Annotated in this window: 99 protein-coding genes, 2 tRNA genes and 1 riboswitch (2 of these 102 cut by a window edge); of the genes, 69 read left to right on the top strand and 32 right to left on the bottom strand. The window is 33.2% G+C overall.

All coding sequences use genetic code 11. The annotated features are described in order from the left end of the window. Positions 1–29 carry the 5' portion of an AraC family transcriptional regulator gene (locus tag BFJ87_RS06560; protein ID WP_077401672.1) on the bottom strand. Its footprint begins 859 nt before the window's first position, so 29 of the gene's 888 nt are visible here — the first part of the coding sequence; its start codon is at positions 27–29; its stop codon lies beyond the left edge, outside the window. A 293-nt stretch (positions 30–322) separates the two neighbouring features. Between BFJ87_RS06560 and BFJ87_RS06565 the strand changes: the two genes are divergently transcribed. From BFJ87_RS06565 to BFJ87_RS06600, 8 genes are read left to right on the top strand one after another with little or no spacing between them, the layout of a single operon-like run. Continuing rightward, positions 323–775 carry a hypothetical protein gene (locus BFJ87_RS06565; RefSeq protein WP_245799597.1) on the top strand — a complete coding sequence of 151 codons (453 nt, stop codon included), beginning with the start codon at positions 323–325 and terminating at the stop codon, positions 773–775. 5 nt (positions 776–780) lie between these two features. Continuing rightward, a complete protein-coding gene (gene ruvC, locus BFJ87_RS06570; protein WP_077401678.1) occupies positions 781–1,335 on the top strand; it encodes a crossover junction endodeoxyribonuclease RuvC in 555 nt (184 codons plus the stop codon). A 4-nt stretch (positions 1,336–1,339) separates the two neighbouring features. After that, positions 1,340–2,470 (top strand): radical SAM family heme chaperone HemW, encoded by a 1,131-nt coding sequence (gene hemW / locus BFJ87_RS06575; protein ID WP_077401681.1) that lies wholly within the window; start codon positions 1,340–1,342, stop codon positions 2,468–2,470. A gap of 20 nt (positions 2,471–2,490) precedes the next feature. Beyond that, a complete protein-coding gene (locus BFJ87_RS06580) occupies positions 2,491–3,240 on the top strand; it encodes a cyclase family protein (RefSeq protein ID WP_077401684.1) in 750 nt (249 codons plus the stop codon). Positions 3,241–3,283: 43 nt separating this feature from the next. Beyond that, positions 3,284–3,922, top strand: coding sequence for a DUF4230 domain-containing protein (locus tag BFJ87_RS06585; RefSeq protein WP_013621383.1), 639 nt, complete (start codon positions 3,284–3,286; stop codon positions 3,920–3,922). A 6-nt stretch (positions 3,923–3,928) separates the two neighbouring features. Further along, entirely contained in the window at positions 3,929–4,258 is a 330-nt protein-coding gene (locus BFJ87_RS06590) for a Dabb family protein (protein WP_077401687.1), read from the top strand. Between the two features lie 11 nt (positions 4,259–4,269). Continuing rightward, complete coding sequence (locus BFJ87_RS06595) at positions 4,270–4,632, top strand: MmcQ/YjbR family DNA-binding protein (protein WP_077401690.1); 363 nt, start codon at positions 4,270–4,272, stop codon at positions 4,630–4,632. A gap of 46 nt (positions 4,633–4,678) precedes the next feature. Further along, complete coding sequence (locus BFJ87_RS06600; protein ID WP_077401693.1) at positions 4,679–6,451, top strand: MutS-related protein; 1,773 nt, start codon at positions 4,679–4,681, stop codon at positions 6,449–6,451. On the opposite strand, the gene BFJ87_RS06605 is transcribed toward BFJ87_RS06600, so the two are convergent. Beyond that, on the bottom strand, positions 6,448–6,984 hold the full coding sequence (locus tag BFJ87_RS06605) for an alpha-ketoglutarate decarboxylase (RefSeq protein WP_077401696.1): 537 nt from the start codon (positions 6,982–6,984) through the stop codon (positions 6,448–6,450). The two genes, BFJ87_RS06600 and BFJ87_RS06605, sit on opposite strands and share 4 nt — an antisense overlap. A gap of 101 nt (positions 6,985–7,085) precedes the next feature. Between BFJ87_RS06605 and BFJ87_RS06610 the strand changes: the two genes are divergently transcribed. Both BFJ87_RS06610 and odhB read left to right on the top strand, forming a co-directional pair. Then, positions 7,086–9,854 (top strand): 2-oxoglutarate dehydrogenase E1 component, encoded by a 2,769-nt coding sequence (locus tag BFJ87_RS06610; RefSeq protein WP_077401699.1) that lies wholly within the window; start codon positions 7,086–7,088, stop codon positions 9,852–9,854. Positions 9,855–9,881: 27 nt separating this feature from the next. Continuing rightward, complete coding sequence (odhB, locus tag BFJ87_RS06615; RefSeq protein ID WP_077401702.1) at positions 9,882–11,102, top strand: 2-oxoglutarate dehydrogenase complex dihydrolipoyllysine-residue succinyltransferase; 1,221 nt, start codon at positions 9,882–9,884, stop codon at positions 11,100–11,102. 65 nt (positions 11,103–11,167) lie between these two features. Here the strand turns inward: odhB and BFJ87_RS06620 are convergent, their stop codons facing one another. Further along, complete coding sequence (locus BFJ87_RS06620; protein ID WP_077401705.1) at positions 11,168–12,511, bottom strand: cytochrome-c peroxidase; 1,344 nt, start codon at positions 12,509–12,511, stop codon at positions 11,168–11,170. A 90-nt stretch (positions 12,512–12,601) separates the two neighbouring features. Beyond that, entirely contained in the window at positions 12,602–13,042 is a 441-nt protein-coding gene (locus BFJ87_RS06625) for a retropepsin-like aspartic protease (RefSeq protein WP_077401708.1), read from the bottom strand. A gap of 108 nt (positions 13,043–13,150) precedes the next feature. On the opposite strand from BFJ87_RS06625, the gene BFJ87_RS06630 reads away from it, so the two are divergent. From BFJ87_RS06630 to BFJ87_RS06665, 8 genes are all read left to right on the top strand, one after another. After that, a complete protein-coding gene (locus BFJ87_RS06630; RefSeq protein ID WP_077401711.1) occupies positions 13,151–13,918 on the top strand; it encodes a TatD family hydrolase in 768 nt (255 codons plus the stop codon). 14 nt (positions 13,919–13,932) lie between these two features. Beyond that, entirely contained in the window at positions 13,933–14,961 is a 1,029-nt protein-coding gene (locus BFJ87_RS06635; protein WP_077401714.1) for an asparaginase, read from the top strand. A gap of 67 nt (positions 14,962–15,028) precedes the next feature. Further along, positions 15,029–15,116 (top strand) — tRNA-Ser (locus BFJ87_RS06640). 81 nt (positions 15,117–15,197) lie between these two features. Next, a complete protein-coding gene (locus BFJ87_RS06645; RefSeq protein WP_013621394.1) occupies positions 15,198–15,935 on the top strand; it encodes a MotA/TolQ/ExbB proton channel family protein in 738 nt (245 codons plus the stop codon). Positions 15,936–15,959: 24 nt separating this feature from the next. Then, on the top strand, positions 15,960–16,409 hold the full coding sequence (locus BFJ87_RS06650; protein ID WP_077401717.1) for a hypothetical protein: 450 nt from the start codon (positions 15,960–15,962) through the stop codon (positions 16,407–16,409). Positions 16,410–16,421: 12 nt separating this feature from the next. Continuing rightward, the gene (locus BFJ87_RS06655; protein WP_077401720.1) at positions 16,422–17,048 is read left to right on the top strand and encodes an ExbD/TolR family protein; all 627 of its coding nucleotides are present in this window, start codon (positions 16,422–16,424) and stop codon (positions 17,046–17,048) included. A gap of 21 nt (positions 17,049–17,069) precedes the next feature. Continuing rightward, positions 17,070–17,552 (top strand): ExbD/TolR family protein, encoded by a 483-nt coding sequence (locus tag BFJ87_RS06660; protein WP_077401723.1) that lies wholly within the window; start codon positions 17,070–17,072, stop codon positions 17,550–17,552. 86 nt (positions 17,553–17,638) lie between these two features. Continuing rightward, the gene (locus BFJ87_RS06665; protein ID WP_077401726.1) at positions 17,639–18,307 is read left to right on the top strand and encodes a porin family protein; all 669 of its coding nucleotides are present in this window, start codon (positions 17,639–17,641) and stop codon (positions 18,305–18,307) included. On the opposite strand, the gene BFJ87_RS06670 is transcribed toward BFJ87_RS06665, so the two are convergent. The 11 genes from BFJ87_RS06670 to rplM form a co-directional block, all read right to left on the bottom strand. Beyond that, the gene (locus BFJ87_RS06670; protein WP_077401729.1) at positions 18,302–18,907 is read right to left on the bottom strand and encodes a hypothetical protein; all 606 of its coding nucleotides are present in this window, start codon (positions 18,905–18,907) and stop codon (positions 18,302–18,304) included. The two genes, BFJ87_RS06665 and BFJ87_RS06670, sit on opposite strands and share 6 nt — an antisense overlap. Positions 18,908–18,909: 2 nt before the next feature. Continuing rightward, positions 18,910–20,361, bottom strand: a complete 1,452-nt coding sequence (gene rpoN / locus BFJ87_RS06675) for an RNA polymerase factor sigma-54 (protein WP_077401732.1) — start codon at positions 20,359–20,361, stop codon at positions 18,910–18,912. 38 nt (positions 20,362–20,399) lie between these two features. Further along, on the bottom strand, positions 20,400–21,833 hold the full coding sequence (gene asnS / locus BFJ87_RS06680) for an asparagine--tRNA ligase (protein ID WP_077401735.1): 1,434 nt from the start codon (positions 21,831–21,833) through the stop codon (positions 20,400–20,402). 68 nt (positions 21,834–21,901) lie between these two features. Continuing rightward, positions 21,902–24,319: an efflux RND transporter permease subunit gene (locus BFJ87_RS06685; protein WP_077401738.1), complete on the bottom strand. Its 2,418-nt coding sequence runs from the start codon at positions 24,317–24,319 to the stop codon at positions 21,902–21,904. 89 nt (positions 24,320–24,408) lie between these two features. After that, complete coding sequence (locus tag BFJ87_RS06690; protein WP_077401741.1) at positions 24,409–24,807, bottom strand: hypothetical protein; 399 nt, start codon at positions 24,805–24,807, stop codon at positions 24,409–24,411. 16 nt (positions 24,808–24,823) lie between these two features. Further along, positions 24,824–25,381, bottom strand: a complete 558-nt coding sequence (frr, locus tag BFJ87_RS06695; RefSeq protein WP_077401743.1) for a ribosome recycling factor — start codon at positions 25,379–25,381, stop codon at positions 24,824–24,826. A gap of 41 nt (positions 25,382–25,422) precedes the next feature. Continuing rightward, positions 25,423–26,130, bottom strand: a complete 708-nt coding sequence (gene pyrH / locus BFJ87_RS06700) for a UMP kinase (protein ID WP_077401746.1) — start codon at positions 26,128–26,130, stop codon at positions 25,423–25,425. Positions 26,131–26,302: 172 nt separating this feature from the next. Then, a complete protein-coding gene (tsf, locus tag BFJ87_RS06705; protein WP_077401749.1) occupies positions 26,303–27,268 on the bottom strand; it encodes a translation elongation factor Ts in 966 nt (321 codons plus the stop codon). Positions 27,269–27,367: 99 nt separating this feature from the next. Then, the gene (rpsB, locus tag BFJ87_RS06710) at positions 27,368–28,390 is read right to left on the bottom strand and encodes a 30S ribosomal protein S2 (protein ID WP_077401752.1); all 1,023 of its coding nucleotides are present in this window, start codon (positions 28,388–28,390) and stop codon (positions 27,368–27,370) included. 256 nt (positions 28,391–28,646) lie between these two features. Continuing rightward, complete coding sequence (rpsI, locus tag BFJ87_RS06715; RefSeq protein ID WP_077401755.1) at positions 28,647–29,033, bottom strand: 30S ribosomal protein S9; 387 nt, start codon at positions 29,031–29,033, stop codon at positions 28,647–28,649. Further along, the gene (gene rplM, locus BFJ87_RS06720) at positions 29,033–29,485 is read right to left on the bottom strand and encodes a 50S ribosomal protein L13 (protein WP_013621409.1); all 453 of its coding nucleotides are present in this window, start codon (positions 29,483–29,485) and stop codon (positions 29,033–29,035) included. Before rplM ends, rpsI begins: the two co-directional genes overlap by 1 nt. 241 nt (positions 29,486–29,726) lie before the next feature. Between rplM and BFJ87_RS06725 the strand changes: the two genes are divergently transcribed. Further along, a complete protein-coding gene (locus BFJ87_RS06725; protein WP_077401758.1) occupies positions 29,727–32,351 on the top strand; it encodes a DUF5916 domain-containing protein in 2,625 nt (874 codons plus the stop codon). A 69-nt stretch (positions 32,352–32,420) separates the two neighbouring features. Next, the gene (locus BFJ87_RS06730) at positions 32,421–32,906 is read left to right on the top strand and encodes a lipocalin family protein (protein WP_077401760.1); all 486 of its coding nucleotides are present in this window, start codon (positions 32,421–32,423) and stop codon (positions 32,904–32,906) included. 76 nt (positions 32,907–32,982) lie between these two features. On the opposite strand, the gene polA is transcribed toward BFJ87_RS06730, so the two are convergent. Both polA and BFJ87_RS06740 read right to left on the bottom strand, forming a co-directional pair. Next, positions 32,983–35,823 carry a DNA polymerase I gene (gene polA, locus BFJ87_RS06735; protein ID WP_077401762.1) on the bottom strand — a complete coding sequence of 947 codons (2,841 nt, stop codon included), beginning with the start codon at positions 35,821–35,823 and terminating at the stop codon, positions 32,983–32,985. A gap of 29 nt (positions 35,824–35,852) precedes the next feature. After that, positions 35,853–36,863 (bottom strand): isoaspartyl peptidase/L-asparaginase family protein, encoded by a 1,011-nt coding sequence (locus tag BFJ87_RS06740; RefSeq protein WP_077401766.1) that lies wholly within the window; start codon positions 36,861–36,863, stop codon positions 35,853–35,855. A gap of 41 nt (positions 36,864–36,904) precedes the next feature. On the opposite strand from BFJ87_RS06740, the gene BFJ87_RS06745 reads away from it, so the two are divergent. From BFJ87_RS06745 to BFJ87_RS06755, 3 genes are all read left to right on the top strand, one after another. Further along, positions 36,905–37,633 carry a copper homeostasis protein CutC gene (locus tag BFJ87_RS06745; protein WP_077401769.1) on the top strand — a complete coding sequence of 243 codons (729 nt, stop codon included), beginning with the start codon at positions 36,905–36,907 and terminating at the stop codon, positions 37,631–37,633. Positions 37,634–37,681: 48 nt separating this feature from the next. Next, a complete protein-coding gene (locus BFJ87_RS06750; protein WP_077401771.1) occupies positions 37,682–38,908 on the top strand; it encodes a metallophosphoesterase in 1,227 nt (408 codons plus the stop codon). Between the two features lie 91 nt (positions 38,909–38,999). Next, positions 39,000–39,296, top strand: coding sequence for a thioredoxin family protein (locus tag BFJ87_RS06755; RefSeq protein WP_013621416.1), 297 nt, complete (start codon positions 39,000–39,002; stop codon positions 39,294–39,296). Positions 39,297–39,349: 53 nt separating this feature from the next. On the opposite strand, the gene BFJ87_RS06760 is transcribed toward BFJ87_RS06755, so the two are convergent. Further along, complete coding sequence (locus tag BFJ87_RS06760) at positions 39,350–42,703, bottom strand: glycosyltransferase family 117 protein (protein ID WP_077401774.1); 3,354 nt, start codon at positions 42,701–42,703, stop codon at positions 39,350–39,352. 156 nt (positions 42,704–42,859) lie between these two features. On the opposite strand from BFJ87_RS06760, the gene BFJ87_RS06765 reads away from it, so the two are divergent. Further along, positions 42,860–42,934, top strand: a tRNA-Gln gene (locus BFJ87_RS06765). Positions 42,935–42,980: 46 nt separating this feature from the next. On the opposite strand, the gene BFJ87_RS06770 is transcribed toward BFJ87_RS06765, so the two are convergent. Next, complete coding sequence (locus BFJ87_RS06770) at positions 42,981–44,339, bottom strand: cation:proton antiporter domain-containing protein (protein WP_077401777.1); 1,359 nt, start codon at positions 44,337–44,339, stop codon at positions 42,981–42,983. A gap of 200 nt (positions 44,340–44,539) precedes the next feature. Here BFJ87_RS06770 and rimP point away from each other — a divergent pair, with 200 nt between their 5' ends. The 3 genes from rimP to infB are packed head-to-tail and all read left to right on the top strand — an operon-like array spanning position 44,540 to position 49,141. Next, positions 44,540–45,004 carry a ribosome assembly cofactor RimP gene (gene rimP / locus BFJ87_RS06775; RefSeq protein WP_077401780.1) on the top strand — a complete coding sequence of 155 codons (465 nt, stop codon included), beginning with the start codon at positions 44,540–44,542 and terminating at the stop codon, positions 45,002–45,004. 13 nt (positions 45,005–45,017) lie between these two features. Continuing rightward, positions 45,018–46,250 carry a transcription termination factor NusA gene (gene nusA / locus BFJ87_RS06780; RefSeq protein WP_077401783.1) on the top strand — a complete coding sequence of 411 codons (1,233 nt, stop codon included), beginning with the start codon at positions 45,018–45,020 and terminating at the stop codon, positions 46,248–46,250. 41 nt (positions 46,251–46,291) lie between these two features. Next, positions 46,292–49,141 (top strand): translation initiation factor IF-2, encoded by a 2,850-nt coding sequence (gene infB, locus BFJ87_RS06785; RefSeq protein ID WP_077401785.1) that lies wholly within the window; start codon positions 46,292–46,294, stop codon positions 49,139–49,141. 72 nt (positions 49,142–49,213) lie between these two features. Here the strand turns inward: infB and BFJ87_RS06790 are convergent, their stop codons facing one another. Together BFJ87_RS06790 and BFJ87_RS06795 are read right to left on the bottom strand one after the other, a co-directional pair. Next, positions 49,214–49,579, bottom strand: coding sequence for an SPOR domain-containing protein (locus BFJ87_RS06790; RefSeq protein WP_077401789.1), 366 nt, complete (start codon positions 49,577–49,579; stop codon positions 49,214–49,216). A gap of 131 nt (positions 49,580–49,710) precedes the next feature. Then, positions 49,711–50,082 (bottom strand): SPOR domain-containing protein, encoded by a 372-nt coding sequence (locus tag BFJ87_RS06795; RefSeq protein WP_077401792.1) that lies wholly within the window; start codon positions 50,080–50,082, stop codon positions 49,711–49,713. A 230-nt stretch (positions 50,083–50,312) separates the two neighbouring features. Here BFJ87_RS06795 and BFJ87_RS06800 point away from each other — a divergent pair, with 230 nt between their 5' ends. The 11 genes from BFJ87_RS06800 to BFJ87_RS06850 all read left to right on the top strand — a co-directional run bounded on the left by BFJ87_RS06800 (position 50,313) and on the right by BFJ87_RS06850 (position 64,766). Continuing rightward, positions 50,313–51,641 carry a c-type cytochrome gene (locus BFJ87_RS06800; protein WP_077401795.1) on the top strand — a complete coding sequence of 443 codons (1,329 nt, stop codon included), beginning with the start codon at positions 50,313–50,315 and terminating at the stop codon, positions 51,639–51,641. Between the two features lie 35 nt (positions 51,642–51,676). Next, a complete protein-coding gene (locus BFJ87_RS06805; RefSeq protein WP_077401798.1) occupies positions 51,677–54,802 on the top strand; it encodes a TAT-variant-translocated molybdopterin oxidoreductase in 3,126 nt (1,041 codons plus the stop codon). Between the two features lie 32 nt (positions 54,803–54,834). Beyond that, positions 54,835–56,574: an NrfD/PsrC family molybdoenzyme membrane anchor subunit gene (nrfD, locus tag BFJ87_RS06810; protein WP_077401801.1), complete on the top strand. Its 1,740-nt coding sequence runs from the start codon at positions 54,835–54,837 to the stop codon at positions 56,572–56,574. Positions 56,575–56,576: 2 nt separating this feature from the next. Continuing rightward, complete coding sequence (locus BFJ87_RS06815; RefSeq protein ID WP_077401805.1) at positions 56,577–57,098, top strand: DUF3341 domain-containing protein; 522 nt, start codon at positions 56,577–56,579, stop codon at positions 57,096–57,098. Positions 57,099–57,112: 14 nt separating this feature from the next. Next, on the top strand, positions 57,113–57,673 hold the full coding sequence (locus tag BFJ87_RS06820; RefSeq protein WP_077401808.1) for a c-type cytochrome: 561 nt from the start codon (positions 57,113–57,115) through the stop codon (positions 57,671–57,673). Positions 57,674–57,689: 16 nt separating this feature from the next. Beyond that, positions 57,690–59,015, top strand: a complete 1,326-nt coding sequence (locus tag BFJ87_RS06825) for a quinol:cytochrome C oxidoreductase (protein ID WP_077401811.1) — start codon at positions 57,690–57,692, stop codon at positions 59,013–59,015. Between the two features lie 36 nt (positions 59,016–59,051). After that, on the top strand, positions 59,052–60,119 hold the full coding sequence (locus tag BFJ87_RS06830) for a cytochrome c oxidase subunit II (protein ID WP_077401814.1): 1,068 nt from the start codon (positions 59,052–59,054) through the stop codon (positions 60,117–60,119). Between the two features lie 46 nt (positions 60,120–60,165). Further along, positions 60,166–61,971: a cytochrome c oxidase subunit I gene (locus BFJ87_RS06835; protein ID WP_077401817.1), complete on the top strand. Its 1,806-nt coding sequence runs from the start codon at positions 60,166–60,168 to the stop codon at positions 61,969–61,971. Between the two features lie 138 nt (positions 61,972–62,109). After that, a complete protein-coding gene (locus BFJ87_RS06840; RefSeq protein WP_077401820.1) occupies positions 62,110–62,934 on the top strand; it encodes a GIN domain-containing protein in 825 nt (274 codons plus the stop codon). A 65-nt stretch (positions 62,935–62,999) separates the two neighbouring features. After that, entirely contained in the window at positions 63,000–64,022 is a 1,023-nt protein-coding gene (gene ruvB, locus BFJ87_RS06845; protein ID WP_077401823.1) for a Holliday junction branch migration DNA helicase RuvB, read from the top strand. A 9-nt stretch (positions 64,023–64,031) separates the two neighbouring features. Beyond that, positions 64,032–64,766, top strand: a complete 735-nt coding sequence (locus BFJ87_RS06850) for a hypothetical protein (protein ID WP_077401826.1) — start codon at positions 64,032–64,034, stop codon at positions 64,764–64,766. Here BFJ87_RS06850 and thiH read toward each other — a convergent pair whose 3' ends face one another. From thiH to ppk1, 7 genes are all read right to left on the bottom strand, one after another. Beyond that, positions 64,767–65,876, bottom strand: coding sequence for a 2-iminoacetate synthase ThiH (gene thiH / locus BFJ87_RS06855; RefSeq protein ID WP_077401829.1), 1,110 nt, complete (start codon positions 65,874–65,876; stop codon positions 64,767–64,769). Then, the gene (locus BFJ87_RS06860) at positions 65,869–66,642 is read right to left on the bottom strand and encodes a thiazole synthase (protein ID WP_077401832.1); all 774 of its coding nucleotides are present in this window, start codon (positions 66,640–66,642) and stop codon (positions 65,869–65,871) included. The genes thiH and BFJ87_RS06860 overlap by 8 nt, the downstream gene beginning before the upstream one ends. Beyond that, positions 66,632–67,294 carry a thiamine phosphate synthase gene (gene thiE, locus BFJ87_RS06865; RefSeq protein WP_077401835.1) on the bottom strand — a complete coding sequence of 221 codons (663 nt, stop codon included), beginning with the start codon at positions 67,292–67,294 and terminating at the stop codon, positions 66,632–66,634. The genes BFJ87_RS06860 and thiE overlap by 11 nt, the downstream gene beginning before the upstream one ends. Further along, complete coding sequence (locus tag BFJ87_RS06870) at positions 67,287–67,901, bottom strand: thiamine phosphate synthase (RefSeq protein ID WP_077401838.1); 615 nt, start codon at positions 67,899–67,901, stop codon at positions 67,287–67,289. The genes thiE and BFJ87_RS06870 overlap by 8 nt, the downstream gene beginning before the upstream one ends. A 115-nt stretch (positions 67,902–68,016) precedes the next feature. Further along, complete coding sequence (thiC, locus tag BFJ87_RS06875) at positions 68,017–69,876, bottom strand: phosphomethylpyrimidine synthase ThiC (RefSeq protein ID WP_077401841.1); 1,860 nt, start codon at positions 69,874–69,876, stop codon at positions 68,017–68,019. A gap of 24 nt (positions 69,877–69,900) precedes the next feature. After that, positions 69,901–70,104, bottom strand: a complete 204-nt coding sequence (gene thiS, locus BFJ87_RS06880) for a sulfur carrier protein ThiS (RefSeq protein WP_077401844.1) — start codon at positions 70,102–70,104, stop codon at positions 69,901–69,903. Between the two features lie 113 nt (positions 70,105–70,217). Next, a riboswitch (TPP riboswitch) is annotated at positions 70,218–70,311 on the bottom strand. Positions 70,312–70,380: 69 nt separating this feature from the next. After that, entirely contained in the window at positions 70,381–72,399 is a 2,019-nt protein-coding gene (gene ppk1, locus BFJ87_RS06885; RefSeq protein ID WP_171974478.1) for a polyphosphate kinase 1, read from the bottom strand. 148 nt (positions 72,400–72,547) lie between these two features. Between ppk1 and queG the strand changes: the two genes are divergently transcribed. The 22 genes from queG (at position 72,548) to tsaB (ending at position 98,491) form a co-directional block, all read left to right on the top strand. After that, the gene (queG, locus tag BFJ87_RS06890) at positions 72,548–73,480 is read left to right on the top strand and encodes a tRNA epoxyqueuosine(34) reductase QueG (protein ID WP_077401850.1); all 933 of its coding nucleotides are present in this window, start codon (positions 72,548–72,550) and stop codon (positions 73,478–73,480) included. A gap of 55 nt (positions 73,481–73,535) precedes the next feature. After that, entirely contained in the window at positions 73,536–75,830 is a 2,295-nt protein-coding gene (locus tag BFJ87_RS06895; RefSeq protein ID WP_077401853.1) for an NADP-dependent malic enzyme, read from the top strand. 32 nt (positions 75,831–75,862) lie between these two features. Then, positions 75,863–76,444 carry a Holliday junction branch migration protein RuvA gene (gene ruvA / locus BFJ87_RS06900; protein ID WP_077401856.1) on the top strand — a complete coding sequence of 194 codons (582 nt, stop codon included), beginning with the start codon at positions 75,863–75,865 and terminating at the stop codon, positions 76,442–76,444. A 5-nt stretch (positions 76,445–76,449) separates the two neighbouring features. Next, the gene (sov, locus tag BFJ87_RS06905; protein WP_077401860.1) at positions 76,450–83,574 is read left to right on the top strand and encodes a T9SS outer membrane translocon Sov/SprA; all 7,125 of its coding nucleotides are present in this window, start codon (positions 76,450–76,452) and stop codon (positions 83,572–83,574) included. Positions 83,575–83,720: 146 nt separating this feature from the next. Continuing rightward, complete coding sequence (gene gcvH, locus BFJ87_RS06910) at positions 83,721–84,101, top strand: glycine cleavage system protein GcvH (RefSeq protein WP_077401864.1); 381 nt, start codon at positions 83,721–83,723, stop codon at positions 84,099–84,101. Between the two features lie 37 nt (positions 84,102–84,138). Beyond that, a complete protein-coding gene (locus tag BFJ87_RS06915; RefSeq protein WP_171974479.1) occupies positions 84,139–84,486 on the top strand; it encodes a VanZ family protein in 348 nt (115 codons plus the stop codon). 61 nt (positions 84,487–84,547) lie between these two features. Next, on the top strand, positions 84,548–85,270 hold the full coding sequence (locus tag BFJ87_RS06920) for an energy transducer TonB (protein WP_077401871.1): 723 nt from the start codon (positions 84,548–84,550) through the stop codon (positions 85,268–85,270). A gap of 160 nt (positions 85,271–85,430) precedes the next feature. After that, on the top strand, positions 85,431–86,231 hold the full coding sequence (locus tag BFJ87_RS06925; protein WP_077401874.1) for an energy transducer TonB: 801 nt from the start codon (positions 85,431–85,433) through the stop codon (positions 86,229–86,231). Between the two features lie 153 nt (positions 86,232–86,384). Continuing rightward, positions 86,385–87,284 carry a heme o synthase gene (cyoE, locus tag BFJ87_RS06930; protein WP_077401877.1) on the top strand — a complete coding sequence of 300 codons (900 nt, stop codon included), beginning with the start codon at positions 86,385–86,387 and terminating at the stop codon, positions 87,282–87,284. Positions 87,285–87,340: 56 nt separating this feature from the next. Next, entirely contained in the window at positions 87,341–87,922 is a 582-nt protein-coding gene (locus tag BFJ87_RS06935) for a cytochrome c oxidase subunit 3 (RefSeq protein WP_077401880.1), read from the top strand. A 160-nt stretch (positions 87,923–88,082) separates the two neighbouring features. After that, the gene (locus tag BFJ87_RS06940) at positions 88,083–89,063 is read left to right on the top strand and encodes a cytochrome c oxidase subunit 3 (RefSeq protein ID WP_077401883.1); all 981 of its coding nucleotides are present in this window, start codon (positions 88,083–88,085) and stop codon (positions 89,061–89,063) included. A gap of 42 nt (positions 89,064–89,105) precedes the next feature. After that, positions 89,106–89,546: a cytochrome C oxidase subunit IV family protein gene (locus BFJ87_RS06945; protein WP_077401886.1), complete on the top strand. Its 441-nt coding sequence runs from the start codon at positions 89,106–89,108 to the stop codon at positions 89,544–89,546. A gap of 67 nt (positions 89,547–89,613) precedes the next feature. After that, positions 89,614–90,243 (top strand): hypothetical protein, encoded by a 630-nt coding sequence (locus tag BFJ87_RS06950; RefSeq protein ID WP_077401888.1) that lies wholly within the window; start codon positions 89,614–89,616, stop codon positions 90,241–90,243. Between the two features lie 13 nt (positions 90,244–90,256). Next, positions 90,257–90,985 carry an SCO family protein gene (locus BFJ87_RS06955; RefSeq protein ID WP_077401891.1) on the top strand — a complete coding sequence of 243 codons (729 nt, stop codon included), beginning with the start codon at positions 90,257–90,259 and terminating at the stop codon, positions 90,983–90,985. Then, positions 90,978–91,520: a DUF420 domain-containing protein gene (locus BFJ87_RS06960; RefSeq protein ID WP_077401894.1), complete on the top strand. Its 543-nt coding sequence runs from the start codon at positions 90,978–90,980 to the stop codon at positions 91,518–91,520. Before BFJ87_RS06955 ends, BFJ87_RS06960 begins: the two co-directional genes overlap by 8 nt. Before the next feature lie 10 nt (positions 91,521–91,530). Then, the gene (locus BFJ87_RS06965; protein ID WP_077402247.1) at positions 91,531–91,743 is read left to right on the top strand and encodes a hypothetical protein; all 213 of its coding nucleotides are present in this window, start codon (positions 91,531–91,533) and stop codon (positions 91,741–91,743) included. A 256-nt stretch (positions 91,744–91,999) separates the two neighbouring features. Beyond that, positions 92,000–92,701, top strand: a complete 702-nt coding sequence (locus BFJ87_RS06970) for an ABC transporter ATP-binding protein (RefSeq protein ID WP_077401897.1) — start codon at positions 92,000–92,002, stop codon at positions 92,699–92,701. Continuing rightward, a complete protein-coding gene (locus tag BFJ87_RS06975) occupies positions 92,694–93,923 on the top strand; it encodes an ABC transporter permease (RefSeq protein WP_077401900.1) in 1,230 nt (409 codons plus the stop codon). The genes BFJ87_RS06970 and BFJ87_RS06975 overlap by 8 nt, the downstream gene beginning before the upstream one ends. A gap of 1 nt (position 93,924) precedes the next feature. Beyond that, entirely contained in the window at positions 93,925–95,187 is a 1,263-nt protein-coding gene (locus tag BFJ87_RS06980; RefSeq protein ID WP_077401903.1) for an ABC transporter permease, read from the top strand. A 33-nt stretch (positions 95,188–95,220) separates the two neighbouring features. Next, positions 95,221–96,357 carry an efflux RND transporter periplasmic adaptor subunit gene (locus tag BFJ87_RS06985; RefSeq protein WP_077401906.1) on the top strand — a complete coding sequence of 379 codons (1,137 nt, stop codon included), beginning with the start codon at positions 95,221–95,223 and terminating at the stop codon, positions 96,355–96,357. Positions 96,358–96,392: 35 nt separating this feature from the next. Further along, complete coding sequence (locus BFJ87_RS06990; RefSeq protein ID WP_077401909.1) at positions 96,393–97,724, top strand: TolC family protein; 1,332 nt, start codon at positions 96,393–96,395, stop codon at positions 97,722–97,724. A gap of 83 nt (positions 97,725–97,807) precedes the next feature. Further along, positions 97,808–98,491 (top strand): tRNA (adenosine(37)-N6)-threonylcarbamoyltransferase complex dimerization subunit type 1 TsaB, encoded by a 684-nt coding sequence (gene tsaB, locus BFJ87_RS06995; RefSeq protein ID WP_077401913.1) that lies wholly within the window; start codon positions 97,808–97,810, stop codon positions 98,489–98,491. Positions 98,492–98,540: 49 nt separating this feature from the next. Here the strand turns inward: tsaB and BFJ87_RS07000 are convergent, their stop codons facing one another. The 3 genes from BFJ87_RS07000 to BFJ87_RS07010 form a co-directional block, all read right to left on the bottom strand. Then, positions 98,541–99,362 carry a mechanosensitive ion channel family protein gene (locus BFJ87_RS07000; protein ID WP_077401916.1) on the bottom strand — a complete coding sequence of 274 codons (822 nt, stop codon included), beginning with the start codon at positions 99,360–99,362 and terminating at the stop codon, positions 98,541–98,543. Positions 99,363–99,687: 325 nt separating this feature from the next. Next, the gene (locus tag BFJ87_RS07005) at positions 99,688–99,888 is read right to left on the bottom strand and encodes a dodecin family protein (protein WP_013621465.1); all 201 of its coding nucleotides are present in this window, start codon (positions 99,886–99,888) and stop codon (positions 99,688–99,690) included. A 60-nt stretch (positions 99,889–99,948) separates the two neighbouring features. After that, positions 99,949–100,851 carry a NifU family protein gene (locus BFJ87_RS07010; RefSeq protein WP_077401920.1) on the bottom strand — a complete coding sequence of 301 codons (903 nt, stop codon included), beginning with the start codon at positions 100,849–100,851 and terminating at the stop codon, positions 99,949–99,951. 118 nt (positions 100,852–100,969) lie between these two features. Between BFJ87_RS07010 and BFJ87_RS07015 the strand changes: the two genes are divergently transcribed. Then, entirely contained in the window at positions 100,970–101,995 is a 1,026-nt protein-coding gene (locus tag BFJ87_RS07015) for a PorP/SprF family type IX secretion system membrane protein (RefSeq protein WP_077401922.1), read from the top strand. A gap of 68 nt (positions 101,996–102,063) precedes the next feature. Here BFJ87_RS07015 and BFJ87_RS07020 read toward each other — a convergent pair whose 3' ends face one another. Continuing rightward, the gene (locus tag BFJ87_RS07020; protein ID WP_077401925.1) at positions 102,064–103,239 is read right to left on the bottom strand and encodes a vWA domain-containing protein; all 1,176 of its coding nucleotides are present in this window, start codon (positions 103,237–103,239) and stop codon (positions 102,064–102,066) included. A gap of 209 nt (positions 103,240–103,448) precedes the next feature. Between BFJ87_RS07020 and BFJ87_RS07025 the strand changes: the two genes are divergently transcribed. From BFJ87_RS07025 to acs, 8 genes are all read left to right on the top strand, one after another. Further along, entirely contained in the window at positions 103,449–105,641 is a 2,193-nt protein-coding gene (locus BFJ87_RS07025) for a histidine kinase (protein WP_077401927.1), read from the top strand. A 28-nt stretch (positions 105,642–105,669) separates the two neighbouring features. Then, positions 105,670–106,401 carry a LytR/AlgR family response regulator transcription factor gene (locus BFJ87_RS07030; RefSeq protein WP_077401931.1) on the top strand — a complete coding sequence of 244 codons (732 nt, stop codon included), beginning with the start codon at positions 105,670–105,672 and terminating at the stop codon, positions 106,399–106,401. Positions 106,402–106,422: 21 nt separating this feature from the next. Then, positions 106,423–106,941 (top strand): gamma carbonic anhydrase family protein, encoded by a 519-nt coding sequence (locus BFJ87_RS07035; RefSeq protein WP_077401934.1) that lies wholly within the window; start codon positions 106,423–106,425, stop codon positions 106,939–106,941. Positions 106,942–107,012: 71 nt separating this feature from the next. Continuing rightward, a complete protein-coding gene (gene fabD, locus BFJ87_RS07040; protein ID WP_077401937.1) occupies positions 107,013–107,897 on the top strand; it encodes an ACP S-malonyltransferase in 885 nt (294 codons plus the stop codon). A gap of 268 nt (positions 107,898–108,165) precedes the next feature. Then, entirely contained in the window at positions 108,166–110,304 is a 2,139-nt protein-coding gene (locus BFJ87_RS07045; RefSeq protein ID WP_171974480.1) for a T9SS type B sorting domain-containing protein, read from the top strand. A gap of 11 nt (positions 110,305–110,315) precedes the next feature. After that, positions 110,316–111,290, top strand: a complete 975-nt coding sequence (locus tag BFJ87_RS07050; RefSeq protein ID WP_245799599.1) for a PorP/SprF family type IX secretion system membrane protein — start codon at positions 110,316–110,318, stop codon at positions 111,288–111,290. A 10-nt stretch (positions 111,291–111,300) separates the two neighbouring features. After that, entirely contained in the window at positions 111,301–113,232 is a 1,932-nt protein-coding gene (locus BFJ87_RS07055) for an OmpA family protein (protein WP_077401943.1), read from the top strand. A 322-nt stretch (positions 113,233–113,554) separates the two neighbouring features. Further along, positions 113,555–115,343 carry the 5' portion of an acetate--CoA ligase gene (acs, locus tag BFJ87_RS07060; protein ID WP_077401946.1) on the top strand. The gene runs 119 nt beyond the window's last position, so only the first 1,789 of its 1,908 coding nucleotides appear in the window; its start codon is at positions 113,555–113,557; its stop codon lies off the right edge, out of view.

Consider the following 115,343-nt stretch of genomic DNA (forward strand, 5'->3'; position numbering starts at 1 on the left):
TTCTCTGTTTGTTTGTATGTTAACTTCATAGCAGTTTAATTTAATTTCGTAATAAAAAAATAAGTTTTTATTTCTGAAGTGGTTATAAATATAAAAAATTAACCTGATATATGTTAATTATTATTTTTTTAGGTAAAATAGTGCTAATAGGTGTGTTTTTGTTAGTTATATGTAATTTATATCTTTTGTAATGCCTACTTTTTAAAGTTAACTTATAGCTTAGTTTGTGTTGCTAATTTTGGTGCTATGCTGTTCACTTGATTAAAAAATTGTAAATTTCGCCTAGAATTTAGTTTTTATGCAAAGAGCAGCTTTATTTCTTATGATATTTCTTTGCGTTTCTTGCGATTTTTTTGATTCTAGAGCAGAAAAAACTCAGAAGATTATTAAGCAAGAAATGGAGGGTATTAATTGGAATGCTATAGATCAATTTCCGTTGTTTGAAGGGTGCGATGAACTTGCTTCGAAAGAAGTACAGAAAAAATGTTTTGAAGAAATGTTATTGTTGCATTACTCAGAAATACTAGGAGATTTTGAGTTTGTTTTAGATAGAACCATTAAAGATACCATACGTATTGATGTGTTAATAGATAGTAAGGGAGAAATTTCTGTTTTAGATATAGAGCAAGATTCAATTATTACTAGTCAAATACCAGGTTTTAATGGTATAATTTCTCGTGGTATTAAAAGCCTACCAAAATTAAAGCCCGCTTTAAAAAGAGGAATACCGGTAAGGGCCAAATTTAGAATTCCTTTAGTAATAAATACCAAATAAAAATAGTGGCTAAAGAAAGAATTATATTAGGTGTAGATCCTGGTACAACTATTATGGGGTTTGGCCTTATAAAAGTGGTGGGTAAAAAAATGGAGTTTTTGCAAATGAATGAACTTTTATTACAGAAGTATAAAGACCCTTACACCAAACTTAAACTTATTTTTGAGCGCACTATAGAGCTTATAGATACGTATCACCCAGATGAAATGGCATTAGAGGCTCCTTTTTATGGCAAAAATGTACAGTCTATGTTAAAATTAGGCCGTGCACAAGGCGTGGCAATGGCAGCAGGTTTGTCTAGACAACTAGTAATAACGGAGTATATGCCTAAAAAAATTAAAATGGCAATTACGGGTAATGGTAATGCAAGTAAAGAACAGGTGGCTGGTATGTTAAAAAGTACTCTAGGGTTAAAAGAATTACCAAAAAACTTAGATGCCACAGATGGTTTGGCAGCAGCGGTTTGCCATTTTTACAATAGCGGAAAAATAGAAACAGGTAAAAGTTACTCTGGTTGGGATTCTTTTGTAAAGCAAAACCAAAATAGGGTAAAAAAATAAAAAAATGGCAGGCATTTATATACACATTCCCTTTTGTAAACAGGCTTGTCATTATTGCGATTTTCATTTTTCTACCACTATGGGGAAAAAAGATGAGATGCTAGAGGCAATTGCAAGAGAGCTTGTTTTGCGTAAAAACGAGTTTTTGCTAACCAGTGTAGAAACTATTTATTTTGGTGGTGGTACGCCTTCTGTTTTAAATGCGAATGAAATAAATAGGCTTATCAAAACAGTTTACGAAAATTACAATGTTGTTAAAAATCCAGAGATAACTTTGGAGGCTAATCCGGATGATTTATCTACTTTAAAAATAGAACAACTTGCGGCATCAAAGGTAAACAGGCTTAGTATTGGAGTGCAGTCTTTTTTTGAAGATGATTTACGACTGATGAATAGGGCGCATAATGCTTATGAAGCAGAGAGTTGTATAATTGAAGCGACAAAGTATTTTTCTAATATTTCTATAGATTTAATTTACGGTATTCCAGGAATGAGCAATGATAAATGGATGCAAAACATACACAAAGCGTTATCTTTTGGTTTGCCACATATTTCTAGTTATGCACTTACAGTAGAGCCAAAAACTGCTTTAGAAAAATTTATTAAAAAAGGAGAAATAGCTCCTGTAAAAGATAGTGTTGCTCAAGAACATCATAAAATTTTGGTAAAAGAATTGGCTAAAGAGGGTTTTGTAAATTATGAGTTTTCTAACTTTGGAAAACCAGATTTTTTTTCTAAAAATAATACTGCATATTGGTTGGGTAAAAAATATATTGGTGTTGGGCCTTCTGCACATTCTTTTAACGGGGAAAGTAGGAGTTGGAATGTGAATAATAACCCCAAATACATAAAAGCATTAGTGCAAAATAAGCTGCCACAAGAGATAGAAAAATTGTCTGTAGTGGATAGGTATAATGAGTATGTTATGACTGGTTTAAGAACTATTTGGGGTGTTTCACTACAAAAGGTACAGGAAGATTTTGGATTAAAATATGTGAGTTATTTAGAAAAAGAGGCAAATAAAAAAATTGAAAAAGGTTTGTTGCAACTTAAAAATAATACACTTTTAGTAACAGCAAAAGGTAAATTTTTAAGTGATGGTATAGCAGCAGATTTGTTTATTATTAACTTATAAATTAATATAGAAAGAGATTCATGAAGGCAGTTATTACAGTAAGAACAAAAAAATATTCAATTAATTTAAATGATGCATTAGATATTAGTATGCCTTTAAAAGGGGATAAGTCTAATGTAAATGCTTGGTATGTTGGTGCGCCAGTTATAGAGCCACATACAGATGGTGATTTTGTTGGTTTGGTAAGTGAGGGTTCATCTGTAAACTTTAAAAACATAACGTTTAATCCGCATGCACACGGTACGCATACAGAGTGTGTGGGGCATATTACAGAGGAATTTGTGTCTGTAAATCAAAAATTAAAACAATTTTTCTTTTTGGCAGAAGTAATTACTATTGCACCAGAAAAAATAGGAGACGATTTTGTTATTTCTAAAAAGCAATTGCAATATGCTTTAGGTAAAAAAAAGAGAGAGGCTGTTGTTATTCGTACAATTCCTAATTTAGAAGATAAAATAGGAGCGCAATATTCTAATACCAATCCACCTTACTTGTTAGAGGAAGGAGCTGTTTTTTTAAGAGAAAAAGGAGTAGAGCACTTGCTAATAGATTTGCCATCTGTTGATAAGGAAAAAGATGATGGTAAGTTAGTTTCTCATAAGGCATTTTGGAATTTTGAAGGTAAAATTAGAGAAAATGCCACTATAACAGAATTTATATATGTTGCTAATACTATTGAAGATGGTACATATTTTTTAAATTTGCAAGTAGCTCCTTTTGAGAATGATGCAAGTCCTAGTAGGCCTGTTTTGTATAAAATTGAAGAGTAAAACAGTATTAAATAGTGCTGTTTTGTAACGTATAAAATAAATAATGGATAGTTTAATAGAGGTTTTTTTAGGGTTAATTTTAGGGGCTATACTTATGTATTGGGTGTATTCCTTTTTTAGAACTAAAAAGACCAAAGAAGTTACACATACACAGTCTACTGTTTTATTAGAAAAAATAAAAAGGGTTTGTAAATTAATATCTGTAGAAGGAGATTTTGCAGAAGTATACCAATACCACAATACCAAAGAGCATTTTATGAGTTTGGTAAGTAGTAAAAAAAAGGCATTAGTAATTATAAATGCTAAAGTGCAAATTGGGTACGATCTAAAAAAAATTCTTTTAAATGCAGATGATAGTAAAAAGAGAATTATACTCAAGAATTTTCCAGAGCCAGAGGTGTTGTCAGTTTCTCCTGAGCTTCAGTTTTATGATATTAAAAACGGATTATTTAACTCGTTTTCTCCAGAGGATTTAACTAATGTGAATAAAGAAGCAAAGGAGCATATTTTAGAGAAAATACCAGTAAGTGGTTTAATGGATACGGCCCGTAAAGAAGCGTTAGAGGCAATACTTTTAATAGAGTCTATTGTAGAAACTATTGGGTGGACGTTAGATTATTCTGCGTTAAAAATTGAAAATAAACAAGAGGTAAAGCAAATAGAAAAGGAAATAAATAAATAGTGTTTTATGAGCGTAAATAATTTTGAATCAGCATTTGTGCATAACGTATATTTTTGGTTAAAAAATCCGGATAGCGAAGATGATAAAAAAGCTTTTGTAGCATCATTACGCAAGTTTTTAAATGCTTCTAAATATGCAAATACTAATTTTATAGGTGTACCGCCAGCAGCTACTAGAGATGTGGTAGATGGTAGCTTTACGTTTAGTTTGTTGGTGTCCTTTACATCAGCGGAAAACCAGCAGAAATACCAGGATGAAGAGGCACACTTAACTTTTATAGAAGAATCTGCTCATTTATGGAGTAAGGTTGTGGTATATGATTCTACAACAGTTTAAACTTGCTGTGTATGAATGTAGAAGAGGTTAGGGCATATTGCATTTTAAAAAAAGGAATTACAGAAGAGTTTCCTTTTGATGAGCATACTTTGGTATTTAAAGTTGTGGGTAAAATGTTTGCCTTGTTACCGTTAGAGCGCTTGCCACCTCAAATTAATTTAAAGTGTAATCCTGAACTTGCATTGGAGTTAAGAGAAAAATATGATGGTGCAATTACTCCCGGTTTTCATATGAATAAAAAACACTGGAATACAATACTAATAGAACGTATTTCTCCTAGTTTACTAAAAGAACTAATAGATCATTCATACAATTTAGTAGTATCTAAACTTACCAAAAAACAACAAACAGAGTTAGCTAAGCTAAAGGAATAATATTTTTTTAGTTACATAATACATTACGCACCACTACATTATTTTTATGAAAGAACTTATTGAATTTTACAAACAAAATATTACTAACTACAAAGAAGAATCTGCAAAGGTTAAATCTAAATTATTACTGTCTAGTTTGTTAAGGTTGGCGGTATTTTTATTAGCTGGTTTTGGTATTTATTTTTTTATAGGAAACACCAAAGCAGTAATGGCGGTTATTTTATTGGCTATAGTGTTGTTTGTGTTTTTGGTGTCTAGACATTCAGATTTGCAATATGTGTATCATAAATTTATGGCACTTATAAAAATTAATGAAATTGAGATTGATGTTTTGCATCGTAAATTTCATAACCTTCCAGATGGAGAGGAATTTGCAGATCCGCTTCATTTTTATAGTCAAGATATAGATTTGTTTGGTAAAGGTTCTTTTTACCAATACAGTAATAGAACTGCTTTGGAGCAAGGTAGTGAGGAGCTGGCTAATCAATTTACGGCAAATGATATAGATAATATAGCGCAAAAACAAGAAGCGGTAAAGGAGTTGGCTTCTAAGCCAAAATGGAGGCAGGAGTTTGCTGCAATAGCTACGCTTGTAAAAGCAGAGGTGTCCTATAAAACAATTGTTTCTTGGATGCAGAAACATACAGCTTTTATCCCTGGGTTTATGAAGTATATACCAACAATTTTTACGGTAGTTTCTGTACTGTTTTTTGTGTTGTATTTTATGGGGTTTATTTCGGGCTTTTTAGTTGCTGGTTGGTTTTTTCTTGGACTATTTATTACAGGGTTTTACTTTAAAAAAGTGAGTAGCTTAGCTGCGGATATGGGTAAAATACAGAGTACTTTTCAGCAGTATCAAAAATTAATTGTAGAAATAGAAAATGTAGAGTTTGTCTCTGGTTTACTTAACGAAAAAAGAGCGGTTGTTGTTGCTAATGGTAAAAAAACGTCTGCAGTGCTGCACGAGTTTTCTAGAATTTTAGGAGCTTTAGAGCAGCGTAATAATATGATTTTTGGTTTTCTTGGAAACGGATTTTTATTGTGGGATATTCATCAATCTTATAAAATTGAACAATGGATAAAGTTGCACGGAGGTTTAGTGCAAGATTGGTTTAGTGTTATAGCTTTTTTTGATGCATATAACAGTTTAGGTAATTTTGCGTTTAATAATCCAAGTTATGTGTATCCTACAATTGCTGATAAAGGTAAAGTGCTACAGGTTAAAAATGCGGCACATCCATTATTAGATCCTGCAAAAAGTATAAAAAATGATATCACTATTAATAATGCGGAGTTTTTTATAGTAACAGGAGCAAATATGGCAGGTAAGAGTACTTTTTTGCGTACCGTTTCATTACAAATTGTTATGGCAAATATGGGGTTGCCAGTTTGTGGTACTGCAGCGGAATATTCGCCTATTAAATTAATTACAAGTATGCGTACAACAGACTCACTTACAGATGATGAGTCGTACTTTTTTTCTGAGTTAAAACGATTAAAGTTTATTGTTGATGAAATACAAAACGATCGTTATTTTATAGTTTTAGATGAAATTTTAAAAGGAACAAATAGTACAGATAAAGCTATTGGTTCTCGTAAATTTGTAGAGAAGTTGGTGGGGTCACAATCTACCGGAATTATAGCTACTCACGATCTTAGTTTGTGTAAGGCTGCAGATGAGTTGCCAGGTGTTAAAAACCACTACTTTGATGCAGAAATTATTAATAATGAATTGCATTTTGATTACAAATTTAAAAATGGTATTTGCAAAAATATGAATGCCTCATTCCTGCTTAAAAAAATGCAAATAGTAGATTAAAAGTAAACCCTAACAAAAGGCATTAATGCATCTGCATAAATGCTTTTTTCTTCATCATACAAAACATCATAACGAACACCAAAAGTTACATTTTGGTTACTGTATCCTACGCCTAAAAATAAGGCGGAATTCCAGTAATTATCTTCTGTAATGCTGCCATTTACGCCAAAATCACGGTTTATTCGCATTTGTTCAAACTCTGCAGATAGCTGTACGGCTGGTACAATATTAAATAACGTTAATGCGCTAGCGCCGTAAGCGGTAAGTTTGTGATCTCCAAATTTAGAGTAGTTAAAATTTAAGCTTGTACCAACAGCAAACATTGGATTAACCTGGTAAATAGCACTTGGAGATACGCTAGCGTTAAAGCTGTCGTTTCCAAATCCAATGCCTAAACCACCTCCAAAACGCACGTTTTCCCAAAAGTTAGCTTTGCTTGTACTAACCTGTGCAGTTGTAGTATTGCTTGTAAAAGCTGTTATCAAGACACTTAAAATCAATAATTTTGAAAGGAAATGCTTCTTTTTTCTCATTCTTGTTATTTTTTTACATTATTACGCACTAAGATATGCTTATAAAAGCTAAAAGTTGTATTTTTGAATAAATTTTGTTCACAAGACAGAGAATAATTTCAATGGATAAATATTCGTTTTTAAACGCAGCGCATACATCATTTTTTGCGACTTTATATGATAAATACTTAATTAGCCCTGATAGTGTAGAGCCTAGTTGGCGTGCTTTTTTTCAAGGTTTTGACTTTGGTCAAGAGACAGCACTAGAAGAGTTTTCTGAAAATGGACCGGCAATAGAAGCTGCAATGCCGCAGTCTTTACAGAAAGAATTTAAAGTAATTAAGTTAATAGATGGGTATAGAAGTAGAGGGCACTTGTTCACTAAAACAAACCCAGTTCGTGAAAGAAGAAAATATACACCAACATTAGAGTTAGATAATTTTGGATTGTCTAACGAAGATTTAAGCACTGTTTTTACAGCAGGAGAAATTCTGGGTATTGGAGCTGTTTCTTTAGAGGAAATTATAAAACACTTAAAAAGCATTTATTGTGATGCTATTGGTGTGGAGTATATGTACATACGTAAACCAGAAAGAGTAGAGTGGATACAAAACTGGTTAAACGTTAATGATAATCACCCAAAATTTAATGCTGACAGAAAAAAACATATCCTTAAAAAGTTAAATCAAGCTGTTTCTTTTGAGAGCTTTTTGCATACAAAATATGTTGGGCAAAAGCGTTTTTCTATTGAAGGTAACGAGTCTTTAATTCCTGCTTTGGATGCCGTTGTAGAACGTGCAGCAGAAATGGGAGTAGAGCAGTTTGTTATGGGTATGGCTCACCGTGGAAGGTTAAACGTACTTACCAATATTTTTGGTAAAGCTGCTAAAGATATATTTAGCGAGTTTGATGGTAAAGATTACGAGCAAGAGATTTTTGATGGTGATGTAAAGTATCACTTAGGGTGGACATCTGAGCGTAAAGCTAGTAATGGCAATAGAATAAAAATGAATATTGCGCCAAACCCATCTCACTTAGAGACTGTTGGTGCGGTTGTAGAAGGTATTGCTAGAGCTAAACAAGATGCTCATTTTCCTGAAGATTTTTCAAAAGTATTGCCAATTGTTGTGCACGGAGATGCTGCCATCGCAGGTCAGGGCTTGGTGTATGAGGTAGTTCAAATGGCTAATTTAGATGGTTACAAAACTAACGGTACAATACACATTGTAGTAAATAACCAAATAGGCTTTACAACTAATTATTTAGACGCAAGGTCATCTACTTATTGTACAGATGTTGCTAAGGTGACTTTAAGTCCTGTATTGCACGTAAATGCAGACGATGCAGAGGCTGTTGTACACGCCTCGTTATTTGCGTTGGAATATAGAATGCGTTTTAATAGAGATGTATTTATAGATTTATTAGGTTATAGAAAGTATGGGCATAATGAAGGTGATGAACCTCGTTTTACTCAGCCTAAGCTGTATAAAGCTATATCTAAACATAGTAATTCTAGAGATATTTATGCAGAGCGTTTGCTTGCAGAAGGTGTTATTGAGAAAGGATTTGTAAAAGAATTAGAAGATGAGTATAAGGCTTCTTTAGAAGAAGAATTAGAAGACTCTAGAAAAGAGGATAAAACAGTTATTACGCCTTTTATGGCAGACGAGTGGAGTGGCTTTGACTCTGTTAGGGAGTGGGAGATGATGGAGGCTGTAGATACCACTTATGATAAAGACAAATTAACAGAAATTGCTAAGGTGATAACAGAATTACCTGGTGATAAAAAGTTTTTGCGTAAGGTTGAAAAGTTGGTGAAAGATCGTAAAAAAATGTTCTTTGAAACTGACAAGTTAGACTGGGCAATGGGTGAGCTTTTAGCTTACGGTACATTGTTGCAAGAAGGCTTTGGTGTTCGTATGTCTGGGCAAGATGTAGAAAGAGGTACTTTCTCTCACCGTCATGCGGTTATGAAAGTTGAAGAAAGTGAAGAAGAAATTATATTGTTAAACCACTTGTCAGAGGAACAAGCCAGATTTCAAATTTACAATTCGTTGTTGTCTGAATATGGTGTTGTTGGTTTTGATTATGGTTACGCTATGGCTAGTCCAAAAACACTTACTATTTGGGAGGCGCAATTTGGTGACTTCAGTAATGGTGCTCAAATTATGTTAGATCAGTACATTTCTGCTGCCGAAGATAAATGGAAACTTCAGAACGGATTAGTAATGTTGTTGCCACACGGTTATGAGGGGCAGGGTGCAGAGCATTCTTCTGCACGTATGGAAAGATATTTGCAATTGTGTGCTAGAGATAATATGTACATTGCAGATGTGTCTACGCCAGCACAAATGTTCCATATTTTACGTAGGCAAATGAAGGTTAATTTTAGAAAGCCTTTAATAATATTTACACCAAAAAGTTTATTAAGACATCCAAAAGCTGTTTCTACAATTGATGAGCTTGCTAACGGAACTTTTCAGGAGGTTTTAGATGATACTACAGCAGATGTAAGTAAAATTAAATCGTTAGTTTTCTGTACGGGTAAATTTTACTATGATTTGCTAGCAGAAAAAGAGGAGCAAAACAGAGAAGATGTTGCTTTGGTAAGAGTAGAACAATTGTTTCCGTTACCAACAGAAAAAATAACAGAAATTATTAGCAAGTATACTAATGCAGATGATATTGTGTGGGCACAAGAAGAACCAAGAAATATGGGAGCTTGGAGTCATATAATGATGCATTTTGCAGATGCTAATAAATTAAGAGTAGCGTCTAGACGTTTTTATGCTTCGCCAGCAGCTGGTAGTGCAGTACGTTCTAAACGTAGACACCAACAAGTAATAGATTATGTCTTTGATAAAACCAAAGACAATATGACAAAAAGATAAATACAATAACACATCAAATAAAGTAGGATGATTTTAGAAATGAAAGTCCCTTCACCGGGAGAATCGATAACCGAAGTGGAAATAGCTGAGTGGCTAGTGCAAGACGGAGATTATGTAGAGAAAGATCAAGCTATTGCAGAGGTAGATTCAGATAAAGCTACCTTAGAACTTCCAGCAGAAGTAAGCGGAGTAATTACATTAAAAGCAGAAGAAGGTGATGCTGTTGCAGTAGGTGCCGTTGTTTGTTTAATAGATACATCTGCTGCAAAACCAGAAGGTGCAGATGATGCTCCTGCTAAAGAAGAGAAAAAAGAAGAAGCAGCACCAAAAGCAGAAGCTCCTAAGGCTGCTGAAACAACTAAGACATACGCAACAGGAACAGCGTCTCCTGCAGCTAAAAAAATATTAAGTGAAAAAGGAATTGAGGCTTCTGCCGTTAAAGGTACTGGTAAAGATGGTAGAGTAACTAAAGATGATGCTGTAAAAGCAGTGCCATCTATGGGAACGCCAACTACAGGAGGTAACCGAGGAGAAACTCGTTCTAAATTATCAATGTTACGTCGTAAGGTGGCAGAGCGTTTGGTTTCAGCTAAAAATGAAACAGCTATGCTTACTACTTTTAACGAGGTAGATATGTCTCCTATTTTTGCATTGCGTAGCCAGTATAAAGATGACTTTAGAGCTAAACACGGTGTTGGTTTAGGTTTTATGTCTTTCTTTACTAAGGCGGTTGTACGTGCATTAGAGATGTACCCATCTGTAAATGCAATGATAGATGGTAAGGAAATGATTTCTTATGATTTTGCAGATATTAGTATTGCAGTATCTGGACCAAAAGGTTTAATGGTTCCTGTAATTAGAAATGCAGAAAACTTAACTTTTAGAGGTGTAGAAGCAGAGGTAAAGCGTTTGGCTATTAGAGCTCGTGAAGGTGAAATTACTGTAGATGAAATGACAGGTGGAACATTTACAATTACCAATGGTGGTGTTTTTGGTTCTATGTTGTCTACACCAATTATTAACCCGCCACAAAGTGCTATTTTAGGTATGCATAATATTGTAGAGCGTCCAATTGCTAAAAATGGTGAGGTTGTAATTGCTCCAATTATGTATGTTGCTTTGTCTTATGATCACAGAATTATAGATGGTAAAGAATCTGTTGGTTTCTTAGTTGCTGTTAAAGAAGCATTAGAGAATCCAGAGGAATTATTAATGAATAATGATGTTAAGAAGGCGTTAGAAATGTAGTCTTAAATCTAGAGATAAAAAAAAGGGCTGAAGTTAAACTTCAGCCCTTTTTTAATGCTTTTTTTTTAATTACATCCCATGTCAGATTTGGATTCGCTATCTGCATTTGGGAAACAATTTCCAGAAGGCAGATTTTCTGGAGTGTATCTTTTAAGATTGTTGTCGTAAAGTCCGTTTTCTATAAAGGCAGTTAAATCATCAACTTCTTCTGTTGTTAAATTAAGAGGTGCAAATTCTGATGCTAATTGACTTTTAGGAACATTACTGTTTTCTGGTATAGCTTTGTTTTTGTATTCTATAACTTCTTTTATAGACGTAAAGTTTCCTCCATGACCAAAATGAGATACATCTTTTAAGTTGTATAAAGATGGTATTTTAAACTTGTAATTATCTTCTTCTTTTCCTGTAAAACCACCTCTGCCTTTTTTTGTAGCTTCATCAATACTAATGTGTGAGCTGTTTGGATCCAAGTCGTTCATTCCTAAAGCATAAAACCCTGTTTTGTTTAAGCCTGGTCCGTTGTGGCATTTATAGCATTCTGCTTTGCCAAAAAATAAGTTAGCGCCACTTATTTCTTTAGGGGATAATGCAGCTTCATTTCCTTTTAAAAACTCTTGAAAAGGAGCTTGGTTTGCAAGCACTGTACGCTCATAGGTAGCAATGGCTAAGCCGGCAGTTATGGTTGTGTATCTATTTTCTTCTGGGGTGTTAGGAAAAGCAGCGTCAAACATACTTTTGTATCCGTTGTTGTTTAGGAAGTTGGTGTCTATTAAAAGCCTGTGAACACCCAGGCCAGCAATAGCTTGTATCTCTACGCCTTCAAAACCTAAATTATTGCGTTCTTTGGGAGTGCCAGCTGTCCAGCTACTTTCGGTACCTGTATTTTCTGAGGTTCCTCCAAACTGTCCGTTCCATAACATTACTTTTTGGTATGCAGTGTTTAGTATGCTTGGAGATTTTATGGGTTGTACATCTAAATCTTCTTCTAAATAATCTACAGACATATGTCTAGATTCTCCTTTTGCTCCATAGCCAAAACCACCTTCACCAATACCTTGTATGTTGCCGCTTTGGAAACCTGCCGCTGCGTGGTGGCAACTAGCACATGAGTAAGTGTTGGTGCCAATTTCTTTTATTGGGTTTAAGGCTAAGCCTGTTTCGTGAAAAAGTAATTTTCCTAAGGCAACTTTTTCTGGAGTAAGCGGGTTTTTAGGATCACTAGGAATATTGCTTAAATTTGTTTCTTCTGGTAATTGTAGTGTTTCTAGTGAGCCATAAAGAGTTGTAATTTTCTCTTTTAAAATACTTGTTTCTGCTTTTTGGTAGTTGTTGTCGTCATTAGAACAACTGGTTGTAAATAAAATGCCAATTGCTAGTATGCAATATAGATTTATTTTAGATGTAGACATGGTTAGAATGTTTTGCAAACAAAAGTGTGTTTTTGCTAAAACATAACATTAAAAAATCGGTACAATACTAATAAATAAGATATTTGTTATTTACAGCTTAAGATAAACACATTTTTTGTTGTAGTCTATAATAGCTTTTGTCTTTTTTAATATGTCTGCTCCAATAATACCATCTACTGGTAATGCATTATGGTTAATAAGAGCCTGGTTAACGTGTACCAAATCAAACAAAACAATTTTTAATTTTTTGTATTTCCAATCTCCAATTTTTATGGTGTTGTTAGAAGAGATTAATGTTTCCATTTCTGTAGCACCAGCACCAGCAGCTTTTATTTCTGAATCTTCAGAGGTAAGCTTAAAGTTTTCAATTTTATCTATACCTATGCAGGTGTTGGAGGCTCCTGTGTCTAAAATAAATTTCCCGGCTACATTGTTAATCTTAGCTTTAATTTCAAAATGATTAGTAGGAGTTAATGTAAGTTTAATTTTGGTGTAATCTTTTTGAAGCAAGAATTTTTTTAAGCTAGACATATATTCAATTTTAGTGCAAATATATATCAATCTTTATCAGAAAAGATAAAATCAAACTATATCAATTTAAAAACAATAAAATATATAAGATAATTCTATTTTTGCGGTATGATATTTACAGATACACATACACATTTATATAGTGAGGCTTTTGATGAAGACAGGGCTGTTGCAATACAAAATGCAATTGATAAAGGAGTGCAACGATTTTTTATTCCTGCTATAGACTCAACTTACACAAGTTCTATGTTGAGTTTAGAGGAGGCTTACCCAGATAATGTTTTTTTGATGATGGGTTTGCATCCAACACATGTAAAAGACAATTATCATGTAGAGTTGGTACATATTGAAGAAATGCTAGAGCAGCGTAAATTTTATGCTGTTGGAGAGATAGGAATAGATTTATTTTGGGATAAAACCTTTTTAAAAGAACAACAGCAAGCTTTTAAGCATCAAATACAACTAGCAAAAAAATACAAATTGCCAATAGTTATACATTGTAGAGATGCTTTTGATGAGGTTTTTGAAATTTTAGAAGAAGAAAAAGGTAATGATTTAAGAGGGATTTTTCATTGCTTTACGGGTACTTTGGAGCAGGCAAAATTAGCTATATCTTATAATATGAAATTAGGTATTGGAGGAGTAGTTACTTTTAAGAATGGAAAAATAGATAAGTTTTTAAATGAAATTGATCTTAAACATATTGTTTTAGAAACAGATGCTCCTTATTTGGCGCCAACACCTTTTAGAGGTAAAAGAAATGAAAGTGCATACCTTATAAATGTAGCTGAAAAATTAGCAGATATATATAATAAGGACATAGAAGAAATAGCAGAAATAACAACAAAAAATTCTGTAGACGTTTTTGGTGTATAAAATAACTTATTAAAATGGCAAATACTACAAAAATATTATTGGTATATACTGGCGGTACCATTGGTATGGTTAAAGATTATAAAACAGGAGCTTTAAAGGCTTTTAATTTTAATAATTTAATGAAGAGTATACCAGAGTTAAAGCAGTTAGATTGTTCTGTGGATAGCGTTTCTTTTGAAGAACCAATAGATTCATCTAATATGAACCCTACACATTGGGTAAAAATTGCAAGTATTATAGAACAAAACTATAATGCTTTTGATGGTTTTGTAGTGTTACATGGTAGTGATACTATGAGTTATACTGCTTCGGCATTAAGCTATATGTTAGAGCATTTAAGTAAGCCGGTAATATTAACAGGGTCTCAATTGCCAATAGGCGATTTAAGAACCGATGCAAAAGAAAATCTAATAACCTCAATACAGATTGCTGCTTTAACAGAAAATAGTAAAGCAACTATACAGGAAGTATGTTTGTATTTTGAATACAAATTGTATAGAGGGAATAGAACTACAAAAATTAATGCAGAACATTTTGAAGCTTTTGCGTCATTAAATTATCCAGAGTTAGCGGAATCTGGAGTGCATTTAAAAGTAAATAAGGAGTATTTAAGAAAAAAGAAACATAACAAAGCTTTAAAGGTGCATAAAAACTTAGATGATAATGTTGCTGTATTAAAGTTATTCCCTGGTTTAAACAAAAATGTACTAAAAAGTGTGTTAAATATTCCTAACTTAAAAGGACTTGTTTTGGAGACTTATGGTGCTGGTAATGCTCCAACAGACAAATGGTTGCTAAATGAAATAAAAAAAGCAATAAAAAACGGATTGTACATTATTAACGTTACCCAGTGCTCTGGAGGTAGTGTTTTACTAGGGCAATATGAAACTAGTGAGGAATTACAAAGCTTGCAAATAATTAATGGTAAGGATATTACAACAGAGGCAGCTGTTACTAAGCTAATGTATTTGTTAGGAACAGGAGTCTCTCCAAAGCTATTTAAAACACTTTTTGAAACTCCTTTGCGAGGAGAATTGCAATAAAAATAACATATTATATTTCTTTAACTAATATTTTTTTTGTTATTTGGACGCCGTTAAACTTATTAAGAGAGAGGTGGCCGAGTGGTCGAAGGCGCACGCCTGGAAAGTGTGTATACATCACAAGTGTATCGAGGGTTCGAATCCCTTCCTCTCTGCAGATAAGTTTGCGTTTAATTTTATTATAACATTTTTTTTTTATCTTTAACCCTATTAACTAACTAAATTAAGTTTCGAAAATGAAAAGATTATCATCTATCCTAGCTGTAGCTGGGTTGTTTGTTTTTAGTACAAATACAGTAAATGCAGCTACATTATTACAAGATGCAGCGGAGAAAGAGGCGCCAAAAGGTTTTGTTCAAGTATTAAAAGAACAATTTATTACTGGTGGACCTGCTTTTATGGGTATTGTACTTTTATGTTTAATTCTTGGTCTTGCAGTGGCAATTGAAAGAATAATTTACTTAAACATGGCAAGCACAAACACTACTAAATTAAAACAAAGAGTAGAGGATGCATTAGCATCTGGTGGTGTAGAAGCAGCTAAAGAAGTATGTAGAAACACAAAAGGACCTGTTGCGTCTATTTTCTACCAAGGATTAGATAGAGCTGGTGAGAGTATTGAATCTGCTGAAAAAGCTGTTGTTGCCTATGGTGGTGTACAAATGGGTCAGTTAGAGAAAAACGTATCTTGGTTGTCTTTATTTATTGCAATTGCGCCAATGCTTGGTTTCATGGGTACGGTAATTGGTATGATTCAGGCCTTCCAAAAGATTGCAGCAGTTGGTAACTTAAGTGCATCTTTAATTGCAGGTGATATTCAGGTTGCATTATTAACAACTGTATTTGGTCTTGTTACTGCCATTATTCTTCAGATTTTTTACAACTACATCATTGCTAAAATTGATAGTATTGTAAATGATATGGAAGATTCATCAATCTCATTGATTGATATGTTGGTAGATCACAAAAAATAAGTCGGACCTTAATACAAAAGCATTATGCAAAAAATAATTAAAATAGCCTTAATAGTAATAGGCATTCTATCGGCTGTGCTATGGTATTTTTTACCATCAGGGGATTTTACTATTCCTGAGGTAGCAGCTGAGGCAGCAAATAGTAGTGCAATGAATTTTATGTTTATTATAACTTACCTTTTATTAGGGGTTGCAGTTGTAGTAGCATTGGTTTATACACTAAAGAACTTGTTTTCTACACCAGAAAACCTTAAAAAAGCTTTATTTGCTTTAGGTGGATTTGCACTTGTAGTAATTGTTTCTTATTTTATCTCAAACGGAGAGGATTTAGACCCTCAGTTTTTAGCAGATAATAATACTACAACTAGTACAGTAAAAAACATTGGAACAGGTATTTATACTTTCTTAATTTTAGTAGCAGTAGCTGTTGTTCTTATGGTTGTACCAAGTGTAAAAAAACTAATTGGTAAATAAAAAAGAATAATTATGGCAAGAAGAGGTGGAGCACCAGAAGTAAATGCCGGTTCTATGGCAGACATTGCTTTCTTACTCCTTATCTTTTTCTTAGTAACTACTACTATAGAAACAGATGCAGGTTTAGATCGTATGTTGCCTCCTAAAGAGCCGCCTACTGATGAGCAAGTAATACTTAAGCAAAAAAATATTTTTACTGTACAAATAGGTAAAGATGGTCAGTTGCTTGTAGAAGAAGACCTTTTAGATTTAAAAGATTTAAGAGAAAAAGCTATTGCATTTTTAGATAATGGTGGAGCAGTAAAAGGAGATCCTGACTACTGTAGCTATTGTGAAGGTGCAAGAAGTCCAGAGTCTTCAGATAACCCTATAAAAGCGGTTATATCATTAAAAAATGATCGTGAAACTAAGTACTCTGTTTATATAACTGTACAGAATGAGTTAGTTGCAGCGTACAATTTTTTACGTAATAGAGCAGCTAAAAAGTTAGGTTATAATATGTCTTTTACAGAAATGGAAGAAGCATATTCTAATCAAGAAACTCCAGATGATGTTAAGGAGAAATTAAAGGTAAAGATTAAGAAAATTCAAGATCTTTATCCTCAAAAATTATCTGAAGCTGAAACTACAACAAACTAATAACATTTAATACAAAGGAATATGTCAAAATTTAAAAAGAAAAAAGACGGAGAATTACCTCCAGTTTCTACGGCTTCTCTTCCGGATATTGTATTTATGCTTTTGTTTTTCTTTATGACGGTTACAGTAATGAAAGATAGCGAGCCATTGGTAGCAAATGAGTTGCCAAACGCATCTGAAATTAAGAAACTAGAAAAGAAAGATAGAGTAGTTTATATTTTTGTTGGTCAACCTACAGAAAAATATCAGAGCGCTTTTGGTAAAGAGCCAAAAATACAGTTAAACGATAAGTTTGCTAATGTTTCTGAAGTAGGAGATTACGTTTTAGAAGAAATAGCTAAGAAACCTCAAGAGGTTCAAAGTTCTATTACAACTGCTTTAAAAATTGATAAAAATGCCAATATGGGTATTGTTATGGATATTAAAGAAGAGTTGAGAAAAGTAAATGCTTTAAAAGTGAACTACACTACGTATGAAGGTGATGCTTTTAAAAATTTACAATAATTTAGATAGTTAAACTATTATATGCGCTTCAAATAGGTAAAACTATTTGAAGCGTTTTTTTATACAGTAACTTTTATGCGTACTATATGATTCGTTTATGTATTTTATTTGGACTTATATGTTTTTCTCTTTCGGCTCAAAACACTGCCGTAGATAGTCTTTATTTAGAGGATCAGTTTTATGTAGGTTTAACATATAATACCTTTGGTAGTAAACCAGCTAGTTTAGAGCAGCGTAATTTACCTTATGGATTGCAATTGGGTTTTATAAAAGATTTGCCAATTAATAAAAATAGAAATGTTGGTTTTGGTATTGGTTTAGGCTATGCGGTTAATAATTACTATTCTAACCTAATTGCTACAAAAGTAGACGGCAAAATTAGTTACTCTTTTGCAGATGAGGATACAGACTATCAAAGAAGTAAAATTGTAACGCATTTACTTGAGATGCCTATAGAATTTAGATGGAGAAAGTCTACACCTACTAAGTATAAATTTCTTAGAATATATGGCGGCGCTAAACTTGGTTATGTTTTTTCTTCTAGGTCTAAGTTTGTGTCTGATGACTATAAGGAAGTTTTTAATAACAATGATGTTATTAATTTTAGATATGGCTTACAATTTAATATAGGTTATAATACCTGGAACATTCATGTGTATTATGGCTTAAATAGTTTGCTAGATGATGCTTTTGTAGACGATGATCAACTACTTATGAGGCCAATACGAGTAGGATTTAATTTCTATATTTTATAGCCAATATTTTATTGTTATTAGTTGTGATACTAAGCCAATTATAAATCCAACTATTATTTCTAACGAGCTGTTTGTTTTTAAATATAATTTAGAGGTAGAAACTAGTCCTGTGAAAAATATAGTAATTGCAATGGCGTAAATAATATTAATCTCAAAATGTACGCTTAGACTAATTAAGAACATAAGTAGACTTCCCATACCTGTGGCGTGCAAACTGCTTTTAAAATGAATAAAAAGAAGTATTAGGGAGCAAAATACAGCAGTAATTAATCCTATAAAATAAAAATAGAGTTCTGAGCTGTAGTTATTTGGTATAACTTTATATATAACCAAAAGTAATAGTGATAGGCTTATATACAAAGGGTATTTTCTTTCTTTTATTGTTGGTAGCGTGTATGATGTTATATATCCTGTACTTCTAAGTATAATGTAGCACACAATTGGGACAATAACTGTAAGTATTAAAATTGGCAATGTATTTCCTAAAAAGTAGTTTTGTGTATAATATTGCGGTGTAATTTTAAAATAGCAAATACAGCCAATAACAGGGATAAGTAAAGGGTGAAATATGGTAGATATAATTTTGTAAAACCCTTTCATTTTTATATTTGCTTTCTTAACCTAGCAACAGGTATATTTAGTTGTTCTCTGTATTTAGCAACGGTACGTCTCGCAATTGGATATCCTTTTTCTTTTAATATTGCAGCTAATTTATCATCAGTTAAAGGTTTTCTTTTTTCTTCCTCACTAATAACATTTTCTAAAATCTTTTTGATTTCTTTTGTGGACACATCTTCTCCTTGTTCATTTTTCATAGACTCAGAAAAGTATTCTTTTACTAATTTTGTTCCGTAAGGGGTGTCTACATACTTGCTGTTGGCTACTCTAGAAACAGTGGATACATCCATGCCAATGGTATCTGCAATATCTTTTAAAATCATTGGTCTAAGCTTCCGCTCATCTCCGGTTAAAAAATATTCTTTTTGGTAGTTCATAATAGCGCTCATTGTTACATAAAGCGTTTGTTGCCTTTGTTTAATAGCGTCTATAAACCACTTGGCAGCATCTAGTTTTTGTTTTATAAAAAAAACGGTGTCTTTCTGTGATTTAGATTTTGTTTTAGAATTTTTGTAGCCTTCTAGCATATTATTATACTGTCTAGATACGTGTAATTCAGGAGCATTTCTTCCGTTTAGAGTAAGTTCTAGCTCTCCGTCTGTAATTTTAATTGAAAAATCTGGTACAATATGTTCTATTATTCTAGTATTACCAGCATATGAGCCTCCTGGCTTTGGATTTAATTTTTCAATTTCAGAAATAGCTTCTTTTAGTTCATTTTCTGTAATGTTGTGTTTTTGCAGAAGCTTTTTGTAGTGCTTTTTAGTAAACTGATCAAAAGACTTTTCTAGTATTTGAATTGCTAATTCAATAGCAGGCGTCTGTTCTTTTCTAGAAAGCTGTATAATTAAGCATTCTTCTAAAGATCTTGCGGCCACACCAGGCGGATCTAATTCTTGTACTAAATTTAGTACTTTAATTATGTCTGCTTCTTCTGCAAATACATTTTGTGTAAATGCCAGATCGTCCATAATATCTGTAATTGGTCTGCGTATATAACCGCTTTCATCAACACTACCAATTAAAAACTCGGCAATTGCCCAGTCTTTATCATCTAAATAAACGGTATTTAATTGTGTCATTAAATGTTGATGAAAAGAGGTTCCTGCTGCATAAGGAATACTCTTTTCATCATCATCTGCACTGTAATTATTTGCCTGTGTACGGTAGTCAGGTACTTCGTCATCAGAAAGATATTCGTCTATATTAATATCTTCTGCTTCAATTTTTTCGGTATCATTGTCGTACAAATCGTCATATTCATCCTCAATAGTTTCGGTTTCTTCTTTGCCGCTCTCTAATGCTGGATTTTCTTCTAACTCTTGTTTTAATCGTTGTTCAAAAGCTTGAGTGGGAAGTTGAATTAACTTCATAAGCTGTATCTGCTGTGGAGACAACTTTTGTGATAACTTAAATTGTAGGTGTTGTTTAAGCATTAATGTTAATTCTTTTTATGACTTTTATATTTTACTTATTAAAATTCTGCATTTTGTGGTGTTCTAGGAAAAGGAATAACATCTCTAATGTTCCCCATTCCTGTAGCAAAAAGTACTAAACGTTCAAAGCCAAGACCAAAACCACTGTGTACGGCGCTTCCGTATTTACGTAAGTCTGTATACCACCAAAGTTCCTTTTCATCTATATCCAATGCTTTCATTTTTTCTAAAAGCACATCTAACCTCTCTTCTCTTTGTGAGCCGCCAACTATTTCTCCAATACCTGGGAAAAGGATATCCATAGCTCTCACCGTTTTTCCATCTTCATTTAAACGCATATAAAATGCTTTTATTTTTGCTGGATAATCAAACAATATAACTGGACATTTAAAATGTTTTTCTACAAGATAACGTTCATGTTCACTTTGTAAATCTGCTCCCCATTCATCAATAATATACTTAAATTTTTTCTTTTTGTTTGGCTTGCAGTTTCTTAATATTTCTATAGCTTCGGTATAGCTAACTCTTTTAAAATTGTTGTCTGTTATAAACTTTAATTTTTCTATTAAAGGCATTTCACTACGTTCTGCTGCGGGCTTAGTTTTTTCTTCGTCTAACAAACGTTTTTCTAAAAACTCTAAGTCGGCTTTACAGTTTTCTAGCACATAAGATATTACACTTTTTATAAAATCTTCAGCTAAGTCCATATTAGCATCTAAATCGTAAAAAGCCATTTCTGGTTCTATCATCCAGAACTCTGCTAAGTGTCTAGATGTGTTAGAGTTTTCTGCTCTAAACGTTGGCCCAAATGTATATACTTTACCAAGACCCATTGCGTAGGTTTCTGCTTCTAATTGACCAGAAACGGTAAGGTTTGTTTCTTTTCCAAAAAAGTCTTCGCTATAGTCTACAGCTCCATCTTCCTTTAAAGGTGGATTTTTGCTATCTAAGGTAGATACTTTAAAAATTTCACCAGCACCTTCTGCATCAGAGCCAGTAATTATTGGTGTATGTACGTGGTAAAATCCGTTTTGTTGAAAATATTGGTGTACTGCAAACGATAATGCAGAACGCATACGCATTACAGCAGAAAAAGTGTTGGTTCTAACACGTAAGTGTGCTTTTTCTCTTAAAAACTCTAAGGTGTGTTTTTTAGGTTGTATAGGGTATGTTTCTGGGTCTGCGCCTCCATGTATTTCTAAAGAAGCTACTTGTATTTCTACAGATTGTCCTTTTCCTTGGCTTTCTACAAGGGTTCCCTTTACCTTTATTGCAGCGCCTGTAGATACTTGTTTTAATAGGCTTTCGTCCAATTTTTCAAAATCTACAACACATTGAATGTTTTGTATAGTAGAACCATCATTTAAAGCAATAAATCTGTTGCTTCTAAATGTTTTTACCCAACCACTAACGGTTACTTCTTGTAAAAGATGTTTTCCGGACAATAAATCCTTAATGCTGTTTGTGTTCATTATAAAATATGCTTCTTATTTTAAGTGATAAAGATAACTTTTTTTAAATCGTCATTAAAGCACTTAAATTAGTTTTGATTTTTGATTTGATTTTTTTTCTTAATTTTTACCTCTTCTTTTGGTAAAATATCTATTTGCGGTTTTTTAAGTACTTCTTTATTTGCTATACTGCGCTCTAATGAAAGTAAAAGCGATGGTAATAAAATTAAATTGGCTAACATAGCAAATAATAATGTTGCAGAGACTAATGCACCTAATGCAACTGTGCCGCCAAAATTAGATATGATGAATACAGAAAAACCAAAGAATAATACTATTGAGGTATAAAACATACTAACTCCAGTTTCTCTTAATGCGGCGTATACAGATTTTTTAATTGCCCATTTATTCACTACAAGTTCCTGTCTGTATTTTGCTAAAAAGTGAATGGTGTCATCTACCGATATACCAAAAGCAATACTAAAAACTAATATAGTAGAGGGTTTTATAGGTACGCCAACAAAGCCCATAACGCCCGCTGTAATAATTAGTGGCAAAAGGTTTGGTATTAGTGATATAATAATCATTCTAAAAGACCTAAATAAATAGGCCATAAATAGTGCTATAAGTCCTATTGCTAGTGCTAATGATAAAACTAAATTGTTTACTAGGTATTTTGTGCCTTTTAAAAATAACAAAGCTTTCCCTGTTAAAAATGTGTTGTACCTCTCCTTAGGAAATATTTTATCTAAATTTTCTTGCAAACGACTTTCAATATCTTGCATACGCTCAGTATCTACATCTCTCATAAATGTTGTTATGCGCGCTGTTTGTCCTGTGGAGTCTACAAAGCTTTCTAGTAAATTACCATTACTGCTGGAGTTACGGGCCACATCCATAATAAAATTATTTTCCTGTGTTGTAGGTAATTGATAGTATTTAGGTATGCCGTTGTAAAAGGCCTGTTTAGAATATTTTACTAGATTAACAACAGATATTGGATGAGATAGTTCTGGGATTTCTTCAATAACTTCTCCAAACCTATCCATTCTTTTTAAGGTGGCTGGCTTTAAAACGCCATTTTTTCTTTTGGTATCTATTACAACTTCAACTGGCATAATGCCTTTAAATTCTTTTTCAAAAAAACGTATATCTTTAAAGAATTCTGCTTTTTTGGGCATATCTTCTATTGGGCTACCAGAAATATTTATCTGATAAATGCCAATAATACTTACTGTTAATAATAAAACAGATACAATGTAAACGCTAATTCTTTTATTTCTTACAATGTTTTCCATCCAGCTTACAAAAGTATCAATCCACTTAGTGTTTAGGTGCTTTAAGTGTTTGTCTTTAGGCATTGGTAAAAAGCTGTAAATAATAGGTATTATTAGTAGTGATAAAATAAAAATTCCAATAATATTTATTGATGCTACTATACCAAATTCTTTAAGCAACTGACTGTCTGTAATTATAAAAGTGGCAAAGCCAGATGCTGTGGTAATATTTGTCATTAAGGTTGCGTTACCAATTTTAGATATTACACGTTGTAGAGAAAGTGCTTTGTTGCCGTGTTTTTTAACTTCTTGCTGGTATTTGTTTATTAAAAAAATACAGTTTGGAATACCTATTACAATAATAAGTGGTGGTATTAAGGCGGTTAGTACGGTAATTTCGTACTGTAGTAAGCCTAGTATTCCAAAAGCCCACATTACTCCTATAATAACAACACACATAGATATAAATGTGGCTCTAAAACTTCTAAAAAAGAAAAAGAAAATTAAAGATGTAACTCCTAAGGCTGCAAGTATAAATTTATTTATTTCATCTATAATATTTTTAGAATTCATTGTACGTATATATGGCATGCCAGATATATGTAAATTCATTTCTGTTTCGTTTTCAAATCTTTCTGTAAGGTTTTTAAAATCTTTTAAAATAAAATCTTTACGTACGGATGTATTTACGATGTCCTTGTCTAGATATACTAAGGTTCTAATGGTACCAGTTTCTTTATTGTACAATAGGTTTTCATAAAACGGCATGTTTTTAAATAAATGCTGTTTTAAACTGTCTATTTCTTTAGTTGTTCTAGGCTTAGATTTTATAAAGTTTTGAAGTAAAAACTTTTGGCCGTCTTCAGTTTTAACAAGTTCTTTTAAATTGTCTGTAGATAAAACAAAATCTACCTCTGGAAATGCGTCTAGTTGTTTGCTTAGTTTGTTCCAGCGGTTAAACTTTTCTGGGGTATACAGAGTGCTGTCTTTTGCTGCAATAGCTATAACGTTGCCTTCTTCACCAAACAATTTTAAAAAAGATTGGTATTTAATGTTTACCGGATGATGATCGGGTAATAGGTTAGCTTCTGAGTTAGAGAACTTCATGTTTTTCCATTGAAAGCCCAGAAAAACCGTAAAAGCTATAATAAGAAGTATAATAAGAATTCTATTTCTTAGAATTATCCTAGCAGTTTTTGCCCAAAAACCTTGCGTAATCTTTGCAACCATTATATGTATTTAAGGTGCGCAAAGGTAAAGAATGATTGTTAGTGTTCCCAAAAAATGCGGTTTAAATACGTGCTAAACCTAAATAAAACTTAATCTTTTATTGGTATTTTATATTGTTTGCAAAATTCTATGAGATCTGCTAGTGATGTGCCTTGCTTAGAAACTTCTAAGTCTCTATGTTTTTTAGTGATTAGTTGAAACCTATAATATTGTTGGCCTAGTATTGTAATAGTTTTAAGTTGAGTGATATGAGCTAGTTTGTAACTTTTTTTATATGATTTTTTGCTAATTAAATATATAGCGTAGCCGATGGAAGCAATAGCTAAAATGACAGATGCGTAAAAAAGGAGGTTGCTTCTGTTGTTTATGATGTTTAGGGTGGAGCTTGTAATAGTAAGTACAGAGAAGATTATTGCGTTTGTTTTTTGTGTGCTAATACTATCTGTAATAGTCACTTCGTTTAAATCTTCTCTGTAATTTAATGTCATATCAATTTTAGTAGAGTTATACTTTCATAATTTCTGCCTCTTTTGTAACGAGTAGTGCGTCAATTTTTTTTGTGTATAAATTGGTTAGGTCTTGTACGTCTGCTTCTGCATTCTTTTTTAAATCTTCAGACGCATCATCTAAAGCTCTAATTTCTTTGTTTGCTTCTTGTCTGGCGTTTCTAATTCCAATTTTGGCATCGTCAGCCTCACCTTTAGCTTGCTTTGCTAAATCCTTTCTTCTTTCTTCTGTTAATGGCGGAACGTTTATGATAACAAAATCACCATTGTTCATTGGGTTAAAGCCAAGGTTAGAATTCATTATGGCTTTTTCTATTTCTTGAAGCATATTTTTTTCCCAAGGCTGTACAGAAATAGTTCTGGCGTCAGGAGTGTTTACATTAGCTACTTGAGAAAGCGGTGTCGCAGATCCGTAGTAGTCTACCATAACGCTAGATAGCATAACTGGGCTTGCTTTACCTGCTCTAATTTTAATAAATGCTTTTTCTAAATGGTCTATTGTGCCATTCATACTCTCTTTAGTGCTGTCTAATATAAAATTAATTTCTTCGTTCATTGTTTTACTATTTAATCTTGGCTCAACATATACTGTGCCACTTATAAATTTACTTCTGTTCCTATATTTTCTCCTGATAGTAATTTTAATAAATTTCCTTTAGTATTCATATCAAATACAACAATAGGTAATTCATTTTCTTGACTTAAAGTAAAAGCGGTAGTGTCCATTACTTTTAGTCCTTTATTTAGTACATCCTGAAAAGATATTTTATCAAATTTAGTTGCGTTGGCATCCTTTTCTGGGTCAGATGTGTAAATACCGTCAACTCTTGTTCCTTTTAAGATTACATCAGCTTCTATTTCTATAGCGCGCAATACCGCTGCAGAATCTGTGGTAAAATACGGGTTTCCAGTACCACCTCCAAAAATTACAACACGCCCTTTTTCAAGGTGTCTCATAGCTTTTCTTCTAATAAAAGGTTCTGCTACTTCGTTAATTTTTATGGCTGTTTGTAATCTTGTTTGTACTCCTGCATCCTCTAATGCGCTTTGCAATGCTAAGCCGTTTATTACGGTAGCTAGCATTCCCATATGGTCTCCTTGTACGCGGTCCATACCATTGCTTGCACCGGCAACACCTCTAAAGATATTACCTCCACCAATTACTATTGCTACTTGAATACCTTTGTCTGTTACTTGTTTTATTTCTGTTGCATATTCTGCAAGTCTTACAGGGTCTATGCCGTATTGTCTAGAGCCCATTAAGGCTTCTCCGCTTAATTTTAAAAGTATTCTTTTGTATTGCATTTTGGTGTTGTTTATGGTTAGCAAAAATAATGAAAAAAACGAACGGTTAAGAATGTGTTATATTTAATTCTATTATTTTGTTTTGAATTTGTTATTGATTAATGATAAAAAAAAGCCGTTTTCTAAAAATAGAAAACGGCTTAAATTATGACTTTAAAAGTTTTGTGTCTTATTATCCAAGAGCAACTCTTTTAAAAGATGATACAGCAACATCGCCATAAGAAGAAACGTAAGATGCTACGTTTATTTTTTCATCTTTAATAAAGTTTTGGTCTAATAAACATTGCTCTTGGTCTAGAGTAGTGTTATCAGATACAAATCTTTCCATTTTACCTGGTAAAATTTTATCCCAAATTTGCTCTGGTTTACCTTCTGCTTTTAATTGTTCTTTTGCACTTTCTTCAGCAGCGGCCATAACTTCTGGAGTTAATTGAGCCATAGAAATGTATTGAGGTACGTTTTTAAGAGTTTTTCCTAAACGCTCTAACTCAATATTATCTTTTTCTATAACAGCAATTCTAGCTTCAGTTTCAGAGGCTATGTAAGCTGGGTCAAAATCTTTGTAAGATAATGTAGTAGCTCCCATAGATGCAATTTGCATTGCAACGTCTTTAGCTAAAGTTTCTACATTGTCTACTTTGGCAGTAAAACCAACAACAGCAGCAATTTTATTAATGTGAACGTAAGATCCAACGTAAGGAGCCTCTACGGTCTCAAAAGCGTTTATTTCTAATTTCTCTCCAATTACACCAGTTTGCTCAACTAATTTCTCTGCAACTGTCATTCCGCCAAAATCAGCTGCTAAAAACTCATCTTTAGAGTTGTAGTTAAGTGCTAATTCTCCTAATTGGTTAGCAAGTGCTAAAAAGTTTTCGTTTTTACCAACAAAATCAGTTTCACAACCTAATACAATTGCAACACCTTTGTTAGCATCTGCGTTTACTTTAGCAACAGCAGCACCTTCGCTAGAGTCACGATCAGCTCTTTTTTCTGCTACTTTCTGACCTTTTTTACGTAATACGTCAATTGCTTTGTCAAAATCACCTTCAGCTTCAACTAGAGCTTTTTTGCAGTCCATCATTCCTGCGCCAGTAGCTTTTCTTAGTTTATTTACTTCTGCAGCTGTAATTTTTGCCATCTTATTTTAAGTTTTAATATTGCTCTAAATAAATATTATTTTTTTAGAACGATGTTAAATTAATATTTTGTTTTATTTATATAAAAGGTTGTGTTTAGATTATTCTATACCACCTTTAGTGTTGTCTTGCCAAACTTTTAACTCATCCCATTTGCCATCAGCAGCCATTTTAGCTTGTTTTGGCCAAGAACCAGGGTTTTTAGATGCAAAACTAGAACCAGCAGCAGTTAATATAGCGCTTAAATCTTCAACAGATTTAGCAGCTAAGTCTGCGTAAGTTTTAATGCCTTCGTTTTGGAAAATCTCAGCAATTTTAGGTCCAATTCCTTCAACTTTTGTTAAATCATCAGCAGCAGTTTTAGCTTCTGCTTTAGGAGCTGCTTTTGCTTTAGGAGTAGAATCTTTTCCTTCTTTTTCTGCTTGTTTATCAGACTTACGGTCTGCTAAACCTTCAATAATAGCCTCAGAAACGTGAGATAGTACGGCTTCAATAGATTTAGAAGCATCATCGTTAGATGGTATAATGTAGTCTATTGGTCTAGGATCAGAGTTTGTATCTACCATTGCAAAGATTGGAATATTTAATTTTAAAGCTTCCTTAACTGCAATGTGCTCTCTCATTGTATCTACAATAAACAAAGCTCCTGGTAAACGAGTCATATCAGAGATAGAACCTAAGTTTTTCTCTAATTTAGCTCTTAAACGATCTACCTGTAAACGTTCTTTTTTAGATAAAGTTAAAAACGTACCATCTTTTTTCATTCTATCAATAGAAGCCATTTTTTTAACAGCTTTACGAATAGTAACAAAGTTAGTTAACATACCACCTGGCCATCTTTCTGTGATGTAAGGCATATTTGCTTTTCCTGCTTTGTCTGCAACAATGTCTTTTGCTTGTTTTTTGGTAGCTACAAAAAGTATTTTTCTACCAGATGCTGCTATCTTTTTTAAAGCTTCGTTAGCTTCTTCAATTTTTGCAGCTGTTTTGTATAAGTTAATAACGTGTATTCCGTTACGCTCCATATAAATGTATGGTGCCATATTCGGGTTCCACTTTCTTGTAAGGTGACCAAAGTGTACACCTGCTTCTAATAAGTCTTTTACTTCAATTTTGTTTGCCATTTTTTTTGTAATAGTTTACGTTCCGTTTTACTTAGCAATGCTAAAGTAGTGCGTATGCAGTCTTTAACATTTAGATGCTAAACTAGTGTTTTCTGTATGGTAGCAGAAAACAACGACAACTTGTTTTAATTTATGCTTTAGAATTTTTTTCTAAAGACTTCTCAATGAACTTGTTTTTTGTTGGCAGAACCAACGGGTATAAAAATCAGAAAAATTCTGATGTAAAAAAACCGGAACAATGTTCCGGAATATATTCTTAACGCTTAGAGAATTGAAATTTCTTACGGGCTTTCTTCTGACCGAATTTCTTACGCTCTACCATTCTTGGATCTCTAGTTAAAAGACCTTCTGGCTTTAATATCAATCTGTTTTCTGCATCTACTTCGCACATTGCTCTAGAAAGAGCTAGTCTAATAGCTTCTGCCTGTCCAGTAATACCTCCTCCGTAAACATTTACTTTTACGTCAAAGTTTTCTTCATTGCTAGTTAAAGCAAATGGTTGTTTTACTTTGTACTGTAAAGTAGCAGTAGGGAAATATTCATTTAAATCTTTTTTGTTGATTGTAATGTTACCTTTTCCTTCAGAAACATATACACGTGCAACAGCAGTTTTACGTCTGCCTATTTTATGAATTACCTCCATTATAAATCCTTTAAGTTTATTGCTTTTGGTTTTTGTGCCTCTTGGTTGTGCTCAGGACCTACGTAAACTTTTAAATTACGAAAAAGTTCTGCTCCTAATCTGTTTTTAGGCAACATACCTTTTATTGATTTTTCCACTACACGTGCTGGGTTTTTCTCCAACATTTCAATAGCTGTCTGAGACCTTTGTCCACCAGGGTAACCTGTGTGTCTTATATAAGTCTTAGTTTGCCATTTGTTACCGCTAAGAGTAACTTTCTCTGCATTGATAACAATTACGTTATCCCCACAGTCCACATGTGGTGTAAAATTAGGTTTGTTCTTTCCTCTTAAGATTTTTGCAACCTTAGAAGCAAGACGACCCAACGTTTCTCCTTCAGCATCAACCAATAACCACTCCTTAGAAACGGTTGCTTTATTGGCTGAAATTGTCTTGTAGCTTAATGTATCCACACTAATATATTTTTATTATTTACTTAATCCCGATAAACGGGGTGCAAATGTACAATTATTTACTTGAAATACAAATGCTTATTTCCGTTTATTTTTATTGTTTTTTTAAAATGCTATTGTTTTCTTGATTTTTAAAGGTTTTATTTTTTCGATTTTAACAAAATTTAGCCTTTTTTACCTCCAAATATATAATAGGAGTGCTATTTTTACACCTTGTTTTAAAAAATAACCATTATAACCAATGTTAAAGTTTAGTCTAACAAGTGCTTTAGTATTTTTAACTACAGCTCTTTTTTCTCAAGAAAGTGCAAATATACAAGTTCCTAAGAGGGTGTACACTACAAATAGTGTAGAAAATAAAAAATCTCCCATTATTGATGGTTATTTAACAGATAGTGCATGGGATAATGTTGAGTGGCAAGGAGACTTTGTGGAGTGGAGACCGGATGAAAATACATCTCCTACCCAACCTACCAAATTTAAAATAGTATATGATGATAAGTTTCTTTATGTTGCTTTTAAATGTTATGATGCTGATTTAGATAAAATTGAAAAGCGTTTGTCTAGAAGAGATGGTTTTCAAGGAGATTGGGTAGAAATTAATATTGATAGTTATAATGATAAAAGAACAGCTTTTTCTTTTACTTTTACTGTTGCAGGTGTAAAGGGAGATGAATTTATATCTGAAAATGGTAGTAGCTGGGATAGTAGCTGGAATCCTATTTGGTATGGTAGCTCTAAGTTAGATGATGAAGGTTGGACAGCAGAACTGAAAATACCGTTTAGTCAACTCAAATTTGGTGATGCTAAAGAGCAGATTTGGGGTTTACAAGTTAAACGTAGAATTTTTAGAGCCGAGGAAAGATCTATTTGGCAGCGTATTCCTTTAGAGTCATCTGGTTATGTAAGTGAATTTGGTGTGTTACGCGGTTTGTTTGATATTAAGCCTCAAAAACAATTAGAAATTCAACCTTTTGTAGTTAATCAATATGATAGTTATCCAAAAGAAGTGGGCAATCCTTATAGGGATGGATCTGATTATAAGCTTAATGGAGGGTTAGATGCCAAAATTGGGATTACAAACGATTTGACCTTGGACTTAACTGTTAATCCAGATTTTGGTCAGGTTGAAGCTGATCCTGGCGCTATAGCTTTAGATGGTTTTCAGATATTTTTTAGGGAACAACGTCCATTTTTTATAGAAAATAAAAACATTTTTGATTATGAATTTGGTAGTGGTCAAGATAATTTATTTTACAGCAGACGTATTGGGAGAAACCCTCACGGAAGACCTTCCTTGGGAGATGGTGAGTATGCAGATGTGCCTAAAAATACAACAATTCTTGGGGCGGCTAAATTCTCTGGTAAAACTAAAAGTGGTTGGTCTTTAGGACTTTTAGAGAGTGTTACGGGTAAGATGTTTGCAGAAATAGATGCTAACGGAGAAAAAAGAGATGAACTTGTAGAGCCGCTTACTAATTATTTAGTTGCTAGAGCTCAAAAAGATTTTAATAATAGGAATTCTTATGTTGGTGCAATTTTTACATCAACAAATAGAAGATTAGAAGATAATTTAAACTTTTTACGTAAATCTGCTGTTTCTGCTGGTGTAGATTTTAAGCACAATTGGAAAAATAGAGAATATTATGTAGAGGGTAACTTTGTTGCAAGTTCTGTTCGTGGTTCTAAAGAGGCTATTACTAATACTCAAAAATCTATTACGCATTTGTTTAATAGGGTAGATGCTAATCATGTTGGGTTAGATACGTCTAGAACATCTTTGTCTGGTACCGGTGGTAAGTTAGAATTTGGTAAAGCTGGTGGTGGTAATTGGCGTTATGAGGGTGGTGTACTTTGGTATTCTCCAGAATTGGAATTAAATGATATTGGTTTTTTGCGTCAGGCAGATAAAATTACTCAGTTTGCAGAGGTGCAACGTTTATTTTTAAAGCCTACAGATTTTTACCGAAATATACGTTTGCAGTTAGGGCAATATTCTACTTTTGATTTTGATGGAAACTATAATATAATGTCATACCAGTTTAATGGTAATATAAGTTATAAAAATAATTGGTGGACAGAGGTAGAGGCAACATATAACCCTGTTTTTTATAGTAATGCTCATTTGCGTAGCGGACCACGTTGGCGCTATGCAAAAGAAGGTGGTTTAGCATTATTTGCAGGATCAGATAATAGAAAAAAGTTTTATGCTACTTTGGGTTTTGTGGGAAATAGAGGGGCAGAAAATACATTTGCCTATAATAGATATGTATTTAGGTTTACATATCAGCCAATAGATGCTTTTAGTTTGTCAATGGATAACGAGTTTTCTACAGAAAAAAGTAAAACACAGTACGTTACACAACGTTCAACTAACACTGTAACAAGGTATATTTTAGGTGAAATAGATCAGAATACATTTAGTAGTTCTATACGTTTAAATTATAATTTAAACCCTAACTTAAGTCTTCAATATTATGGCCAGCCTTTTATTTCTAGAGGGACTTATTCCAATTTTAACTATGTAGATAATCCTATTGCAGGTACAATTGATGATAGGATTACGCTATATAATCCTGACCAAATAACACTAGAAAATGGTGCATATATTATTGATGAGGATTTAGATGCTACTACAGATTATGAGTTTAGAGATCCAGATTTTTCATTTGTGCAGTTTAGATCTAATTTAGTATTGCGTTGGGAATACATTCCTGGTTCAGAAATTTTTCTTGTATGGTCTCAAGGTTTAACGGGTAATGCAAGCCCAGATGATTCTCTTGGTAGAAGTTTAAATAGGCAAATTTTAGATCGTAAGAAAGATAATACTATTTTGCTTAAGGCTACTTATAGGTTTATATTATAAGGTAAAATTAGTGTTATTATACTATATTAAAGTATTTTGCGTTTTTTAAATAAAAAAATCAACTAAAAAATGATGAAAAAAAGCATATTACTAATAGCGTCTATTTGTTTTTTTAATTTTTCTTGTTCTACCGATAGTGAAAAAGAACTATTTTCTGAAAATAGCTTAGTGGGTACTTGGGTAATTTCTGATGTCACTAGGGAAGAGTCTTCAAATGTGAGCTTTCCCCAAGAGATTGCAAAAAACCTGATAGATAAAGGATGTAAAATAATTACATATACTTTTAATGCAGACGATACGTTTGTGGGTAAGGATAAGTTAAATTATTTTGAAGTTGAATCTAATGGATCTGGTATAGAAGTAGATTGTCCGGATGAAACGGATACTTTAGTTGGTACTTGGGATTTAAATGGAGACCAGTTAACTATTACGGACCCTACAGGAGGGGAGACTGTTATTAAGGTTGACTTAAACGGTAATACATTAATTATTGCAGGTGAAGATATAGATGCTGATAATTATGAAGATTTAGATGTTGTTTTTACAAAAAATTAAAATCTTTAGAAGTGAAAACATTAAAAAAGGGACATTAGAAAAATCTAGTGTCCCTTTTTTTTAATCTTATTATTTTTTAATGTGCCTCTAGCCAATTATCTCCTGTTCCTATCTCTACGTCTAAAGGAACTGCAAGTGTGTATGCATCTTCCATTTCTGTTTTAATAAGTGCTCTTACTTCTTCTAGTTCTGTTTTATGTGCGTCAAAAACAAGTTCATCATGTACTTGTAAAAGCATTTTTGTTTTAAAATTGCCTTCAGTAAGTTTTTTGTGAATGTTTATCATTGCAATTTTTATAATATCTGCAGCGCTACCTTGTATTGGAGCGTTAACGGCATTACGTTCTGCTGCGCTACGTACTACGGCATTTCTAGAATTAATATCTTTTAAATACCTACGTCTTCCTAAAACTGTTTGCACGTAACCGTTGTCTCTTGCAAAATCTACCAACTCACCCATATATTTTTTAAGTTTAGGGTAGGTTTCATAATAAGCATCTATAAGCTCTTTAGATTCTCCTCTGCTTAAATCTGTTTGGTTGCTTAGTCCAAAAGCAGAAACACCGTAAATAATTCCAAAGTTTACTGTCTTTGCGTTGCTACGTTGCTCTCTTGTAACTTGGTCTAAAGGAACGTTAAATACTTTTGAAGCTGTAGAAGCATGAATGTCTTCTCCGTTTTTAAAAGCTTCTATCATTGTTGTTTCTTCACTTAAAGCTGCAATAATACGCAGTTCTATTTGTGAGTAATCTGCAGCAAGTAGTGTGTAGTTTTCATCTCTAGGAACAAACGCTTTACGTACTTGCCTCCCGCGTTCTGTACGTATAGGTATATTTTGTAAGTTGGGGTTGTTGCTGCTTAGTCTTCCTGTTGCTGCAACTGTTTGCATATAGTCTGTATGTACACGCCCAGTACTTTCTTCTACTTGGTCTGGTAATGCGTCAATGTATGTGCTTTTAAGCTTAGCAAGTCCTCTGTATTCTAAAATGTTTTTAATTACCTCGTGGTCTTGTGCAAGGTATGATAGTACATCTTCTGCGGTGGAATACTGACCTGTTTTTGTTTTTTTAGGTTTGTCTACAAGTTTTAGTTTCCCAAAAAGTATTTCTCCTAATTGTTTTGGTGATGCAATGTTGAACTCTTCCCCAGCGGCTTCATAAATACTAGTTTCTAGATTTTTAATATCTGTATTTAGTTCCTCGGATAATGAGTTTAAAAAATTAACATCTAGGTTTATTCCTTCTAGCTCCATATCGGCTAAAACGCTTAGTAGCGGAATTTCTATGTTGTTAAATAAGTCTTCCGTTTTAGCGTCTTTAAGTTCTGGTCTAAAGTGACTTGCTAATTGGTAAGTAATATCTGCATCTTCTACTGCGTATTCTGTCTGTTTTTCTACAGGTACCTGTCGCATAGATAATTGGTTTTTACCTTTTTTGCCAATTAATTCTGTAATAGAAATAGGTGTGTAGTTTAAGTATGTTTCAGCTAATACATCCATATTATGTCTCATATCAGGATTTATTAGGTAATGAGCCAGCATAGTGTCAAAATATGCTCCTTTAATAATAAGGTTGTATTTGCGTAATACTTTTATATCGTATTTTAAATTCTGACCTATTTTTTCAATGTTCTCATCTTCAAAAAACGGACGTAATTGCTCTATTAATTCTTGGGCTTGGGCTTGGTCTTCTGGGAAAGGGATGTAAAAACCTTTACTTGCTTCCCATGAAAAAGCAATTCCTACTAATTCTGCTGTTAGCGGATTTAATCCTGTTGTTTCTGTGTCAAAACAAACAGATGTTTGTTTCATTAAACCTTGTAAAAACAATTTCATAGCCATTCCTGGAGCAACACTTTGGTATATGTGCGGAATGTCTTTACTTGTTTTTCTGCTGGACAACTCTTGTTGTACTTGTGTTGCAGATGCGCTGTTCCCACCTCCAAATAAAGAAAATTGGCCTGCTCCTGCGGTACTTGTTTTTGTGTTTTTCTTAGAAGGTTTGTCGGTGTTGTCTTCAGATTTGGTTGTTGTTTCTGTAGCAAAAGTTTTTATAAGATTGTCTGCTAGTCTTCTAAATTCTAGTTCTTCAAAAATTTCAGTAACTTTTGGTAAATCTGGTTGGTCTAGTTCATATTCTTTCTCGTTAAAATCTACAGGGACATCTAACATTATACGAGCTAATTTTTTAGATAGTAAGCCAAGTTCCTTATTTGCTTCTATCTTTTCTTTCATTTTTCCTTTTAGCTCATGGGTATTGTCTAGTAAGTTTTCCATACTGCCATAGGCTGCTAAAAACTTTTTGGCTGTTTTTTCACCAACACCCGGTAATCCTGGTATGTTGTCTACAGAGTCTCCCATCATCCCCAAGTAGTCTATAACTTGTTCAGGTCTTTCAATTTCAAACTTTTTTAGTACTTCGGGTATTCCCCAAGTTTCATATCCGCCACCAAACATTGGTCTATACATAAAAATGTTTTCCGAGACTAGCTGTGCAAAGTCTTTGTCTGGCGTAACCATAAAAACTTTGTAGTTTTCTTTCTCTGCTTTTTTGGCAAGTGTTCCAATAATATCATCTGCTTCATACCCTTCTTTTACAACAACAGGTATGTGCATTGCTTTTAAAATATCTTCTATATAAGGAATGGCAAGTTTTATGGCTTCTGGTGTGGCATCTCGGTTGGCTTTGTAGGCTTCAAACATTTCTACACGGTCTACACTGCCCCCGCGGTCAAAACATACAGCTAAATGGTCTGGTCTTTCTCTTTTAATAACATCTAGTAAGGAGTTGGTAAAACCTAATATTGCTGATGTGTCTAATCCTTTAGAGTTAATTCTTGGGTTTTTTATAAACGCATAATATCCTCTAAAAATAAGTGCATATGCATCTAGTAAAAAAAGTCTTTTTTGATCTGCCATTTTATAATCTTAATTAAGTGTCAAAACTACTAATTGTTGTTTTGTATTTCGTCTTTCTTGTAAAAAGAATTTACTTGTTCATTAGTATTGCTATCTTTTGTTGCTTTGCGATATGTAAAACCTGGATGTACACAGTAACCACCTGTTTCTCCTTTTTTGTTCATAGCTAAAAAGCCAATCTGAAAATCTTCACGGTTTTTATTTTTAGCCATTATTCTTTTTACACCTTCTTCGCAAGCTTCTTGTGGTGATTTTCCTTGTCGCATTAATTCTACTATTAAAAAACTACCTACTGTTTTTATAACCTCTTCACCTACACCAGTGGCGGTTGCTCCACCAACTTCATTATCTACAAACAAACCTGCTCCAATTATTGGGGAGTCGCCAACACGTCCAGCAACTTTGTATGCCATACCGCTAGTGGTACAAGCGCCAGAGATGTCGCCATTTTTATCCATAGCTAGCATACCAATAGTATCGTGGTTTTCTATGTTAATTATGGTTTTGTATTTAGAGGTTTTTCTCCATTCTAGCCAATCTTGTTTGGATTTTTCGGTAAGTAAGTTTTCTTTTTTAAATCCTTGTTCGTAAGCAAATTGCTCAGCTCCCTTGCCTGCTAAAACTATGTGCGGTGTTTTTTCCATAACCTTGCGTGCTACAGATACTGGGTGTACAATGTTTTGTAAATAAATTACAGATCCGCAGTTGCCATCTTTGTCCATAATGCAAGCGTCTAATGTAACGTTCCCGTCACGGTCTGGTCTTCCTCCTAAGCCTACTGTATTATTGTTTGCGTCTGCTTCTTCAACCATTACTCCTTGTTCTACAGCATCTAAAGAGTTCCCACCTTTAGAAAGTATTTCCCAGGCCTTGTTGTTTGCGTTTTTAAAATTCCATGTGCAAATAACAATAGGTTTTATGGTTTTATCTTCATTAGTTGGCTTTTTTATTTTTTTGTTCTCACCAGATGCAAATAGTGGAGCGGATAAAAAAACAGCTGTACTTAAAGATGAATTTTTTAAAAACTTTCTTCGTTTCATTATAGTAGGTTAACTAATTTTAGGCTTTAAATATAATGAATATGATTTTAGAAGTGTGCGCAAATTCATTGGAATCTGCTATAAACGCAGAAAAAGCAGGTGCTACAAGAATAGAGTTGTGTGCAGAACTTGGTGTTGGTGGGGTAACACCTTCTTATGGTTTATTAAAACAGGTGTTAAAAGCAGTAAATATTCCTGTACATGTGCTAATTAGACCAAGAAGTGGGGATTTTACGTATTCTAAATCTGAGTTTGAGGTTATGAAGCAAGATATTGCTTTGTGTGTAGAACTTGGTTGTGCAGGTATAGTAACAGGAGTTTTGTGTTCTAATTTTACAGTTGATATAGAGAGAACAAAACTGTTAATTGATGCGTCAAATAATTTGCAATTTACTTTTCATAGAGCTTTTGATTGGGTTGTTAATCCTGAGTTGGATTTTTTAAACTTGCAGGAAATTGGAGTTAATTATTTGTTGTCTTCTGGGCAAAAAACTTCTGCAGTATTCGGTATTTCATTACTCTCTAAATTAAATAAAATAGCATCTAGTTGTGTGGTAATGCCCGGGGGCGGCTTAAGAGTAGATAATGTTGTGAATTTTAAAAATGAAGGGTTTAAAGCATTACATATGTCTGGTGTAGCTCTGGTAAAAACTTTAAATTCAGATGTACCTTTATCTATGATTTCTAATTCTTTTTTAGAGGAAAATAAAATTGCGGTATCTAGTGTAGAGACCATACAGCAGGTTGTAGCTTTGTTAAATAAGTCTTAAAAAGGTGTTTCTCTTTAACAAACAAATACCTTTGCAAAAAAATAAATTATGCTTCGTTGGATTATTTTTGCATTTATTTACTCTGTTTTAGGGTTTTATGCCTTTCAGGCACTAAAAACAGCAACTAAAATTAATTGGTTACATTATTTGTATGTAGCTGTTACTGTTTTAGTTGTGGTCAATTTTATTTATCAATTTAGTATTGGTAATGAAGGTAGAGTAATTAGTGTGCCTATGAGTTATGCTTTTGGTTTTTTATTAAGTGTAATGGCATTTAATTTGGTGCTTATTGTATTTCTTTTTTCCGAGGATATTATTCGTTTTATTGCGGGGCTTTACACAAAGTTTTTTGGTGATTCTAAAGAATTTGTAATGCCTAGTAGAAGACGTTTTTTGAGTTTAATAGGTTTAGGTTTGGCATCATTACCATTTGGGGCTTTGCTTTATGGTATGGCAAAGGGTAAGTATAACTTTAAAGTATTAAAATATGAATTAGCTTTTGATGATTTGCCTGATGCTTTTAACGGGTATCAAATTACTCAAATATCAGATATACACAGTGGTAGTTTTGATGATGAAGAAAAAATTAAGTATGCTATTAACTTAATTAATGAGCAAAAAAGTGATGTTTTGTTGTTTACTGGCGATATGGTAAATAATACAGCAGATGAAATGGAGCCTTGGAAAGATATTTTTTCTAAACTTACAGCTAAAGATGGTAAGTATTCTGTATTGGGTAATCATGATTATGGTGATTATGTTAGCTGGGATTCTGATGAGCTAAAAGAAGCTAATTTAAATAAGTTGAAAGAGATACAGAAAGAGATTGGCTTTGATTTACTTTTAAATGATAGCAGATTTCTGCAAAAAGGTAGTGATAAAATAGCATTAGTTGGAGTAGAAAACTGGGGTGTTGGTGGATTTAAAAAAGCGGGAGATTTAAAAAAGGCTACTGCAAACGTAAGTAAGGATGATTTTAAAATATTGATGAGTCATGATCCTTCTCATTGGGAGCATGAGGTTATTAATGATGATTACCATTATCACTTAACCTTAAGTGGACATACACACGGTATGCAATTTGGAATTGAAATTCCAGGATGGATAAAATGGAGTCCTATTAAATGGAGGTACCGCTATTGGGCTGGTATTTACAAAGAAATGGGACAGTATATAAATGTTAATCGTGGTTTTGGCTTTTTAGGTTATCCTGGTAGGGTAGGTATATGGCCAGAAATTACGGTAATTACACTTAAAAAGAAAGAGTTGGCTTAGTTTTAAAACTGTAAAAGTGGTAAAAATATCGGTTAAACTTTATAATTTAACAATTTTTCTTACTTTTGATTAACAACCCAAATATTTATTTATGTCTAAATTTGGAGAACTAATAGATTTACAAGTACCGGTATTGCTAGATTTCTATGCAGAATGGAATGAGCAATCATCACAAATGCACCCTGTTTTAAGGGATGTGGCTGCGGCTTTAGGTGATAAAGGTAAAATTATTAAAATTGATGTAGATAAAAATAAAGAGCTTGCGCAAGCTTTGCGCGTAAAAGGCTTGCCTACATTAATGATCTACAAAAATGGCGAAATGGTTTGGCGCCAAAGCGGAGAGCAAGATGCAAATACACTTATTGCATTGCTTAAAGAATACCTATAAAAAATAGTGATAGTATTATATTATACTGTAAACTAACACAAGTTGTTCTTGTGTTAGTTTATGCTATCTTGTAGTACAGTAGCGCTTGTGTCTACTGTACTAGAGTCTGGCAAATCAGGATCTGACATTGGTAGTTCTTCAGGAGTGTCATCCTCTAAAAGTCTTCTGGATCTGTTAAAATGAGAAAATTTATTTAAAAACTCTGTGGCAATTAATTCTTCTTGCTCGGCTAACTTGGTCTCATTATTAGATTTAAGTATATCTACAAGTCTAAAATAGCTTTCAAGATCTCCTAATATATCATTTTCTCTAATGTATTGTTGACTTAGATCTAGTGTGTTGTAATAACTTAAGTTTTCTTGGTATTTGGTTTTTAGTTGAGCAAACAAATCTTTTGCTTTTTGGGTTTCACCAACTTTAAAATAACCGTCTACAAAAGGCTCTACAAAGGCGTAGTATCCAAAATAGTCTACAGGCATATTAGTAACAGCAATGTCTATAATATCTTTTGCCTTTTCTATTTTCTTTTCTTCTATAAGTTGTTCTGCAAGTCTTGCAAGGTTGCCTCTAAAGCTAATAGATTGTGACCTTGTTTGCGGGTCGTGGTAAATATCTGAACTGCCAGAGTTGCCCCATTTCCACTTTTTAACTATACTGTACATTAAATCACTATCTATGCGCCCCATATCGTATGGACTAGCGTTTCTAGTTTTAATAGGTACTAATTTGTATGCTAAGCCATCTAGCTGTAAGTATTCTTTCATCCAAATATACTCGCCACTGTCAAAGCTACCTCCAGAGAAATATATTGGTCGCTTCCAGTCATTGTTAGCTAATAAATCTAGCATTAGCAAACGATTTTTGCTTAATGATCCTGGTAAGTCAATATCTATATAATCTACAATTAAATCTGCGTCTTCTGGTTTTACTAACCCGCTTTCTAAAACATTTTTCTTGTTCACAGGAACACGTATTTTGTTTGTAGGGTAGTAAATTAGGTCTAATATGTTATCTGGATATTGACTAAGGTCTGCCCCTTGTCTTTGGTAAAGGTATCTTAGTTTGTTTTGTGGTTTGTCACTAGCAACCCAGTTCATGAAATCTTTAATATCTAGCCTTTTGTCTTTAAATTGTTCTAAAGGGTTTCCGTATACAACATCTCTAGAGCCAAATCTATACTTTTCATGTGTCAATTGTGATGGTATAGGGTCGCTTGTGTAAGCTTTCTTTTTCATTTGGTCTATGTACCAATCTGTAGCAAATAAACTAGTGTTAATAATACGTACGTCTGTGCGGTAGCCTTCAATTTCTTGTAGGTACCAAAGCGGAAAAGTATCATTGTCTCCAATGGTGAATAAAATTGCTCCGGCATCTTCTTGTGTGGAGTCTAAATAAGATCTGGCAGTACTGTTAGCGGTAAATCTGTTAGATCTATCATGGTCATCCCAATTTTGAAAAGCCATAAGTGTAGGTACGGCAAGTAGACAAATAACAGTAATTACTGGAGCTATAATTTTTGCAGAGGTAATTTTTTTTAGTTCGTCATACAAACCAGCAACTCCTATGCCAATCCAAAGAGCAAAAACATAAAAAGAACCTACTAATGAGTAGTCTCTTTCTCTTGGTTGAAAAATAGTTGGATTGGTGTAAAACTGTATGGCTAAGCCAGTAAATAAAAAGAATACCAATAATGCCCAAAATTGTTTAGGGTCTTTTTTAATCTGAAAGAGAATACCTATAATACCTAGTATAAGAGGTAAAAAGTAATATACATTTCTTCCTTTGTTATTAGCAACGTCACTTGGTAGGTTATCTTGGCTTCCAACCAGTTGATTGTCTATAAAATTTATTCCGCTAATCCAGTTGCCATGGTTGTTGTATCTTCCTTGTATATCATCTTGTTTACCTACAAAATTCCACATAAAATAGCGCCAATACATATAGCCAAACTGAAAATCCATCATATATTTAATGTTGTCCCAAATGCTTGGTGGTATAACATCTATATAGCCTTCACTGTTGGCTTCTCTTAAAAAGCCAATGTACTGTTCTGTTCCTATTTCACCTCTGGCATGACCTTCTTTAAGTTGGTTAGATATGTTTCTTAAATCTTGATTGCTTAAGTATTTTGGTTTAATTTTAAAATCTAAAGCACCATAATACTTCATATAGTTTTCTGCATTTTCTCTAGACCACATTCTAGGTAAAAAACCTGTGTGGTTTTTGTCTGCACCTTGGTCAGCGTCTTTATAATTGTTTACAATTATGTACTTTCCTAGTTTTAGATCTTTTTCGTATTTTGGTTTACCATCTTTAGGTTCTCCTCCAGAAGAAAAAGCATCAGAATAATATGCGCCATATATTGGGCTATCTACACCAGGGTACTGCTCTCTGTTGTAGTATGCTAGTAATGATCTTGCGTCAGATGGATCATTTTCATTAATAACTACGTTAGCGTTTGCTCTAATTGGTAACATTAACCAAGTAGAAAAACCTAAAAACAGAAACATTAAACATAGTACAATTGTGTTGGCAGTTTTAAAATTATTTTTTCTGGTGTAGTTTAATCCAAAAGCAAAAGCGCATATAAAAAGTATACCCATAATTATGGATCCAGAATTAAAAGGTAATCCTATGCTATTAATAAAAAAGACTTCACTCCATCCAAATAGTTTTAAAACGTATGTTAATGAAAATTTATATACTAGCATTAAAACTGCAATTACAGCTACGTTTGCAATTAAAAAGTTTTTAACTGTTGTTTCTTTGTATTTTTTAAAGTAGAATAACAGCCCAACTGTAGGTATTGCTAAAAAGCCCATAAATTGTATACCAAATGTAAGTCCTACAACAAAGGATATCATAATTATCCATCTGTTACCTCTAGGTTGGTCTAATTCATCAACCCACTTTAATCCAAGCCATAAAAGTAAAGCCATAATAAAACTTGCCATAGCATATACTTCTGTTTCAACAGCATTAAACCAAAAACTGTCAGAAAAAGCAAAGGCTAAAGAACCAACAAGTCCGCTGCCTAAAATAGCTATAGCCTTACTATTGGTTAAAACACTGTTTGCTTCTTTTAAAATAAGTTTTTTGGATAAGTTGGTAATAGACCAAAACATAAACAAAATTGTAAAGGCACTAGATGCTCCTGAAACAAAATTTACCATACTTGCAATTTGTGTTTTATCTGTGGCAAACATTGCAAAAAAAGCGCCTATCATTTGTAGTAATGGTGCTCCAGGTGGGTGGCCAACTTGTAATTTGGCAGAAGTGGCTATGTATTCACCAGCATCCCAAAAACTACTTGTAGGCTCTACAGTTATTAAGTAAGTAATAAATGCAATTAAAAAAGCAACCCAGCCAAGGATAGTATCCCATTTTTTAAAATTGTTAGAGAACATATAGTTTTTTTGTTTATGAATTAAGGCGAATTTAGTAATAAATTGAGATATGAGAGATAAAATTTTATAAAGGTTTAACAAAGTTTAAAAATTTTTTTAAAAAATGTTTTGTGTAAACGAAAGTTTATTATAAATTTGCACCCTCAAAACAAACATTGGCCCATGGTGTAATTGGCAACACTCCGGTTTTTGGTACCGTCATTCAAGGTTCGAGTCCTTGTGGGCCAACCAATGTTAAGTAAAGCCCGATATCAATATGGTATCGGGCTTTTTGTTTTTAATGGTTTATGTGCTCGTTGTCTTCTGTGTTATCTGTATTATTTTCTTCAAGGTTCTCTAAAGCGGTACTACTGCTTTCGTATTCTTCATTGTTTTCATCCGCATTTTCGTCATGAAGTTTGTCTAGTTCGTCTATGTCGTCATCTATTTCATCCAAGATAGTGTTCATTTTGCGTTTGTCTTTAATCATAGCAGCTGTCATAATTAAACTTGTGCCAATAATTACAAAAAGTAAAATGCCAGAATCAAAAGTTTCTATTTGTGCTTCTTGTGGTATCGCGTAAAAAAGTAATACTGTTATTAATCCTCTTGGGGCAATAAATAACTGTGGAAAAATATCGCCACCAACAAAAACACGTAATACAACAAATCTAATGATATATATAGATGCAATTATTAAAATGCTTGTAATTGCTACGTTTATGCTAAACAAGGATGATATAACTATGGTTATACCAAAAATTACAAAGAAAAATGTACGTACTACAAAAGCGGTCTCTAATGTTATAATGTGTAGTTCATGATAAATTTGTTCTGCACGCTCTTTGTTTAGGTATTTAGATAAAAACCCACCAAAAAATAAATTCATATTAGCAATTATTAATCCAAATATTAAAATAATTATTAACGAGGATAAATGAAATTTTTTACCTAGGGCATATAATAGCAAGAGTACAGCAATTAATAAAAACTGTTTTGCTTGTGATTTTATTTGTTGGAAAACCAATATAATGGCGTAGCTAGCAACAATAGATATTGCAATTGTTAGTCCAATGTTTCCGGCAAAACTTGCAGCTCCATTTCCTGCGTCTTCTGTTGGGTTAAGGTTTCCTGTTAAAAAGTAAAACATCATAATACCCATAATGTCAGAAAATGTGCTTTCGTAAATATGGAATTCTTTTTTGTTTTCGGGAAGGCCACTTACACTAGGGATAATAATGGCGCTAGATAAAATAGATAAGGGTGTTGCATATAACCATGCAGATTGCATAGTCATGCCTTCTATAAATTGATGTAAAATTAAAGCTGCAACATAGGCGGATGCTATTAAGCCTATAAGGGCAATTGCCATAGATTTTAAAATAGGTACTAGTTTTTCTCGCTTTAATTTTAGTTCAAGTGCGGCTTCTAAAACAATCATTATTAGACCAACAATGCCAAGTAGTTCTAGGGACGGAAAAAAGTTAATGTTGTCTTCTCCTATAAATTCTAAAACATATTTTAGTATAACCCCCAGTACAATGAGCATTAAAACGGAGGGGATGTTGGTTTTTTTAGAAATACCGTTAAAGAGAAAAGAAATAATAATTATTACTGAAGCGGCTATAATTAGATTGTATGAAGATAATATTTCCATTTTTGGATGTTAGTTTGTGTTTAGTTTTTAAAAATATACATAATTACCTAAACTACAGTTAGGATCACTTTAATTTGTGAAAATTATTATGTATCTTTGCATCGCTGAAAGAATATAATGTATTCATGAGGGGACTTATTAGTCCCCTCTTTTATTAACTATACTTTTTTTGGTTTAATAAAATTTCTGTAAAAAGAGTTATGTTTAAAGAGCAAGTTACATCTTTGTTAGAAGGGGCTTTAAAAGAAAACCCATCGTTATTCTTAATAGATTTTACAATAACACCAGACTTTAAAATTAATATAGTTTTAGATGGGGATAACGGTGTTACACTTAAGGATTGTGTGGCGGTGAGTAGAGCTATAGATCACAACTTAGATAGAGAAGAACAAGATTTTTCTGTAGAGGTTGCTTCGGCAGGAGCATCTTCTCCTTTAGTTTTGCCAAGGCAATACAAAAAAAATATTGGTAGAAAATTAGAGGTAAAAACAATAGAAGGTCGTAATTTTGAAGGAGAATTAACTGCTGCTACGGAAGAAACTATTACATTGGAGTGGAAAGCGAGAGAGCAAAAGCCCATTGGTAAAGGAAAAGTGACCGTTCAGAAAAAAGAAGAAATTTTATTTTCTGATATTAAGGAGGCAAAAGTTATATTAAAATTTTAATAAATAAATCAATATGGAAAATATTGCGCTAATAGAATCTTTCTCAGAATTTAAGGATGATAAATTCATAGATAGGGTAACGTTAATGGCAATTTTGGAAGAAGTATTTCGTAATGCTTTGAAAAAGAAATTTGGTTCTGATGATAACTTTGATATCATTATAAATCCAGATAAAGGGGATTTAGAAATATGGAGAAACCGTATTGTTGTTGAAGATGGAGAAGTAGAAGAACCTAATGAGGAGATTTCATTAACAGATGCGCGCAAGATTGAACCAGATTTTGAAGTAGGAGAAGATGTATCTGAAGAGGTTAAGCTTATAGATTTAGGTAGACGTGCAATTTTAGCTTTGCGTCAAAATTTGATTGCTAAAATTCACGAGCATGATAATACTACAATTTATAAGCAATTTAAGGATTTAGAAGGAGAAATATATACAGCAGAGGTTCATCATATTAGGCACAGAGCTGTAATTTTAGTAGATGATGAAGGTAATGAAATAGTGATGCCTAAGGATAGACAGATACCTTCAGATTTCTTTAGAAAGGGTGATAATGTCCGTGGTATTATAGAGAGTGTAGAGTTAAAAGGTAATAAGCCTTCTATCATTATGTCTAGAACATCACCTAAATTTTTAGAACAATTGTTTTTTCAAGAGATACCAGAGGTTTTTGATGGTTTAATTACTATTAAAAAAGCTGTTCGTATCCCGGGAGAAAAAGCAAAAGTAGCTGTAGATTCTTATGATGATCGTATAGATCCTGTAGGTGCTTGTGTGGGTGTTAAGGGGTCTAGGATACATGGTATTGTTAGAGAATTAGGTAATGAGAATATTGATGTTGTTAACTGGACAAGCAATCCGCAGTTGCTTGTAACAAGAGCATTAAGTCCTGCAAAGATATCATCTGTTAAATTAAACGAAGAGAAGAAAACGGCTCAAGTTTACTTAAAACCAGACGAGGTTTCAAGAGCAATTGGTAGGGGTGGTCATAATATTAGATTGGCAGGACAATTAACTGGTTATGAAATTGATGTATTCCGTGAAGGAGTAGAAGAGGATGTTGAGTTAACAGAGTTCTCTGATGAAATTGATAACTGGATTATAGAAGAATTTAAGAAGATTGGTTTAGATACGGCAAGAAGCGTATTGGAGCAAGATTCTGAAGATTTAGCAAAGCGTACAGATTTAGAAGTTGAAACTATTTTAGAAGTTGTACGCATACTTAAAGAAGAATTAGAAGATTAAGCTATATATTAGCAAAAATTTAAGAATACGAATACTTGTTTATGGCAGAGAATGCAACAATAAGGCTCAATAAGGTCCTCAGGGAATTAAATATTTCTTTAGATAGGGCTATAGACCACCTTTCGTCCAAAGGACATGAGGTGGAGGCAAGGCCTACTACTAAGATTTCCAATGAGGTATACCAAGTTCTTTTGGATGAGTTCCAAACAGACATGAGTAAGAAAGTTGCTTCTAAGGAAGTTGGCGAGGAAAAACGTAAAGAAAAAGAAGCGCTTAGATTGCAATTGGAACAAGAGCAAGAAGAAAAGCGTTTGGCAAGAGAAAAAAGAGCAGCTGCGCAAGAAGTTGTTAGAGCAAAGGCAGAATTGTCTGGGCCAAAGACTGTTGGTAAAATAGATCTTGATTCCGGTAAAAATAAGCCAGCTCCTGCAGAAGAAAAACCAGCTCCAAAAGAAGAAAAACCTGTTGAGGTAGAAAAGCCTAAGGTAAAAGAAGAGTCTAAGCCGGTTGAAAAGCCAGTTGTTAAGGAGTCTTCTACGGTTAAAACAGGTAAGGTAGAGTTGCCTGGTCCTAAAACTGTTGGTAAAATAGATTTAGATGCTGGAAAAAAGAAGCCAGTGGCTAAAAAACCAGTTCCTGTTAAAAAAGAGGAACCTAAACCAAAGGTAGAGGCAGAGAAAAAGCCAGAGGAGGCAAAGGAGACGGAAGCTAAGGAAAATACTGTGATAACTACTCAGTATCAGAAGCTATCTGGTCCTAAGCTTACAGGTGCAAAAATTGACTTATCTAAGTTTAATAAGCCTAAAAAGAAAGAAGCTCCTAAAAACACAGGTGCTGCTGGGGCGGATAAGAAAAAGCGTCGTAAAAGAATTGTTAGTAATAATAAGCCTGGTGGTAATAATAGACCTGGTGGTCAAGGTGGCAATAGAGGTAAAGGTGGTCAAGGAAAAGGGAGGTTTAATGCTCCTGTTGTAAAGGTTGAGCCTACTGAAGAAGAAGTGCAAAAGCAGGTTAGAGAAACTTTGGAGAAACTTCAAGGGAAATCTAAAAAAGGTAAAGGTGCTAAGTACAGAAGAGATAAAAGAGATCAACACCGTCAGCAGACAGAGAAAGATTTAGAGAAACAGGAAGCAGAAAGTAAAATCCTTAAGGTAACAGAGTTTGTTACTGTTGGTGAGGTTGCAACTATGATGGAGGTTTCTAGTACACAAATCATTTCTGCATGTATGTCTTTAGGGATTATGGTAACAATGAATCAGCGTTTAGATGCTGAGACATTGTCTATAGTAGCTGAGGAATTTGGTTATGAGGTTGAGTTTATTGCTGCTGAGATTGAAGAGTCTATTGTAGAAGAAGAAGATGCGCCAGAAGATTTAAAAGAAAGAGCTCCTATTGTTACTGTAATGGGACACGTAGATCATGGTAAAACATCTTTACTAGATTACATACGTAAAGAAAATGTAATTGCTGGTGAAAGTGGTGGTATTACGCAACACATTGGTGCATATGGTGTGCAGTTAGATAATGGACAAAAAATTGCGTTCTTAGATACTCCGGGTCACGAGGCCTTTACGGCTATGCGTGCACGTGGTGCTCAGGTAACGGATATTGCAATTATAGTTATTGCGGCAGATGATGATATTATGCCACAAACAAAAGAAGCAATTAGTCATGCTCAAGCTGCAGGTGTTCCTATTGTTTTTGCTATAAATAAGATTGATAGGCCAACGGCTAACCCAGATAAAATTAAAGAAGGTCTAGCGCAAATGAATTTATTAGTTGAAGATTGGGGAGGTAAAATACAATCTCAAGATATCTCGGCTAAAAAAGGAACGGGTGTTAAAGAGCTTTTAGAAAAAGTATTGTTAGAGGCAGAGTTGTTAGAGTTAAAAGCTAACCCTAAAAAACTTGCATCTGGTACTGTTGTTGAGGCTTTCTTGGATAAAGGTAGGGGTTACGTTTCTACAATTTTAGTGCAGGCAGGTACGCTTAAGATAGGAGATTATGTTTTAGCGGGTACTTGTAGTGGTAAAATTAAGGCAATGCAAGATGAACGAGGTAATAATGTTCAGAAAGTAGGTCCTTCAACACCAATATCTATTTTAGGTTTAGATGGTGCACCGCAAGCAGGTGATAAGTTTAATGTTTTAGAAGATGAACGTGAGGCTAAGCAAATTGCTTCTAAGCGTTCTCAATTACAAAGAGAGCAATCTGTACGTACTCAACGTCATATTACACTAGATGAAATTGGTAGACGTATTGCTCTAGGAGACTTTAAGGAGCTTAATATTATACTTAAAGGTGATGTTGATGGTTCTGTTGAGGCGTTAACGGATTCTTTCCAGAAGCTATCTACAGAGGAGATACAAGTAAATATTATACATAAAGCGGTTGGTCCTATTACAGAGTCTGATGTGTTGTTAGCTTCGGCTTCTGATGCAATTATTATCGGATTTAATGTTAGGCCAATGGGTAATGCAAGAGCAATTGCAGAAAAAGAAGAAATAGATATTAGAATGTATTCTATTATTTATGCAGCAATTAATGATCTTAAGGATGCTATGGAGGGTATGCTTTCTCCAGAGATGAAAGAAGAGATTCTTGGTACTGCAGAGATACGTGAAACCTTTAAAATATCTAAGGTTGGTACAATTGCTGGTTGTATGGTGTTAACTGGTAAATTGGTTAGGAATGCAGGTATACGTTTAATACGTGATGGTGTGGTAATATACACAGGTGAGCTTGCTTCTTTAAAACGATTTAAGGACGATGCTAAAGAGGTTGCTAAAGGGTATGATTGTGGTCTTCAGGTTAAGAACTACAATGATATTAAGGAAGGTGATATAGTTGAAGCTTTCCAAGAGGTAGCAGTTAAAAAGAAATTGAAATAATAATTTCTAAATTATAAAACAAAAGAGCGACTCAGAAAAGAGTCGCTCTTTTGTTTTGTGTTAATCTAGTATTTAATCCTTTTGATTAGATATTAATATTGCTGCTGGATATTTTGTTTTAACTGTCTTTAGTTTCTGTTGAGCTTCACTTATGTTATTGAAGTTGCCAAGTGTAATGCTGTGTATGTTTTGGTTGCTAGTTAGCTTAGTGCTTATTCCTGGGAAATTCCTTTTTGCTTCAGATTTTATTTTATTGGCTTCGGCTATGGTTGTGCTTTGGTGTATTTGTATGGCGAAGGGAGGAGCTAGTAATGTGTTTTGGTTAATTGTTGTTGTTTTGTTATCTCCTTTGTTTAATATTTCGGTTTCTTGAGCAAAAGATAAGCTGCAACAAAATGTTATTAAAAATAGACTGATGTAGATTTTTGTTTTTTTCATTTGTATTGGGTTTTGTTCCTTATAAAATTAGCGTTTTATTTTATGATGTGAAAATTTGTCTAAATGTGTGATGTAAAAAAAAGAGCAACTTATTTACAAGTTGCTCTTTTTTAGGGTGTAATTTTATTTGTTTATTCTTCTTTTTGGTCTGCAATTAATAAGGCGTTTGGATATTCTTTTTTAACTTCTATTAATTTTTGTTGAGCCTCAAACTTGGTGTTGAATTTTCCAATAGTTACTTTGTAATATTCGTTAATAAAATCTAAAGTTGAAGGCCAATCTGGGAATTCTTTTGCTGCTTTTTCTTTGGCATTTTGTGCGCCTTGTGATGCTTTGCTAGAGTGTATTTGTATGGTGTAATATCTAGATGTTTTGTTGCTTTCCTTGTAAAGGTTTAAAAGCTTTTCTAGTCCTTCGTCTTGCTTTAGTGTTACTTGTCCTTCTTGGGCAAGACAAAAAGCGCTAAAACCTAAGCATAGTAAACTAGTATAGAATGTTTTCATTAGTAGTGTAAGTTAATATTAATAAGCGTATACAAATGTAAAATATTATAAATCAAACATAAGGCATAATTATTATTTAGAACAATTATAAATTATAAATTATCAATCCCTTAACATTTCCAAATTTAAGTCTATGTCGTATTTTTGCCTTCAATTTAAGAAGCGATATAGGGCGTGTGCCTGTTATATAGTAATTATCGTGCCAGGATTTCGATAGAAATATTTTAAATATGAAAAAGGTTTTATACCGTAATCAACTTTCTAAATTTTTGGGTGTCAATCTGATAGCTGCAATGCTATTTTCAGTATCCCTATTTTCTCAATCAGAAAATGCTGATCCTGCAAAGGGGAAACAGATCTTTAATCAGAATTGTGCATCATGTCACGCTCTTGATAGAAAAGGAACTGGTCCTGCTTTAAGGAATGTGGAGTCTCGTTTAGAGGAAGAAGGTTTGGATCGTGAGTGGATTTATGCGTGGGTTAAAAATAGTTCAGGTGTTATTAAGTCTGGGGACTCTTATGCGAATAAGATTTTTGCAGAGTATAATAATACTGCAATGACTGCTTTTCCTACATTAAGTAATGGGGATATTGATAATATCTTGGCTTATACTGCTGCAGTAGAAGAGAAGCCTGCTGCTAGTGCTGCTGTTCCTGCTTCAGGTGATGTGTCAGGTGGTTCCTCTAGTGGGGTTTCTAATGAGGTAATATTGGGGGCTTTGGCTTTAGTGTTTGCTTTGTTGGTTGCAATGTTGTTTATGGTTAATAAAACCTTACGTAATATTGCTAAAGCTAATGGTATTGATGTAGAGCGCGAAAAGGCTGAAAAAAGAATTCCAATTTGGAAGGCTTTTGTTCAGAATCAATTTTTGGTGTTGGTTTCTGTCATATTTTTATTGCTTACAAGTGCTTATTTTGTCTATGGTTACTTTATGCAAGTTGGTGTAGATCAGGGTTATGAGCCTGTTCAGCCAATACATTTTTCTCATAAAGTGCATGCGGGTGATAATAAGGTTGATTGTAAGTATTGTCATTCTTCAGCTAGGGTTTCTAAAACTTCTGGTATTCCGTCACTAAATGTTTGTATGAATTGCCATAAGTCAATTTATGAGTATAAGGGCAATCCAGAAGGTCCTTCTCAGTCTGATATTGAAAATGGTTATACAAATGAATTCTATACAAAAGAGATAAAGAAACTTTATGCTGCTGTAGGGTGGGATGAGGAAAATCAAAAATATACTGGTGAGTCTAAGCCTGTAGAGTGGGTTAGGATACATAATTTACCAGATTTTGTTTACTTTAATCACTCGCAACACGTTAGTGTTGCAGGTGTAGAGTGTCAAACTTGTCACGGTCCTATAGAGGAAATGGAAATTGTAAGTCAACATGCTCCTTTAACTATGGGTTGGTGTATTAATTGCCACAGAGAAACAAATGTGAAAATGGAAGGTAATGCTTATTATGATAAAATTCATGAAGAGCTTTCTAAGAAATATGGTGTAGAGAAGCTTACGGCTGCTATGCAAGGTGGTTTAGAATGTGGTAAGTGTCACTATTAATTGATTGTAAAAGAAGATAATTTCAGATATATCGTATGTCATCAAACAAAAAATATTGGAAAAGCGAAGCGGAGTTAAATCCTAACGATTCCATTGTTGAGGCGCTAAAACAGAACGAATTTGTTCAGGAGATTCCGGTTGAAGATTTCTTAGGTAATAAGGAAGGTTTGGCTTCTAGTTCTACAAACAGAAGGGATTTCTTAAAGTATGTAGGTTTTAGTACTGCTGCTGCAACAATGGCTGCTTGTGAGGGGCCTGTTGTAAAATCAATACCTTATGTTGTTCAGCCAGACCAAATTATTCCTGGTGTTGCTAATTATTATGCAACTACAATAGCAGATGGTTTTGACTTTGCAAGTGTTTTAGTTAAAACTCGTGAGGGTAGGCCAATAAAGATTGAAAATAATACAGATGCTAAGGTTAACGGGTCTGCAAATGCTCGTGTGCAAGCTTCTGTTTTGTCATTATATGATAGTAAAAGGCTTCAGGGTCCTTTGGCTAAGGGAGAGGCTGTAGAGTGGTCTGCTTTAGATGCTGCGGTAAAATCAAAACTTAGCGCGTTAAAGGGTGCTGATAAGCAAATAGCGTTATTAACGCAAACTTACGCTAGTCCGTCTACGTCTAGGTTGATAGCTGAGTTTAAGAGTGTTTACGGAGAAAATGTAAATCATGTTACTTATGATGCTATTTCTGCCGATGCTGCTTTAAATGCTTTTGAGGAAAAGTATGGAGAGAGAGCTCTTGCTGATTATAACTTTGAAAAAGCGGAGTTAATTGTTTCTTTTGGAGCAGATTTTCTTGGTGATTGGCAAGGTGGTGGATATGATAGTGGTTATGCTGCTGGTCGTGTTCCTAAAAATGGAAAGATGTCTAGGCATATCCAGTTTGAGGCAAATATGTCGTTAACTGGTGCTAATGCAGATAAAAGGGTTTTGTTAACTCCTACGCAACAAAAAGTTGCTTTGGCAAAATTTTATGCTAAAGTAATGAATGTGTCTGTAGGTGGTGAATTGCCTGTAAATATTGAGAAAGCTGTTTTGGCTGCGGCTGAAGAGTTTAAAAAGGCTAAAGGTAAGGCTGTTGTTGTTACGGGGCTAGACGATAAAGATGCGCAAGCAGTTGTTTTAGCAATTAATGAGAAGCAAGCAAGTGTTGCTTTTGATGCTAGAGCTCCAAAATATGTAAGACAAGGTAATGCTAAAGCTGTTGCTAAATTATTAGCAGATATGAAAGCTGGTAAAGTAGGTGCGCTTATTATGGATGGTGTTAACCCTGCTTATACAATGCCAAATGCGGGTGAATTTACAGATGCATTGGCTAAGGTAGATTTGTCGGTGGTTTTCTCACAGAGTAATAATGAAACTGTAGCTGTAGCTTCATATGCTGCTGCTGCACCTAATTATTTAGAGTCTTGGGGTGATGTTCAAATTAAAAAAGGACATTACGCTTTAATGCAACCAACAATTAAGGAGATTTTTGATACGCGTCAGTTCCAATCATCGTTATTAGTGTGGATGGGGTCTGATAAAACGTATTATGATTATATAAAGGAAACTTGGAGTTCTTCTATATTAGGAGACGGTAAGTGGAATCAAGCATTGCATGATGGTGTTTATAAAGCTCCGTCAACTATTATAGATGTCGTAGAAGAAACTGTAGCTTCAGTTGTTTCTGAAGAAGAGTCAATAGTGTCGTCTCTTGTGGACTTATCTATGGCGGCTTCAAAATTGTCTAAAGCATCTTCGTCTGGTATGGAGTTAGCTTTATACTCTAAAGTGGGTATGGGAGATGGTCAGCAGGCTAATAATCCTTGGTTACAAGAGTTTCCAGATCCAATAACAAGAGTTTCTTGGGATAACTACGTTACTATATCTAAAGCTGATGCAGAAAAGCTAGAGCTTGTTAATGATCATGTTGCTAACGGAGGTTTAGATGGTAGTAAAGTAAATCTTAAAGTAGGAGATGTAGAGTTAAAGGCTGTTCCAGTAATTATTCAGCCTGGTCAGGCTCCTGGTTCTGTAGGTCTTTCTTTTGGTTATGGAAGAAAAGCTGGCTTACAAGCAGAAATGCAGACTGGTGTTAATGCTTATGCATTATATCAAGGAGGTGTTTCTAATCAATCTGTATCTGTGTCTAAGGCAGAAGGAATGCATGAGTTTGCTTGTGTGCAGCTTCATAAGACATTAATGGGTAGAGGTGATATAATCAAAGAAACTACATTAGAAATTTTTAATACTAAAGATCACGCAGAATGGAATCCTGTTCCTAAGGTATCTTTAAATCATAACGAGGTAGACGCTGTTTCAGTAAGTCTTTGGGATGATTTTGATCGTTCTGTTGGTCATCACTTTAACTTATCAATAGATTTAAATGCATGTACTGGTTGTGGAGCTTGTGTTATAGCTTGTCACGCAGAAAATAACGTGCCTGTTGTTGGTAAGGATGAAGTGCGTAAGTCTAGAGATATGCACTGGTTGCGTATAGATAGATATTATTCTTCTGAAGATACATTTGAAGGAGATAATGTTAAGAAAGATGAATTTGATGGTTTAACTGGAGATAAGGGTTCTTTAGGTGGATTTGGTGAGTTGGAAGATCCTTCTGCTAATCCTCAAGTAGCTTTCCAGCCAGTAATGTGTCAGCACTGTAATCACGCTCCATGTGAAACAGTTTGTCCTGTTGCTGCAACGTCTCACAGTAGACAAGGTCAAAACCATATGGCGTATAACAGATGTGTTGGTACAAGATATTGTGCAAATAACTGTCCGTATAAAGTACGTCGTTTTAACTGGTTCTTGTATAATAACAATGACGAGTTTAATTACCATATGAATAATGATTTAGGTAAAATGGTAATTAACCCAGATGTAAATGTTCGTTCTCGTGGAGTAATGGAGAAATGCTCTATGTGTATTCAAATGACTCAAAAGTCTATTTTAGATGCTAAGAGAGACGGACGCACAGTAAAAGATAGTGAATTCCAAACAGCTTGTTCTGCTGCATGTAGTAGTGGTGCAATGGTATTTGGAGATGTAAATGATAAGGAGAGTGAAGTTGCTGAGTTAAAAGAAAGCAACCGTATGTATCATTTATTAGAGCACATTGGTACAAAGCCAAATGTTTTCTATCATGTTAAAGTGAGAAATACACAAGAATCATAATTAATTAACGGAACGTAACTAGAACATAAATTATGGCGTCGCATTACGAAGCACCTATACGAAAACCCCTAGTAATTGGAGATAAAGGATACCACGATGTAACTGTGGATATTGCTGCTCCTGTAGAAGGGAAAGCAAATAAGCAGTGGTGGATTGTTTTCTCTATTGCACTAATAGCATTCCTTTGGGGAGTTGGTTGTATAATTTACACAGTATCTACAGGTATTGGTACTTGGGGATTAAATAAAACAGTAGGCTGGGCCTGGGATATTACCAACTTTGTATGGTGGGTAGGTATTGGGCACGCAGGAACATTAATTTCTGCAGTACTATTGCTTTTTAGACAAAAATGGAGAATGGCAATTAACCGTTCTGCAGAAGCAATGACAATTTTTTCTGTAGTACAAGCAGGTTTATTTCCAATAATACATATGGGGCGTCCTTGGTTGGCGTACTGGGTATTACCTATTCCAAACCAATTTGGTTCATTATGGGTAAACTTTAACTCACCTTTATTATGGGATGTATTTGCAATTTCTACGTACTTATCGGTATCATTAGTTTTCTGGTGGACGGGTCTTTTACCGGATTTTGCAATGTTACGTGATAGAGCAATTAAGCCATTTCAGAAAAAAATATATAGTTTATTAAGTTTTGGTTGGACAGGTAGAGCTAAAGATTGGCAACGTTTTGAAGAGGTTTCTCTTGTTTTAGCTGGTTTGGCAACTCCACTTGTACTTTCTGTACATACAATTGTATCTTTTGACTTTGCTACATCTGTAATTCCAGGTTGGCATACAACAATATTCCCTCCTTACTTTGTGGCGGGTGCAATTTTCTCTGGGTTTGCAATGGTAAACACATTGCTTATAATTATGAGAAAAGTATGTAGTTTAGAAGCTTATATTACAATTCAGCATATAGAATTAATGAACATTGTAATTATGATTACTGGTTCTATAGTTGGTTGTGCATACATTACAGAGCTGTTTATGGCTTGGTATTCTGGAGTAGAGTATGAGCAGTATGCATTTTTAAACAGAGCAACAGGTCCTTACGCTTGGGCATATTGGGCAATGATGTCTTGTAACGTTTTCTCTCCGCAGTTTATGTGGTCTAAAAAATTACGTACTAGTATTATGTTCTCTTTTGCTATATCTATTGTAGTAAACATAGGAATGTGGTTTGAGCGTTTTGTGATTATTGTAACATCATTACATAGAGATTATTTACCATCTTCATGGACAATGTTCTCTCCTACATTTGTAGATATAGGCATTTTTATTGGTACAATAGGTTTCTTCTTTGTATTGTTCTTGTTATATTCTAGAACATTCCCTGTAATAGCTCAGGCAGAAGTTAAATCAATTCTTAAGTCTTCTGGTAGTAAATACAAGAAATTAAGAGATGCTGGGAAACCATTATATACTATGCCAGAAAAAACAATATATACAAATACGGTTGCTGCAACAGCAGTTCCTTCAGAAGAGGTAGTTGTTAATAATGATGAAGAAAAGGTTTCAGACTTATTAAGTTCTATAGGTAAGTTTGATGTGGCAACAGATACGCCAGATGACCTTAAACAGGTTAAAGGTATTGGTCCACAGATGGAACAGACACTAAATCAGATTGGGATATATAGCTTTGCTCAGGTTAGTAAAATGACTCAGAAAGAGTATGATTTGTTAGATTCTATAACAGGATCTTTCCCAGGAAGAGCACAAAGAGATGATTGGGCTGGACAAGCCAAGAACTTAAATAACAATAAATAATTATGGCATCTAAAGTTATTCACGCATTTTATAATGATGATGATATATTGATGCTCGCTGTTAAGAAAGTAAAAGCAGCTAAGCATCATATAGAAGAGGTATATTGTCCTTTTCCAGTTCACGGATTAGACAAAGCTATGGGGCTTGCTCCTACCAAAATAGCCATAACTGCCTTTATTTATGGATGTATAGGTATTACAATAGCAACTCTTATGATGAATTACATCATGATAGAAGATTGGCCTCAGGACATAGGTGGTAAACCTAGTTTTAGTTACCTAGAAAATATGCCAGCATTTGTTCCTATTATGTTTGAACTTACGGTTTTCTTTGCAGCACACTTAATGGTTATTACTTTTTATATGAGAAGTAAATTATGGCCTTTTAAACAAGCTGAGAATCCAGACGTAAGAACTACTGATGATCTATTTTTAATGGAAATAGAAATTCATGATAATGAAGAAGAGTTAAAATCTTTATTAGCAGATACAGGAGCAGTAGAAATTAATATTTCAGAAAAATAGTCTTAATAATAGTTATGAAGATATTTAAAAATATAGGTTTGGTTTTGGGAGTTGCTCTTCTTTTAGCATCTTGTGCAGATAAGAATAGCCCTAATTACCAGTATATGCCTAATATGTACGAAGCAGTAGGTTATGAAACTTACCAAGAAGTGGATTTTTTACCTACTGGTATGGAAGCTGGTTTACCTGTAGAAAATACAATTTCTAGAGGTCATATGCCTTATGAGTTTGCGAATGATCTAGAAGGTAAAGAATTAGCTCGTTTGCAGGCTAGCCCATTAGATTCTTTAAAAGTTGAAGCTAATTTAGCTAATGGAAAAGAATTGTACGCTATCAACTGTGCTATATGTCACGGTAATAAGGGAGATGGTCAGGGTAATTTAGTGAAAAGAGAAAAAATATTAGGTGTTCCTAGTTATGCAGATGCAGGTAGAAATATTACTGTAGGTAGCACTTACCATACTATTTATTACGGATTAAACTCAATGGGTTCATACGCTAATCAGCTAAATCATGAAGAGCGTTGGCAAGTTGCTGAATACGTAATGCAATTGAAACAAGACTTAACTAAATAATACATAGATTAAGAATATGTACACTTTTTCAAACAGACTAAAAATAGCTTCTTTTATATTAATGGCTGTTGGTGCTATAGGTATCGCTATAGGTTTTATTACAATGCCTAGTACAGTAGAAGACGCTAAAGAAATTGTAGCAAGTCATAGTGATGGTCACGGCGATCACCAAGCTGCTGCAGAAACGCATAACACTAATACTCATGGAGAAACTGCGCACGCAGAAGGACATGATAGCAAACATGATGAGCATTTATTACATCAATTGCAAAATAAGCCTTGGTCTGCATTGTATGTAGCGGCTTTCTTTTTCTTTATGATAGCATTGGGTGTGTTGGCATTTTATGCAATACAAAGAGCGGCTCAAGCGGGTTGGTCTCCATTGTTATTTAGAGTTATGGAAGGTATAACATCTTATATTGTTCCTGGGGGTATAATTGTATTTGTAATTCTTGCAGCTTCTGTTGCGCATATGAACCATTTATTTGTTTGGATGGATGCAGATGTTGTAGCTGAAGATAAATTATTACAAGGAAAAGCAGGATATTTAAACGGAACTTTCTTTTTAATTAGAGCTGCTATTTTCTTAGGAGGATGGATTGCTTACAGAACTATATCTCGTAAATTATCTTTAGCTCAAGATGAAGCTGATGATAATACAAATTTTGTAAAAAACTTTAGATGGTCTGCTGGCTTCTTAGTATTCTATCTAGTTTCAGAATCTATGATGTCATGGGATTGGATAATGAGTGTAGATCCACACTGGTTTAGTACTTTGTTTGGTTGGTATGTATTTGCTAGTATGTTTGTCTCTGGTATAACAGTTATAGCTATGGTAACCATTTACCTGAAGTCTAAAGGCTTGCTGGAGGATGTTAATGATAGCCATATACATGATTTAGCTAAATTTATGTTTGGTATTAGTATTTTCTGGACATACTTATGGTTTGCACAGTTTATGCTTATCTGGTATGCTAATATTCCGGAAGAGGTTACTTATTATGTAACAAGGATACAGGATTATAACTTACCGTTCTTTGGGATGATAGCTATGAACTTCTTGTTTCCATTATTATTGTTAATGAATAGTGATTATAAAAGAGTTAACTGGTTTGTTGTTATGGCAGGTGTAGTTATACTTGCAGGTCACTACTTAGATATATTTAATATGATTATGCCTGCAACGGTTGGCGATCAATGGTCAATAGGATTATCAGAAATATGTTCTGTGTTGTTCTTTGCAGGTTTGTTTATTTTTGTTGTATTTAGAGCTTTAGCTACTGCTCCTTTACAGCCAAAAAGAAACCCATTTATTGGCGAAAGCAAGCATTTTCATTATTAATAAGGAAGTTTACAACAGCATAAAATAAATCATACAATGATTACAGTTTTAACTATAACGGTTTTAGTCTTAATAGCGATTGCAATTTGGCAAATGACCAAAATTTTTGAATTGTCGCAACTTAGAGCGGCTAAAAATGAAACAGCAACAGATAACGATAACAAAGTTAATGGTTACCTGATGTTTGCTTTCTTAGTTTTTATATACGGTATTACTATATTTAGCTTTTATAAGTATACTAAAGTATTACTTCCTGAGTCTGCCTCTGCACACGGAGCAGAGTATGATAGCTTGATGTTTGTATCAATGCTTATCATTTTCTTTGTTCAGACAATTACTCAGTTTTTACTACACTATTTTGCTTATAAATACCGTGGTGAAAAAGGCAAAAAAGCTTTGTTTTACGCAGATAACCATAAATTAGAGTTTATATGGACTATTATTCCGGTTATTGTATTGGCAGGTTTAATACTTTGGGGATTATACACTTGGACAAACATTATGGATATTAATGACGAAGATGATCCTTTAGTAGTAGAATTATATGCACAACAATTTAATTGGACTGCTAGATATGCAGGTGAAGATAATGTTCTTGGTGATGCTAATGTTAGGATGATTGATATTGATAATACAAACATTTTAGGTTTAGATGAGTCTGATCCTAATGGAGCAGATGATATTATTGTTAAAGAATTACATTTGCCGGTTGGAAGAAAAGTTAATTTTCATATGCGTTCTCAAGATGTATTACACTCTGCTTATATGCCTCACTTTAGAGCACAAATGAACTGTGTTCCAGGTATGATTACTCAATTTTCTTTTACACCAATTAAGACTACAGCAGAAATGCGTCAAGATCCGGATGTAATTGATAAGGTAAAAAGAGCAAATAAAATTAGAGCTGCTAAAGCTGCGGCTGGAGAGCCAAATAGCGATCCTTGGGAGTATGATTATATTTTACTTTGTAACAAGATTTGTGGTAAATCTCACTACAATATGCAAATGAAAATAATTGTTGAGACTCAGGAAGAGTATGACAAGTGGATAGCTTCTCAAAAAACTTTTGGTGGCGAAGCTGCAACAGGAGTAGCTATAAAATAATTGATTTAAGAAACTAAGTTAACTAACAAAAATAGAATATCTGATTATGTCAGGAACACACGAACACGACGACGATCACGGACATCATCACAAAGAAACCTTCATTACTAAATATATATTTAGTATGGATCACAAGATGATTGCAAAACAGTATTTAATTACTGGTTTAATAATGGGTTTCATTGGTATAGCAATGTCATTATTATTTAGAATGCAATTGGCTTGGCCAGGTGAGTCTTTTCCATTATTTGAAGCAGTATTAGGTAAATGGGCACCTGGTGGTGTTATGGATGCTGATGTATATTTAGCATTAGTAACAATGCACGGTACCATAATGGTATTCTTTGTACTTACTGCTGGCCTAAGTGGTACTTTTAGTAACTTGCTTATTCCGTTACAAATTGGAGCTAGAGATATGGCTTCTGGTTTATTAAATATGATATCATACTGGTTGTTCTTTACTTCTGCAGTTATAATGGTTTGTTCTTTATTTGTGGAGTCTGGACCAGCAGCAGCGGGTTGGACAATCTATCCGCCGCTTTCTGCACTACCAATGGCGCAATCTGGTTCTGGTGCAGGTATGACATTATGGTTGGTGTCTATGGCTATATTTATTGCTTCTTCATTATTGGGATCATTAAATTATATAGTTACTGTAATTAACTTAAGAACTAAGGGTATGTCTATGACAAGATTACCTTTAACTACTTGGGCTTTATTTGTTACAGCTATAATTGGGGTTGTATCTTTTCCAGTGCTTTTATCAGCTGCATTGTTGTTAATTATGGATAGAAGTTTTGGAACATCATTCTTCTTGTCTGATATATTTATACAAGGTGAAGTATTACATTACCAGGGTGGTTCTCCTGTTTTGTATGAGCACTTATTTTGGTTTTTAGGTCACCCAGAAGTATATATTGTAATATTACCTGCAATGGGTATTGTATCTGATGTTATGGCAACAAACGCTCGTAAACCAATATTTGGTTACAGAGCAATGATAATGTCAATTATAGCTATTGCATTCTTATCTACTATCGTTTGGGGTCACCATATGTTTATATCAGGTATGAATCCTTTCTTGGGATCTGTATTTACATTTACAACATTATTAATTGCAATTCCTTCTGCAGTAAAAGCATTTAACTGGATTACTACAATCTGGAAAGGAAACTTACAAATGAATGTTTCAATGCTGTTCTCTATTGGTTTTGTATCTACGTTTATTACTGGTGGTTTAACTGGTATAATTTTAGGAGATAGTACATTAGATATCAACGTTCATGATACTTATTTTGTTGTAGCTCACTTCCACTTAGTAATGGGTATATCTGCATTATATGGTTTACTTGCTGGTGTTTATCACTGGTTCCCTAAAATGTTTGGTAGAATGATGAATAAAAACTTAGGTTATGTTCATTTCTGGATAACTGCAATTTGTGCTTATGGAGTTTTCTTTCCAATGCATTTTGTAGGTATGGCAGGTGTTCCAAGACGTTATTATGAAAACACTGCATTTCCTATGTTTGATGAGCTTACAGATGTTAATATTTTAATTACTGTTTTTGCTTTAATAGCTGGTGCAACACAATTAGTATTTGTTGGTAATTTCATCTATAGTATTTTCTATGGTAAAAAAGCTGAACAAAACCCATGGAATGCTACTACGTTAGAGTGGACAACTCCTGTAGAGCACATTCACGGTAACTGGCCTGGTGCTATACCAGAAGTTCACAGATGGGCATATGATTATAGTAAAACTAATGAAAATGGAGAATATGTTTTGCCGGGGCAAGATTTTGTTCCTCAGGTAGTACCTCTTCAAGATGGTGAGGAAGAACTTACGCATTAGAATTTTATAAAAATTTTAAAAGCCTTTTAAATTTATTTAAAAGGCTTTTTTTTTTGATTTGAATTACATCTTTATATGAGGTTAAATAGTATTTTAGTATCTTGTTTACTAACACAAACTAACCATTAAATACAAAATATGTTTAAGCAATTTATTCTAAGTGTGTTCTTGCTTGCTATTGCAACAAGTTTTGCACAGAAAAAACCAAAAATTAAGGGCAGTAAAACCGTAATTGAAGTTACAAATGATTTAACTCCTTATAATGGTATTAAGGTAGCAGACAACTTGCGTTTAGAACTAAAAAAAGCAAGAGAAAATAGTTATACGTTTATTGGGGATGATAACCTTTTAGATGTTCTTAAATTTGAAGTTATTGATAGTGTTTTAGAGATTAGTTCCTTTTATAGAATTGCTTCTAAAAAAAAGTTGGAACTTATAGTTAATTATGTAAACTTAAATAGTATAACAATGTTAGATGGCCGTATAGATATGAAAGACATTGTTACTACAGATTATTTAGACATTAACCTTCAAGGGGGATCTAAGTTAAATTTAAACGCTTTGGCTACAAGCATAGGTATAAGTATGTCTGGATCTAGTAATGCTGAGTTAAATGTAGATTGTGATGATGTATCGGTTTCTCTCGATCAAAAAAGTAACTTAGGCTTGTATTTAGTCACCAAATCTGCCAAACTTACAATGCACGGTAGTGCAGATGCAAAGTTGCAAGGAGCCGTTACAGATTTTAATATAGATCTTTTTGGTAATTCACAGTTAAGGGCAGATGGCTTAAAAAGTACTAATGTATCTTTAAATTTAGATGAATCTCCAGATGCGAAAATATTTGTATCAGAAAACTTAGAACTTTCTTCTAAAGGTGGTTCTAGAACATATTTGTACGGTACACCTAAAATTACAATAGTTGACTTCCTAAATGCATCACAATTAATAAAAAAGGAATAATAGACTATTTTAGATTGATGTTTTCTATTATGAAAGCCTATAATTTCTAGTATCTTTGTTAGACTATGAATGAAAACCTAGACCCAACATCTGAAAATTTCTCTTCTGAAGAGTTTGATATAGAAAGAGCACTAAGACCCTTAAGTTTTGATGATTTTGCAGGTCAAGATCAAGTTTTGGAAAATCTTAAAGTTTTTGTTGAAGCAGCAAACCAAAGAGGAGAAGCTTTAGATCATACTTTGTTTCACGGACCTCCAGGTTTAGGAAAAACTACTTTGGCCCATATTTTAGCTAATGAGTTAGGTGTTGGTATAAAGGTAACATCTGGTCCTGTTTTAGATAAGCCAGGAGATTTGGCAGGCTTGCTTACCAATTTAGAGGAAAGAGATGTTCTTTTTATTGATGAAATACACAGACTTAGTCCTATTGTAGAAGAATACTTGTATTCTGCTATGGAAGACTATAAAATAGATATAATGATAGAGTCAGGGCCAAATGCACGCTCTGTACAGATAAATTTAAACCCTTTTACCCTAATTGGTGCAACAACGCGTTCTGGGCTTTTAACGGCTCCTATGCGTGCTCGTTTTGGTATACAAAGTAGGTTACAATATTATACTACAGAGTTGCTGTCTACTATAGCTGAACGTAGTGCAGATATTTTAAATGTGCCTATAGATTTAGAAGCAGCAATAGAAATAGCTGGTAGAAGTAGGGGCACCCCCAGAATTTGTAATGCACTGTTAAGACGAGTAAGAGATTTTGCACAGATAAAGGGTAATGGTAAAATTGATGTGGAAATATCTAAGTTTGGACTAAATGCCTTAAATGTAGATGCACATGGTTTAGACGAAATGGACAATAAAATATTAACCACTATTATAGATAAATTTAAGGGTGGTCCAGTAGGTATTACTACATTGGCAACAGCAGTGTCTGAAAGTGCAGAAACTATAGAAGAAGTGTACGAGCCTTTTTTAATACAACAAGGTTTTATTATGCGTACACCTCGTGGAAGAGAGGTAACAGAATTAGCATACAAACATTTGGGAAGAATAAAAGGGAGTGTGCAAGGAGGTTTGTTTTAAAAAAAAATTATGGAAGTAAATACTTATGCTTTTTCTAAATCTGCAGTTAAAAAACTTGCTTTAAAAAAAGTTTTAGGAATACAACCATTAATTTTGGGAGCCTTAATTGCTGCATTTTTAATTGCAAATAAGATTGAAAATAATGCATTTACCAAAGACAAAAACCTTCTTCTTATCTCAATTGGTATTTTTCTTATAATTTATATTGGAGGCCTTTTTTCTGCAAAAAAGTCTGTTAGACAGGTTTTAGAACAAACTTCAATTAAAATTACAGATGATTCTGTGGAATACTGTATTCCTAATGGAGAAAACACCAGATTAGCTTTTAAAGAAATTAAAAATCAAAGACTTTCTAAGTATGGTTTAAAGCTTTATGGTAGTAATAAGCAGGTGTTTATATCTAATAGAATAACTGGTTTTAATGAAATTATAGAGGCTATAAAGGCAAATACACAAACAAGATTAATACAATACGCAACAAAATATAAAATAAATCAATTAGTACTTAATAATTTAGTAGGATTGTTTTTTATAACAATGGTTACAAGTCTATTTATTGTTGACACTAAAAATTTAAAATTAATTTTAGGGATACCTATATTTCTTGTTTTAGTATATTCTGTTATTACAGTTAAAGCTGATAAAAATATACCAAGCGAGTTTAATTTTATTGTAAAAAAAACTGCTTTTTACGGTGTGGTTTTATTAGCGTATTTAATTTATGTATATTTCTTTACGGTATAACTACCACGCATTTTCCCAATCTTTCCAAACAACTTCAAAACCTTTACTTTGTAACATCTCTGCAATAGTTTCTGTGCTGCGTTCGTCAGAAATTTCAAATTGTTCTAAAGACTGTGGTTCTACCACATAACCCCCAGGGTTTGTTTTAGATTCTGCACTTATAGATGTTATTCCTAGGTTAATAATATTATTTCTAAATTTTTCGCTTTCTCGGGTAGACATAGAGAGCTCTACATCTTCGTCTAGCAAACGGTAAGCACATATAAGCTGCGCTAAATCTGCATCTTCCATAACTACTTTTGGTTCTAAACCACCTGTGTGTGGTCTTAGTCTAGGAAACGAGATAGAGTATTTAGTTTGCCAATAGGTTTTTTGTAAATACTGTAAGTGTAATGCAGTAAAAAAACTATCTGCTCGCCAATCTTCTAATCCAAATAAAGCGCCTACACCAATTTTATGTATACCAGCTTTTCCTAAACGGTCTGGTGTCTCTAATCTATAATCAAAATTAGATTTTTTACCTTTAGGGTGGTGTTTTTTATACTCGTCTCTGTGGTATGTTTCTTGGTACACTAAAACAGCATACAAGCCATTTTTAACAAGTAATTCATACTCATCTTGGTCTAATGGTTGTACTTCTATGGTAATATTAGCAAACTCTTTTTTTAACAGCTTAATAGCATTATTTATATAGTCCACACCAACAGTTTTGTTTGCTTCACCGGTAACTAATAAAATATGATTGTAGCCTTTACTACGCAAAAAGGCAGCTTCCTTTAAAATTTCAGCATCTGTTAACGTGCGTCTAGGTATTTTGTTTGTTAAGCTAAAACCACAGTAAGTACATATGTTTTGGCACTCATTACTTAGGTACATTGGTGCATACATTTGCATTGTATTACCAAAACGTTTTTTAGTTAATGCACTACTTATTTGTGCCATTTGCTCCAGGTATGGCTTTGCAGCAGGAGAAATTAAGGCTTTAAAATCTTCTAAAGTACGTTTGTTATTTTGCAATGCAATTTCTACATCTACAGCAGTTTTGCTATAAATATCTGTAACAACGGCATCCCAATTATAATTATTAAAAAGTGATGTAAAATTACTCATTTAAAAAGGAGGTTAAAGGTGAGCTTGCTTCTGCTGTTTGCTTTATAGGTGCTAATTTTGCATTGTAAGCCATACGACCAGCCTCTACTGCAAGTCTAAAAGCATTTGCCATTGCAATTGGGTTTTGTGATACTGCAATTGCGGTATTTACCAAAACAGCATCTGCACCAAGTTCCATTGCATAGGCAGCATGTGAAGGAGCGCCAATGCCAGCGTCTACAATTACAGGAACGTTACTTTGTGCTATAATTATTTCTAAAAAATCTACTGTTTTTAATCCTTTATTGCTACCAATTGGTGCGCCCAATGGCATTACGCACTGCACGCCAACATCTTCTAAACGCTTACATAAAACAGGGTCTGCGTGTATATATGGCATAACTACAAAACCTTGTTTTACAAGTTCTTCTGCAGCTTTTAAAGTTTCTATTGGGTCTGGTAATAAATATTTTGGATCTGGATGAATTTCTAATTTAACCCAATTGGTTTCTAATGCTTCTCTAGATAACTGCGCAGCAAAAACAGCTTCTTTTGCAGTACGCACGCCAGAGGTGTTTGGTAAAAGATTTATTCTAGAATGATTTAAATGTGATAAAATATCGTCATCTTGATCTGCTACATCTACGCGTTTTAACGCAACTGTAACTAGTTCACTTTCTGATGCTAGTAACGCATTTTTCATTACGGTTGAAGAACTAAATTTTCCTGTTCCGGTAAATAATCTAGATGAAAACTCTTTGTCTGCTAGTATTAAATTATCCTTCATCGTTTTTGTTTTTATCAAACTTATACACTTGCTCTTGTGTTGCAGGTGTGTTTAAAATTTTATTTAATGTGGCAATGTTGTTAAAATTGCTTGTAATTTCTGTTGATGCTGCAATACCGTAAATTCCTGTTTCTAATAACTCAGGAACATCTGCTATAGTAATGCCGCCAATGGCAATTATTGGAGTGTCTGTTTTTAACTCATCTATAATTGCTTGGTAGCCTTGTAAGCCTAAAGTTGGACTTAAATTTTGTTTTGTTGTGGTAAATTTAAACGGACCTAAACCAATATAGTCTACTTCTTTTTTTAATAAATTTTCGCAATCCTCTAATGTGTTTGCTGTGCCGCCAATACTAATCCATTTTCCTAAATGCTCACGTGCTTCTAACGGGCAAGCATCTGTTTTTCCTAAATGCACACCATCTGCATTTACTTCTTTAGCAATTTTATAATGGTCGTTAATAATTAATCTAGTCTGAAAATGAGAAGTTATTTCTCTTGCCTTTAAAGCGGTTTGTAATAAGGTTTCTTCGTCTATATTTTTTAGGCGTAATTGTACCCAATCTGCGCCAGAAGAACATGCTTTTTGTATGTTAGCCAAATGCATTTCTGGAGTCTCACCTTGACTTATATAATGTAATTTACTAATCATTATTTCTGTTTTTTAGGCTAGTAATGTAAGCCTCATTTATTTGCTTAAATGCTTCTAAAGGGTTTTTGCTATTCCAAACTCCTCCTAAAACGCCAATTCCTTTGTAACCTAATGTGTTAAATTTGCTAAGGTTTTCTGCTGTAACCCCTCCCATACCAACAATTGTTTTGTTTATATGATTTACATTAAAGCCACGCCCCTCATAACCTTTTTTTGATATGGAGTTAAAAACAGGACTAAGCAGGTGATAATCAAACTCAAAATAACAACTGTTTAATTCTTCTGGATCATGAAATGATGAACTTATGGTTTTGCCAAACATATTTAAGTCTTTAAAATACCGTGTAGGATTGTCTATAGTATCTCTACGTTTTTGTTCTTGAAAATGAATACCTTTTAAGTTGTAGCTATTTATTAGCTTATGAAAATAATGTACTACTATACGGTTGTGATATTCTGGTTTTATTTGATTTAAGTATGCTTTGTGTTCTTGGATATTTTTATGAGGCTTTCTTAAATGATAGTATTGTAAACCAGCATTAAATAACTGATGAAGTATTTCTATTTCATTAGGGATATCTTTTTCTGGTGCTATAAGTATTATCATAAGTTGCTTTTAAGTTAGGGATTGTAGTGGCATCCTTTTGCTTTTTTTTAGCAAAAGATATAACGGAAAGCCCGCCTACGCCTTACTTTGTAAAAGGCGTAGGAACTGGCTTATGTTACAAATACACTTCTGATCCTTTATCTTTAAATTCCTTAGCTTTTTCCTCCATACCTTTAGTAAAAACCTCGTCTCCTTTTATTTCGTTTACAGCGGCAAAATCTCTAACCTCTTGTGATATTTTCATAGAGCAAAATTTTGGTCCGCACATAGAACAGAAATGGGCTATTTTAGCACCATCTGCGGGTAGTGTTTCATCATGATATTCACGAGCTAATTCTGGGTCTAGTGCTAGATTAAACTGGTCTTCCCAACGGAACTCAAACCTTGCTTTACTTAAGGCGTCATCTCTGTGCTGAGCACCAGGATGCCCTTTGGCTAAATCTGCCGCGTGTGCAGCTAATTTATAAGTAACAACACCTGTACGTACATCATCTTTATTAGGTAGGCCTAAGTGTTCTTTTGGTGTTACGTAGCAAAGCATTGCGCAACCAAACCAGCCTATCATTGCAGCACCAATACCAGATGTTATATGGTCATAACCCGGAGCAATGTCTGTGGTAAGTGGTCCTAATGTGTAAAAAGGAGCCTCGTCACAAGCCTCTAACTGTTTGTCCATATTTGCTTTTATCATATGCATTGGCACGTGTCCTGGACCTTCTATAAAAGTTTGTACATCATGTTTCCAAGCAATTTTTGTAAGCTCACCTAGTGTTTCTAATTCGGCAAATTGAGCTTCATCATTAGCGTCTGCAATACAACCAGGGCGTAAACCATCTCCTAAAGAAAAAGCAACATCATAGGCTTTCATTATTTCGCAAATTTCTTCAAAATGCGTGTATAAAAAACTTTCCTTATGATGTGCCAAGCACCATTTTGCCATTATAGATCCACCACGAGAAACTATTCCTGTAATACGTTTTGCTGTCATTGGTACATAACGTAAACGTACACCTGCATGTATGGTAAAGTAGTCTACACCTTGTTCTGCCTGTTCTATTAAAGTATCTCTAAAAATTTCCCAGGTTAAATCTTCTGCAACACCGTTAACTTTCTCTAAGGCTTGGTAAATAGGTACGGTTCCAATTGGTACTGGAGAGTTGCGTATGATCCATTCACGTGTTTCATGGATGTTTTGTCCTGTAGACAAATCCATTATATTATCTGCTCCCCAACGGCAAGCCCATACTGCTTTTTCTACTTCCTCTTCTATGGACGATGTAGTGGCAGAGTTTCCAATATTTGCATTAATTTTCACCAAAAAGTTGCGACCTAAAATCATAGGTTCTGCCTCTGGGTGGTTTATATTACTAGGGATAACTGCACGGCCACGGGCAACCTCGTCTCTTACAAATTCTGGTGTTATTTTTGCAGGAATACTAGCGCCAAAATCCTGACCAGGGTGTTGTTTAGATAAACGAGTCATTTCATCTATACGCTGGTTTTCACGGATAGCAACGTATTCCATCTCTGGAGTAATAATACCTTTTTTTGCGTAATGCATTTGTGATACGTTTTCTCCTTTTTTTGCACGCATTGGTTTTTTTAAGTGTCCAAAACGTAAATGGTCTAAACTTTTATCATTTAAACGCTCGTTACAGTATTTAGAAGAAAAACCATCTAATTGTTCTACGTTGCCGCGGTCTAAAATCCATTGCTCACGTATGCGTTCTATTCCTTTATGAACGTCAATATCTTTATTAGGGTCTGTATAAGGGCCAGAAGTATCATAAACAGTTACAGGTTGGTTTGGAGTACGACTTTTGGTAAGTGAATCTACGGTGTCACTTAGCTCTATTTCTCGCATAGCAACTTTTAATTCTGGAAATAATTTGCCAGAAACATACACTTTTTTAGAATTAGGAAAAGGATGTCTTGTAATACCGTCTTGTTTAGGTGCGGTGTCTTTTTTTTTCATAATAAAATCTTTTAAAGTTTTAGGTTAGCCTCCTTGAGCAGGACGTATTAACAATACATTGTCATGAGGTTGTAAAATAGTAGAACTCCAGTTGTTTTTTGGTATTACGCCGCCATTAATAGCAATGGCAACACCAAAAATGGTTATTTCTAGAGTTTTTATTAGTTGAGACACATTCGTTTCTCTAGGAATTAAGTGCTCTTTGTTATTTACGTTTATGGGTATCATAACGATACATTTTAAGTGCTAGGTTATAGCGTTAAAAAATCCAACTAAATCGTAAACTGTGTGTGAAAATGCATTCTCCAGAAACGGAAAAAACACTAAAAGATAGAAATCATAAAAAGAATTCAACTTTTCCCTTCGGCTGTACTAACAGCATCAGGTTCAAAGGGTATTTCTCAGTTCTTAAAAAGAACACCCCTAAAGTTTACTTAACAAATGTATTAAATATTTTGAGATAAGACCTAATAAAAAACAAAACTATTGTGCTTGCAATTTTATCTAATTATTTTTAAAATAGTTGTAAGTTTTTAATTGTGAGTGTGTTGCGTTTTTACTATTTGTTACGTACTTATTTTTTTGTTCAGCGTCTATAAATCGGGCTTTAACGTTGTCTAACAACTGAATTTGTAAAATATCTTTTACTATTTTAAAATTGTCTTTGTCTAGTATGGGTGTTATAACTTCAATTCTATGAGATAGGTTGCGGGTCATCCAATCCGCAGAGCCAATAAAAAGTTTATCGTCTCCATTATTTCCAAAAAGATATACACGTCCGTGTTCTAAATATCGGTCTAAAATACTTGTTATTGTAATATTTTCACTTTGTCCTTTTATGCCAGGTACTAAACAGCAAATGCCACGTATTATTAGATGAATTTTTACCCCAGCATTACTTGCTTTGTATAATAGTTGAATCATTTTTTTATCCTCAAGGCTGTTCATTTTAAGAATAATTAATCCTTCTTTTCCTGTTTTTGCAAACTCAATTTCTTTTTCTACTAATCTAGAAAAAACGTGTCTGGTTGTAAAAGGAGATACTAGTAATTTTTTTGCTTTAGGAACAATTAAGGCGCCTTGGAGCACTAAGAAAACTCGATTTAGTTCTTTGCAGATTTTTTTGTCTGTAGTCATTAAACCAAAATCTGTATACAAGGTAGCTGTTTTTTCATTAAAATTTCCGGTGCCAATATAGCTGTAAGTAGTAAGTATGCCCTTGCTTTCTTTTTCTATATAGATAATTTTAGAATGTACTTTTATGCCCGGGTAACTATAGATTACTTTTGCGCCATTATCTTTAAAAATTTTACCCCATTTTAAATTATTGTCTTCATCAAACCTAGCTTTAGCTTCTATAAACACCACCACATTTTTACCAGCTTTTGCAGCCTTAGCAATAGCAGTATTTAATCTAGATGTTTTTGCTAAGCGATACAGTGTTATTTTTAAGGTTTTAACTTCATCATTTGTTGCGGCTTCTTCTAATAGTTTTATAACAGGTTCAAAAGATTGATAAGGGTAATGTATTAACTGATCTTTTGCGTCTATTGCGTTAAAAACCGAGTTGTATTGTGTTAGTAAAGGGTGTTGTAATGGTTCTAATTTAGAATTGCTTAACTGTTTTTTAGTTGGATTTGGAAAACTAAAAAAATCTTTAAAATTATGATAAATTCCGCCTAAAATAATGTCTGTATTATATAGGTTTAGTGTGCTTTTAATTGCATTTAAAAGCGTAGTTGGTGCACTTGCATCTACTAATGCACGTGTTGCTTGACCTGTTTTTCTTTTGGGTAAAGCATCTATTATTTTTTGCATTAAATTGCCAGAGAATTCATCTTCTATATACAATTCTGCGTCTCTAGAAATTTTTAAAGCATAATAATTGTTATTGTTTTCTTTATTTAGGTTGTATTTTAAAACATCATCTATAAAAGTAATATAGTGCGTTTGGCTTGTAGAAGGAAATACAATAAAGCGAGGTTTGTTTTCAGGAATTTCTACAAGTTCTATTTCTTCATTATTTTTTAATGTTACTAGGTATGATGCTTCATTTTCTGCAAAAAGAGAGTTTTTAGTTGCTGTTTTTTCTGTTTGTATGTTAAGTGTGTTTTTTAGGTTGGTGTTGTAGTAATCTTCTGCAAACTGCTTTTGTTTTAGGGTAAAGTCTTTATAATTAATTAGATGTATACCCTCAGATTTTAAATCGGGAATAATTTCATTTAAAAAAATGTCTCCAAACTCTTGCTGCTGTAGGTCTACTTGTTTTTTTATTTCAGCTAATACCTTATTTGGCTTTGTAATTAGTTTTTTGCGCAAAGGTTTCTCTATACTTTTTATTTGCCTAATATCTGAGACTCGAACTTTAAAAAACTCGTCTAAATTAGATGAGAAAATTGCTAGAAATTTTATGCGTTCGTATAGCGGATTTCTTTTGTCTTTTATTTCTTGCAGTACTCTGTGGTTAAAACGTAACCACGATAAATCTCTGTGATAGTATTTAGAATTGTAAAGCTTGCTCATAAATAGTAAAATAAGCAATTTATATGTTTTAAAATAAAGTTATGTAAGTATTTTGTTAAGTTATTGTATGTGCAGCTTTTAAGTTGTGTTTGTATTTAATACACTTACTAAATAATTTTTATTGCTTGTAAACCATTAAATTTGTGATGTGAAGTTACCACTAGTAAATAAAGAAAAAACAACGGCTTTAATTAAAGATGAAGCCAAACGCTTAGGGTTTATGTCTTGCGGTGTCTCTAAAGCTAAGTTTTTAGAGGAAGAAGCACCGCGGTTAGAAAGTTGGTTAACTAAAAATATGAATGGGCAAATGTCTTATATGGAAAACCATTTTGACAAACGCTTAGATCCAACAAAGCTTGTAGAAGGTTCTAAATCTGTAATTTCTTTATTGTTAAATTACTATCCAGAGGAAACGCAGAATACAGATGCTTTAAAGATTTCTAAATACGCTTATGGTCAAGATTATCATCACGTTATAAAATCTAAATTAAGAGAATTACAAGAGTTTATTACCGACAATATTGGTGAGGTAGAAGGTAGGGCGTTTGTAGATTCAGCACCTGTTTTAGATAAAGCTTGGGCTGCAAAAAGTGGCTTGGGTTGGATAGGTAAAAACAGTAATCTAATAACACAAAAAGTAGGTTCTTTTTATTTTATTGCAGAGTTAATTGTAGATATAGAACTGGATTATGATAGTGCTGTAACAGACCATTGTGGTACTTGTACCGCCTGTATAGATGCTTGCCCTACGCAGGCAATTGTAGATCCGTATGTTGTAGATGGTAGCAAGTGTATATCTTACTTTACCATAGAATTAAAAAATGAAATTCCTGCTGATGTTAGAGGTAAGTTTGATGATTGGATTTTTGGCTGTGATGTTTGCCAAGATGTATGTCCGTGGAACAGATTTTCTAAACCACACAATGAGCCGCTATTTAATCCGCACCCAGATTTGTTGTCTATGACCAAAAAAGATTGGGTAGAAATTACTGAAGATGTTTTTAGAAAAGTTTTTAAAAAATCTGCAGTAAAACGTACTAAATTCTCTGGTTTGCAACGTAACATAGATTTTTTAGATTAATATTATAATTTAATTGGTGCTATACCCTTAAATTTGCACCTTAAAATTAGAAGCAATGAGCAACGAGAAGAATAGAAGAGAAGCTTTAATTTACCACGCAAAACCACAGCCTGGTAAAATAAAAATTGTTCCTACTAAGCCTTATGCAACACAAAGAGACTTGGCATTAGCTTATTCTCCTGGCGTAGCAGAGCCTTGTTTAGAAATAGAAAAAGATAAAGAAAACGTATATAAATATACTTCTAAAGGAAATTTAGTAGCTATAATATCTAATGGTACTGCTGTATTAGGTTTAGGAGACATTGGCCCTGAGGCATCTAAGCCTGTTATGGAAGGAAAAGCTTTATTGTTTAAGATTTTTTCTGATATTGATGGTGTAGATATAGAGGTTGATACTAAAGATGTAGATAAGTTTGTAGAAACTGTAAAAATGATAGCACCTACTTTTGGTGGTATTAATTTAGAAGATATAAGTGCACCTGCTGCTTTTGAAATTGAGCGCAGATTAAAAGAGGAATTAGATATTCCTGTAATGCATGATGACCAGCACGGTACAGCAATTATTTCTGCAGCGGCATTATTAAATGCATTAGAAATAGCAGGTAAAAATATTGAAGAAGTACGTATTGTTGTAAGTGGTGCGGGAGCAGCAGCTGTTTCTTGTACAAGATTATACAAAGCTTTTGGAGCTAAGGATGAAAATATTGTAATGCTAGATAGTAAAGGCGTTATAAGATCAGACAGAGATAACCTATCAAAAGAAAAATTAGAGTTTGCATCAGACAGAAAAATAGACACTTTAGATGAGGCTATGAAAGATGCAGATGTTTTTGTAGGTCTTTCTATTGCAGATATTGTTTCTCCAGATATGTTATTGTCTATGGCAAGCAACCCAATTGTTTTTGCAATGGCAAATCCTAATCCAGAGATAAATTACGATTTAGCCGTAAAAACAAGAAAAGATATTATAATGGCTACAGGAAGGTCTGACCATCCTAACCAGGTAAATAATGTTTTAGGATTTCCTTTTATTTTTAGAGGAGCACTAGATGTAAGGGCTACAGGTATTAATGAAGCAATGAAAATGGCAGCAGTTAAAGCCATAGCTAAGTTAGCAAAAGAGCCAGTGCCAGAGCAAGTAAATATTGCGTACGGAGAAACAAGATTAACTTTTGGTGAAGACTATATTATACCAAAACCTTTTGATCCAAGATTAATTGCAGAAATTCCTTTAGCGGTGGCAAAGGCAGCTATGGATAGTGGTATTGCTAAACAACCTATTGAGGATTGGGATAAATATAAAGAAGAGTTAATTAGGCGTTCTGGAAACGATAATAAAGTTGTACGTTTATTACACAACAGAGCAAAAGTAAATCCTAAAAGAATTGTATTTGCAGAGGCAGACCATTTAGATGTGCTAAAAGCTGCTCAAATTGCTTATGAAGAAGGTATTGCAGAACCAATTTTGTTAGGTAAAAAAGAAACTATTTTAGAGCTTAAAGCAGAATTAGAGTTTGATGCAGACGTACAAATTATAGATACTAAAGCAACAGAGTCTAAAGGGCAGCGTACATTATACGCTACTAAGTTTTGGGAAAACAGAAAACGTAAAGGAGTTACGTTTTACTACGCCAAAGCTAAAATGAGAGAGCGTAACTATTTTGGTTCTATGATGGTAGAGGTTGGTGACGCAGATGGTATGATTTCTGGTTACTCTAGAGCATATCCTACTGTTGTAAAACCTGTTTTTGAAGTTATTGGAAGAGCATCTAATGTGCAAAAAGCAGCAACGGTAAATATTATGGTGACAGATAAAGGTCCTTTATTTGTAGCGGATACATCAATAAATATTAATCCAAACGCAGAAGAATTGGCAGATATAGCTTTAATGACGGCTAACGTAGCTAAAACTTTTGGCTTTGATCCTGTTATGGCTATGACATCTTATGCTAATTTTGGATCTTCTAACGAGCCAAATGCAGTTAAGGTTAGAAAAGCGGTAGAAATATTGCACACCAAACACCCAGATTTGGTTGTAGATGGAGAAATACAAATGGATTTTGCTTTAAATAAAGAATTATTACAAAGTCAGTTTCCGTTTTCTAAATTAGCAGGTAAAAAGGTTAATACGTTTATTTTTCCAAACTTAGAGTCGGCTAACATTACCTATAAGTTGCTTAAAGAGTTAAATGATGCAGACTCAATTGGTCCAATTATGTTAGGCTTGAGAAAGTCTGTACATATTCTTCAATTAGGAGCAGATGTAGATGAAATGGTAAATATGACAGCAGTGGCTGTTATAGATGCACAGGAAAGAGAAAAAAGAAAAAAAGCTAAAAACAATCAGTAAATAAATAATACAAACCAACCTATACCATTCATATGATTACACATTTAAGAGGAAAATTAGTAGAGAAAAATCCAACATTTTTAGTAATTGAGTGTAATGGTGTAGGTTACTTTGTAAACATATCACTGCATACCTTATCTAAGGTTTCAGACGAAGAAAATATACAGCTGTTTACACATTTACAAGTAAAAGAAGACTCACATACACTGTTTGGTTTTGCAGAAAAATCTGAACGAGAAATTTTTAGGTTGTTAATTTCTGTGTCGGGTATTGGTCCTAGTATTGCGCGCACAATGTTATCATCATTATCACCTGCTCAGGTAAGAGATGCAATTGCTGGAGGAGACGTTGCAACTATACAATCTGTAAAAGGTATAGGCGCAAAAACAGCACAGCGTGTTATATTAGATTTAAAGGATAAAGTATTAAAAATATACGATATTGATGAAGTTTCTACTTCTTCAAACAATACAAATAAAGAAGAAGCGTTATCTGCTTTAGAGGTTCTTGGTTTTGCACGTAAGCAGGCAGAAAAAACTGTAGATGCTGTTGTAAGCAAGGATCCAACATTAAGCGTTGAAAACATTATTAAGTTGGCGCTGAAAAATTTGTAATAAGTTTGAAAACAGGGGCAAAAAAAAATCTTTCACCATTATATAGGTTACTAATTATATGTGTGCTTTTCATAGGTGCGCCAACTTTTGCATATGCACAAGATGGTGAAGAACAGGAGCAAGAACAAGATTCTACAAAAACAGGTGTTGCACTTGGTAAAATTAATTTGCCTAATCCTAATAGTATTGTATCTAAATATACCTATGACCCAAATTTAGATAAATATGTATATTCAGAAAAAGTAGGAGAATTTAATATAAGTTATCCTATTTATTTAACTCCAGATGAATATTTTGAGTTAGCACGTAAAGAAGGAATGAAAAACTACTTTAAAGAAAAAGCAGATGCTTTTTCTGGTAAAAAAGCAGGTAGTGAGGAGGCAAGAAAAAACTTATTGCCAAACTTTTATGTAAACAATAATTTCTTTCAATCTATCTTTGGTGGCAATACAATAGAGGTTATTCCAACAGGTTCTGTTGCTATGGATTTAGGTGTTATTTGGCAAAAAAATGACAATCCATCTTTGTCTCCTAGGCAACGTACCAATACTAGTTTTGACTTTGATCAGCAGATACAGTTAAGTATGCTGGGTAAAATTGGAGAAAGATTACAAGTTAGTGCAGACTACAACACAGAGGCTACTTTTGATTTTCAGAACTTAGTGAAGTTAGATTATACGCCAACAGAGGATGATATTATACAAAAAATAGAAGTTGGTAATATTAGTATGCCATTAAATAGCTCTTTAATTACTGGAGCACAAAGTTTATTTGGTGTTAAAACACAGCTTCAGTTTGGTAAAACATTGGTTACAGCAGTGTTATCGGAACAAAGATCTCAAAATAATACAGTTGTTGCCCAAGGTGGTGGTACAGTAGAAGAGTTCTCTTTCTCTGCTTTAGATTATGATGAGGATAAGCACTTTTTTTTAGCGCAGTATTTTAGAGATAACTATGATGGTGCTTTAGAAAACTACCCGTATATCCGTAGTCAAGTACAAATTACAAGGTTAGAGGTATGGGTAACAAACAGAAGGCAAGAAACATTAAATGTTAGAAACGTTGTTGCAATACAAGATTTAGGAGAGTCTAACACAGATCAAACAAGAATTGGTAAAAGTGGCGGAGCTCCAGCTGGATTTTTTAATGCTAGTGCGGCAGGTAATTTACCTCTAAACAATGCCAATGATTATGATCCTGCTTTAATAGGCAATGGTGGTGCGTTAACAAGTCAAGTTAGAGATATAGCAACCGTACAAGCTGGTTTTAATGTGCCAGGTTATACTGTTAATCAAGGCTTTGATTACACAATTTTGGAGAATGCCAGAAAATTAGATATAGGAAAAGGAGAGTATACTTTTCATCCACAACTAGGGTATATCTCATTAAGTCAGCGTTTAAGTAATGATGAGGTTTTAGCTGTTGCCTTTCAGTATACTTACCAAGGTAATGTTTACCAAGTAGGTGAGTTTGCAAATGGAGGTTTAGAGGCAACATCGGTTTCAGCAGGTGCTACTCCTGTAGTAGAAAACAATACTTTGGTGTTAAAGTTACTTAAGAGTAATATTACTGCTGTGCAAGATCCTATTTGGGATTTAATGATGAAAAACATCTACAACACAGGGGCGTATCAATTAAGTCAAGAAGATTTTAAACTTAATATTTTATATACAGACCCAACGCCAAGAAACTATATAACTCCTGTTGCAGAGGGTGCAGGTTCTGGTTGGCCTACAACACCAAAGCCATTGCAAGAGCGTATTTTATTAGATGTGTTTAATTTAGATAGGTTAAATGCGTATAATGATGTGCAATCTGGTGGAGATGGTTTTTTTGATTATGTAGAAGGTTTAACTATAGATTCTCAAAACGGAAATATAATTTTTACAAAAGTAGAACCTTTTGGTGAGTATATTTTTGAAAAGTTAGGTGGAGGTGTGTATGATGTAGATAATGACCAAGGTTATAATGATAACCAAAAAAAGTATGTGTACCGAAATATGTACTCGCGTACTAAATCTGCCGCTTTAGAAGATGCAGATAAAAATAAATTCATAATTAAAGGTAAGTATAAATCGCAAGGTATTAATGGTATTCCTATTGGAGCTTTTAATGTTCCAAGAGGTTCTGTACGTGTAACCGCGGGAGGAAGACAATTACAAGAAGGTATAGATTATACCGTAAACTATTCTGCAGGAACAGTGCAAATTTTAGATCCTAGTTTGGAGGCTAGTAATACGCCAATAAATATTTCTGTAGAGAATAATGCGGTGTTTGGGCAGCAAACCAGACGTTTTACAGGTGTTAATGTAGAACATCAGTTTAACGAAAAATTTGTTTTAGGTGGTACTTTCTTAAATTTAAATGAGCGTCCGCTTACTCAAAAATCTTCTTATGGAGTAGAACCCGTAAATAATACCATGTTTGGTTTAAATGGAAATTTCTCTACAGAAATACCATTTTTAACTAGGTTAGTTAATAAGTTGCCAAATATAGATACAGATGTACCGTCTAATTTATCTGTTCGTGGTGAGGTTGCTTTTTTAAAGCCAAACTCACCAAAAAATGCAAATTTTGAAGGAGAAACTACAACTTATGTAGATGATTTTGAAGGAGCGCAATCTTTAATAGATATTAGGTCTTCATTAGGTTGGTATTTAGCAAGTACGCCTTTAGAGTTTGCAGATCCAAGCGGACAATTGTATGGTAGTTCTCCAGATGATACAGAAAATCTTAGAAATGGATTTGGAAGAGCTAAAATGGCTTGGTATTCTATAGATCGTCTTTTTTATTCAAACCAAAGACCATCAGGAATTAATGATAACGATATTTCTTTAAACGCAACTAGGAGAATATTTATAGATGAGGTTTTTCCTAAGGTAGAAATTGCACAGGGACAATCTACAACTCAAGGAACTTTAGATTTGGCTTATTACCCAAACCTAAAAGGTCCGTATAACAACAATGCAGATTTTAATACTACTAATCCAGAAGACAAATGGGCAGGAATTATGCGTCCAATGAGTAGTACAAATTTTGAACAAGCAAACGTAGAGTTTGTGCAGTTTTGGGTTTTAGATCCTTATGTAGACGGAGAAACTACAAGTTCTGGAGAATTGGTATTTAACATTGGTAATATATCTGAAGATATTTTAAAAGATGGTAAAAAACAGTATGAAAATGGTTTGCCAGGTATTTCTAGTAACGACTTGGTTTCTGAAACATCATGGGGTAAAGTGCCAGCAACACAATCTTTAGTATATGCTTTTGATGCAGAAGAAAACAACAGAACATTACAGGATTTAGGGTATGATGGTTTAAGTGATGCAGATGAAACATCAATTTTTACAAATAACCCTGCTAATGATCCTGCTTTAGATAATTATGAGTATTACCTAAATAAAGAAGGTAGTATTTTAGAGCGTTACATAAATTACAACAATCCGCAAGGCAATTCTCCTGTACAGGTAACTAATACAAACAGGGGTTCTACTACATTGCCAGATGTAGAAGATATTGATAGAGATTTAACAATGAATACTGTAAACAGTTACTATGAGTACAGAATTCCTATTAAGCCTAATACAACTATTAATGATAAGTATGTAACAGATATTAAAGAAGGGCAAACGCCAACTTTACCAAATGGTACGGTTTTAAATAGAAGATGGATACAGTATAAAATTCCGTTAAGTGATTTTACAGATGCCATTGGAGGTATTACAGATTTTAGATCTATTAGTTTTATGCGTATGTATTTAACCGGTTTTTCTGATGATGTTGTAATGCGTTTTGCAACTTTAGATTTGGTTAGGGGTGACTGGCGTACTTATACAAAATCTTTAGAGCCAGATGTAGATAATAATCCTGATGATGATGGCACTTTTGTAGATGTGGCAACAGTTAATATTGAAGAAAATAATACAAGATCTCCAATTATTTATGATTTGCCTCCGGGTTTACGTAGAGAGCAACTAAACAATAACAATACTATTGTACAACAAAACGAACAATCTCTTTCGTTCAAAATTGAAAATTTAGAGTCTCAGGATTCCAGGGGTGTATTTAAAAATATAAATATTGATATTAGACAGTATGAGCGTCTTAAAATGTTTATTCACGCAGAAGAAATTTTAGAATCAGATTTCCCGGATGGCGAAAGACCTTTAGTTGGTTTTTTAAGGATTGGAACAGATTTTAGTGAAAACTTTTACCAAATAGAAGTTCCTTTGGAGTTTACCGCACACGGAGAAAGTGATAGAGAAAAAATTTGGCCAGAAGATAATGAGATACTTATTGAGTTGTCAGACCTAAATAAAATAAAATCTTATGGTATTGCGGGGCAAACACTAAACCAAATAAATTATTACGAAATTATAGACGGGGAAGTTGTTCCTGTAGGTGAGTTTGATGCTCGTGAACCTGGTGTAATGCGTATAGGTTTAAGAGGTAACCCTTCTTTAGGTAGCATACGTAGTATGATGGTGGGTGTAAAAAACACTAGTGATGCTGCTGCACGCGGAGAGGTTTGGTTTAACGAGTTGCGTTTGGCTGGTTTAGATAGTAATGGCGGATGGGCAGCAATTGGTGCGGTAGATTTAAATCTTGCAGATTTTGCAGATGTATCTGTTACCGGTAGTAAAAGTACATCTGGTTTTGGGGGTATAGATCAAATGCCAAACGAGCGTGCAAGAGAAGATGCAATGTCTTATGATGCTGTTACAAATATTAACCTTGGGCAACTATTACCTAAGAAATTGGGTATACAATTACCGTTTAATTATGGAATTTCTGAACAATTAATTACACCAGAGTTTGACCCTGTTTATGACGATTTAAAGTTAGAAGATAGAATAGCAGCAGCCCAAACGCCAGAGGATGCAAAAGCTATAGAGGAGCAAGCAGAAGATTATACAAAAAGAACCAGTATAAATTTTATAGGTGTACGTAAAAATAGAGGAGAAGAAGCAGATGCTAATTTTTATGATATAGAAAACTTTACCTTTAATTATTCTTACAATGAGGTTAATCATAGAGATTTTGAAATTGCAAAACTAAAAGATCAAAACGTTGTTGCTGGTTTAACATATGCGCATAATTTTGAGCCAGTAGAGGTTGCTCCTTTTGCTAAAAAAGATTCATTATTTACAGGTAAATATTTAAAATGGTTAAAAGACATCAATTTAAATTTATTGCCAACAAGCATAGCGGTTAACTCAAATATAAACCGTCAGTTTAATCAACAACGTTTTAGAGATGTTGTAGAGCCTGGAGTAGATGCATTAGCGTTGCCAGAATTGCAGCAGCGTAATTATATGTTTAACTGGCAATACAATATAAATTATAATTTAACTAAGTCCTTACGTTTTAATATTTCTGCTTCTAACAATAATATAATTCGTAATTATTATAAAGATGATACAGGAGTAGATATAGATGATCAATTAAATATATGGGATGGCTTTTTTGACATTGGTGAGCCAAATAGGCACGCACAACAGTTTGAGTTAAATTATGATATTCCATTTAGTAAAATTCCTGCTTTAGACTTTATAAATGCACAATATGTTTATACTAGTAATTTTGACTGGCAACGTGGTGGTGATGCCCTAAAGGAAGTTGCAGGTGAAGATATTAATAGAATTCAAAATGCTAGTACACATACAATAGCAGCAAACTTAACAATGCAAAAGTTGTATGATATGATTGGTTTAAAAAAATCTAAAGGAAAAACTCAGTTAACAACTACACGCCAAGATAAGGCAGGTAACACACCTAAAGCTAAAAAAGGCGGATTTGGTAAGATTGCTACAGACCTGGTAACTATGGTTAAACGTGTAAACTTTAATTACACAGAAACTAGGGGTAAGCAATTGCCAGGGTATACAAATTCAATTGGTTTTGTTGGTACAACAAAACCTAGCTTAGGGTTTGTTTTTGGTAGTCAAGAAGATATACGTTATGATGCGGCAAAAAGAGGTTGGTTAACAACATTTTCAGACTTTAACGAGCAGTTTGTTCAAGAGACAAACAGGCAGTTAGATATTACTGCTGTAGCGGAGCCAATAAGAGATTTAACTATAGATATAACGGCAAATAGAAATTTATCTGAGCGTTATCAAGAAAATTTCTCAGTAGCTTTTGAAAATGGAGAATATGAATATCAAAACCTATTAGGTAACAACTATGGTAATTTTGGTATATCTACAATAATGATAAAAACAGCCTTTGCAAAAAGCGATGAGTTTGAGTCAGCAACTTTTGATCAGTTTAAAGAGAACAGGTTAGTTATAGCTAATCGTTTGGCGGGTAATACTGGGGCAAGAGATGCAGAAGGTTACCCAGAGCGTTACGGTAAAACTAGTCAGGATGTATTGTTGCCTGCATTTGTAGCTGCATATACAGGTCAAGACGCTTCAAAAGTTAAATTAGGAGCATTTAGAAACTTTCCTATTCCTAACTGGAGATTAAAATATACTGGTTTAATGCGTATAAATTGGTTTAAAGAAAAATTTAAGCGTTTCTCTATTAGTCACGGTTATAGAGCCTCATATAATATCAATTCTTTTCAAACTAATTTAGAAAGAGAAAACACAACAATAGATCCAGAAACTCAAGATTTCTTACCAGAGAATATTATGGCAAATGTTGTGTTAACAGACCAGTTTAATCCCTTAGTACGTTTAGATTTTGAAATGAAAAACTCTATGAGTGTTGTTGCAGAATTACAAACAATGAGAGCCTTAACAATGAGTTTTGATAATAATTTACTAACAGAATTAAATAGTAATGACTATACAGTTGGTCTAGGTTACAGGTTTAAAGATGTAAATTTTGTTACCAATATAGGTGGTGATAAAGTGCGTTTTAAAGGAGATTTAAACTTAAAGTTAGATGCTACTTTAAAAGACAATATTACTATAATTAGAAACCTGGAGTTAAATAACAACCAAATTACATCTGGGCAAAATGTATTTTCATTAAAATTTGGTGCAGATTATGCGTTAAGTAAATCGCTAGAGGTCGCTTTCTTTTATGATCATTCATTCTCTAAATTTGCGGTTTCAACTGCTTTCCCACAAACAACAATAAATACAGGTTTTACATTTAAGTACAACTTTGGTAACTAAATTAACTGTATCACTTAAAACGGTTTAGTTGATAATTACGGTAGACTTGTTTTAAATAATAAGTTTCTTATGATTTTTCAAATTAAATAATTTTCAAATCATTATTTATCTGTTACATTTGCTGCACTAATTTAAATTATACTAAAATGAACATACCATCAGAATTAAAGTACACTAAGGATCATGAGTGGGTTAAAATAGATGGCGACATAGCTACTGTAGGAATTACAGATTTTGCTCAAGGAGAACTAGGAGACATTGTTTATGTTGAGGTAGAAACGCTAGATGAAACCTTAGATAAAGATGAGGTTTTTGGTACCGTGGAGGCTGTTAAAACGGTTTCAGATTTATTTTTACCATTATCAGGAGAAATAATAGAGTTTAATGAGTCTTTAGAAGACGAACCAGAAAAAGTGAATTCAGATCCTTATGGAGATGGTTGGATGATTAAAATTAAAATAAGTGATGCTTCTGAGGCAGAAAACTTAATGTCTGATGCTGATTATAAAGATTTAATTGGTGGTTAAAAAGCCAATTTATACCATATTGTTTATAAGCTGGGTAGTGTTCATTACATTACTCAGCTTATTTTCTTTTAGTAATACAGATTTGCCGTCGGTAAAAATACCATATATAGACAAGTTGGTACATTTTACTTTTTACGGTATAGCAACATTACTTGGTGTGCTGTCTTTAAAAGAACATTTTACTTTAAAAAAAGTTAAAACGGTAATTGTTTGGTATTTAGTAGTTGTTTTAGTTGGCTATGGCATAATTATTGAGATATTGCAAGATACAATCACCGTTACTAGAAGTGCAGAATTTTTAGATTTTGTCGCCAATACAATTGGTGTTTTTATAGGCTTATTTATAGCCAAACAACTTTTTTTAAAAGAAAGAATATTAAAATGAAAAAATTAATTGCTTAATTAGATAATATTTATTTAAATTAGCGAACACTAAATTAAAACCTATGGAACCAAAGAAAAATCCACAAGCTGACTTAACAAAAAACAGCGGTCTTTATTTTGCAATAGGACTTGCTCTTGTTATGTTTATAGTTTGGCGTGCATTAGAGTACAAAAAATACGATGAAGATAATACATATGACATTACTCAGAATGTTGATGATATGTTAGATGAAGAAGTTCCAATGACAGAACAAATTAAAACACCACCACCTCCACCGCCACCACCAGCAGCGCCAGAAGAAATTGCCGTTGTAGAAGATGATGTTGAGGTTGAGGAATCTGTTATTCAAGATACTGAATCTGATGAGGAAGAAGAGGTAATGGACGTTGAGGACGTTGTAGAAGAAGAAGTAGAAGTAGATGTAGATGTACCTTTTTCTGTAATTGAAGATGTACCAATTTTTCCAGGATGTGAAAAAGAAAAGAAAAAAGGAGCAAAAGCTTTAAGAGATTGTTTTAATGAGAAAATGAACAAGCACATTAGAAAGCATTTCCAATATCCAGAAATTGCTCAAGAAATGGGTATTCAAGGTAGAGTAAGTGTTCGTTTTGTTATTCAGAAAGACGGGTCTATTGGGCAAGTGCAAATGCGTGGTCCAGACAAAAACTTAGAAAAAGAAGCTGCCAGAATTATTGGTAAACTTCCTAAGATGACTCCTGGTAAGCAAAGAGGTAGAGCTGTACGTGTTCCATTTAGTTTACCTATTACTTTTAGATTGCAATAGGCAGTACAAGCTTTAAATTATACAAAAAAATCCGAACTTAGACTGGTTCGGATTTTTTTATACGTGTGAATGTAAAAAATTAAACCCCAAGCACTTGCTTGGGGTTTTTTGGTATACTATTTGTGTTTTAACATAATTGTAACAAATAAAAAATAGTATTATGAAAACAAACACAGAAAATTCTGTTGGTTTCCACGGCAATGGAAACAACAGAGCGTCTACCAATGCAACTCCAAAAAAGAGTAAGCACGATGCAAATTTACGAAAAAACAGCTTCTTAAACTTTCAAATTGGCTTAGTTGTGGCAATGGGCTTGGTTTATTTGGCTTTAGAATCTTCTTATGCCTATGTAGAAGACAAAGAGGTTAGGCCAGCAGAGCTAGAAGCAGAGATGGTAGAGTACCATCCAGATTTAGATAATTTTAAAGTAGAAGAAAATAAGCCAAAAGAAAAAGTTTTAGCAAAAGCTGTTGTAAACCCCGATAAAATTAAAATTGCTCCAGATGATGCAATTGAGGATTTTAATGACTTTATAGATGATACGGAGTCAGAACCAGAAGAGCCATTAGCGGTTAGCAGTATTGTAGAGCATAAAATTATTGAAGATCCAATAATTCCTTTAGATGTTGTGGAAGAGGTTCCAATATTTCCTGGTTGCGAAAAAGTTGCTAAAGAAAAAAGAAAAGAGTGTTTTAATGATAAAATGCAAAAGCACGTTAAACGATATTTTAGATATCCAAATGCAGCTATAGAATTGCGAGAGCAAGGTAGAGTAAGTGTAATGTTTAAAATTGGTACAGATGGTGTGGTAAAAGATGTTCAAATGAAAGGCCCTTCTAAAATATTAGAAAAAGAAGCGCAACGCATTATTTCTAAGTTGCCACAAATGACTCCAGGTAAGCAAGGTAAAAACAACGTTGTAGTACCTTATTCAATACCAATTAACTTTAAATTAGAATAGTGTTAATTGTCTATCAATATTAGGTCTGCTTATGGTAAATAGGCAGGCCTTTTTATTTGTTTTGGGTAAAAATTTTAACAAAAATATAAACCTTCATAATTGGTTGTAAAGAAATCATTTAGGTTATATCTTTGCAGTTCATAAAAAATAAGAATGAAAACTGCGGTTGGTACAGTAAAAGAAGCTACAGATGTTTCGGCATTTGCAGATTTTAAAGAAATAACAAAGGCAAGGCTAGCTGTAAGTGTAGTTTTTTCTTCAATAGCTGGTTATTTCTTAGGCGCAGATAAAATAGATTTTACAGTTCTATTACTTTTAGCTTTTGGCGGTTACTGTATGGTAGGCGCATCAAATGCATTTAATCAAATTATAGAAAAAGATTTAGATGCGTTAATGAACCGTACAAAAAACAGACCAATACCCTCTGGAAGAATGACGGTGACTACTGCATCTGTAGTAGCTATAGCTATGACCATTGCTGGTATTGTTTCATTATATTTTGTAAATCCTAAAACGGCAATGTTTGGGGCAATATCTATATTTTTATATACCTGCGTTTATACACCATTAAAAACTATTACTCCGTTAGCGGTTTTTGTAGGTGCTTTTCCTGGGGCTATACCTTTTATGCTTGGTTGGGTTGCAGCGACAAATGAATTTGGAATTGAGCCTGGAACTCTTTTTATGATTCAGTTTTTTTGGCAATTTCCTCATTTTTGGGCCTTGGGTTGGATGTTAGATGAAGACTATAAAAAAGGAGGGTTTAAAATGCTTCCTACAGGTAAAAAAGATAAAGGAACAATTATTCAGATAATTATGTATACAGTTTGGATGATGCTAATTTCTGTAGTGCCTGCTTTTGGTGTTACAGGAGCATTACAATTATCTGTAGTGGCAGCCGTAATTGTATTTATAATGGGTGGCGTAATGTTGTTTTTTGCTTTTCGTTTGTTTGATAATAGAGACAATGCATCTGCAAGAAAACTAATGTTAGCAAGTGTTACTTATATTACACTTATGCAAGTGGTATATGTGGTAGATAAGTTTGTGTAATAAAATAGTAGTAGGCAACTATAATATTGCCTTATAAAATAAATAAGTTTTACTAAATGGATTTAACTCATAAGTCAGAAAAACAAAAATCAGACAATGCAAAAAAAATGATGCTTTGGTTTGGTATTGTTAGTTTAATTATGGCATTTGCAGGCTGGACAAGTGCTTACATTGTTAGTAGCTCTAGAGAAGATTGGTTAAAAGATTTTGATTTGCCATCTGCTTTTTTCTGGAGTACTTTAATTATTGTAGTAAGTAGTATTACATACTTTTTAGCTGTACAAGCAACTAAAAAAGATAAAAAGTCACAAGCAACCATATATTTGTGGACTACTTTAGTGTTGGGTATAGCTTTTATTGTATTACAATTTGTTGGTTTTTCTCAGTTAATAGGGAATGGTTTTTACTTTACAGGGCCAACAAGTAGCATAACAATGTCTTATATATTTTTAATTGCTGTAGTACACGTTGCTCACGTAGTAGCCGGACTTGTATCTTTAATAGTGGTTATTGTAAACCAAATGAGAGGTAAGTACTCATCTACAGAGGTTAATGGTTTAGAAATTGGAGCAACCTTTTGGCATTTCTTAGATTTGTTATGGGTTTATTTAATCTTGTTTTTCTATTTATATCGATAATAAATAGAAATAAAGTTAATTTCAGTTAAAATTTGGTTTTTGTATAGCCGAAAAAAATGTAAATTTGCGAAACTTAATTATGCTTAAGGTGTATTTAAGTGTTTTTTAAAAATAATAGAGCGTAGTTAAACGTTCTTAGTTTATAAATTTTAAATTGTATATGGATACTACGGTAACAACAGGTACAGCAGAAAGTGTTTGGAGCGGAGGAAGTAATAACAAACCTTTAGGCGCTAGCTATGGTAAAATGATGATGTGGTTTTTCATCGTTTCAGATGCATTAACTTTTTCGGGCTTTATAGCTGCTTACGGATTTTCTAGATTTAAATTTGCAGATAGCTGGCCAATAGCGGATGAAGTGTTTACACACGTTCCTTTAGTTCACGGTAATTATCCTATGATTTATGTTGCTATAATGACATTTATTTTAATTATGTCTTCTGTAACTATGGTATTAGCTGTAGATGCAGGTCATAAAATGAAAAAGAATAGTGTTATTTGGTATATGTTCTTTACCGTAATTGGAGGTATTATATTTTTAAGTTCACAAGCTTGGGAATGGGCTACCTTTATTAAAGGAGATTTTGGAGCTATTGAAACTAAAGGTGGTAGAATATTACAGTTTGTTAAAGCAGATACAGGCGAAAGAGCTGCCATTAGAGATTTTGCTACCCCTTTACATGAAAAAAGAATAGACCATGCAAATAATAAAGGTGTTTGGTTTTACGGAGAAAGTGCTTTGCCATCATACTCGGTTAACGAGGTGGTAACTGGTTTTAAAGCAGATCCAAATATATTAGTGAGGGTAGAAAATATTAATGAGGACGGACATAAAATAGTATTGTCAAGAGAAGAATCTTTAAAAAGATTGGCCGGTTCTAAATACGTAGTAGAAGGAGCAAACCTAATACACAATGAATACGGAAGCAGATTGTTTGCAGATTTCTTTTTCTTTATTACTGGTTTTCACGGATTCCACGTATTTTCTGGAGTTGTACTAAATATCATTATTTTCTTTAACGTTATCATTGGCACTTATGAGCGTAGAGGACATTATGAAATGGTAGAAAAAGTTGGTCTTTATTGGCACTTTGTAGATTTAGTATGGGTATTTGTATTTACTTTTTTCTACTTAGTATAATATCATTAAAAAATTACATTACGTATAATAATATAGTATAAAATGGCACACGAACATAAATTAGCGATTTTTAGAGGAAGATTAAAATTTAAAGATAATGTCCAAAAGATTTGGGGTGTTTTAATTTTTTTATCTATTGTAACTCTAGTAGAGGTAATATTAGGTATTTATAAACCAGCAATTTTTATGAAACCATTAATATCTGCTTTTGAGCCAGGTATAATAGGTTCTACACTTAACTTTTTATTGTCTCCGTTTATCTATTTAAAGCCTTTAAACTTAATATTTATTGTACTTACAATAGTTAAGGCTTATTACATTGCATGGGATTTTATGCACTTGCGTGACGAGAAAAAAGGGTTAAGAAGATCTATAGTTTGGACACCAGTATTTTTAATTAGTTACTTAGTGTTTATACTACTTACAGAAGGTAGTTATATTTATGATGTGTACCATAGTGGTTTTATTAAGTGGAACTTCTAACATTTAGCATCATTTAACAATATATAAAGGCGGTTTTTAGACCGTCTTTTTTTATTTTTGTACCATTATGAAAAAAACCTTTGTAATGGTAGTTTTATTTATACTGCCAATTGTAGCATACCTTTTTTTTGCAAGTGGCATACATAATTTTGGGAGGCTACCTGTACTAACCAAAAATGTTAGTGACTTATCTAGTTTTACTACAGACACCCAATTAAAAAACAAGATATCTATTGTTGGCTTTTTAGGTAATAATGTAGATCAGAAAAAAGGGACTGCTTTTAATTTAAATCAAAAAATTTATAAACATTTTTTCGAGTTTAAAGATTTTCAATTTGTAATGCTTGTTGCCAATGGGCAAGAACAGGAGGTAGAAAAACTAAAAAAAGAATTGTCTGTTTTAGCAGATATTAAAAATTGGAAATTTGTTTATGGTAATGCATCTCAAATACAGTCTTTTCATAAAAATTTAAAAACCGATATTATTTTACAAGACGATTTAAGCTCTCCTTATGTTTTTATAGTAGATAAAGATTTAAACCTGCGTGGAAGAACAGATGATGAAGATGAGGGTACCAAATATGGTTTTAATACCATTTCTGTGGCGGAGTTAAATAATAAGATGGAAGATGATGTAAAAATCATTTTAGCGGAATACCGTATGGCTTTAAAAAAGAATAACGCAGAGCGTAAGTAATAAACTTTATGTTATGAAGAAGAAAAATTATAACTATATCTGGATTTCGTTTATAATTTTAGTGTTCGGTATTATTTTTATACCTAAAATAGTAAGCAGAATTAAGGATGATGCTATAGTAGAGAATGACCGTATGAACAAAAAGGACAATAAAGGAGCTCTTGCATACGTAAAAATTAATGGAAGTAAAAAAAGAGTACCAGAGTTTACTTTTATTAATCAAGATAGTTTAGTTGTAACCAATAGAGATTATTTAGGTAAAGTGTATATTGTTGAATTCTTTTTTACTTCTTGTCCAACCATTTGTCCTGTAATGACCAAAAACTTAGTACAGATTCAAAATAGTTTTAAAGATGTAGAGAATTTTGGAATAGCATCATTTAGTATAGACCCTAAAACAGATTCGCCAACTACATTAAAAAAGTATACAGAAACGTACGGTATTACAAATTTAGATTGGCATTTAATGACGGGGCAAAGAGATGAAATATATAAGCTTGCTAACCAGGGCTTTAATATATTTGCACAGCAAAACCCTAATGTGCCTGGCGGTTTTGAGCATTCTGGTATGTTTGCCTTAGTAGATAAAAGAGGATATATACGCTCTAGGGTAGATGAATTTGGTAACCCAATTATATATTACAGGGGAACAATTTCTGAGGAAGATGGTGCTAATGATGAAGGAGAAAAAGAACAAATTAGCATATTAAAAGAAGATATTAAAAAGTTGTTAGATGAGTAAGATTGAAGATGTGAATTTTAAGGAAAAAAGGTTTAATACAATAATTACTGTTGTATCCATTATTGTGCCGGTTGTTGTAGCACTTTTATTTCGTGTTAAAATACCAAATGTAGAACCTTTGTCCTTTTTGCCTCCTATTTATGCTACTATTAACGGCATCACAGCGGTGTTTTTAATTGCAGCCGTTGTAGCTATAAAAAATGGCAAACAAAAACTCCATCAAAATTTAATGACTACATGTATTGTTTTTTCATTAGCATTTTTAGTAATGTATATTGCCTATCATATGACATCTGAATCTACTTCTTTTGGTGGTGATGGTATTGTAAAATATGTTTATTTATTTATTCTTATAACGCACATTATACTGTCAATTATTATAATTCCTTTGGTTATGAAAACTTATGCAAAAGCATACCTAAAACAGTATGATGCGCATAGAAAATTAGCAAAAATTACATTTCCAATTTGGTTGTATGTAGCCGTTACAGGTGTTGTTGTTTATGTTATGATATCTCCTTATTATGTTTATTAAACCAGCTATTATGAAAAAAGTATTATTTATTGCTTTTGTATTCCTGTTTTTAATTCCGCAGTCATCAGAGGCTCAATGCGCAATGTGCAGAGCTGTTTTAGAGAGTGAAGGAAATGTTGCTGTTGCAGAAGGGGTAAACAATGGTATTAAATATCTTATGGCAGTACCTTATGTTTTGGTTGGAGTGTTGTTTTATTTTGTTTACAAAAAAATGAAAGCTTAATTTTTTAAACATTCTTTTAGTATAAACACACTACAATTTTAGTTTTATCAGTGTAAATGTTGCTAATGCTTTGCTATTATAACTTATTATTTAATTTCTTTTAGGTTAAAAAAAGTGCACATTTAAAGGCTTTATGGTTGTTGTAATTTACATTTTAATATAACTTTAACATTTTTTTCACATTTTATGTGTAACTAAATATAAGTTGTGTAGTCTTACAGGTGTACTAAGTACAAAGCCAAAAAAACTAACACCAATGATAGAAATAAAAGACCTTCATAAGTCTTACAAAATGGGTAGCAACTCGTTACACGTTTTAAAAGGCATTAATTTTAATGTAGAAGAAGGAGAACTTGTAGCCATTATGGGTTCTTCAGGATCTGGAAAATCTACACTGCTAAACATTTTAGGAATGTTAGACGTTTTAGATGAGGGAACTTACACTTTAGATGGCGTGCCAATTATAAATCTTAACGAAACAAAAGCTGCTAAATACAGAAACAAATTCCTAGGGTTTATCTTTCAATCTTTTAATCTTATTAATTACAAGAGTGCTGCAGAAAATGTGGCACTGCCATTATATTACCAAGGTGTTGGCAGAAAAGAACGTCAGGTAAAAGCACTTAAATATTTAGAACAAGTAGGTTTAAAACAATGGGCAGGCCACTTACCAAGTGAGCTTTCTGGTGGACAAAAGCAACGTGTGGCTATTGCTAGAGCTTTGGCAGCAGAGCCTAAAGTGTTAATGGCAGATGAGCCTACAGGTGCTTTAGATAGTAAAACATCATATGAAGTTATGGATCTTTTACAAAAGATTAATGATGCTGGTAATACTATTTTAATAGTTACTCATGAGCCAGATATAGCAGATATGTGTAAGCGTATAGTGCACTTAAAAGATGGTGTTATAGTAGAAGATAAAATGGTAGACCAAGTAAGAGCTTCGCAATATGTTTAGTAGAGACGCTTGGAAAGAAATTTTTGAAACTATTCAAAAAAATAAGCTTAGGACTTTTTTGTCTGGTTTTACAGTAGCAATAGGTATTTTCATTTTTGTAGTGCTTTTTGGCTTTGGTAACGGACTTACAAATACGTTCGCTAAATTTTTTGGAGATGATGCAACCAACGTATTCTTTATATTTCCTGGTAGAACATCTGTTCCCTACTCTGGTTATAAGGCAGACAGACAAATAGAGTTTGATAATAGTGATTTAGCAGATATTGAAAAGAACTTTGCAATGTTTGTAGACTATGTTACACCAAGAATTACTAGAGGTGGTTTAGTTAAATACAAGAACGAGTCTAACAACTATACTAATATGGGTGTAGCTCCTTCTCATCAATTTAATGAGAAAACCATAATGATGAAGGGGCGTTATGTCAATAATCAAGATATTAAGGATAAAACAAAATACGCGGTTATTGGTAGGTTGGTAGAAAAGGATTTGTTTAAAGGAGAAGATGCGCTAGGTAAATATGTAGATATTGGAGGTAGTTCTTTTAAAGTTATAGGGGTTTTTCAGGATGATGGTGGAGATAATGAAGAGCGTAAAATTTATATTCCGTACACTACAAGACAACTTATAGAGAAAAACACTGATAAAATTGGTCAAATAGTACTAGGCTTTAAACCTCAAATAGGATATTCTGGAGCTATGTCTTTAGAAAATAGCTTGGAGAAATACCTTAAGAGTAAAAAGTTTATTAATCCTAATGATGAAAATGGGTTGTTTATTAGAAACATTGCAGATCAATTAAAACAAAATCAGCAACTAGCAAGTGTATTGCAAATTATAGTTTCTTTTGTAGCATTTGGGACAATTATAGCGGGTATTATAGGTATAAGTAATATTATGGTTTTTGTGGTAAAGGAGCGCACTAAGGAGCTGGGTATACGAAAAGCACTAGGTGCAACACCAAAATCTGTAATAAGTACCATTTTATTAGAATCTATTTTTATTACCACAATATCTGGTTTTGTAGGTATGATTTTAGGCACTGTACTCCTTAATGCAATGGGAGATACATTAGAAGACTATTTTATTACAGACCCTTATATTGATACCGGAATTGCAATTTTTGCAACCATACTATTAATTATATGTGGAGCACTTGCAGGATATGTACCAGCTAGAAAAGCGGCTAAAATTAAACCAATTGTAGCATTAAGAGACGAATAGTATGAAGTTTATATTTGATAGCAATACTTGGCAAGAGATTTTTGGTTCTATTGGAAAAAATAAAACTAGAACAGCAATTACCGTAATTGGAGTTCTTTGGGGAATTTTTATTTACATAGCACTAGCTGGTGCGGCCAAAGGTTTAGATAATGGTTTTGAACGTGCTTTTGAGAGCACAGCAATGAACAGTATGTTTGTTTGGGCACAAAGTACAAGTATGCCTTATGAAGGGTTTAAAACAGGTAGATCTTTACAGTTAAAGTTAGACGATGTTAACACTCTAAAAAACAGAATTCCAGAAATACAATACATAGCTCCAAGAAATGCAAAAGGGGTATTTGGGGGTAGCCAAGCAGCTGTTGTTAGAGGGCAAAAATCTGGTACGGCACCTGTTTACGGAGATTTTCCTATCTATACTAAAATTGCAACTAAAAAAATATATGATGGAGGTCGTTTTATAAACGACGAGGATATAGAAGAGGCACGTAAAGTTGTTGTGATAGGAGAGCGTACCCAAAAAGAATTATTTGATGAGGAAGAAAACCCAATAGGAGAATTTATAAGAGTAGATAATATCTATTTTCAGATCGTAGGTGTACATAAATATGTGCCTGGAGGTGGTTTTGAAGGAGATACAGATATGTACATTCCATATTCTACCTATAAAAAACTATATAACACCGGAGAAAATGTAGACTGGTTAACTATTGCAGCTTATGATGATGCAGATGTAATACAAGCAGAGAAAGATGTAAAAGCGGTATTAAAAAGCATACACAGAGTTAACCCTGATGATGAAAGAGCTATAGGAGCCTTTAATTTAGGTGAGATATTTAATAGAATTACGGGTTTTGCTAAAGGACTTACATTTTTGTCTTTAATTGTTGGTATAGCAACAATATTAGCGGGTGTTATTAGTATTGGTAATATATTGCTAATATCTGTAAAAGAACGTACTAAGGAGTTGGGTGTAAGGCGTGCTTTAGGCGCAACACCTAGGGAAGTGCGTAATTTAATTTTATTAGAATCTGTTTTTTTAACTGTTGTTTCTGGTATAATGGGTATTGTATTAGGAGCATTAGTATTATATGGGATAGATTCTGCTACACACGACTCAGATTTTCCATATACCAATCCAACATTGCCAATTTCTTATGTATTAGGAGCATTGGGTATAATGGTGGTTTTAGGAACACTTATAGGTTTAATACCTGCACAGAGAGCTGTAAGTATTAAGCCCATAGACGCATTAAGAGAAGAATAAAAATAATAACTAAATATAACTAAATCAATCAAAATGAATAAAGTGCTAAAATATACACTAATTGTGGTAGCTGTATTGGCTGTATTGTGGGCAGCAGCCTTCTTTATTAAGACAAATAGTAAGTCTTCAATAACTTATGAAACTAAAAAACCATTTATTTCTAATATCGAAAAAAAATCTGTTGCTACAGGTAAAGTTGTTCCAGAGGAAGAAGTAGAAATTAAGCCTCAAATTTCTGGAATTATTGAAAAAATATATTTAGAAGAAGGCGTAGAAGTTAAGTCTGGAGATTTAATAGCTGTCATAAAGGTTGTACCTAATGAACAATCTTTAAATCAGGCAAGCGGTAGAGTAAAAACGGCTCAATTAGCTTTAAATAATGTAAAGTTAGAGTTTGAAAGAAATAAGTTGTTGTTTGAAAAGGACGTTATTTCTAAACAAGAGTATGATAATATTAAGCTAAGGTATGATCAGGCATTGCAAGACGTATCTAATGCACAAGCAGATTATCAAATAATTAGAAAAGGTTCTGCCGGTGGTTCTTCTAGTGCAAATACAAATATTAGAGCAACTGTAAGTGGTACAATTTTAGAAATTCCTGTAGAGGAAGGAGACCAAGTAATTGAAAGTAATAACTTTAATGATGGTACAACTATAGCATCAATAGCAGATCTTAAAAAAATGATTTTTGAAGGTAAGGTTGATGAAGGTGAAGTAGGTAAACTTAAGGTTGGTATGCCATTAAAAGTTAGTTTGGGAGCTGTTGATAATAAGGAATTTGACGCTAAATTAAGATTTATAGCACCTAAAGGAGTTGAAGAAACCGGAGCTGTACAATTTAAAATAGAAGGAGATGTTGCTATAGATGAAGGAGTAATGATACGTGCTGGTTATAGTGCAAATGCTTCTTTTACTTTAGAAAAGAAAAGCGATGTATTGGTTTTACCAGAAGCATTATTACAGTTTGATAAAAACACAGATAAGCCTTATGTAGAGGTTGCAACAGGAGACCAACAATTTAAACGAAAAGACATAGAAATTGGTATTTCTGATGGTGTAAACGTAGAAATATTATCTGGACTTACAGAGGACGATGCTGTTAAAATTTGGAACAAAACTGAGCCTATTAAAAAGGGTGATGATGAAGAAAAAACTACTGACGAAGAATAGTAGCTAAATACACTAATATCATCAATATAAATTATATGAAAATTAAATTAACTGTAGTATTCCTTTTGTTTGTTGTTGGGTTATCTTACTCACAACAAAAAAAATGGAGTATTGAAGAGTGTATAAATTATGCACTAGAAAATAATATAGACGTAGAGCAGCTAGAGTTGCAATTGCAAAGTACAAAGTTAGGAGAATCTGATGCTTTAGGAGACTTTTTACCAAGTTTAAACGCATCTAGTAATGGTTCATGGAGTAAAGGTTCTGGTTTTGACCAAACTACTAACCAAAGGGTTTCTGGTACTTTTTTCTCATTAAACGCAGGTATTTCATCTGGAGTAACACTTTTTGATGGCCTGCGTAACATACATAATTACAATAAAGCTAAACTTAATACTATTGCAAGCCAGTACAGATTAGATGGTATTAAAGATAATATAGTGCTTAATGTTGCAAATGCTTATTTAGATGTTTTAGCAGCTAAAGAGTCTTTAAAAGTTGTAGAGCTACAAGCAAAACTTTCTAATCAAGATTATGAGCGTACAAAGGCTTTAGTGGAAGCAGGTACAGTACCAAAGGGAGATTTACTAGAGTTAGAGGCTACCATTGCAGATTATGAGCAACAGAAGGTAAACGGAGAAAACAATGTGGTGTTAAGAAGATTATTTTTGGCTCAATTATTACAAATTACAGATTATCAAAATTTTGATATTGCAGAGTCTACTTACGATGTTCCTCCATCTGAAATTTATAACTATACGGCTAAAGAGGTTTATGATAAAGCACTTACAATTAGAGGTAATATAAAATTAGCTGAAACTAATATAGATATTGCAGAAAAAGATGTTAAAATAGCTAAAGGATTATTATATCCAACACTAAGTGCATCTATAGGTTATAACACAAGTTACTCTAGTTTCGTAAAAAGAATTACAAATGCTAGTTTCACAGACCAGTTGTCAGAGAATGATGGTATTGGTTATGGTATGAGCTTAAATATTCCTATTTTTAACGGGTTTAGTGTACGTAATAATATAAAACGATCTAAACTAAATTTAGAACAAACTAAACTACAAGCTAAGCAAGAAAAGTTAACATTAGAAGCTAACATAAACCAAGCTTATTTAGATGTTAGATCTTTTGGTAAAAGGTATGAGGCAGCACAAAAAACATATGATGCCAGAAAACAAGCGTATGATTTTGCTAAAGATCGTTTTGATGTTGGGTTAATGAATGCTTTTGACTTTAGTCAGTCACAGTCTAGATTAGATAATGCAGCTATAGATGTGGTAAATGCAAAGTATAATTATATTTTTAGAATTAAAATATTAGAAATTTACTACGGTATACCTGTTACGTTAGAATAAAATAGAATACAATATTAAAAAAGTCCATTGAGCTAGTTGTTTAATGGACTTTTTTTATGTATTAACTTGTATATTTGTAAGCTATGGCAATTATCTTAAATATAGAAACAGCTACTACAAACTGCTCTGTAAGTGTGGCTAAAGACGGTAAAATGTTAGCGCTAAAAGAATTTAATAGCGCTAGTTTTTCGCATGCAGAACAGTTGCATATTTTTATAGAAGACGTTCTAAAAGAGGCATCGTTATTGGTTGCAGACATAAATGCTATTGCGGTAAGTAAAGGTCCAGGATCATATACTGGTTTAAGAATTGGAGTTTCTGCGGCTAAAGGTTTATGTTTTTCTTTAGATATACCGCTAATTTCTGTTGCTACATTATCTAGTTTGGCACATCAAACAAAACCAAAAGAGAATGAAGCGATTGTAGCTGTGCTAGATGCTAGGCGTATGGAGGTATATTCTGCTGTTTTCACTAATGATTTTAATCAAATTAAAGAAACAGAAGCAATAATTATTGATGAAACTTCATATAGTGATGTGTTAGGTGCGTATAGTAAAGTGCACTTTGTAGGTTCTGGAGCAGAAAAAATTAAAAACACTATACAGGCTACAAATACAGTGTATATTTTAGATGCAGTGCCATCAGCAAAGGAAATGTGTGCATTGTCTTTTGTGAAATTTAAAAATTTAGAGTTAGAAGATGTAGCTTATTTTGAACCTTATTACCTTAAGGACTTTGTGCTTCAAAAACCTAAACCAAAAAAATAGCCTCATTTAACTTTTGCTAAATAAGGCTATGGTTTTATAAAATTAAAATTTATTTTCCTTGGTACATAACACGTTGCGGAAATGGAATTTCAATATCATTATCATCAAACCTAAGTTTTAATTCTTCTAAAACGTAAAAATGAGCAGCCCAAAAATCCTCATTTTTAGCCCAAAAACGTAAAGATAAGTTTACAGAACTGTCTGCAAGTTCTCCTACATACACCTCAGGCATAGGATCTTTTAATATGGTGTCTTTTTCGTTGCAAATTTGTAATAATATTTCCTTAGCTAATTTTAAGTTAGAGCTGTAACCAATACCCACAGTAATTTTATCTCTACGTGTACTTTCTATATTGTAATTTACAATGTTGTTGTTAGACAATTCGCCGTTTGGTATAATTGCTACTTGGTTGCCAAAAGTATTTAGCTTAGTTGTAAAAATAGATATTTCTTTAACTGTACCATCTATACCTTGTGCTGTTATAAAATCTCCAACCTTAAAAGGCTTAAACAATAAAATTAAAACACCACCAGCAAAATTAGCTAAAGAACCTTGTAAAGCTAAACCAATTGCTAAACCTGCAGCACCAATAACTGCAACTAGAGAAGAAGATTGTACGCCTAATTGCGTAATTACTAATACAAATAAAACTACTTTAAGAGCAATTTTTATAAAGCTCTGTAAAAAAGATTCTAGAGTTGGATCATAATCCTTAACCGAAAAGAATTTAGCAACCATACGGTTAATAAATTTAGTTACCCATAGTCCAACAATTAATATTAAAGCTGCCGCTATTAGGTCTGGTAAAAACTCCCAAAACTTTCCTATAAATTTTTCTGCATATTCTTCGTAGTCTGATAAGAAATCCATCTTCATATTTATTTAATGTTTTTATGCAAAGCAAAGAAAAAATATAGTTTTATAAATGGGCTTTAACATTATATTCATATTCCTTTTAATGGTTTAAAAATAATGCCGTGTAACTTTATTAGGCTGTCTTTATCAATTGTTTATTTGTTGCATTGGTAATTGTATGTAAATTTTAATTTAAGACTGTAAAGACCTTGTAATGGCTTATTTTGCAAATATTTACTAATGGTTTAAAAAGTTAACCTTGAGTAAAATTAATAGTGCTTTAAAATACAAATAGCGCCCGTTAGGCGCTATTTGTTTGTGTTATTCTGTGTAGTAAACGTTATTTTACTTCAAAAGTAATTTTAAGGTTTACTCTAAATTCTGTTACTTCACCATCATTTACAATTGCACTTTGGTCCTGCACATAAACAGATTTAATGTTTTTTACAGATTTAGATGCTTGCACAACTGCTTTTTTTGTTGCGTCTTCCCAACTCTTATCTGAGTTAGATAATACTTCAATAACTTTTAAAATTGCCATAATTAATGTGTTTAGATTTCTCTAAAAATAGCAAAATTAATTCACATTTAAAACTGATTGTTAACCATTTAAGGCAACTACCTCTCCAATTTTGTCTCCCATCATATTTTTTAGCATATTTTCTATACCGTTTTTAAGGGTAAAAGTTGAAGAAGGGCAACCACTACAAGCTCCCTGTAAAATTACATTTACTTTTTTAGTACTTTCGTCATAAGACTTAAACATAATGTTACCGCCATCACTCGCTACAGCCGGTTTTACATATTCTTCTAAAATATCTATAATTTGTTTAGAGGTGTCATCTAAATTTTCATCTTGTAATTGCGTAGCAGGGGCTTCTTGTTTTTGTTTGCTAATACTGTTTGCAGATACAACTTCTTTACCTTCTGTTAAAAATGCTTGTATACTTTCTCTTAATTCTAGCGTTATTTCATTCCAATCTGCAGCTTCAGTTTTAGTAACAGAAACATAGTTTTCGTCTAAAAAAACTTCTTTAACATATGGGAATTGAAATAGTGTTGTAGCTAAGTCAGAGTCTTTAGCCTCTTCCTTATTTTTAAACTCAAAAATTGTAGGAACAATTAATTTATTAGCAACAAAACGCATTGCTGCTGGGTTAGGTGTGTTTTCTGCATACACTGTTGCAGGCACACTTTGCGGATCTTCTTGTTCATGTACTACAACTTCGCCACTATTTAAATAATCTACTAATTGTTGTGCAACTTCATCTCTAACATCATCCCAAGCAACTATATCAAAACGTTCTAGCGCTATAAAGTTACCAGAGATATAAACTGTTTTTATAAAAGGTAAATAAAATAACTGTTGTGCTAGAGGAGAGTTTTTAGCTTCATCAATATTTTTATACTCGTAGCTATTATTTTTTGTTATAAAGTGATTTGTTTCAAACTTTAAAATAGCAGGATTTGTGGTTGTATATATAGTTATATTGTGCTCTTTCATCTTAAAAAAATAATTTTTACAAAAGTACAAACAAAATCACTCATAGCATACATAATAATATTGTGGTTGTAAACGTTTTAATATAAATTTAATACTTTTGGACTTTTAGCCCTTATTTATGAAAAACATATACTTAGCCTTGTTTTCTTTCTTGTTACTTGGTGTTTCTAGTGTAACAGCACAAGAAGGAATACCGGTCTATTTTGATTATTTATCAGATAATTACTACCTAGTACACCCGTCTATGGCAGGTATAGGTGAAGGAGGAAAAATTAGAGCAACTATTAGAAAACAATGGTTTGATGTTGAAGAGGCGCCAAACTTACAAACAATAAACGCACATTTTAGACTAAATGAGAAGAGTGGTGTTGGTGCAATTATTTTTAATGACGCTAACGGTTACCATTCACAAACAGGTGTAAAATTAACGTATGCACACCATTTACGTTTTTCTAGAGATTTACGAAACTTAAATCAGCTTTCTTTTGGTATTAGTGCAGGTATAATGCAAAGTAATTTAGATGAGAGTGAATTTAATTCTGTTACTCCAGACCCAATTATTACTGGCGGTAATATTAGCTCATCATATTACAATATGGATTTGGGAGCATCATACAACTATATGGAGTTTTATGCACACGCTACTATTTTAAACGTGCTAAATAGTAAACGTAATGTGTATTATAAAGATAGAGCAGATGACCCTAATGCAACTGTTGTAGACAATTTAAGAAGATATGTATTATCTGCAGGCTATGTTTTTGGCAAAGGAGATTGGCAGTTAGAGCCTTCTGTTATGTTGCAAATGACAGATTTTACAAAGGAAAAAACTATAGATATGAATGCTAAAGTTTACCGTAGTATGGACTTTGGTACGCTTTGGGGAGGAATATCTTACAGGCGTAGTTTTGATGGTGCTTTGTACCAAAATACAAGTGGTAGCACTAAGGAACAAAGATTACAATTAATTACACCTATTGTTGGTGTAAACTATAAAAACTTTTTGGTGTCTTACAATTACTCTTACCAAATGGGAGACATTAGGTTTGATAATGGAGGTTTTCATCAACTAACTTTAGGGTATAATTTTGGTCAAGTATCAGAAAAAAGGTTTGACTGTAAGTGTCCTGCTGTAAATTATTAAAACGAATAAACAAATATATAAAAGCCTGTAACTTTAAAGTCACAGGCTTTTTCTTTTTTTACTAAAGGTTATTTATCCCAAGTGTAGTTTTTACTTTTTCCTTGTTTTACAATGGCAGAAATCATTGCATTTTCTAATTCGCCTTTGGCACCTTCTTTTTGGTTTTTAGCAATGTAAGCTTCACGTTTTTGGTTTGCTTCTTTAATTTGTTGCTGAATGTTTTCTCGTTCTTGTTTTTTAGTTTCAATAAAAGCCTCAATTTCTTTGTTAGTTTTATTTTGTAGTTCTTTTGGTAGTTGCTTTTTCTCTATCTTAGATACATTAAAGTTTTTGTTTTTAGAAGCATCCACTAAATCCCAAGAAGCATTGTTATACAATCTAGAGCTTTTGCTTACTGCTCTTTTTACCATAACAGCTTCTTCCATTTCTGCAGCTTTATCATCTTGTACAGATTGTAATGCTATTTTAGAACTACCTAAACTACCGTAAGACACATATGTTTTGTTTAATTTTTTATTAAGTGTAATAATTACATCGTCATAAGGAGTATCTATGTGTATTACTTTTTTATTGTGGTTAATAGCAATGTATTCTCCTCCTGTTAATTGTGCACCACTTTTCCAATGGCTATTTGCACCTTGGTTATAGTCTCCACAAAAAATGGTATTCACTATTATCCCTTTTTCTTTTGCGTCTAATGTGGCATCTTTATAGTTTATTTTACCTTGGTTAAAGGGTTCGTTGCCAGCAATAAATATCATTTTTAAGTTATCAGGGTTTTTGCCCCAATCTAAATCTTTAATAGAGGTGCTTATTGCTTCGCCACAATACTCATCTCCACCGTTGGTAGTTAAAGAAAATAGCTTTTCAGATATTTCATCCAAATCTGTACTAAAACCAATTACTTGTTTAATGTACCCGTCTTGCTTTTCTATACTGCTGTTTCCATATTCATATAATGCAATTTGTAATTGGGGTCTGTCTTCATTACCACATTTTACATAACTAAATTTATTTACTATATCCCAAAGCTGTGCCTTTGCTTGGTTAATTAATCCATCCATACTATTACTAGTGTCTAGTAACAAGGCTACTTTAACTACATTTTTATCAGGCTTTTTAGTTTCTACAAAAGCTTGTGTGGCTAAAGTTATTTCCTTTTTATTTTTTGCCTCGCAACTTAAAGTGCTCCCTACAAAAAAGGTTAGTAATGCTATGCCTGCTATTTGTTTTACATTTTTCATCTTGCTTATTTTTATTTGTTACAGGGTAAAAGTATTTTTAATGTTTGCAATTAAAAACAGGTAATGAGGGAACTAGTATTTTGAGTGAGTAAACAAACCTGTAAACTTTGTAAGCCTGTTTAAAGCACTAGTTTTTATGGTTAAAGCAGCATTTTCACATTTTTTATAGTCAAATAAAACAACTAAGTTTACCATATCTAATTTTAAAAATGAAGTTAAAAAAGCACATACTATTTTTATTGTTGTTTGTAACAGCAATTGCTTTTTCTCAGGTAAATACTGGCAAAAAACTAACTATAAAAGGCACGGTAAAAACTAAAGAAAAAAGAAACCCTATTTCTGGTGTAGAGGTGTCTGCAACCAGTGGCAGTGTTGTATATACAGATGCTTTTGGAGCCTACCGCATAAAAGCAGAAGTTGGAGATTATTTACTGTTTAAAAGTCTTGATTTTGAGACCGTAGAATATCGTATAAAAGATGACGAGGATGTAGACGTTTTAGTAGAAGGTTTAGATGAAGATGTGCAACTAAGCAAAAGTGCTTTGCATAAAATATACATAGACTCTGCCAAGCAATTTAAAAAAACAGATATAGGTAAAAGTATAGACTATATTAGGCTTTCTTTAGAGCAATTAGGAAAAAGAGGTAATAACAAAGACCGTGCAATGTCTTTTTTATTATTAGGTGAAATTTATGAATACCATAAGCAGTATGATTTGGCCGTGGAGAATTACTCAGAATCTTTAACTTATAATACAATTAGTGATTCTCAATTAAAATTAGCAAATGCTTACTTATTAAATAAAAATTATAATAAGGCTCAAGTGCTGTATGCTAAATTATTAGAGAACAATAAGCTGTCCGTTTATCAAAAAATAGTAATATATGAGGGTTTGGGTGATGCTTACAAAAGTTTAAAAAATACCAAGCAAGCAGTAGAAAACTATACAAAAGGATTAAAAATAGCCCAAAAAGAACTGGTAAAACCTAAAATTACAGATTTAAATACTAAAATAGCAGAGGCTTATGGTGATGCAAACCAGACCGAAGAGGCTGTAGGTTATTTTAAAAATTCTTTAAAATCTGCCGAGTCAGAAGCACCAGAGCGCGCACTAGAAATTAGTGAAAAGGCAGCAGATTTTTATAATAAAAATAGTTTGTATAATGAGGAAATGAAATTGCGCCAACAAAGTTTGGAAGATATACAACTCCTAGAAAACTCTGCTAAGAAAAAAACAGTTGCAAGAAGTGCTACATTAGATAAAGTTGAAGTGCCTATAACTAGGCAGCGTATTAACTATAAAATTGCCAATAATTTAATTGTACAAGATAAGTTAGACGAGGCAATCCCATATTTAGAAGAAAGTATATATGAGGCAGCCATTGAAGATGATTTTGTAGTGCAAAAGGACGCAACACGTAAGTTATCGGAGGTGTATGATGATAAGGGAGATTATGCTAGAGCTTTAGAAACCTATAAAAAATATGCAGCTGTTGCAGATACTTTATATGCCCGTAAAGAGCAAGAAATATCTAGAGCAGAACGCTTAAGCAAACAAATAGCAGAAAAACAAAATCGTATTACTGGTTTAGAAAAAGATAAAGAATTGTACGAGAGTAAATCTAGCTTAGCGCAAACGAAACAAGATTTAGATACAACAACATCTACTAAACAAAAAATATTAATTTATGCTTTAGTTTTAGGAATGTTTTTATTGGGTGTTGCAGCTTTCTTCTTTTACAGAAGTAACAAGCAGCAAAAGTTAGCTAACAACCTTTTGGCCTTAAAGTCATTGCGGTCACAAATGAATCCCCATTTTATTTTTAATGCTTTAAACTCTGTAAACAACTACATTTCTAAAAATGATGAGCGTAGTGCTAATCGTTTTTTAAGTGAATTCTCAACCTTAATGCGTGCCGTTTTAGAAAACTCTGAAGAAGATTTTATACCCTTAACAAAAGAATTAGAGTTGCTAGAGTTGTATGTGAAATTAGAGCATTCTCGGTTTCCAGATAAATTTAATTACTCCATAACAACAGATCCAAATATAGATGTTGCTGCATTTAAAATTCCGCCTATGTTGCTACAACCTTATATAGAAAACGCCATTTGGCACGGCTTGCGTTACAAAAACGAATTAGGATATTTAAACATCAACCTAAAACAAAAAAATAAAGAGGCCATAGAAATTACTATAGAGGATAATGGTATTGGTAGAAAAAAATCTGCCGAGTTAAAAACACAAAATCAAAAAAAGCAACGCTCCAAAGGAATGGGTAATATTAAAAAAAGAGTTGCTATTTTAAATAGTATGTATAAAGATAAAGTAGCTGTTGTAATTACAGATTTAACTAGTAATGGCATAGGAACAAAAGTTACATTAACCTTAAAAAAGGACTAATAGTAGTCTTGTATTAAAAATAAGGAATATGAAATTAAATGCAATAATTGTTGAAGACGAAGCTAATAGTAGAGAAATTTTAACTAACTACTTAACTAAATATTGTCCATCTGTAAACTTGTTAGGAGAAGCTTCATCTATAAAACAAGGTTTAGAGTTAATTAAGAAACACCAACCCGATTTAATTTTTTTAGATGTAGAAATGCCTTTTGGTAATGCTTTTGATTTGCTAGACCAGGTGCCAAACAGAACTTTTGAAACCGTTTTTGTTACTGCCTATAATCAATATGCTATGGAGGCTTTAAACAGCCACGCCGCATATTATTTAATGAAACCCATTAATATAGATGAACTAATTAAGGCCGTAGATTATGTAGGTGAAATTAGAAGCAAGGAAAATGCTTTAGAAGACCAAATTTTACAACCAAAAACAAATAAAATAGACGGTAAAATAACACTGCCACAACAAGATGGTTTTCAGGTTTTAAATGTTGCTGATATTCTTTTTTGCAAGGCAGATGATAATTATACTGAAATTTACCTAGAGAATAAAAAGATATTAGTGAGCAAAACACTAAAGTATTTTGAAGAAGCAATGGAAGATTTTCCGTTTGCACGCATCCATAAATCTTACCTTGTTAACGTAAATGCAATAACTAAATATAAGAAAGGTAAAGGCGGTAGTGTAGTTTTGCATAATGGCAAAGAGTTGCTGGTTTCTGCATCAAAAAAGAAAATACTTTTATCTTATTTTGAATAAAATAAAAAAACAAACTGATATATGATAGTTAAAGAAGTAAACGGGAAAGCACCTAAAATTGGGGAAGATTGTTTTATTGCAGAAAATGCAACTATTGTTGGTGATGTGGTAATGGGTAAACAATGTAGTGTTTGGTATAATGCTGTATTACGTGGTGATGTACATTTTATAAAAATGGGAGATAAAGTAAACGTACAAGACGGTGCAGTTGTACATTGTACTTACAAAAAGAGTCCTACTACAATTGGTAATAACGTCTCTATTGGTCACAATGCAATTGTGCACGGTTGTACTATTAAAGATAATGTTTTAGTAGGTATGGGAAGTATTGTAATGGATGATTGTGTGGTAGAAAGTAATAGTATTATAGCCGCAGGTGCTGTGGTTACAAAAGGAACACATATCCCTTCTGGAACGGTATTTGCAGGTATGCCAGCAAAGAAGATAAAAGACATAAGCATAGAATTAAGCGAGGGTGAAGTAAACCGTATCGCTAATAATTACGTAACTTATTCTAGTTGGTTTAAGGACAAGGAATAAACTTTGGTAAAAGCAATATGCGTTCTACATAAGTTTACTTATTTTTGTCAATCAACTTAAAAATAAAAAAAATGAATGCATATATATTTCCTGGTCAAGGAGCACAGTTTGTAGGAATGGGGTTAGACCTTTATGAAAAGTACCCTTTGGCACAAGAATTATTTGAAAAAGCTAACGATATTTTAGGATTTCGTATCACAGACATTATGTTTGAAGGTACGCCAGAAGACTTAAAACAAACAAAAGTTACACAACCAGCTATATACTTACACTCTGTAATTATGAGTAAGGTTATGGGAGATGCTTTTAAACCAGATATGGTTGCTGGTCACTCTTTAGGAGAGTTTTCTGCGTTAGTTGCAAATGGCACATTAACTTTTGAAGACGGTTTAAAATTAGTGTCTAAAAGAGCAATGGCAATGCAAAAAGCTTGTGAAATGCAATCTAGTACAATGGCAGCGGTATTAGGCTTAGAAGATGCTGTTGTAGAAAAAGTTTGTGAAGAGATTGATGGTGTTGTTGTTGCTGCAAATTATAATTGCCCTGGTCAATTGGTTATTTCAGGAGAAGTAGAAGCAATAAACACAGCTTGCGAAAAGTTAAAAGAAGCAGGAGCTAGGAGAGCATTGTTATTGCCAGTTGGTGGCGCATTTCATTCTCCATTAATGGAACCTGCCAGAGAAGAATTAGCTGCGGCAATAGAAAACACTATTTTTAGTGAGCCAAGTTGTCCAATTTACCAAAATGTACCTACTACAGCGGTAAAAAGTGCAGAAGAAATAAAAAAGAACTTAATATCACAATTAACAGCTCCTGTAAAATGGACACAAAGTGTACAAAATATGGTTGCAGATGGCGCAACTTTATTTACTGAGGTTGGTCCTGGTAAAGTTTTACAGGGATTGGTAAAAAAAATTAATAGAGCATCAGAAACTACTTCGGCAGAATTAGCTTAAATACCTCAAAATAAATAAGTAAAGTTACTGGCAATAACTGTTACTGAGGGGTAAAATATGTCCTTTGTCGATTATGTTTATCGACGAATGGCATTTTGGTTAATATTGTAGTCTATATGTTATAAATTATAGTTGAGTAACACTATCTATAAAAAAAATGAAAATTAAACTACTAGGCAATTTTATATGTATTACTAAACACAGGAGATTATGTCTTTTAGTGTTCTTCTTTTGTTTTAGTTTTTTAGCTATAGGACAACAAGTTTCTGTGCAGAGTATTACTAACGCAGAAGAAGCAGGGCAAGTACCTGGTAGGTTTAGGATCACCAGAACAGGAAATACATTTACGGGTTTGCGTGTAAATTTTACCGTTACAGGTACAGCTACAAACGGAACAGATTATAGCTCAGTAGGAGGTGCTATTTTAATTCCTATTTTTAGTAGCAGTGCAGATTTAGATATAGATGGTATTGTAGATGATACTTTGATTGAAGGAGATGAAACTATAATTATAACAATTTCAGAAAACTCAAATTATACCATAAACCCTTTAGCGGGTTCCGCTAGAATAGCAATTATAGATAATGAGCCAGTTTGTGCCACAACTCCTAATGCGCCGGAGTTTAGAACAGGAGAAGAAACTACTTTTTGTGATAGCTTTACTAAAGACTTAAATGATTATGTATCTAGTGCTACACCTTCTGGTACTGTACTTACGTGGAGTAGTAGTGATGATTTGTTAGATGATTCTTCTTATTATGATAGTTCTATAATAGGATTTTCGGGAGAATTTTATGGTTTTTATTTAGATGAAGCTAACAATTGTGTTAGTCCGCCTTTAAAAATTACAATTGTTCAAAATAATAGTCCAACTGTTACTGGAACTTCTGCATCTAGGTGTGGAGAAGGTTCTGTAGCATTATCAGGAACCACTACAGACGGTACATTACGTTGGTATAATGCTGAAACAGGTGGTACATTAGTACACACAGGATTAAATTTTGACACTCCGTCTTTAACAACAACTACATCTTATTACGTAGAGGCAACAGCAAATGGTTGTACCTCTGCAAGGGTAGAGGTTATTGCTACTATAAATCAACAACCTTCTTCAGGTACTGGTACAGACGCTACGGCTTGTTCTTTGCCAGGTAATGGTAGAGTTACAGTGGTAAATTTAGATGATCAATTAACAGGTGCAGATACTGGTGAGTGGACCTTAACTTCGCAACCTGCATCTAGTTCTATTACTATAGATGCAAATAGTGTAGATTTTGCAAATCAGCCACTAGGAGAATATCAGTTTACATATACAACTACTGGTTTTGTTACTCCCTGTGAAGCAGAAACAACTAATATAACTATTACGGTGTTAGATTGTGCTCCTACAGATACAGATTTGTCTGTAACAAAAACAGTAAACAGAGATGAGGTTTTTACTGGCGAAGATGTGGTTTTTACAATTACAGTAGAGAACTTAACTGGTGATCCGGTAACTGATATAGAAGTTACAGATGTTTTAGATGCTACAACTGGTTTTGAGTATGTTTCTAATGTTGCTGAAATAGGCAGTTTTAATAGTGCAACAGGTATTTGGTCAATTGCAGAATTAGCAGCTGGTGAAAGTACCTCATTAGAAATTACAGCTACTGTTATAGATGGTGGTACACACATAAATACCGCAGAAATAACAAGTAGTAACCCTATAGATACAGAAACAACAAATAACCAGAGTTCTGTTACAGTAGGTATCAAACAAATAGATATGTCTGTTTCTAAAACTGTAAACAAAACTACAGCCACTGTAGGAGATGTAGTTGTGTTTACAATTACACTCACAAATGAGACAGATGGTTTAGTTACAGACATTAGCATTACAGATCTTTTAAATAATACCAATGGTTTTACATACGTATCTAATACAGCTACAGCAGGTAATTATAATGCTACAAATGGTATATGGTTTTTAGATGAGGTTTTAGGGAATGAAACTCAGGTTCTAGAAATTACAGCTATGGTTTTAGAAGAAGGTACACACGTAAATACTGTAGAAATTACAGATTCTTTCCCTGTTGATGAGGCTAATGTAGATAATAATATAGCATCTGTTGCCATAAGTATAGAGCCAAGAAGTAATGACGAGTGCGGATTTTTATTTAATCAGTTTTCTCCTAATTCCGACGGTATAAACGATTTTCTTCGCATTAATTGTATAGAGACTTATCCAAATAATACTTTAACTATTTTTAATAGATTGGGTAGCGAGGTTTACAGCGCAACCAATTACCAAAACAATTGGGACGGTACTTGGAAAAAAGGGGACTTACCAAACGGAACTTACTTTTATGTTTTAGATTTGGCAGATGGTTCAGAAGTTAAAAAAGGATGGATTCAAATCATAAGATGATACAAAAACAAATGAAAAAATCCCTTCAGATATATAAATACATAGGCTTACTAATAGTATTTTTTGTTAACGCAAATTTACACGCTCAAAAAGAGCCTCAGTATACACAGTATATGTACAATATAGGCAGCTTTAACCCTGCTTATGTTGGTAGTGTAGAGGATCCAGAAATTATAAGTTTGTATAGAACCCAATGGGTTGGTGTTCCTGGTGCACCTACCACAATACGCTTAGGAGCAAATATTCCTTTTTCTAATGAAAAAACAGGACTTGGTTTTAATGCATATTCAGACAAGTTAGGGCCAATGAGTCAGTCTTTAATAAATATATCATATTCCTATCAAGTAAAATTATCAGACAATGTAAAATGGTCTTTTGGTATAAATGCAGGAGCCTCAATTTTGGATATCGATTTTACAAAAGGAGATTTTGAATATGAGAATGAACCAGCAATACAAGATACACAGTACAATGAGTTTTACCCAATTATTGGCGCAGGTACATTTGTATATGCAGACAATTGGTATTTAGGGCTTTCTGTGCCTAACTTGCTAACAAGTACGCTGTATAATGATGAGGTTGCTGTTATTGAAGAAGATAAAACTCAGGTTAACTTTATTGGTGGTGTTGTTTTTAATTTAAGTGATGAACTAAAGTTTAAACCAGCATTTTTGGTAAATTATATTACCGATTCTCCTTTAAACGTAAACTTATCTACTAATTTTTTAATTAGTGATTTGGTAACCGTAGGTGCATCATATAGGTTTAATAATGCGGTAAGTGGTTTAGCAGGTTTTCAAGTGTCTAACTCTATTTATGTAGGCTATTCTTATGATTATTCTACAAATGCATTTAAGAACTATAATGATGGTTCTCACGAGGTTATTTTAAAGTTTTATTTAGGTAGATCTGGAGGAGTAAAAAGAAACAAAGGTCCAAAAGACAATAAAAAGCCTAAACAAATAGATACACCAAGATTCTTTTAATACAAACAATATGAAATTTAAACTTAGCTTTTTACTTTTAAATTTAGTTGTACTATCTGTTTGTGCTCAAAATTTAAAATCGGCAGGAGATCGTTATTTTTTTCAGTATAAATATGAGCTAGCAGTTAAAGAATATGAAAAAGAAAGTAAAGAAACTGTACTTACTACGCAACAGTTTTTAAACTACGCAGAGGCATATTTTAATACAAAACAGTTCCAAAAAGCTTGGGATACTTATAAATTGATATTGGAAAGTGATGCCATTGTGTCTCCCTTTCATTACAACAAAATGCTACGTAGCTTATATGCAATTTCTGGCAAAGATGAAATGAATAAGTATTTAGAAAACGATACTATTTTAAAAGAAGCATCTTGGGCAGAAAATGCAAAGTTTAATTTTGATATTGAAAATAAAAAAGACGTAGTACTACCTAACTATACTATTTTTAATGTTAAAGGTAATAGTATTGCGGCAGACTTCTCCCCATCATTTTACAAAGATAAATTACTTTTTACTAGTGATAGGGTGCTTACTACAACTAAGAAAAAAAAGAAAAAGGAAGAGAGAATATATTTAGATATTTATGAAAGTGAAATAGAGAACGATGGAGATATTACCAATGTAAAACCATTTGATAATATTCCTAAAGCTAACTTTCATGAAGCAACACCATACTATTCAGCTAGCTTAGATAAGTTATTTTATGTGCTTTCTAATGAAAAAGATGGCGCAATGTTATACGATGAAAAAGGTAAAAATGCACTGTCTATAGCAGAAGTAGACCGTAAAAATAGGTTTAATTTTATACTTAAGCACTTAAGTACTAGTTTTTATTATCCTTTTTACGATGCAAATTCTCAGCGTTTATATTTTGCTGCTAATTTTGAAGATAGTAGCTATGGTGGTACAGATATTTATTATGTAAATACCAGTAACGGACAAATTATGTCTGCGCCAATAAACTTAGGACCAAGGGTTAATACTCCTGGAAATGAAATTTCTCCTTTTGTTTTTGAAAATGGATTGTATTTTTCTTCTGATGTTTTTTATGGCTATGGCGGTATGGATATTTACAAGTCTAATTTAAAGGCAGATGGCAGTGCAGGTGTGCCAATAAATTTAGGAAAAGGTATTAACTCAGTTAAAGACGACTTTGGTTTTATTGTAAAAAATAATACTACTGGTGGTTTAGAAGGTTATTTTTCGTCTAATAGAGATGGAGGTAAAGGTAAAGATGATATTTATGGTTTTACAGTTGCAGAAAAGCCTAAACTAAACACCATTTTATTACAAGGAAAGACTTTAAATCCGTTAACTAATATTAGGGTTGCCAATGTAATTATAAAGGTGTTAGACCAAAACAACAAAGTTATAAAGGAACTAGAGTCTGCGGATGACGGTTCTTACGAAATAGAAGTGCCTTGGCAAGAAAAAATTACAGTAATAGCCTCAAAAAAGAAATACTCTTTATTTAGACAGTTTTATACAGCAGAAGATTTAAAAGATAAAAAACAGACCCCTATTTATTTAGATTTTGCCGATGATTTTGTTGTAGAAAAAGAAGGAAAAACAATGCTTAAGTTAAATAAGTTTGTGTTTAAAACCAAAAGCAGTAAACTTACACCAGACATTATAAAAGAGTTAGATAAGGCAATAACAATAATTAAAAAGTTCCCAGAGTTTAACCTTCAAATAGAATCGCATACAGATAGTAAGGGAGGTTCTTCTTCTAATTTTAGAGTCTCACAAGCTCGCGCAGACAATATAAAAAACTACTTGTTAAGTAATGGTGTACCTTCTAAAAATATTTTATACACCATTGGTTACGGAGAAGATCACGTACTAAACAAATGTGTAAATGGTGTGTATTGTATAGACTACTTTCACGCAGAAAACCGTAGGTGCAACATTGTTGTTTTAAATTATAAAGAGCTGTATTAATACAGCTCTTTTTTTGTAATTATAGTATGCTTAAATGTGTTTCTTATAGCTAGTTAAGTTTATTGAATATTACTATAATTTTTTTATGCTAATTAAACGAATACTTTTCTATATTTTCCTATATTTAATAATTCAATTAATTTTATAGGGAATCATTCTTTAAAACATAGTTTTAAGAGCAAAAAATCACATATTTAGTAAATTTATTGTGTTTATGTTTTTAGTTCTTTTAGGTTGATGTGTATTATCATCAAACAAAATAACTATTGTTTTAATGATGTAATACTAGTTATTGGTAACCATAAGCACAAATAAATAACGTATGAGTAATTATCACATTAAGCATTTAGAGGAGTATTTTCAGGTATACCGAAAATCTGTACGTAACCCAGAAGCATTTTGGGAAGAAATAGCTGAAGAACATTTTTTATGGAGAAAAAAGTGGGATAATGTTCTAAGTTGGGATTTTTCTAAACCAGAGGTTAAATGGTTTGAAAATGCTAAACTCAATATTACGGAGAATTGTATAGATAGACATTTAACAACTAGAGGAGAAAAAACAGCAATTCTTTTTGAGCCTAACAATCCTAATGAAGAGGCACAGCATATTAGTTATTATGAGTTGCATAAGCGTGTTTGTAAAATGGCAAATGTGCTTAAAGAAAACGGTGTTAAAAAAGGAGATAGGGTTTGTATTTACTTACCTATGATTCCCGAATTGGCTGTTTCTTTATTAGCTTGTGCAAGAATAGGAGCTATACATTCGGTTGTTTTTGCTGGCTTTTCTTCTAATGCATTGGCAACAAGAATTAATGACTCTGACTGTAAACTTGTAATTACTTCTGACGGATCTTTTAGAGGTAAAAAATCCATTGATTTAAAAGGTATTGTAGATGTTGCTTTAAATGATTGCCCTGGGGTTAAAACTGTTTTGGTAGCAAAACGTACCAATGCAGAGGTTACAATGGTAGAAGGTAGAGATAAGTGGTTGCAACCACTGTTAGATGAAGCTTACGGAGATTGTGTGGCAGAAATTATGGATGCAGAAGATCCATTATTTATTTTGTATACATCTGGTTCTACTGGTACGCCAAAAGGTATGGTGCACACAACTGGTGGTTATATGGTATACACAGCGTATACATTTAAAAATATTTTTCAGTATAAAGAAAATGATATTTATTGGTGTACAGCAGATATTGGGTGGATTACTGGCCACTCTTACATTGTTTATGGTCCTTTAGCAAATGGCGCTACTACAGTAATGTTTGAGGGTGTGCCATCTTATCCAGATTTTGGACGCTTTTGGGAAGTTGTAGAGAAACATAAAGTGACTCAGTTTTATACCGCACCAACGGCTATTAGAGCTTTAGCAAAAGAAAATATGGATTTTGTAGAAAACCATGATTTATCTTCTTTAAAAGTTTTGGGCTCTGTAGGAGAACCTATAAATGAAGAAGCTTGGCATTGGTACAACAACAATGTTGGTAAAAATAATAGTCCTATTGTAGATACGTGGTGGCAAACAGAAACTGGTGGAATTATGATTTCTCCTATACCTTATGTTACACCAACAACACCTACATATGCAACGTTGCCTTTTATTGGTATACAACCTGCATTAATGGATGAAAAAGGACAAGAAATAAAAGGAAACCAGGTAGAAGGGCGTTTGTGTATTAAATACCCTTGGCCTTCTATTGCCAGAACCATATGGGGCAATCATGAGAGGTATAGAGATACCTATTTTTCGGCCTATAAAGACAAATATTTTACAGGTGATGGTGCCTTAAGAGATGGTGTTGGTTATTACAGAATTACCGGTCGTGTAGACGATGTTATTATTGTATCTGGCCATAATTTAGGAACCGCACCAATTGAAGATACCATAAATGAGCATCCGGCTGTAGCAGAATCTGCAATTGTAGGATTTCCGCATGATGTTAAAGGTAATGCATTGTATGGCTATGTTATTTTAAAAGAATTTGGAGAAACTAGAGATAGAGATAATTTACGCAATGAAATTAATCAGCAAATAACAGAACATATTGGGCCTATAGCAAAGCTCGATAAAATACAATTTGTCACTGGTTTGCCTAAGACTAGAAGTG

Source organism: Cellulophaga omnivescoria (assembly GCF_001999725.1).
Lineage (GTDB): Bacteria > Bacteroidota > Bacteroidia > Flavobacteriales > Flavobacteriaceae > Cellulophaga > Cellulophaga omnivescoria.

Coding starts and splice junctions, on each gene's coding strand:
- BFJ87_RS06565 (WP_245799597.1), top strand. CDS start 323: ATGATATTTCTTTGCGTTTCTTGCGATTTTTTTGATTCTAGAGCAGAA.
- hemW (WP_077401681.1), top strand. CDS start 1,340: ATGGCAGGCATTTATATACACATTCCCTTTTGTAAACAGGCTTGTCAT.
- BFJ87_RS06580 (WP_077401684.1), top strand. CDS start 2,491: ATGAAGGCAGTTATTACAGTAAGAACAAAAAAATATTCAATTAATTTA.
- BFJ87_RS06585 (WP_013621383.1), top strand. CDS start 3,284: ATGGATAGTTTAATAGAGGTTTTTTTAGGGTTAATTTTAGGGGCTATA.
- BFJ87_RS06590 (WP_077401687.1), top strand. CDS start 3,929: ATGAGCGTAAATAATTTTGAATCAGCATTTGTGCATAACGTATATTTT.
- BFJ87_RS06595 (WP_077401690.1), top strand. CDS start 4,270: ATGAATGTAGAAGAGGTTAGGGCATATTGCATTTTAAAAAAAGGAATT.
- BFJ87_RS06600 (WP_077401693.1), top strand. CDS start 4,679: ATGAAAGAACTTATTGAATTTTACAAACAAAATATTACTAACTACAAA.
- BFJ87_RS06605 (WP_077401696.1), bottom strand. CDS start 6,984: ATGAGAAAAAAGAAGCATTTCCTTTCAAAATTATTGATTTTAAGTGTC.
- BFJ87_RS06610 (WP_077401699.1), top strand. CDS start 7,086: ATGGATAAATATTCGTTTTTAAACGCAGCGCATACATCATTTTTTGCG.
- odhB (WP_077401702.1), top strand. CDS start 9,882: ATGATTTTAGAAATGAAAGTCCCTTCACCGGGAGAATCGATAACCGAA.
- BFJ87_RS06620 (WP_077401705.1), bottom strand. CDS start 12,511: ATGTCTACATCTAAAATAAATCTATATTGCATACTAGCAATTGGCATT.
- BFJ87_RS06625 (WP_077401708.1), bottom strand. CDS start 13,042: ATGTCTAGCTTAAAAAAATTCTTGCTTCAAAAAGATTACACCAAAATT.
- BFJ87_RS06630 (WP_077401711.1), top strand. CDS start 13,151: ATGATATTTACAGATACACATACACATTTATATAGTGAGGCTTTTGAT.
- BFJ87_RS06635 (WP_077401714.1), top strand. CDS start 13,933: ATGGCAAATACTACAAAAATATTATTGGTATATACTGGCGGTACCATT.
- BFJ87_RS06645 (WP_013621394.1), top strand. CDS start 15,198: ATGAAAAGATTATCATCTATCCTAGCTGTAGCTGGGTTGTTTGTTTTT.
- BFJ87_RS06650 (WP_077401717.1), top strand. CDS start 15,960: ATGCAAAAAATAATTAAAATAGCCTTAATAGTAATAGGCATTCTATCG.
- BFJ87_RS06655 (WP_077401720.1), top strand. CDS start 16,422: ATGGCAAGAAGAGGTGGAGCACCAGAAGTAAATGCCGGTTCTATGGCA.
- BFJ87_RS06660 (WP_077401723.1), top strand. CDS start 17,070: ATGTCAAAATTTAAAAAGAAAAAAGACGGAGAATTACCTCCAGTTTCT.
- BFJ87_RS06665 (WP_077401726.1), top strand. CDS start 17,639: ATGATTCGTTTATGTATTTTATTTGGACTTATATGTTTTTCTCTTTCG.
- BFJ87_RS06670 (WP_077401729.1), bottom strand. CDS start 18,907: ATGAAAGGGTTTTACAAAATTATATCTACCATATTTCACCCTTTACTT.
- rpoN (WP_077401732.1), bottom strand. CDS start 20,361: ATGCTTAAACAACACCTACAATTTAAGTTATCACAAAAGTTGTCTCCA.
- asnS (WP_077401735.1), bottom strand. CDS start 21,833: ATGAACACAAACAGCATTAAGGATTTATTGTCCGGAAAACATCTTTTA.
- BFJ87_RS06685 (WP_077401738.1), bottom strand. CDS start 24,319: ATGGTTGCAAAGATTACGCAAGGTTTTTGGGCAAAAACTGCTAGGATA.
- BFJ87_RS06690 (WP_077401741.1), bottom strand. CDS start 24,807: ATGACATTAAATTACAGAGAAGATTTAAACGAAGTGACTATTACAGAT.
- frr (WP_077401743.1), bottom strand. CDS start 25,381: ATGAACGAAGAAATTAATTTTATATTAGACAGCACTAAAGAGAGTATG.
- pyrH (WP_077401746.1), bottom strand. CDS start 26,130: ATGCAATACAAAAGAATACTTTTAAAATTAAGCGGAGAAGCCTTAATG.
- tsf (WP_077401749.1), bottom strand. CDS start 27,268: ATGGCAAAAATTACAGCTGCAGAAGTAAATAAACTAAGAAAAGCTACT.
- rpsB (WP_077401752.1), bottom strand. CDS start 28,390: ATGGCAAACAAAATTGAAGTAAAAGACTTATTAGAAGCAGGTGTACAC.
- rpsI (WP_077401755.1), bottom strand. CDS start 29,033: ATGGAGGTAATTCATAAAATAGGCAGACGTAAAACTGCTGTTGCACGT.
- BFJ87_RS06725 (WP_077401758.1), top strand. CDS start 29,727: ATGTTAAAGTTTAGTCTAACAAGTGCTTTAGTATTTTTAACTACAGCT.
- BFJ87_RS06730 (WP_077401760.1), top strand. CDS start 32,421: ATGATGAAAAAAAGCATATTACTAATAGCGTCTATTTGTTTTTTTAAT.
- polA (WP_077401762.1), bottom strand. CDS start 35,823: ATGGCAGATCAAAAAAGACTTTTTTTACTAGATGCATATGCACTTATT.
- BFJ87_RS06740 (WP_077401766.1), bottom strand. CDS start 36,863: ATGAAACGAAGAAAGTTTTTAAAAAATTCATCTTTAAGTACAGCTGTT.
- BFJ87_RS06745 (WP_077401769.1), top strand. CDS start 36,905: ATGATTTTAGAAGTGTGCGCAAATTCATTGGAATCTGCTATAAACGCA.
- BFJ87_RS06750 (WP_077401771.1), top strand. CDS start 37,682: ATGCTTCGTTGGATTATTTTTGCATTTATTTACTCTGTTTTAGGGTTT.
- BFJ87_RS06755 (WP_013621416.1), top strand. CDS start 39,000: ATGTCTAAATTTGGAGAACTAATAGATTTACAAGTACCGGTATTGCTA.
- BFJ87_RS06760 (WP_077401774.1), bottom strand. CDS start 42,703: ATGTTCTCTAACAATTTTAAAAAATGGGATACTATCCTTGGCTGGGTT.
- BFJ87_RS06770 (WP_077401777.1), bottom strand. CDS start 44,339: ATGGAAATATTATCTTCATACAATCTAATTATAGCCGCTTCAGTAATA.
- rimP (WP_077401780.1), top strand. CDS start 44,540: ATGTTTAAAGAGCAAGTTACATCTTTGTTAGAAGGGGCTTTAAAAGAA.
- nusA (WP_077401783.1), top strand. CDS start 45,018: ATGGAAAATATTGCGCTAATAGAATCTTTCTCAGAATTTAAGGATGAT.
- infB (WP_077401785.1), top strand. CDS start 46,292: ATGGCAGAGAATGCAACAATAAGGCTCAATAAGGTCCTCAGGGAATTA.
- BFJ87_RS06790 (WP_077401789.1), bottom strand. CDS start 49,579: ATGAAAAAAACAAAAATCTACATCAGTCTATTTTTAATAACATTTTGT.
- BFJ87_RS06795 (WP_077401792.1), bottom strand. CDS start 50,082: ATGAAAACATTCTATACTAGTTTACTATGCTTAGGTTTTAGCGCTTTT.
- BFJ87_RS06800 (WP_077401795.1), top strand. CDS start 50,313: ATGAAAAAGGTTTTATACCGTAATCAACTTTCTAAATTTTTGGGTGTC.
- BFJ87_RS06805 (WP_077401798.1), top strand. CDS start 51,677: ATGTCATCAAACAAAAAATATTGGAAAAGCGAAGCGGAGTTAAATCCT.
- nrfD (WP_077401801.1), top strand. CDS start 54,835: ATGGCGTCGCATTACGAAGCACCTATACGAAAACCCCTAGTAATTGGA.
- BFJ87_RS06815 (WP_077401805.1), top strand. CDS start 56,577: ATGGCATCTAAAGTTATTCACGCATTTTATAATGATGATGATATATTG.
- BFJ87_RS06820 (WP_077401808.1), top strand. CDS start 57,113: ATGAAGATATTTAAAAATATAGGTTTGGTTTTGGGAGTTGCTCTTCTT.
- BFJ87_RS06825 (WP_077401811.1), top strand. CDS start 57,690: ATGTACACTTTTTCAAACAGACTAAAAATAGCTTCTTTTATATTAATG.
- BFJ87_RS06830 (WP_077401814.1), top strand. CDS start 59,052: ATGATTACAGTTTTAACTATAACGGTTTTAGTCTTAATAGCGATTGCA.
- BFJ87_RS06835 (WP_077401817.1), top strand. CDS start 60,166: ATGTCAGGAACACACGAACACGACGACGATCACGGACATCATCACAAA.
- BFJ87_RS06840 (WP_077401820.1), top strand. CDS start 62,110: ATGTTTAAGCAATTTATTCTAAGTGTGTTCTTGCTTGCTATTGCAACA.
- ruvB (WP_077401823.1), top strand. CDS start 63,000: ATGAATGAAAACCTAGACCCAACATCTGAAAATTTCTCTTCTGAAGAG.
- BFJ87_RS06850 (WP_077401826.1), top strand. CDS start 64,032: ATGGAAGTAAATACTTATGCTTTTTCTAAATCTGCAGTTAAAAAACTT.
- thiH (WP_077401829.1), bottom strand. CDS start 65,876: ATGAGTAATTTTACATCACTTTTTAATAATTATAATTGGGATGCCGTT.
- BFJ87_RS06860 (WP_077401832.1), bottom strand. CDS start 66,642: ATGAAGGATAATTTAATACTAGCAGACAAAGAGTTTTCATCTAGATTA.
- thiE (WP_077401835.1), bottom strand. CDS start 67,294: ATGATTAGTAAATTACATTATATAAGTCAAGGTGAGACTCCAGAAATG.
- BFJ87_RS06870 (WP_077401838.1), bottom strand. CDS start 67,901: ATGATAATACTTATAGCACCAGAAAAAGATATCCCTAATGAAATAGAA.
- thiC (WP_077401841.1), bottom strand. CDS start 69,876: ATGAAAAAAAAAGACACCGCACCTAAACAAGACGGTATTACAAGACAT.
- thiS (WP_077401844.1), bottom strand. CDS start 70,104: ATGATACCCATAAACGTAAATAACAAAGAGCACTTAATTCCTAGAGAA.
- ppk1 (WP_171974478.1), bottom strand. CDS start 72,399: ATGAGCAAGCTTTACAATTCTAAATACTATCACAGAGATTTATCGTGG.
- BFJ87_RS06895 (WP_077401853.1), top strand. CDS start 73,536: ATGAGCAACGAGAAGAATAGAAGAGAAGCTTTAATTTACCACGCAAAA.
- ruvA (WP_077401856.1), top strand. CDS start 75,863: ATGATTACACATTTAAGAGGAAAATTAGTAGAGAAAAATCCAACATTT.
- gcvH (WP_077401864.1), top strand. CDS start 83,721: ATGAACATACCATCAGAATTAAAGTACACTAAGGATCATGAGTGGGTT.
- BFJ87_RS06920 (WP_077401871.1), top strand. CDS start 84,548: ATGGAACCAAAGAAAAATCCACAAGCTGACTTAACAAAAAACAGCGGT.
- BFJ87_RS06925 (WP_077401874.1), top strand. CDS start 85,431: ATGAAAACAAACACAGAAAATTCTGTTGGTTTCCACGGCAATGGAAAC.
- cyoE (WP_077401877.1), top strand. CDS start 86,385: ATGAAAACTGCGGTTGGTACAGTAAAAGAAGCTACAGATGTTTCGGCA.
- BFJ87_RS06935 (WP_077401880.1), top strand. CDS start 87,341: ATGGATTTAACTCATAAGTCAGAAAAACAAAAATCAGACAATGCAAAA.
- BFJ87_RS06940 (WP_077401883.1), top strand. CDS start 88,083: ATGGATACTACGGTAACAACAGGTACAGCAGAAAGTGTTTGGAGCGGA.
- BFJ87_RS06945 (WP_077401886.1), top strand. CDS start 89,106: ATGGCACACGAACATAAATTAGCGATTTTTAGAGGAAGATTAAAATTT.
- BFJ87_RS06950 (WP_077401888.1), top strand. CDS start 89,614: ATGAAAAAAACCTTTGTAATGGTAGTTTTATTTATACTGCCAATTGTA.
- BFJ87_RS06955 (WP_077401891.1), top strand. CDS start 90,257: ATGAAGAAGAAAAATTATAACTATATCTGGATTTCGTTTATAATTTTA.
- BFJ87_RS06960 (WP_077401894.1), top strand. CDS start 90,978: ATGAGTAAGATTGAAGATGTGAATTTTAAGGAAAAAAGGTTTAATACA.
- BFJ87_RS06965 (WP_077402247.1), top strand. CDS start 91,531: ATGAAAAAAGTATTATTTATTGCTTTTGTATTCCTGTTTTTAATTCCG.
- BFJ87_RS06970 (WP_077401897.1), top strand. CDS start 92,000: ATGATAGAAATAAAAGACCTTCATAAGTCTTACAAAATGGGTAGCAAC.
- BFJ87_RS06975 (WP_077401900.1), top strand. CDS start 92,694: ATGTTTAGTAGAGACGCTTGGAAAGAAATTTTTGAAACTATTCAAAAA.
- BFJ87_RS06980 (WP_077401903.1), top strand. CDS start 93,925: ATGAAGTTTATATTTGATAGCAATACTTGGCAAGAGATTTTTGGTTCT.
- BFJ87_RS06985 (WP_077401906.1), top strand. CDS start 95,221: ATGAATAAAGTGCTAAAATATACACTAATTGTGGTAGCTGTATTGGCT.
- BFJ87_RS06990 (WP_077401909.1), top strand. CDS start 96,393: ATGAAAATTAAATTAACTGTAGTATTCCTTTTGTTTGTTGTTGGGTTA.
- tsaB (WP_077401913.1), top strand. CDS start 97,808: ATGGCAATTATCTTAAATATAGAAACAGCTACTACAAACTGCTCTGTA.
- BFJ87_RS07000 (WP_077401916.1), bottom strand. CDS start 99,362: ATGGATTTCTTATCAGACTACGAAGAATATGCAGAAAAATTTATAGGA.
- BFJ87_RS07005 (WP_013621465.1), bottom strand. CDS start 99,888: ATGGCAATTTTAAAAGTTATTGAAGTATTATCTAACTCAGATAAGAGT.
- BFJ87_RS07010 (WP_077401920.1), bottom strand. CDS start 100,851: ATGAAAGAGCACAATATAACTATATATACAACCACAAATCCTGCTATT.
- BFJ87_RS07015 (WP_077401922.1), top strand. CDS start 100,970: ATGAAAAACATATACTTAGCCTTGTTTTCTTTCTTGTTACTTGGTGTT.
- BFJ87_RS07020 (WP_077401925.1), bottom strand. CDS start 103,239: ATGAAAAATGTAAAACAAATAGCAGGCATAGCATTACTAACCTTTTTT.
- BFJ87_RS07025 (WP_077401927.1), top strand. CDS start 103,449: ATGAAGTTAAAAAAGCACATACTATTTTTATTGTTGTTTGTAACAGCA.
- BFJ87_RS07030 (WP_077401931.1), top strand. CDS start 105,670: ATGAAATTAAATGCAATAATTGTTGAAGACGAAGCTAATAGTAGAGAA.
- BFJ87_RS07035 (WP_077401934.1), top strand. CDS start 106,423: ATGATAGTTAAAGAAGTAAACGGGAAAGCACCTAAAATTGGGGAAGAT.
- fabD (WP_077401937.1), top strand. CDS start 107,013: ATGAATGCATATATATTTCCTGGTCAAGGAGCACAGTTTGTAGGAATG.
- BFJ87_RS07050 (WP_245799599.1), top strand. CDS start 110,316: ATGAAAAAATCCCTTCAGATATATAAATACATAGGCTTACTAATAGTA.
- BFJ87_RS07055 (WP_077401943.1), top strand. CDS start 111,301: ATGAAATTTAAACTTAGCTTTTTACTTTTAAATTTAGTTGTACTATCT.